Annotated in this window: 102 protein-coding genes and 1 pseudogene (2 of these 103 cut by a window edge); 50 read left to right on the top strand and 53 right to left on the bottom strand. The window is 61.4% G+C overall.

All coding sequences use genetic code 11. The features are described 5' to 3' along the window. Positions 1–240, top strand: partial view of an undecaprenyl-diphosphate phosphatase gene (locus tag F7P80_RS09615; RefSeq protein WP_151044343.1) — the end only. The gene continues 609 nt to the left of window position 1, outside the view; only the last 240 of its 849 coding nucleotides appear in the window; the start codon falls outside the window, past its left edge; the stop codon is at positions 238–240. A gap of 53 nt (positions 241–293) precedes the next feature. After that, positions 294–1,613: a hemolysin family protein gene (locus tag F7P80_RS09610; protein ID WP_151044341.1), complete on the top strand. Its 1,320-nt coding sequence runs from the start codon at positions 294–296 to the stop codon at positions 1,611–1,613. A 62-nt stretch (positions 1,614–1,675) separates the two neighbouring features. Here the strand turns inward: F7P80_RS09610 and F7P80_RS09605 are convergent, their stop codons facing one another. The 5 genes from F7P80_RS09605 to F7P80_RS09585 form a co-directional block, all read right to left on the bottom strand. Then, complete coding sequence (locus F7P80_RS09605; RefSeq protein WP_054067151.1) at positions 1,676–2,092, bottom strand: NUDIX hydrolase; 417 nt, start codon at positions 2,090–2,092, stop codon at positions 1,676–1,678. A gap of 15 nt (positions 2,093–2,107) precedes the next feature. Beyond that, entirely contained in the window at positions 2,108–2,509 is a 402-nt protein-coding gene (locus F7P80_RS09600) for a YkgJ family cysteine cluster protein (RefSeq protein WP_054067160.1), read from the bottom strand. A 259-nt stretch (positions 2,510–2,768) separates the two neighbouring features. Further along, a complete protein-coding gene (locus tag F7P80_RS09595) occupies positions 2,769–3,086 on the bottom strand; it encodes a hypothetical protein (RefSeq protein ID WP_054067150.1) in 318 nt (105 codons plus the stop codon). 9 nt (positions 3,087–3,095) lie between these two features. Continuing rightward, entirely contained in the window at positions 3,096–3,620 is a 525-nt protein-coding gene (locus F7P80_RS09590; protein ID WP_054067149.1) for a PepSY domain-containing protein, read from the bottom strand. Between the two features lie 119 nt (positions 3,621–3,739). Continuing rightward, on the bottom strand, positions 3,740–4,882 hold the full coding sequence (locus tag F7P80_RS09585) for an NAD(P)/FAD-dependent oxidoreductase (protein ID WP_054067148.1): 1,143 nt from the start codon (positions 4,880–4,882) through the stop codon (positions 3,740–3,742). Between the two features lie 205 nt (positions 4,883–5,087). On the opposite strand from F7P80_RS09585, the gene F7P80_RS09580 reads away from it, so the two are divergent. Beyond that, a complete protein-coding gene (locus F7P80_RS09580) occupies positions 5,088–7,058 on the top strand; it encodes a methyl-accepting chemotaxis protein (protein WP_151044339.1) in 1,971 nt (656 codons plus the stop codon). 176 nt (positions 7,059–7,234) lie between these two features. Here the strand turns inward: F7P80_RS09580 and F7P80_RS09575 are convergent, their stop codons facing one another. From F7P80_RS09575 to F7P80_RS09550, 7 genes are all read right to left on the bottom strand, one after another. Beyond that, positions 7,235–7,720, bottom strand: a complete 486-nt coding sequence (locus F7P80_RS09575) for an FKBP-type peptidyl-prolyl cis-trans isomerase (protein WP_054067159.1) — start codon at positions 7,718–7,720, stop codon at positions 7,235–7,237. 105 nt (positions 7,721–7,825) lie between these two features. After that, positions 7,826–8,863: a pirin family protein gene (locus tag F7P80_RS09570; RefSeq protein ID WP_151044337.1), complete on the bottom strand. Its 1,038-nt coding sequence runs from the start codon at positions 8,861–8,863 to the stop codon at positions 7,826–7,828. A 68-nt stretch (positions 8,864–8,931) separates the two neighbouring features. Continuing rightward, positions 8,932–9,726, bottom strand: coding sequence for a glutathione S-transferase N-terminal domain-containing protein (locus F7P80_RS09565; protein ID WP_151044335.1), 795 nt, complete (start codon positions 9,724–9,726; stop codon positions 8,932–8,934). 115 nt (positions 9,727–9,841) lie between these two features. Then, a complete protein-coding gene (locus F7P80_RS09560) occupies positions 9,842–10,414 on the bottom strand; it encodes a hypothetical protein (protein WP_054067144.1) in 573 nt (190 codons plus the stop codon). 174 nt (positions 10,415–10,588) lie between these two features. Continuing rightward, on the bottom strand, positions 10,589–10,738 hold the full coding sequence (locus F7P80_RS17360; protein ID WP_346265186.1) for a tyrosine-protein phosphatase: 150 nt from the start codon (positions 10,736–10,738) through the stop codon (positions 10,589–10,591). Then, a complete protein-coding gene (locus tag F7P80_RS09555) occupies positions 10,690–11,358 on the bottom strand; it encodes a tyrosine-protein phosphatase (RefSeq protein WP_346265184.1) in 669 nt (222 codons plus the stop codon). The genes F7P80_RS17360 and F7P80_RS09555 overlap by 49 nt, the downstream gene beginning before the upstream one ends. A gap of 128 nt (positions 11,359–11,486) precedes the next feature. After that, entirely contained in the window at positions 11,487–14,393 is a 2,907-nt protein-coding gene (locus F7P80_RS09550; RefSeq protein WP_151044332.1) for a DNA topoisomerase III, read from the bottom strand. A gap of 132 nt (positions 14,394–14,525) precedes the next feature. Between F7P80_RS09550 and F7P80_RS09545 the strand changes: the two genes are divergently transcribed. The 3 genes from F7P80_RS09545 to F7P80_RS09535 are packed head-to-tail and all read left to right on the top strand — an operon-like array spanning position 14,526 to position 16,649. Beyond that, positions 14,526–15,056 (top strand): SET domain-containing protein, encoded by a 531-nt coding sequence (locus F7P80_RS09545; protein WP_054067142.1) that lies wholly within the window; start codon positions 14,526–14,528, stop codon positions 15,054–15,056. Further along, entirely contained in the window at positions 15,053–15,904 is an 852-nt protein-coding gene (locus tag F7P80_RS09540) for a biotin--[acetyl-CoA-carboxylase] ligase (RefSeq protein WP_151044329.1), read from the top strand. The genes F7P80_RS09545 and F7P80_RS09540 overlap by 4 nt, the downstream gene beginning before the upstream one ends. 16 nt (positions 15,905–15,920) lie before the next feature. Beyond that, positions 15,921–16,649, top strand: a complete 729-nt coding sequence (locus F7P80_RS09535) for an SPOR domain-containing protein (RefSeq protein ID WP_054067140.1) — start codon at positions 15,921–15,923, stop codon at positions 16,647–16,649. A gap of 75 nt (positions 16,650–16,724) precedes the next feature. Here F7P80_RS09535 and F7P80_RS09530 read toward each other — a convergent pair whose 3' ends face one another. Continuing rightward, positions 16,725–17,693, bottom strand: coding sequence for a Bug family tripartite tricarboxylate transporter substrate binding protein (locus F7P80_RS09530; protein ID WP_151044546.1), 969 nt, complete (start codon positions 17,691–17,693; stop codon positions 16,725–16,727). A 126-nt stretch (positions 17,694–17,819) separates the two neighbouring features. Here F7P80_RS09530 and F7P80_RS09525 point away from each other — a divergent pair, with 126 nt between their 5' ends. After that, the gene (locus F7P80_RS09525) at positions 17,820–18,806 is read left to right on the top strand and encodes a LysR substrate-binding domain-containing protein (protein ID WP_249041427.1); all 987 of its coding nucleotides are present in this window, start codon (positions 17,820–17,822) and stop codon (positions 18,804–18,806) included. Positions 18,807–18,818: 12 nt separating this feature from the next. Here F7P80_RS09525 and F7P80_RS09520 read toward each other — a convergent pair whose 3' ends face one another. From F7P80_RS09520 to F7P80_RS09510, 3 genes are all read right to left on the bottom strand, one after another. After that, the gene (locus F7P80_RS09520; RefSeq protein WP_151044327.1) at positions 18,819–20,309 is read right to left on the bottom strand and encodes a sensor histidine kinase N-terminal domain-containing protein; all 1,491 of its coding nucleotides are present in this window, start codon (positions 20,307–20,309) and stop codon (positions 18,819–18,821) included. Between the two features lie 67 nt (positions 20,310–20,376). Then, positions 20,377–21,051 (bottom strand): response regulator, encoded by a 675-nt coding sequence (locus tag F7P80_RS09515; RefSeq protein ID WP_054067154.1) that lies wholly within the window; start codon positions 21,049–21,051, stop codon positions 20,377–20,379. 182 nt (positions 21,052–21,233) lie between these two features. After that, on the bottom strand, positions 21,234–21,737 hold the full coding sequence (locus F7P80_RS09510) for a MarR family winged helix-turn-helix transcriptional regulator (protein WP_054067139.1): 504 nt from the start codon (positions 21,735–21,737) through the stop codon (positions 21,234–21,236). 141 nt (positions 21,738–21,878) lie between these two features. On the opposite strand from F7P80_RS09510, the gene recA reads away from it, so the two are divergent. Then, entirely contained in the window at positions 21,879–22,994 is a 1,116-nt protein-coding gene (recA, locus tag F7P80_RS09505; protein ID WP_054067138.1) for a recombinase RecA, read from the top strand. A 65-nt stretch (positions 22,995–23,059) separates the two neighbouring features. Then, the gene (recX, locus tag F7P80_RS09500) at positions 23,060–23,515 is read left to right on the top strand and encodes a recombination regulator RecX (RefSeq protein ID WP_054067137.1); all 456 of its coding nucleotides are present in this window, start codon (positions 23,060–23,062) and stop codon (positions 23,513–23,515) included. A gap of 499 nt (positions 23,516–24,014) precedes the next feature. On the opposite strand, the gene yddG is transcribed toward recX, so the two are convergent. Together yddG and argC are read right to left on the bottom strand one after the other, a co-directional pair. After that, positions 24,015–24,938, bottom strand: coding sequence for an aromatic amino acid DMT transporter YddG (gene yddG / locus F7P80_RS09490; protein WP_151044325.1), 924 nt, complete (start codon positions 24,936–24,938; stop codon positions 24,015–24,017). 181 nt (positions 24,939–25,119) lie between these two features. Further along, positions 25,120–26,052, bottom strand: coding sequence for an N-acetyl-gamma-glutamyl-phosphate reductase (gene argC, locus F7P80_RS09485; RefSeq protein ID WP_151044322.1), 933 nt, complete (start codon positions 26,050–26,052; stop codon positions 25,120–25,122). Between the two features lie 330 nt (positions 26,053–26,382). Between argC and sucC the strand changes: the two genes are divergently transcribed. The 3 genes from sucC to F7P80_RS09470 all read left to right on the top strand — a co-directional run bounded on the left by sucC (position 26,383) and on the right by F7P80_RS09470 (position 29,353). Further along, complete coding sequence (sucC, locus tag F7P80_RS09480; protein WP_054066633.1) at positions 26,383–27,543, top strand: ADP-forming succinate--CoA ligase subunit beta; 1,161 nt, start codon at positions 26,383–26,385, stop codon at positions 27,541–27,543. A gap of 21 nt (positions 27,544–27,564) precedes the next feature. Then, positions 27,565–28,467 (top strand): succinate--CoA ligase subunit alpha, encoded by a 903-nt coding sequence (sucD, locus tag F7P80_RS09475; RefSeq protein WP_054066634.1) that lies wholly within the window; start codon positions 27,565–27,567, stop codon positions 28,465–28,467. 382 nt (positions 28,468–28,849) lie between these two features. Further along, the gene (locus F7P80_RS09470) at positions 28,850–29,353 is read left to right on the top strand and encodes a pilin (RefSeq protein WP_151044320.1); all 504 of its coding nucleotides are present in this window, start codon (positions 28,850–28,852) and stop codon (positions 29,351–29,353) included. 354 nt (positions 29,354–29,707) lie between these two features. On the opposite strand, the gene moaC is transcribed toward F7P80_RS09470, so the two are convergent. Next, positions 29,708–30,193: a cyclic pyranopterin monophosphate synthase MoaC gene (moaC, locus tag F7P80_RS09465; RefSeq protein WP_151044318.1), complete on the bottom strand. Its 486-nt coding sequence runs from the start codon at positions 30,191–30,193 to the stop codon at positions 29,708–29,710. A gap of 148 nt (positions 30,194–30,341) precedes the next feature. On the opposite strand from moaC, the gene F7P80_RS09460 reads away from it, so the two are divergent. Continuing rightward, positions 30,342–31,877, top strand: coding sequence for a M48 family metalloprotease (locus F7P80_RS09460; RefSeq protein WP_428840864.1), 1,536 nt, complete (start codon positions 30,342–30,344; stop codon positions 31,875–31,877). Here F7P80_RS09460 and F7P80_RS09455 read toward each other — a convergent pair. From F7P80_RS09455 to F7P80_RS09435, 5 genes are all read right to left on the bottom strand, one after another. Then, the gene (locus F7P80_RS09455) at positions 31,848–32,198 is read right to left on the bottom strand and encodes a phage holin family protein (protein ID WP_054066639.1); all 351 of its coding nucleotides are present in this window, start codon (positions 32,196–32,198) and stop codon (positions 31,848–31,850) included. The two genes, F7P80_RS09460 and F7P80_RS09455, sit on opposite strands and share 30 nt — an antisense overlap. 87 nt (positions 32,199–32,285) lie before the next feature. Next, a complete protein-coding gene (locus tag F7P80_RS09450; RefSeq protein ID WP_058880485.1) occupies positions 32,286–32,762 on the bottom strand; it encodes a hypothetical protein in 477 nt (158 codons plus the stop codon). Between the two features lie 112 nt (positions 32,763–32,874). Further along, positions 32,875–33,639, bottom strand: coding sequence for a TerC family protein (locus tag F7P80_RS09445; protein ID WP_151044316.1), 765 nt, complete (start codon positions 33,637–33,639; stop codon positions 32,875–32,877). Between the two features lie 484 nt (positions 33,640–34,123). Further along, positions 34,124–35,785: an MFS transporter gene (locus F7P80_RS09440; RefSeq protein WP_151044314.1), complete on the bottom strand. Its 1,662-nt coding sequence runs from the start codon at positions 35,783–35,785 to the stop codon at positions 34,124–34,126. Between the two features lie 76 nt (positions 35,786–35,861). Beyond that, on the bottom strand, positions 35,862–36,332 hold the full coding sequence (locus tag F7P80_RS09435; RefSeq protein WP_077345334.1) for an Lrp/AsnC family transcriptional regulator: 471 nt from the start codon (positions 36,330–36,332) through the stop codon (positions 35,862–35,864). 157 nt (positions 36,333–36,489) lie between these two features. Here F7P80_RS09435 and F7P80_RS09430 point away from each other — a divergent pair, with 157 nt between their 5' ends. The 4 genes from F7P80_RS09430 to secF all read left to right on the top strand — a co-directional run bounded on the left by F7P80_RS09430 (position 36,490) and on the right by secF (position 43,570). Next, complete coding sequence (locus tag F7P80_RS09430) at positions 36,490–40,059, top strand: indolepyruvate ferredoxin oxidoreductase family protein (protein ID WP_151044312.1); 3,570 nt, start codon at positions 36,490–36,492, stop codon at positions 40,057–40,059. Positions 40,060–40,318: 259 nt separating this feature from the next. Continuing rightward, complete coding sequence (yajC, locus tag F7P80_RS09425; RefSeq protein WP_054064966.1) at positions 40,319–40,648, top strand: preprotein translocase subunit YajC; 330 nt, start codon at positions 40,319–40,321, stop codon at positions 40,646–40,648. A 91-nt stretch (positions 40,649–40,739) separates the two neighbouring features. Continuing rightward, positions 40,740–42,608 (top strand): protein translocase subunit SecD, encoded by a 1,869-nt coding sequence (gene secD / locus F7P80_RS09420; RefSeq protein WP_151044310.1) that lies wholly within the window; start codon positions 40,740–40,742, stop codon positions 42,606–42,608. Between the two features lie 11 nt (positions 42,609–42,619). After that, a complete protein-coding gene (secF, locus tag F7P80_RS09415) occupies positions 42,620–43,570 on the top strand; it encodes a protein translocase subunit SecF (RefSeq protein ID WP_151044308.1) in 951 nt (316 codons plus the stop codon). Between the two features lie 46 nt (positions 43,571–43,616). Here the strand turns inward: secF and dprA are convergent, their stop codons facing one another. After that, positions 43,617–44,795 carry a DNA-processing protein DprA gene (dprA, locus tag F7P80_RS09410; protein ID WP_151044304.1) on the bottom strand — a complete coding sequence of 393 codons (1,179 nt, stop codon included), beginning with the start codon at positions 44,793–44,795 and terminating at the stop codon, positions 43,617–43,619. A gap of 2 nt (positions 44,796–44,797) precedes the next feature. Next, entirely contained in the window at positions 44,798–45,967 is a 1,170-nt protein-coding gene (locus F7P80_RS09405) for a LysM peptidoglycan-binding domain-containing protein (protein WP_151044301.1), read from the bottom strand. 158 nt (positions 45,968–46,125) lie between these two features. Here F7P80_RS09405 and def point away from each other — a divergent pair, with 158 nt between their 5' ends. The 5 genes from def to F7P80_RS09380 are packed head-to-tail and all read left to right on the top strand — an operon-like array spanning position 46,126 to position 49,336. Then, the gene (gene def, locus F7P80_RS09400) at positions 46,126–46,635 is read left to right on the top strand and encodes a peptide deformylase (protein WP_054064974.1); all 510 of its coding nucleotides are present in this window, start codon (positions 46,126–46,128) and stop codon (positions 46,633–46,635) included. After that, the gene (locus F7P80_RS09395) at positions 46,635–47,147 is read left to right on the top strand and encodes a hypothetical protein (protein ID WP_428840863.1); all 513 of its coding nucleotides are present in this window, start codon (positions 46,635–46,637) and stop codon (positions 47,145–47,147) included. Before def ends, F7P80_RS09395 begins: the two co-directional genes overlap by 1 nt. 48 nt (positions 47,148–47,195) lie before the next feature. Continuing rightward, a complete protein-coding gene (fmt, locus tag F7P80_RS09390; protein WP_054064971.1) occupies positions 47,196–48,164 on the top strand; it encodes a methionyl-tRNA formyltransferase in 969 nt (322 codons plus the stop codon). A 3-nt stretch (positions 48,165–48,167) separates the two neighbouring features. Further along, complete coding sequence (locus tag F7P80_RS09385) at positions 48,168–48,998, top strand: AzlC family ABC transporter permease (RefSeq protein WP_151044298.1); 831 nt, start codon at positions 48,168–48,170, stop codon at positions 48,996–48,998. Then, positions 48,995–49,336 carry an AzlD domain-containing protein gene (locus F7P80_RS09380; RefSeq protein ID WP_151044295.1) on the top strand — a complete coding sequence of 114 codons (342 nt, stop codon included), beginning with the start codon at positions 48,995–48,997 and terminating at the stop codon, positions 49,334–49,336. Before F7P80_RS09385 ends, F7P80_RS09380 begins: the two co-directional genes overlap by 4 nt. Before the next feature lie 89 nt (positions 49,337–49,425). Here F7P80_RS09380 and mltA read toward each other — a convergent pair whose 3' ends face one another. Beyond that, entirely contained in the window at positions 49,426–50,592 is a 1,167-nt protein-coding gene (gene mltA, locus F7P80_RS09375; protein WP_054065830.1) for a murein transglycosylase A, read from the bottom strand. A gap of 280 nt (positions 50,593–50,872) precedes the next feature. On the opposite strand from mltA, the gene F7P80_RS09370 reads away from it, so the two are divergent. Then, a complete protein-coding gene (locus tag F7P80_RS09370) occupies positions 50,873–51,532 on the top strand; it encodes a YiaD family glycine zipper/OmpA-like lipoprotein (RefSeq protein WP_054065829.1) in 660 nt (219 codons plus the stop codon). Between the two features lie 92 nt (positions 51,533–51,624). Here F7P80_RS09370 and F7P80_RS09365 read toward each other — a convergent pair whose 3' ends face one another. Further along, positions 51,625–52,218 carry an exopolysaccharide biosynthesis protein gene (locus F7P80_RS09365; protein ID WP_151044292.1) on the bottom strand — a complete coding sequence of 198 codons (594 nt, stop codon included), beginning with the start codon at positions 52,216–52,218 and terminating at the stop codon, positions 51,625–51,627. After that, complete coding sequence (locus F7P80_RS09360) at positions 52,212–53,120, bottom strand: DMT family transporter (protein ID WP_151044289.1); 909 nt, start codon at positions 53,118–53,120, stop codon at positions 52,212–52,214. Before F7P80_RS09360 ends, F7P80_RS09365 begins: the two co-directional genes overlap by 7 nt. A 38-nt stretch (positions 53,121–53,158) precedes the next feature. Between F7P80_RS09360 and pyrF the strand changes: the two genes are divergently transcribed. From pyrF to F7P80_RS09335, 5 genes and pseudogenes are all read left to right on the top strand, one after another. After that, entirely contained in the window at positions 53,159–53,992 is an 834-nt protein-coding gene (gene pyrF / locus F7P80_RS09355; RefSeq protein WP_054065826.1) for an orotidine-5'-phosphate decarboxylase, read from the top strand. Positions 53,993–54,285: 293 nt separating this feature from the next. After that, a pseudogene (locus F7P80_RS09350) lies at positions 54,286–55,961 on the top strand (long-chain-fatty-acid--CoA ligase). A 95-nt stretch (positions 55,962–56,056) separates the two neighbouring features. After that, positions 56,057–56,827: a 5'-methylthioadenosine/adenosylhomocysteine nucleosidase gene (locus F7P80_RS09345; RefSeq protein ID WP_151044287.1), complete on the top strand. Its 771-nt coding sequence runs from the start codon at positions 56,057–56,059 to the stop codon at positions 56,825–56,827. 122 nt (positions 56,828–56,949) lie between these two features. Next, entirely contained in the window at positions 56,950–58,950 is a 2,001-nt protein-coding gene (locus tag F7P80_RS09340) for a methyl-accepting chemotaxis protein (protein ID WP_077345339.1), read from the top strand. Positions 58,951–59,065: 115 nt separating this feature from the next. Next, positions 59,066–60,544: a M20 family metallopeptidase gene (locus F7P80_RS09335; protein WP_054065822.1), complete on the top strand. Its 1,479-nt coding sequence runs from the start codon at positions 59,066–59,068 to the stop codon at positions 60,542–60,544. 112 nt (positions 60,545–60,656) lie between these two features. Here F7P80_RS09335 and F7P80_RS09330 read toward each other — a convergent pair whose 3' ends face one another. The 3 genes from F7P80_RS09330 to F7P80_RS09320 form a co-directional block, all read right to left on the bottom strand. Next, a complete protein-coding gene (locus F7P80_RS09330) occupies positions 60,657–61,805 on the bottom strand; it encodes a GGDEF domain-containing protein (protein WP_249041426.1) in 1,149 nt (382 codons plus the stop codon). Between the two features lie 215 nt (positions 61,806–62,020). Then, on the bottom strand, positions 62,021–62,749 hold the full coding sequence (locus F7P80_RS09325; RefSeq protein WP_151044284.1) for a 16S rRNA (uracil(1498)-N(3))-methyltransferase: 729 nt from the start codon (positions 62,747–62,749) through the stop codon (positions 62,021–62,023). 99 nt (positions 62,750–62,848) lie between these two features. Further along, complete coding sequence (locus F7P80_RS09320; RefSeq protein WP_151044281.1) at positions 62,849–63,946, bottom strand: aminoglycoside phosphotransferase family protein; 1,098 nt, start codon at positions 63,944–63,946, stop codon at positions 62,849–62,851. A gap of 75 nt (positions 63,947–64,021) precedes the next feature. On the opposite strand from F7P80_RS09320, the gene F7P80_RS09315 reads away from it, so the two are divergent. From F7P80_RS09315 to rsmA, 3 genes are read left to right on the top strand one after another with little or no spacing between them, the layout of a single operon-like run. Beyond that, entirely contained in the window at positions 64,022–66,481 is a 2,460-nt protein-coding gene (locus F7P80_RS09315; protein ID WP_249041425.1) for an LPS-assembly protein LptD, read from the top strand. Between the two features lie 18 nt (positions 66,482–66,499). Then, positions 66,500–67,888, top strand: coding sequence for a peptidylprolyl isomerase (locus F7P80_RS09310; RefSeq protein ID WP_151044278.1), 1,389 nt, complete (start codon positions 66,500–66,502; stop codon positions 67,886–67,888). Positions 67,889–67,897: 9 nt separating this feature from the next. Further along, entirely contained in the window at positions 67,898–68,659 is a 762-nt protein-coding gene (gene rsmA / locus F7P80_RS09305) for a 16S rRNA (adenine(1518)-N(6)/adenine(1519)-N(6))-dimethyltransferase RsmA (protein ID WP_151044274.1), read from the top strand. A gap of 107 nt (positions 68,660–68,766) precedes the next feature. Here rsmA and F7P80_RS09300 read toward each other — a convergent pair whose 3' ends face one another. The 4 genes from F7P80_RS09300 to F7P80_RS17400 form a co-directional block, all read right to left on the bottom strand. Beyond that, positions 68,767–69,192, bottom strand: coding sequence for a barstar family protein (locus tag F7P80_RS09300; protein ID WP_054065817.1), 426 nt, complete (start codon positions 69,190–69,192; stop codon positions 68,767–68,769). 131 nt (positions 69,193–69,323) lie between these two features. Continuing rightward, positions 69,324–69,662 carry a guanyl-specific ribonuclease gene (locus F7P80_RS09295; RefSeq protein ID WP_240184035.1) on the bottom strand — a complete coding sequence of 113 codons (339 nt, stop codon included), beginning with the start codon at positions 69,660–69,662 and terminating at the stop codon, positions 69,324–69,326. 201 nt (positions 69,663–69,863) lie between these two features. Continuing rightward, the gene (locus F7P80_RS09290) at positions 69,864–72,173 is read right to left on the bottom strand and encodes an NADP-dependent malic enzyme (RefSeq protein ID WP_151044271.1); all 2,310 of its coding nucleotides are present in this window, start codon (positions 72,171–72,173) and stop codon (positions 69,864–69,866) included. 398 nt (positions 72,174–72,571) lie between these two features. After that, positions 72,572–73,066: a DUF2061 domain-containing protein gene (locus F7P80_RS17400; RefSeq protein ID WP_170265358.1), complete on the bottom strand. Its 495-nt coding sequence runs from the start codon at positions 73,064–73,066 to the stop codon at positions 72,572–72,574. Between the two features lie 249 nt (positions 73,067–73,315). Between F7P80_RS17400 and F7P80_RS09280 the strand changes: the two genes are divergently transcribed. The 7 genes from F7P80_RS09280 (at position 73,316) to F7P80_RS09250 (ending at position 77,913) form a co-directional block, all read left to right on the top strand. After that, positions 73,316–73,660: an MHYT domain-containing protein gene (locus tag F7P80_RS09280; protein ID WP_151044268.1), complete on the top strand. Its 345-nt coding sequence runs from the start codon at positions 73,316–73,318 to the stop codon at positions 73,658–73,660. Positions 73,661–73,721: 61 nt separating this feature from the next. Next, positions 73,722–73,997, top strand: a complete 276-nt coding sequence (locus F7P80_RS09275) for a hypothetical protein (protein ID WP_151044265.1) — start codon at positions 73,722–73,724, stop codon at positions 73,995–73,997. Continuing rightward, complete coding sequence (locus F7P80_RS09270) at positions 73,979–74,443, top strand: PAS domain S-box protein (RefSeq protein ID WP_151044262.1); 465 nt, start codon at positions 73,979–73,981, stop codon at positions 74,441–74,443. Before F7P80_RS09275 ends, F7P80_RS09270 begins: the two co-directional genes overlap by 19 nt. Next, positions 74,443–75,771, top strand: coding sequence for an ATP-binding protein (locus F7P80_RS09265; protein ID WP_151044259.1), 1,329 nt, complete (start codon positions 74,443–74,445; stop codon positions 75,769–75,771). The genes F7P80_RS09270 and F7P80_RS09265 overlap by 1 nt, the downstream gene beginning before the upstream one ends. Continuing rightward, positions 75,755–76,786, top strand: coding sequence for a response regulator (locus F7P80_RS09260; RefSeq protein ID WP_151044256.1), 1,032 nt, complete (start codon positions 75,755–75,757; stop codon positions 76,784–76,786). Before F7P80_RS09265 ends, F7P80_RS09260 begins: the two co-directional genes overlap by 17 nt. Before the next feature lie 11 nt (positions 76,787–76,797). Then, positions 76,798–77,328: a GNAT family N-acetyltransferase gene (locus F7P80_RS09255; RefSeq protein WP_054065835.1), complete on the top strand. Its 531-nt coding sequence runs from the start codon at positions 76,798–76,800 to the stop codon at positions 77,326–77,328. Between the two features lie 60 nt (positions 77,329–77,388). Beyond that, the gene (locus tag F7P80_RS09250; RefSeq protein ID WP_054065834.1) at positions 77,389–77,913 is read left to right on the top strand and encodes an NUDIX hydrolase; all 525 of its coding nucleotides are present in this window, start codon (positions 77,389–77,391) and stop codon (positions 77,911–77,913) included. Between the two features lie 88 nt (positions 77,914–78,001). Here the strand turns inward: F7P80_RS09250 and F7P80_RS09245 are convergent, their stop codons facing one another. The 5 genes from F7P80_RS09245 to F7P80_RS09225 form a co-directional block, all read right to left on the bottom strand. Further along, entirely contained in the window at positions 78,002–78,982 is a 981-nt protein-coding gene (locus F7P80_RS09245; protein WP_151044252.1) for a Bug family tripartite tricarboxylate transporter substrate binding protein, read from the bottom strand. Between the two features lie 181 nt (positions 78,983–79,163). Further along, positions 79,164–80,228 carry a class II fructose-bisphosphate aldolase gene (fba, locus tag F7P80_RS09240; protein ID WP_054065809.1) on the bottom strand — a complete coding sequence of 355 codons (1,065 nt, stop codon included), beginning with the start codon at positions 80,226–80,228 and terminating at the stop codon, positions 79,164–79,166. A gap of 159 nt (positions 80,229–80,387) precedes the next feature. After that, positions 80,388–81,824 carry a pyruvate kinase gene (gene pyk / locus F7P80_RS09235; protein WP_151044536.1) on the bottom strand — a complete coding sequence of 479 codons (1,437 nt, stop codon included), beginning with the start codon at positions 81,822–81,824 and terminating at the stop codon, positions 80,388–80,390. 41 nt (positions 81,825–81,865) lie between these two features. After that, a complete protein-coding gene (locus F7P80_RS09230; protein ID WP_151044249.1) occupies positions 81,866–83,245 on the bottom strand; it encodes an aminopeptidase P N-terminal domain-containing protein in 1,380 nt (459 codons plus the stop codon). A gap of 135 nt (positions 83,246–83,380) precedes the next feature. Beyond that, positions 83,381–84,160 (bottom strand): nucleotidyltransferase family protein, encoded by a 780-nt coding sequence (locus F7P80_RS09225; RefSeq protein ID WP_151044247.1) that lies wholly within the window; start codon positions 84,158–84,160, stop codon positions 83,381–83,383. A gap of 151 nt (positions 84,161–84,311) precedes the next feature. Here F7P80_RS09225 and tkt point away from each other — a divergent pair, with 151 nt between their 5' ends. Together tkt and gap are read left to right on the top strand one after the other, a co-directional pair. Next, on the top strand, positions 84,312–86,354 hold the full coding sequence (gene tkt, locus F7P80_RS09220) for a transketolase (RefSeq protein ID WP_151044244.1): 2,043 nt from the start codon (positions 84,312–84,314) through the stop codon (positions 86,352–86,354). Positions 86,355–86,451: 97 nt separating this feature from the next. Next, on the top strand, positions 86,452–87,453 hold the full coding sequence (gene gap / locus F7P80_RS09215; RefSeq protein WP_054065807.1) for a type I glyceraldehyde-3-phosphate dehydrogenase: 1,002 nt from the start codon (positions 86,452–86,454) through the stop codon (positions 87,451–87,453). Positions 87,454–87,561: 108 nt separating this feature from the next. Here the strand turns inward: gap and F7P80_RS09210 are convergent, their stop codons facing one another. Then, entirely contained in the window at positions 87,562–87,825 is a 264-nt protein-coding gene (locus F7P80_RS09210; protein ID WP_133936587.1) for a hypothetical protein, read from the bottom strand. A 427-nt stretch (positions 87,826–88,252) separates the two neighbouring features. Here F7P80_RS09210 and F7P80_RS09205 point away from each other — a divergent pair, with 427 nt between their 5' ends. Continuing rightward, on the top strand, positions 88,253–89,659 hold the full coding sequence (locus F7P80_RS09205; RefSeq protein WP_151044240.1) for an aspartate ammonia-lyase: 1,407 nt from the start codon (positions 88,253–88,255) through the stop codon (positions 89,657–89,659). 100 nt (positions 89,660–89,759) lie between these two features. Here F7P80_RS09205 and F7P80_RS09200 read toward each other — a convergent pair whose 3' ends face one another. After that, the gene (locus tag F7P80_RS09200; RefSeq protein ID WP_058880503.1) at positions 89,760–90,131 is read right to left on the bottom strand and encodes an HPF/RaiA family ribosome-associated protein; all 372 of its coding nucleotides are present in this window, start codon (positions 90,129–90,131) and stop codon (positions 89,760–89,762) included. Between the two features lie 359 nt (positions 90,132–90,490). Between F7P80_RS09200 and F7P80_RS09195 the strand changes: the two genes are divergently transcribed. Continuing rightward, complete coding sequence (locus F7P80_RS09195) at positions 90,491–91,363, top strand: gamma-glutamyl-gamma-aminobutyrate hydrolase family protein (RefSeq protein WP_054065374.1); 873 nt, start codon at positions 90,491–90,493, stop codon at positions 91,361–91,363. Between the two features lie 107 nt (positions 91,364–91,470). On the opposite strand, the gene uvrA is transcribed toward F7P80_RS09195, so the two are convergent. Next, on the bottom strand, positions 91,471–94,404 hold the full coding sequence (uvrA, locus tag F7P80_RS09190) for an excinuclease ABC subunit UvrA (protein ID WP_151044534.1): 2,934 nt from the start codon (positions 94,402–94,404) through the stop codon (positions 91,471–91,473). Between the two features lie 316 nt (positions 94,405–94,720). Between uvrA and F7P80_RS09185 the strand changes: the two genes are divergently transcribed. Continuing rightward, positions 94,721–95,905 (top strand): MFS transporter, encoded by a 1,185-nt coding sequence (locus F7P80_RS09185; protein ID WP_151044532.1) that lies wholly within the window; start codon positions 94,721–94,723, stop codon positions 95,903–95,905. Positions 95,906–96,170: 265 nt separating this feature from the next. Continuing rightward, positions 96,171–96,728: a single-stranded DNA-binding protein gene (gene ssb, locus F7P80_RS09180; protein ID WP_058880505.1), complete on the top strand. Its 558-nt coding sequence runs from the start codon at positions 96,171–96,173 to the stop codon at positions 96,726–96,728. 133 nt (positions 96,729–96,861) lie between these two features. On the opposite strand, the gene F7P80_RS09175 is transcribed toward ssb, so the two are convergent. The 5 genes from F7P80_RS09175 to dnaA form a co-directional block, all read right to left on the bottom strand. Continuing rightward, a complete protein-coding gene (locus F7P80_RS09175; protein ID WP_282959028.1) occupies positions 96,862–97,344 on the bottom strand; it encodes a FlgO family outer membrane protein in 483 nt (160 codons plus the stop codon). Between the two features lie 71 nt (positions 97,345–97,415). Further along, entirely contained in the window at positions 97,416–97,940 is a 525-nt protein-coding gene (locus F7P80_RS09170; protein WP_151044233.1) for a hypothetical protein, read from the bottom strand. Positions 97,941–98,341: 401 nt separating this feature from the next. Further along, a complete protein-coding gene (gyrB, locus tag F7P80_RS09165; RefSeq protein ID WP_151044230.1) occupies positions 98,342–100,921 on the bottom strand; it encodes a DNA topoisomerase (ATP-hydrolyzing) subunit B in 2,580 nt (859 codons plus the stop codon). A 152-nt stretch (positions 100,922–101,073) separates the two neighbouring features. Further along, complete coding sequence (gene dnaN, locus F7P80_RS09160; protein ID WP_054065382.1) at positions 101,074–102,195, bottom strand: DNA polymerase III subunit beta; 1,122 nt, start codon at positions 102,193–102,195, stop codon at positions 101,074–101,076. 130 nt (positions 102,196–102,325) lie between these two features. After that, a complete protein-coding gene (gene dnaA / locus F7P80_RS09155; RefSeq protein WP_054065383.1) occupies positions 102,326–103,732 on the bottom strand; it encodes a chromosomal replication initiator protein DnaA in 1,407 nt (468 codons plus the stop codon). A gap of 352 nt (positions 103,733–104,084) precedes the next feature. Between dnaA and rpmH the strand changes: the two genes are divergently transcribed. From rpmH to F7P80_RS09125, 6 genes are all read left to right on the top strand, one after another. After that, positions 104,085–104,219, top strand: a complete 135-nt coding sequence (gene rpmH, locus F7P80_RS09150) for a 50S ribosomal protein L34 (protein ID WP_042412105.1) — start codon at positions 104,085–104,087, stop codon at positions 104,217–104,219. 61 nt (positions 104,220–104,280) lie between these two features. Beyond that, positions 104,281–104,799 carry a ribonuclease P protein component gene (locus F7P80_RS09145; protein WP_151044227.1) on the top strand — a complete coding sequence of 173 codons (519 nt, stop codon included), beginning with the start codon at positions 104,281–104,283 and terminating at the stop codon, positions 104,797–104,799. Between the two features lie 4 nt (positions 104,800–104,803). Continuing rightward, on the top strand, positions 104,804–105,076 hold the full coding sequence (yidD, locus tag F7P80_RS09140) for a membrane protein insertion efficiency factor YidD (RefSeq protein WP_054065384.1): 273 nt from the start codon (positions 104,804–104,806) through the stop codon (positions 105,074–105,076). Continuing rightward, positions 105,073–106,779 (top strand): membrane protein insertase YidC, encoded by a 1,707-nt coding sequence (gene yidC, locus F7P80_RS09135; protein WP_054065385.1) that lies wholly within the window; start codon positions 105,073–105,075, stop codon positions 106,777–106,779. Before yidD ends, yidC begins: the two co-directional genes overlap by 4 nt. A gap of 195 nt (positions 106,780–106,974) precedes the next feature. After that, positions 106,975–108,426 (top strand): tRNA uridine-5-carboxymethylaminomethyl(34) synthesis GTPase MnmE, encoded by a 1,452-nt coding sequence (gene mnmE / locus F7P80_RS09130; protein ID WP_151044224.1) that lies wholly within the window; start codon positions 106,975–106,977, stop codon positions 108,424–108,426. A gap of 135 nt (positions 108,427–108,561) precedes the next feature. After that, positions 108,562–108,918 (top strand): hypothetical protein, encoded by a 357-nt coding sequence (locus F7P80_RS09125; protein ID WP_151044221.1) that lies wholly within the window; start codon positions 108,562–108,564, stop codon positions 108,916–108,918. A gap of 40 nt (positions 108,919–108,958) precedes the next feature. Here the strand turns inward: F7P80_RS09125 and F7P80_RS09120 are convergent, their stop codons facing one another. From F7P80_RS09120 to F7P80_RS09105, 4 genes are all read right to left on the bottom strand, one after another. Then, positions 108,959–109,951, bottom strand: coding sequence for a Bug family tripartite tricarboxylate transporter substrate binding protein (locus tag F7P80_RS09120; protein ID WP_054065388.1), 993 nt, complete (start codon positions 109,949–109,951; stop codon positions 108,959–108,961). 181 nt (positions 109,952–110,132) lie between these two features. Next, positions 110,133–112,064 carry an esterase/lipase family protein gene (locus F7P80_RS09115; protein ID WP_151044218.1) on the bottom strand — a complete coding sequence of 644 codons (1,932 nt, stop codon included), beginning with the start codon at positions 112,062–112,064 and terminating at the stop codon, positions 110,133–110,135. A gap of 122 nt (positions 112,065–112,186) precedes the next feature. Next, positions 112,187–113,194, bottom strand: coding sequence for an Lnb N-terminal periplasmic domain-containing protein (locus F7P80_RS09110; RefSeq protein ID WP_249041422.1), 1,008 nt, complete (start codon positions 113,192–113,194; stop codon positions 112,187–112,189). A 208-nt stretch (positions 113,195–113,402) separates the two neighbouring features. Beyond that, a protein-coding gene (locus F7P80_RS09105) for an adenine phosphoribosyltransferase (RefSeq protein ID WP_054065437.1) crosses the window boundary here: on the bottom strand, positions 113,403–113,418 show its final stretch. 542 nt of this gene lie beyond the right edge of the window; 16 of the gene's 558 nt are visible here — the last part of the coding sequence; its start codon lies beyond the right edge, outside the window; its stop codon occupies positions 113,403–113,405.

Genomic DNA, 113,418 nt, shown 5'->3' with positions numbered 1-113,418 from the left:
GCCATTCCTGCGGTGCTGCTGTCTGGTTTCTATATGCTGTTTTTCAAGCGTGAGCCCATGACAGGCGAGCAGTGGGGGATGACACTGGCTGCAACAGCTGTGGCTTTTGTCGTAGGCTATGCTGTCATCGTATGGTTCATGCGCCTCATCTCCAGCAAGGGCTTTGGCGTATTCGTGATTTACCGAGTGCTGTTAGGTTTTGCCATCCTGGCTGGCCTGTACTTCGGGCTTATCCATTAACCTGGAACTGTTTGTCATACATAGAGCGAGTTTGAAAGGACGCTCAACACACCATGGAAATTCCTATACTTATCGCCCTCATCATGTTGAACGGCGTTTTCGCCATGTCTGAAATCGCGCTGGTCACAGCACGCAAGGCAAGGCTACAGAAGCTGATTGATGAGGGCGATACCGCCGCAGCTGCAGCGCTCAAGCTCGGCGAAGACCCTACGCGCTTTCTCTCCACCATTCAGATTGGCATCACCTCCATTGGTGTGCTCAGCGGTATTTTTGGTGAGGCCGCTCTGGCTGGTCCCTTCTCCGACTGGCTGGAAACCTTTGGCCTGAGCATGGCTGCCGCAGATACGCTGTCCATGATCATCGTGGTGGTGGTGGTTACCTATCTGTCGATCGTGGTGGGTGAACTGGTACCCAAGCGTCTGGGCCAGGCCAATCCGGAAATGATTGCCCGCCTGGTGGCTCGCCCCATCAACTTCCTGGCCAAGGTCACCAAGCCCTTTGTGCTGCTGCTCACAGTCTCCACGCAAGGCCTGCTGAAGCTGCTGGGCGTGAAGGAGAGCAAGGAAGCCACCGTCACCGAAGATGAAATCCACGCCGTTCTGGCAGAAGGCACCAGCTCCGGCGCCATCGAGCAGAGCGAGCACACCATGGTGTGCAACGTGTTCCGTCTGGATGACCGTCAGATTTCGTCGCTGATGGTGCCGCGCTCCGATGTGGTGTGTCTGGACGTCAGCGCCAGCTACGAAGAGCAGCTGGCCACCATTGAGGAATATGACCACCAGCGCTTCCCCGTGGTGGACGGCAGCCTGGAAGACATGATTGGTGTGATCACGGCCCGCCAGTGGATGATGCTGGCGCTCAACGGTCAGCGTGATCTGCGCCATGCAGGCGATGCGCTGGAAAAGCCGCTGTACATTCCGGAAACCATTACCGGCATGGAGCTGCTGGAAAACTTCAAGAACACCGGCGCACGCATGGCCTTTGTGATTGATGAATACGGCGCGGTGCAGGGTCTGGTGACGCTGCATGACTTGATGGAAGCCATTACCGGTGAATTCGTGAGCGAAGACCCGAGCGATGCCTGGGCCATCCAGCGTGAAGACGGCAGCTGGCTGCTGGACGGTCATATTCCAATCGTCGAACTGAAGGACCGCCTGGGCCTGAAGCACGTCCCTGAGGAAGAAAAGGGCCGCTACCAGACACTCAGCGGCATGATGATGCTGCTGACCGGCAAGCTGCCCTCGGTGACTGACAAGGTGGTCTGGGACTCCTGGCAGTTTGAAGTGGTCGATATGGACGGCAAGATCATTGACAAGATCCAGGCCACCCGACTGCCAGACCCCACCGTGGTCAATGTGCAGACGGAAGACTGACGCAGTCTTTAGGCACAGCGTAAAAAGAAAGCAGCCGCAAGGCTGCTTTTTTTGTGCCTGCTTCAGGCCTGTGGCTGCAGTGCAGCCCTGAGTGCTGGCAGCACCATCTCGCGCAGCAGGGGCGCAAAGTACTCGTCCATGGGAGCATCGATGGGCCACCACTGCATGGCTTCAATTTCCGCAGCAATCTGCACATCAGGCGTGTGTGCCAGCGATGCGTAAAACACCTGGGCCTGTACCTGGGTGTTGGCTTCATTGGCGGCGCGGTGGCTGAACTGGCCCAGCGCCTGCCATGGGGTGCAGGAGGCATCCCACTGCAGTTCTTCGAGCAGCTCGCGCTGCAGTGCCTGTGGGGCTGTTTCTGCACCGTCGATCTTGCCGCCGGGCAGCATCCAGATTCGGCTGCCGCGCTTGCGCACGACCAGCAGCTGGTGCTGTGGATTGAGCAGACAGCCTGTAGCGAGGAACAAGGTGTTCATGGGAAGGCCGAAGGTTTAGCGCATACGCCTGTCACCATAGGCACACCAGCCGGGCTTGGGGCCTTTCTTGGGGTGCAGACGGCAGGTTTCCGGGCGCTTTTCGTAGACCGTGCAGCGGCGTGTCTGTGCATCCAGAAAATTGCAGTCGCCGCTGGCGCGGCGGGCCATGGTGAAGATATTGTGCTTGGGGTTGTAGTGGTCGATCAGCTTGGCCTTGAGCAGGCGCTTGGCGATCAGCTTGTGGTCCACATGGTCGACTTCAAACGGGTCCACCAGACCCAGGCGCACCAGATCGGACAGCTGCACTTCCAGCGGCATGGTGCAGCAGTTGGCCCCGCAGGTGTCACACATGCCGGGTTTGTATTTGCTCCAGGTTTCGAGACGGTCCACGTCTACGATGCGGATGGCGGGTTTCATCAGAAATGCAAAGCAGCCAGGGTGTGGGTGCTCATAAAAAAAGATAGCTTCTTGCGCTTGTTTGACAAGGGTTTTCAATATAAATGCCTTGAAATTCAAGGAATATCAAGCGCTGAAAGCTATGGTTTTGAAAGTGTGAGGTGGGTGTGGCAGGGCCACGCGGCAGCGCACTATAGCGAGCGATGCAGTCGCTGGTGCAGCGCATAAAAAAAGCCTGCGCATGCTGCGCAGGCTTGTGAGGAAAGTGAGGCGTATGGGGTCAGGGTGATTGGTGTACACCCACCAGAAACTGGCTGCAGATGGACTGCGCCGACGCATTGCGTGCGCCTTCCGGAGGGATGCTCAGCTTGTCAGCCACCGCGCTGTACTGGCGCTTGAGCGTGCTGCCCGTGAGCATGCCCAGTGTATGGACCTGTGTGGTGGTGAGCATCTGGTTGTCTACGGCCTGCTGCATGGCGACGCAGACGCTGCTGATGGCGTCATAGCGTGCCACGGTGTTGGCGTAGAAAAAATAGCCACCGCCAAAGCCAAGAATGGCTGTGAGGATGGCGATCACAAAAACCTGCCCTTTACGCATGATGAATTCCTAGTCTTTCTTGGCACGCAGCACCTGACCATTGGCTGCATCGACCTTGATTTCCATGACAGTGAAATCAGGCTGCAGCACATCGACCTGGTAGGTGACCGTGCCCCAGTGGTTGTCGAGCTCCGCCTTTACGGCCTTGCCCGGTGTGTGGGCTGTAGCGGCCTGAATGGCCTTGGACATGTCGATCTTAGCCTGCTCGGCACGCTGCGCATCCTTGCGCTTGGCAGGACCATCATTGGCATGCAGGCGGGCCTGGCCATCGGCGGCATTGACCCAGACTTCCACGCTGTCACCCGCAGGGGTCAGCACCTGCACTTCATAGCGCACGCCTGTTCCCTTGCCGTCGTCGAGTTCCACTTCCAGCGCCTTGCCGGGCACAGTCTTGGTGGCGTTCTGAATGGCCTGCTCCAGACTGATCTGGACATCGCGGGTCAGGGTCTGCCACTGAGCGGGGCTGTCGGCCTGCGCGGCCCAGCTGATGCTGGAAAGTGCGAGGGCGGCGATAAGGTGGCGGTGTATGCGCATGGAGGAATCCTTCGAAGAGTCATGGACTCCCACAGGCTACTCCAGCAGGCAGCGCCTGTGTGTCGGAATGTGGCTCGGAATGTTGCAAAAGGTTGTGGGCATGCACCGCCTGCAGGCGCTTACTTTTGCAGGCGTGCCGGGGCCAGCAGCTCGGTCTGCACCCCCTGGCGCAGCAGCTGTTCATCGACAGGCTCTGCCAGCAGCAGATTGCGCGCCAGCAGGCTGTAGCCAGCAGCGCTCTGTATGCCGTAGCCGCCCTGCGCTGCCACCCAGAAGAACTCTGGCACATGGCTGTCCCAGCCAATCACCATTTCGCCATCGGCCACAAAGGAGCGCAGCCCGGCCCAGGTGTGTGAGGGGCGGCGGATGCTCAGCGTGGTGGCCTGCTCAATGTTCCAGATGCCGGTGGCGATGTCTTCTTCCTCAGGCTGCACATCGTGCGGATAGGTGGCATCGGCATTGGCGGGAGAGCCCAGCAGCTGCCCTGCATCGGGTTTGAAGTAAAAGCGCTCGTCGGCGCTGATGACGGCAGGCCAGTGCGTGGCATCCAGCCCCTCAGGCACGGGGAAGGTGAATGCACTGCGGCGAGCAGGCACCAGGCCCATGGCGCGTGCCCCGGCCAGTTCACCGATGTGGTCCGCCCAGGCCCCGGCTGCGTTGACCAGGGTGCGGGCCTGTGCCGTGCGGCCATCGGCCAGCGTCACCGTCCAGGTGCGGCGGGCTCCGTCCAGCGCCAGTGCACTGACTTCGGCGTTGCACCACAGCTGACCACCGGCTTGGCGCATGCCGCGCAAAAAGCCCTGGTGCAGGGCGTGCACGTCAATATCGCGTGCGCCATCGTCCACAAAGCCATCCACGATGCTGTCATTGAGCACGGGCACCAGCGCACGCAGTGCATCGCCGTCCAGGCGCTGGGCATCGGGCGAGTGTTTGACGGCTTCGGCATAGGCGGCATCGATCAGCGCTTTCTGCGCAGCCGTGCCTACATACATCACACCGCGTGGATGCAGGATGGGGTAGTCCGTAAAGCCAGCGGGGGGCTGCTCGTAAAACGCCCGGCTGGCACGCGTGAGCGCCTGCACCTGCAAGGGGCCGTAATGCTCTTCAAACAGCGCTGCCGAGCGGCCTGTGGTGTGGTAGCCGGGCTGGCTTTCGCGCTCCAGCACCAGTACCTGTCTGCCGGCCTGTGCCAGCTGCCAGCCAACGGATGCACCAGCCATGCCTGCACCGACCACGATCACATCCCAGATTGCTTCGCTCATATTCGTTTCACTCCTCGTGACAGCCTCTGACCATACACCGCCCTGACAGGCGTGGTGTTTTTATCAGCCATCCGGGCACGGTTGATGCATATCAATACCTATGCGGGTAATCGCTTGCACTTGAACAGATAGTTACATGTTCTGTAGGGAAGTGCCGATACTTCTCAACAGATAACTTTTGGTCACAAATGGCTGCCTCTTTTTTATGTCTTCCTGGCTGCAACGCATTCGTCTCTCCCACAACTTTCTGATCCTTGGCTGTATTGCACTTCTGATGGTGCTGCTGCCGTTGAGCCTCTATGTGAACACCCTGGTGCAGGCCATGCAGCAGGCCGAACGTGAAGCACAGGGCATGCCGCCCATCATGGCTGTCAATGCGGCCGTGCAGCGCCTGCAGGCCCACCGTGGCACTACGGCTGGCATGCTCGGCGGGGATGCCACCATGGCCCAGCGCCGCCCTGCCCTGCGTGATGCCGTCAGCAGTCTGCTGGCCAAGGCCCAGCAAGAACTGCAGCAGGCCGATGCGCCTCAGGACATCACCCAGCAGCTGCAACAGCTGGTGCGTACCTGGCAGCAGCTGGAGTCCGCCGTGTCTGGCCGCACGATCACCGCGACCCAGAGCATGGCCCAGCACACCCAGCTGGTGAACCAGCTGCTGCAGCTCAATGAAACCCTGATGCACCACTACCGCCTGAATGTGACGCCCCGTGCAGACAGCCAGGCGCTGATGCAGGCCCTGCTGTCTCAGGCACCGCTGCTGAGTGAAAACCTGGGCCTGCTGCGTGGCCAGGGCGCAGGCTTTCTGGCCCAGCAAGAATTGCCCCCAGAAAGCCGGGGCACGCTGCGTGCGCTGCAGCGCCGTGTGGCGGAACTGCTGGACGCCTCTGGCCGCTCGCTGCAGCGCGGCATGCAGGCCAATGCAAGCTATCGCGATGCGCTGTCTGCGCCTGCCCAGAACGTGGTCAGCCTGACCGCCAGCGGCCTGAAGCTGGCCAATGAGGAACTCATCGAAGCCAGCAGCCTGACACTGCCCGCCCCCCAGTTTTTTGACAGCCTGACCCGTGCCATTGACGCCGTCAACGACATCACGGTGCAGGGCACGCAGCTGCTGAGCGATCAACTGCAAGCAGAGGCGCGCCAGTACCGCAACCAGCTGATCATGCTGCTGGTGGTGATGGGCCTGGCCCTTGCGGCCTCGATTGCCCTGGCAGCCCTGTTTGTGCGCTCCATGCTCGTGCCGTTGCAGCATGCGGTGCAGCTGGCGCAGGCAGTGGCTCAGGGCGATCTGAGCGGCGCTGACGTACCAGTGGGCACGAATGAAGTGAACCAGCTGCTCGATGCCCAGCAGCAAATGCGTGCCCGTCTGCGCCCCATGGTGGCGCAGGTGCGCAGCGGTGCAGACAGCGTGGCCGCGGCCAGCTCCGAGATTGCACAGGCCAATCTGAACCTGTCCAGCCGCACGGAAAACCAGGCCAGCGCGCTGGAGGAAACGGCGGCCTCCATGGAAGAGCTCAGCGCCACCGTGCGCAACAACGCCGACAACGCACGCGAAGCCAGCCAGCAGGCGTATTCCGCCCGCGAAGTGGCTGTGCAGGGCGGTGAGGTGGTCGAGCGCGTGGTACAGACCATGCACGGCATTCACGAAAGCAGCCGCAAGATTGCCGACATCATTGGCGTGATTGATGGCATTGCCTTCCAGACCAATATCCTGGCGCTGAACGCTGCGGTCGAGGCCGCACGTGCCGGTGAGCAGGGCCGTGGCTTTGCCGTGGTGGCCGGTGAGGTGCGTGCGCTGGCAGGCCGCAGCGCGGAGGCGGCCAAGGAGATCAAACAGCTGATTGCAACCAGCGTCGCTCGCGTAGGCGAAGGCAATACGCTGGCCCACCAGGCCGGCGAGACCATGGTGGAAGTGGTGCAGGCCATCGAGAAGGTCAACAGCATCGTCGCCGCCATCAGCGGTGCCAGTGAAGAGCAGGCCAACGGTGTGGCACAGGTGGGTGAAGCCGTACAGCAGATGGACCAGGCCACCCAGCAAAACGCTGCGCTGGTGGAGGAAATGTCTGCCGCTGCCCACAGCCTCAAGCAGCAGGGGCAGGAGCTGGTGCAGGCCGTGTCTTTCTTCCGCATGGAGCAAGATGGCCAGCGCATGGAGCATCAGCCACTGCTACAGGCTTGATGCTCTAAAAACAAAAGCTGCCAGCGCTGGATAGTTCAAGTTTTCAGCATGAAATAGATTGCAAAAGCTTATAAATTCAGCGCAAACAGCTATCTTTTAAAGAGAAAAACCGCCAAAAGGCGGTTTTTCTTTGTGTGCAGCAAGACTGCATCAGCCTTGCTGCGACAGGCCTGCCATCAATGGTGGTGGCCGTGGCCGCCATGCACGTGGCGGTGTTCAATTTCCACAGGCTCAGCGGCACGCACTTCCGTGACCTTGCAGCTAAAGCGCAGGGGCTTGCCAGCCAGCGGATGGTTGCCGTCCAGAATCACCACGGGGCCCTTGATCTTCACCACGTTGTAGATCTGGGGCAGGCCCTGGTCGTTGGTGCCGCGCAGCTGACCGCCCACCTTGACCCCGGGAGGAAATTCACCCTTGGGGATGTTGCGCATCAGGCTTTCGTCGCGCTCGCCAAAGCCTTCTTCCACGCTCAGGTCGATGGTCAGCGTATCGCCCACGGCCTTGCCTTCCAGCGCAGCTTCTACCTTTTCAAAGATGTTCTGGTAGCCACCGTGCAGATAGGCCACATCGCCCTTGTCCAGCAATGGGCCGGCAATGCCGCCCTTGAGGATTTCGTGGATCTTGTAGTTCAGCGTAACTGCTGTGTCTTTGGTGATGTTCATGTGCGTTGCCAGGAAAAATGGCGGCCAGGCCGCCATGGTTGGGATGCGCTGCATTGTCACCCATGCGCTGCCAACCTTGCAGCACATGGGTGCGTTGCCTCAGTCTCAGGCCTGTGGCACTTCGTCTTCGCTCGCACCGGGGTGGCGGGCAAAGCGGCGGGGCTGCGCACCGTGCACCGGGGTATGGCTGTCCCAGGGCCAGCCGCCAAACTGCGTGCGGCGGAAGTCCTGCATGGCCTGCATGATTTCCTGCTGCGTGTTCATCACAAAGGGGCCGTACTGCACCACAGGCTCACGGATGGGCTTGCCCTGCAGCAGCACCAGTTCCGCCGTCTCGCTGCCGGTGTTGACCAGCTCCAGCGCACGTCCCGCTTCCACCTGCAGCGCGGCGTGGGCATCCAGCGCCTGCCCGGCCAGCTGCAGGCGGTTGCCCACAAACCAGTAGAGCATGCGGCGGGTTTCTGCACCCTTGGCTGCAGGCAGGGTCCAGCGTGCGCCGGGTTCCAGGCTGATGGTCCAGATGGCCAGGTCTGCGCCCTCCTGCGAAGCCCAGGACTCGGGTGGTGCAGGCAGGGGCGCATCGGCGCCTTCCAGCGCACCGGCGATCACGGTCACCGTGGTGTGCTTGCCGCCTTCATCGGTGTGGTGCAGGCGCGGAATGCGCTCGTTCCACAGCATGGTGAAGTGGGGCTTGACCATCTTGTGGCTGGCAGGCAGGTTCAGCCAGATCTGGAACAGCTCCAGCGGATTGGGCTGGTCGGTGTTGAGCAGCGGAAACATCTCGCTGTGCATGATGCCGGCACCGGCCGTGACCCACTGCACATCACCACCGCCAAAGCGTGTGGCAGCGCCCAGGGAGTCTGCATGGTCGATCAGTCCCTTGCGCACCAGGGTCACGGTCTCAAAGCCACGGTGGGGGTGACCCGGGAAGCCGGGCACGTGCTCGCCGTGGTACATCGAGAAACCGTCCTTGTTGCTGAAGTCGCTGCCCATGGGGCGGTCCTCCAGCTCCACGGCCTGCACGCCCAGCTGGCCATCCCCTGCGGGGTAGGCGTCGTTGTGGTGGGCGCAGAACAGGAAGGGGTCAATACAGGGCCAGCGAGCGCCCAGTGGCAGCGATTGGATGATGGGGGATGCAGACATGGCGTCGCTCTCCAGTTGGTGCTGCCATGTTCACCCCCATGGCGAACAACTTGCAGCGTTGCAATGCTTCAAAGATAAGGCCGGATGGATGCCTTACCAAGCCCCTGAAGCTGCAACAGAGCGTTCCAGTGGCAAGACAGTGCAGTCTGTCGGCGTGGCTTTGGTGCTGGCGGCATGTCTAATCCGCGCTGCACCGCAGGGCGCTCCAGCCAGCTGGCCAGTACGCGCTGCACGTTGCGAAAGCTCGCCAGATCCAGCAGTGCGTCGGCCTCGTAGTTCACATGCAGGCAGCGCACCCAGGGCAGCACGGCAATGTCGGCAATGGTGTAGTCATCGCCCATGATCCATTGGCGGCCTGCCAGTCGCTGGTCCAGCACACCGAGCAGGCGCTTGGCTTCATTCACATAGCGCTGCAGCGGGCGCTTGTCTTCAAAGTCCTTGCCGCCATAGCGGTGGAAAAAGCCGACCTGGCCGAACATGGGGCCTGCACCTCCCATCTGCCACATCAGCCATTGCAGGGTTTCGTAGTGCTGCACGGCATCCATGGGCAGCAGCTGGCCGGATTTTTCTGCCAGATAGATGAGGATGGCACCCGATTCAAACAGCGCCAGCGGCTGACCGCCGGGGCCGTGTGGATCGAGGATGGCGGGGATTTTGTTGTTCGGGTTGAGCGCGAGGAACTCGGGCGAGAACTGCTCGTTGGCGTGGATGTCTACGCGATGTGCTTCGTAGGGAATGCCAGCTTCCTCCAGCATGACGGACACCTTGATGCCGTTCGGTGTGGGCAGGGAGTACAGCTGCAGCCAGTCCGGAAACTGGGCGGGCCATTTGCGGGTGATGGGATGTGCGTGCTCATGCTGCATACGTGCGCCTCAGACCTGAAGAAAACAAGCCTGCGCAGCCCTTGCCGGGCCATGCAGGAAGACGTTTTCATCTTACAGGGGAAGGCTGAGCCGCAGCTGTCACCCGCGCAGCGCCTCAGGGTGCGGGGGGCGTGCCGTCTTTGTTCACGATGGCCACGTTCAGTCCCTGCTCGGTCACCGTGATGGCACCGGGCTGCAGGCCCAGGCTGTCGGCCAGCTCCAGATCTTCTGCAGGGACGGTGTACAGCGCAAAGCCCTGCAGTGCCTGCTGCGCCACGCGCAGGTCATAGGTCTTGACCATGTCTGCCAGCGCAGGATCCGCCCCCGTCAGCGCCAGCTCCTGCACCTCGACCCGCTCGGCACGCACGCTGCGGTCACGCGGTTCGTAGTACAGGCCAAAGCGCACCTGCAGCTGCCCCTGCAGCGGCTGGCGCAGCACCGGGCCGGTGAGCTGTATGGTCAGCATGGTCTGGATCTGGTTGCTGGCGGGCAGCATCTGCAGCTGGGGCTGCGCGACCTGCAGCTGCAGCAGACCGGCTACTGGGTACTGTCTGGGGAAATGGTGGCTCAGGCCCTGATCTAGCTGTACCTGCGTCACGCTGATTTGGGTTGGCACAGCCTGCGAGCAGGCACTGATCCACAGGGTGCTGGCAGCGGCGGCGGCCAGCAGAAAACGACGGCGAAACATGACAGGGATAGGGTTTGCCTGCGGAGCGCTCACAGGCAGTGGAATTGATGGCGAAAACGCTTTTTGCGTAGATGCAGCAAGCGCTGCGTGCTCTTTATTTTTTCAGTTTAGCGCAAGGTCCAAACACGTGTTGTGAGCAGCTGTCACAGCCTTGGCGTCCACCCCGGAGCACGCTTATTCCGCTTGCAGATAGCGCTGCTGCAGCTCGTGCTGGGCGGCATCGTCCAGCTGCAGCACTTCGCGCAGATAGGTCTGCATGCCACCGTATTCCTGGTTCACCATGCTGTAGGCACTGTCCAGAAACGCGGGCTGTACACGCCACACCACGTCCAGCACTTCCTGCGGGATGGACTGCGCCGCACGTGCCCGCAGGGCCGCAGGGCCGCAGGGCGCTGGTAGAACTGGTTGGTCAGCAGATAGTCCTGCTGAATGTCGCTGCGGCTCACCCCCAGCACTTCCAGAAACAGAGCTGCGGCCCAGCCGGTGCGGTCCTTGCCTGCGGTGCAGTGGAACACCAGGGGCTGGTCAGACTGCAGCAGCAGATCGAAGAAGTTCGCAAAGTGTGTGGCGTTGTCGCGCACAAAGCTGCGGTAGGTCTGCTCCATGATGGCCACAGTGTCTTCCACGCTCAGCTGCCCGCCAGCATTGAGCATGCCCATGGCTTTTTGCACCACGGTGGGCTCTACGCTCAGCGCATGCACCTGCAGGTGGGGCCAGGCGTAGCTGTCGGCAGCGCGTTCCTGCACACCGCGAAAGTCGGCGGCGCGGTGTACACCCAGCTGCTGCAGCTGCTGCACGCCTTCTGGCGTCAGACCGGCCAGGTGGTCTGAGCGAAACACCGTGCGCCAGCGTACGCTGCGGCCCTGTGCGCCGGTGTAGCCACCCAGGTCGCGGAAGTTGCTGGTTCCAGGCAGGGCGATATGGCGTGGCAGGGGATTACGCATGGGCAGACTTTCGAAAAAACAGTTCATGACAGCGCAGCGCATCAAAAAACGCTGCAGTACAGCCTCGATTGAAGCGTAGTGCAGCGTTTTTGTCAGCCACCCATGCATCGCACAGGGGTGTGCGTCAATTACGCATTGCTCAGCAAATGCTTGCCCACCAGTCCGGTGATCTCAAACATGCCTACGCGCTCCTTGCCGAACACCGGCAGTAGCTTGGCATCGGCCACGATGACGCGCTTGTCCTTGGGGTCCTGCAGGTTGTTGGCCTTCACATAGTCCCAGACCTTCTTGACCACCTCGGTACGTGCGACGGGTGCATCGCCAATCACGGCCGCCAGTGCCGCATCGGGGCGGAAGTTGGCCGCCGCAGGCTTGCGCGTTGCCGTCTTCTTGGCAGCAGGTGCTTTTTTGGCGGCAGCGCTTGTCCTGCCTGTGCCAGCAGCTGCAGTTTTTGCAGGTGCTGCGCTCTTGCGGGAGGGGTACTTGCTGGCTTCGAACTCAAAGTTCACCTTGCCTGCGGCCGCATCCCAGACCAGGAAGGCCTTGAAGTTGCGGCGCGTGCGGTTGGAGACAAACTTCTCCAGCAGGTCGGTCTTGCCGGTCGTCAGCAGCTTGCTCATCTGCGCGCGTTCAATGGGCTGCTGCAGGATGATCTGGCCACTCTTGAAGTCGCAGCTGGGCGTGGGCTGTGCAGGCGTAGGCACGGAATGGCTGCAGACATAGTTGCTGCCATGCTCGAACACGGGCGCACCGCACTTGGGGCAGTTGCCCAGTGACTGCTGGCCGCTGAAATCTACGGGGCCGCTGGCTTCGGCTTCTTTTTCGTCTTCGCCAAAGTCGAATTCCAGCTTGAAGTTGCTGTGCTCTTCATCGCGCACGATGGTCACTTCTGCCACAAAAGGCCAGCCTGCCTTGGAGCGGAAGCCTTCCAGGGGGCCCAGGCGGCGGTCACGCAGCAGCTGCTCGGCCTCGTGCGTTTCAAAGGTGCGGCCCGCAGGCGACTTGGTGAACGAGAAGCCGCAGCCATCGCTGTGGCCATCGGCACCCGTGCAGCCATAGCGGCGGTAGTTTTCCTTCACAACGCCGCCACAGTTGGGGCAGGGCGTAGCCAGGGTGGCGTAGTCACCGGGGATGGTGTCGCGGTCGTACTCCTTGGCCTTGCGCACGATTTTTTCTGTCATCGCCGCAATTTCCTGCATGAAGGCGGCACGCGAGAGCGCGCCCTTCTCCATCTGGGCGAGCTTGTACTCCCACTCACCAGTCAGATCGGCGCGGCACAACTCATCCACCTGCAGACCGCGCAGCAGTGTCATCAGCTGGAAAGCCTTGGCAGTGGGGATCAGTTCGCGGCCTTCGCGCAGCATGTACTTTTCGGTCAGCAGACCTTCAATGATGGCCGCACGTGTGGCTGGTGTGCCCAGGCCCTTTTCCTGCATGGCTTCGCGCAGCTCGTCGTCTTCCACCTGCTTGCCTGCGCTTTCCATGGCGCCCAGCAGCGTCGCTTCCGAGTAGCGGGCTGGGGGCTTGGTCTTCAGGCCCTTGGGCTGGGCATCGCTGGTCTGGGGCTTTTCGCCGGGCTGCACGGCCACCAGAGGCTGGCCCTTGTCGCCTTCCTTGGCGTCTTCCACTTCGTTGGCAGCTTCCTTGCCGTAAATCGCCAGCCAGCCGGGTTTGACCAGCACCTTGCCTTCGGTCTTGAAGTGGTGCTGCTCCACCTGGCTGATGCGGGTGGTCACCTGGTACTCGGCGCTGGGGAAGAACACGGCCATGAAGCGGCGCACCACCAGGTCGTACAGCTTTTGTTCGGCCTCAGACAGGCCTGAAGGTGCCTGCGTGGTGGGGATGATGGCAAAGTGGTCCGACACCTTGCTGTTGTCAAAAACGCGCTTGGTGGGACGCACATAGCCAGCTTCTACGGCCTGCTGGGCATAAGGGGCCAGATGGCGCATGCCGCTGCCTGCCAGCATCTCAAAGGTCTGGCGTGCCACGGGCAGATAGTCCTCGGGCAGGGCGCGAGAATCGGTACGGGGGTAGGTCAGTGCCTTGTGGCGCTCGTACAGGCTTTGCGCCAGTGCCAGCGTGGTCTTGGCGGAGAAACCAAACTTGCCGTTGGCCTCGCGCTGCAGGCTGGTCAGGTCAAACAGCAGGGGCGAAGCCTGGGTGGTGGGCTTGCTCTCTTCGGTGACGGTGGCAGGCTTGCCCTTGACGGCGGCGGCAATGGCCTCGGCTTCCTGCTTGCTCCAGACGCGGTCGGCCTTGGCTTCGGCGTCCTCGCTCTTTTTCCACTGCGGGTTGAACCACTTGCCCAGGTACTGACCGGCCTGTGCATCGAAGGTGCCATGCACTTCCCAGTAGTCGCGGCTGACGAACTTGCGGATTTTTTCTTCGCGATCTACGACCAGCGACAGCGTAGGCGTCTGCACGCGACCCACCGTGGTCAAAAAGAACCCGCCGTCGCGCGAGTTGAAGGCCGTCATGGCGCGGGTGCCGTTGATGCCGACCAGCCAGTCGGCCTCGGAGCGGCTGCGTGCCGCATCGGCCAGGCCCTGCATCTGCTGTTCGCTGCGCAGCTTCTCAAAACCTTCGCGGATGGCCTGGGGCGTCATGGACTGCAGCCACAGACGCGCAATCGGCTTACCCAGCGTGCCCTTGGCACCACCGGCGTACTGCTCGATCAGGCGGAAGATCAGCTCACCTTCGCGGCCCGCGTCACAGGCGTTGATCAGCTGGGTCACGTCCTTGCGCTTGGCCTGCTTGACCACGGCGTTCAGGCGGCTCTTGGTCTTGTCGACAGGCTTGAGGTCAAAGCGCGGGGGAATCACCGGCAGATTCGCAAAGCTCCACTTGCCACGCTTGACGTCAAATTCTTCCGGCGCCTGAATTTCCACCAGGTGGCCTACGGCGCTGGTGACCACAAACTGCGCGTTTTCAAAATGGTCTTCGTGCTTGTCGAACTTGCCATAGACGGGCGTGAGGGCGCGCACAATGTCTTGCGCCACTGACGGTTTTTCCGCTATTACCAAGGTTTTTGTCATTCATTGCTCTCGTGATTTGCAACGACCGCCCACCGGCTGGTGAGCCACCGCTCCTACAATTTCGTCCTTCACGCACGCGTGTGTGCGCGCACGTGCATGTGTGCATACATATTTAAGTTATCAGAGATTTCAATGCCCAGCACATCACGCCCCTCATCTTCCAGACCCGGCAAGCGCATACAGACACGTCGCTCAGGTGTACATGGCAAAGGGGTGTTCGCCGTGCAGGACATCGCCGCACGCGAGACCATCATTGAATACATTGGCGAAGTCATCCATGCGGAAGAAGCCGAACGCCGTCACCCGCATGACCCCAGCCAGCCCAACCACACGTTCTACTTTCAGGTCAGCGACGAGGTGGTGATTGATGCCACCTACGGCGGCAATTCCTCACGCTGGATCAACCACAGCTGCGCCCCCAACTGCTACACGGTCGAGCGCGATGGCCGCATCTTCATTGTGGCGCTGCGCCCTATCCGTGCCGGTGAAGAGCTGACCTATGACTACGGTCTGATGGTGGCAGAGCGCTACACCAAGGCGCTGAAGGCCGAATACGCCTGCTACTGTGGTGCGCCCACCTGCCGTGGCACCATGCTGGCCCCCAAGCGTGGCTGGCGCCCGCCCATGCCCGAAGACTTTGACCAGGACGGGAATCTGCTGTGAACACCTCTCCCACCCATTGGCCCGCCGAAGACCTGTGGCTGGCCATTGCCCCCCGTCTGCCCGGTTTTACGGTGGAAGTGCTGCCGGAGATTGACTCCACCAACACCGAACTCATGCGCCGTGCACGCGCAGGCCGTGCCGAGCCCATCGTGCTCGTGGCCGAGTCACAGACCGCAGGGCGTGGCCGTCAGGGCCGCAGCTGGCTGAACCAGCCCGGTGACTGCCTGATGTACTCGCTGGGGCTGGTGCTCAATCCGCTGGACTGGTCAGGCCTGTCGCTGGTGGTGGGCCTGAGCATTGCGGAATCCCTGCAGGCGGCGGCCCTCCCCGGTCAGCCGCGCATTGGGGTGAAGTGGCCGAATGACCTGTGGCTGCAGGATGGCCGCAAGCTGGGTGGCACGCTGATTGAAACCGCCAACCTGCCCGCTGGTGTGGCTGCACCCTGTTTTGGCGCAGGGGCTGGTGTGCCGCGTTTTGTCATCATCGGCACGGGCATGAATGTGCGCCTGCCGCAGATGCAAGGGCTGCTCACACCTGCGGCTTGCCTGCAGGATGTAGATGCCCGCTGGACCGCACCAGCCGCGCTGCAGCAACTGCTGCCACAGCTGGTGGAGGACGTGCTGCTGTTTGCCGAGCAGGGCTTTGCGCCGTTTCAGCAGCGCTTTGCCGCGCGTGACGTGCTGCATGGTCAGCAGGTGCATTTGAGCGATGGCAGCAGCGGGCTGGCCGCAGGCGTGCTGGCCGATGGCACACTGCAGCTGCGCACGGCCGATGGTTTGCGCAGCGTCATCAGCGGTGATGTCAGCGTGCGCCCTGTGCATATGGACCTGCCGCCTGCTGCGGCCTGATTTCAAGGAGCTGTACATGTTGCGTTTTGCCTTGCTGGTGCTGCTGCTTGCCAATGCTGGCTATCTGGCCTGGAGCCAGGGCTGGATGGCGACATTGGGCTGGGCGCCTGAAGAACAGGCCGAGCCCTACCGCCTCAAGCAGCAGGTGCGCCCTGAAGTGCTGAGCATCGTGCAGCCCGGCACGGCAGCGACGACTGCAGCGCCCACTCCTGCCTCGGCTCCTGCTGCCAGCGTTGCCGCTGCGCCTGCACAGCCCATGCCACCGGAGCCTTTGGAGGAAATCATTCCCGAGGCCACGGTCTGCCTGCAAAGCGAAAACATGAATGAAGCCCAGTACCGCAAGCTGCAGGAGGCACTGCGCAGCAGCGACCTGCCCTCGAGCAGCTGGGAGTTTGTGCCCACGCAGGTGACGGGGCGCTGGATGGTCTATCTGGGCAAGTTCGCCAATGAAATGGCCATGGAAAAGCGCCGTGCCGAGCTGCGCGCCCGCAAGATTGCCTATGACCGTGCGGGCGGCAACCTGGAGCCCGGACTGTCGCTGGGGCGCTTTTCCAGCGAAGAAGCGGCCACGCGTGAACTGGGCCATATGCTCAATCAGGGCATACGTGGGGCACGCGTGGTGCAGGAGCGCGCACCGCAGACGCTGTATGCCCTGCGCATGAGTGAATCCACCGCAGCACAGCGCACCCTGCTGCAGGGGCTGGAGCCTGCGCTGGAAGGCAAGCGCATGCAGCCCTGCCCTTGAATGCAGGCATAAAAAACCCGCAGGGCATGGGCCTCTGCGGGGATGAGCGATATGCGAGCGCGGTAAGGGCGTGGATCAGTTCACGCTGATGTTGGCCGCCTTGGCCACCGCCTTCATCTTTTCCACTTCGCTGGCGATCTGCTGGGTAAAGGCTTCGCTGGAAGTGCCAGACACGTACATGCCCTGTGCGTCCATGCGCTTCTTGACGGCTGGGTCCTGCAGCGCTTCAGCCACGGCCTGCTGCACGCGTGCGATCTGCTCGGCAGGCGTGTTCTTGGGCGCGACCAGACCGAACCAGGAAGGATCGTTCAGCTCAGGGTGACCGGCTTCGGCATAGGTCGGTACTTCAGGCAGCACGGCCAGACGCTCGGGCCAGGACACGGCAATGGCGCGCAGCTTGCCGGACTGGATATGGGGCAGCGAGGAGGCCACCTGGTCAAAGTACACGGGCACCTGGCCGCCCAGCACGTCGTTGATGGCGGGGCCTGCACCACGGTAGGGGATGTGCAGCATGTCTACGCCTGTGGCCTTGATGAACTGCTCGCCCCACATGTGGCCGATGGTGCCGTTGCCGGGGGTGGCATAGCTCACCTTGCCGGGGTTGGCCTTCAGATAAGCCACCAGTTCCGCAAAATTCTGGGCAGGAATCAGTTGGGGGTTGATCACCATGACGCCGGGCGCCTTGACGATTTCGGTCACGCCCACGAAGTCCTTGATGGCGTCGTAAGGCAGCTTGGAGTAGACCGCAGGGTTCACGCCGTGGGTGGACAGTGTGGCAATACCGAAGGTCAGGCCATCGTTGGCGCGTGCCACTTCAGCCATGCCGATGGAGCCACCGGCACCGGCCTTGTTCTCGATCACGACGGGCTGGCCGAGCAGCCGGGTCAGGACGTCCTGCATGTTGCGAGGCACCATGTCGGTGGAACCACCGGCAGGAAAGGGCACGATGATGCGCAGAGGGCGCGAATCTTGGGCACTGGCCATGCCCGAGACGGATGCCAAGGTCGCAGCGGCAACAGCGGAGAGAAAGTGACGACGTTGCATCATGAGGACTCCCTATGTGAGAAAGTGTGGTTATCTATAAGACCTGTGCATAGAGGTTAGGGTAATTGACAGTTGACAACAAACAAATACTCTTCTTGTTATGATTCCTTCGAGGAATATTGAACAGTGTCTACTAACTTGCCTCCCCTGCGTCGGCTGACGCCTCCCGTGCATTTGCTGCGAGCTTTCTCTACGGTCGCGCGTTTTGGTGGCGTCTCACGTGCCGCAGAAGCGCTGCACCTGACGCAAAGTGCCGTGAGCAAGCAGATTCAGGAGCTGGAGAAGTGGGTTGGTGTCGACCTGTTCGAGCGCAGCCGCAAGCGCCTCACGCTCACCCCGGCAGGTGAGCGCTATGAAAAGGCTGTGCGCACGCTGCTGTCGCAGCTGGAGGCTGCGACGCTGGAGCTCATCACCAGCACCGATGGCGGTGGTGCGCTGCACCTGTCCAGCCTGCCGACCTTTGGCGCGAGCTGGCTGATTCCGCGCCTGCCACAGTTCCAGCAGCAGCACCCGCATGTGACACTGCATTTCGTACCCTATGCCCAGGGCTACGACTTTGAAAGCCCGCACCTGGACTGCTCCATCCTGTTTGGTGAAGGCCACTGGCCCGGCGCACGCGCCCACTATCTGGACGGGCAGGATGTGACGCTGATCGCCCCGCCCGCCAGCTTTGGTGGCCCCGCCATTCACAGCCCCAGTGATGTGGCCAAGTACACGCGGCTGCGCCACCTGACCATTCCCCATGCATGGATGACCTGGGCGCAGGCCTGGGATGTCAAGAACCTGGACCCGCTGGCAGGCCTGCAGTTTGACCAGTTCCAGACCATCATCCAGGCCGTCATGGCAGGCATGGGCGTGGCCCTGGTGCCGCGCTGCCTGGTGGAAGGGCAGATTGCCAAGGGGCTGGTGAGCGAGCCCCTGCCCCAGCACGGGCTGGTCAGCAGTCTGGGCTACTGGCTGTGCTATCCGGAGTCACGCTCCAACATCACGCCGCTGGTGGCTTTTCGCAACTGGCTGCAGCAGCAGGCCCGCCCCTACAGGGAGCCCACGGCCAGCAGCCTGGCGGTGCAAAGCAAAAACCGTAGCAAGCAGCGCGCGCTGACTAACGAATAGCGTGCTCAAAGATTAACAAACGTTTGTTTTATCGGCGCTGGCAGCTTCTGAATCAGGAGCATCTGCCAGCGCACGAAAGCGCACGCTAAAGCGTGCACCCGGGGGCGTGCGATGAGGGTGTGCATCGTCCAGCGCCACGGTTGCAGCATGCAGGCGCGCAATTTCCTGCACGATGGGCAGGCCCAGACCCGAGCCATCGGCCTCTGACCCCAGCACCCGGTAAAACGGCTGAAAGATCAGCTCACGCTCCTCGGGCGGCACGCCCGGCCCTGTATCTTCCACCTGCAGCAGCACCACGCGGGCCAGTTGGTCTGGCAGCACACGCAGTGTCACCATGGCGGGTACCTCCGGGCTGGAGGGGCTGTAGTTGATGGCATTGCTCAGCAGGTTGCGAATCAGCTCCTTGAGCAGCGTGGCATTGCCCTGCAGCCACACGCCTGCGCTGCCGGGCTCTGCCCCCTCATAGCCCATGTCTACATGGCGATCCATGGCCAGCGGCAGCAGGTCCTGCATGACCTCAATCGCCAGCGCGGCCAGATCGCAGGGCGTGCGCTGCAGGCCGGTGCTGGCACCTTCGGCACGAGCCAGTGACAGCAGCTGGTTGACCGTGTGTGTGGCGCGCATGCTGGAGCGCCCGATCTGCTGCAGCGAGCGCTTGAGATCCTCCGTGCTCACGCCTTCGCGCAGTGCCAGATCGGCCTGCATGCGCAGGCCAGCCAGCGGGGTCTTGAGCTGGTGGGCAGCATCAGCCAGAAAGCGCTTCTGGGTGGCCAGCGATTCGTTCAGGCGGCGCAGCAGGTCATTGACCGCATCGACCAGCGGCACCACTTCCAGCGGCACCGCGCGGTGGTCAATGGGCGAAAGATCATCGGGCTTGCGTGCGCGGATGCGCGTCTCCAGCAGGTGCAGCGGCCGTATGCCGCGCGCCAGTGCCAGCCACACCAGCAGTACCGACAGTGGCAGGATGACGAACTGCGGCAGCATCACGCCCTTGATGATTTCCGTGGCCAGCACGCTGCGCTTTTCACGCGTTTCAGCCACCTGCACCAGCGCCCAGGCATCGTCCGTCAGCACGGGCAGCCGCACGCGCAGTGCAGCCACGCGCATGTCCATGCCGCGGATTGCATCGTCACGCAGTTCCACCTGCCCCAGTTCCATAGACTGTGGTGCGGAGGTGAGGGGGATGTCGCTGTCACCCGCCAGAAAACTGCCGTCGGAGGTGGTGACCTGAAACAGCACCATGTCGGACTCGTCGGCGCGCAGCATTTCCGAAGCAGGCTGCGGCAGGTTGAAGTGCAGCTGCCCGCCTGCGTCCACCAGAATCAGCTGGGCCAGTGCGTGCACGTTGTATTCCAGTGCACGGTCAAACGGCTTGTTGGCCAGCGACTGGGCCACCAGCCAGGTCAGCGCCAGGCTCACGGGCCACAGCAGCAGCAGGGGCGTGAGCATCCAGTCCAGAATTTCTCCGAACAGGGATCGCTGCTCACGCTGGAAAATTTTCACGCTGGCCTTGCTATCAGTGTTTTTGGCCTTCAGCGCTTGCTGCACAAGCGCTGGCAGCTATGAAAAATCAAGCCTGAATCTTTTCCAGGCAGTAGCCCAGGCCGCGTACGGTGGCAATGCGTATCGGGTCGCGCTCGATCTTCTTGCGCAGGCGGTGGATGTAGACCTCAATCGCGTTGTTGCTCACCTCTTCGCCCCACTCGCACAGGCGCTCGACCAGCTGGTCCTTGCTGACCAGACGGCCCGCGCGCTGCAGCAGCACTTCCAGCAGGCCCAGTTCGCGGGCGGACAGCTCCACCATCTTGCCGTCGATGGTGGCTACACGCCCGGCCTGGTCGTAGACCAGCGGGCCGTGCTTGATGACGCTGCTGGTGCCGCCCATGCCCCGGCGCGTCAGGGCACGCACGCGTGCTTCCAGCTCCTGCAGGCTGAAGGGCTTGGCCATGTAGTCGTCTGCGCCCAGATCCAGCCCCTGCACGCGTTCTTCCACGCTGTCCGCCGCGGTGAGAATGAGCACGGACAGGCCATCGCCGCGGCTGCGCAGGCGCTTGAGCACCTCCAGCCCGTGCATGCGCGGCAGGCCCAGATCCAGAATCAAAAGATCAAACTGGTTGCTGGTGACAAGGGCGGTGTCTGCTTCGGTGCCGCTGGCCACATGGTCGACCACGGCCCCTGCCCCGCGCAGGCTGCGCAGCAGGCCGTCGGCCAGCACCTGATCATCTTCGGCTATGAGAATGCGCATGGTGTATGTCTCCTGGCATGCCGGGGTCTGCTGCCCCGGCTTTGCATTGGTGCAGGCGCTGCACATGCCGCCTGCCAGAACCATTCTAGGAACCCCGCTGCATCAGACAAGCGGTGTTTACGCGGGTGCGGCAGTGCAGCAAACCCGAGGCAGACCAAGCCTTTCGCCCTGCGCTTTTCACATCAGGCCTGATCGCCCACATCGCTGCCGTAGACCTCCAGACCAATGCGCACCACCACGGCCACGTCATGCCCTACGGCCTCTTCAAACTCACGCTCGGCCTGCTGTACCGCACGCTGAAATGCCAGGTGCCAGGCGCGGCCGGTGTCGGTATAGACCACGCGCTTGGCACGGCGGTCGTAAGCGTCAGCCTCGCGCAGCACCAGCCCCCAGGCTTCGCACTGGTCCACCAGATCGGTCATGGCCTGCTTGCTCATGCCGGCACGCTCGGCCAGATCGGTGATGCGGTCGCCCTGCAGGGACAGGTGCCGCGTGATGTGAATGTGCGCGGCGCTGACCTTGTCGCGCAGCGCCAGGTTGGACAGCGCCAGCGGCGTCTCATCGTCCTGCGCCATGAGCTGGCGCACGCGTTCGTCAAACTTGCGCATGGCATGGCCCAGCAGCCGCCCCAGATGGGTGTGGCGCCATGCGTCTTCCAGGTGTTCGGCAGCCGGTAATTTAGACATAGTCAGTTTGATGGATAGTCAGGCAAGTTGAATATAAACTCTTTTGCATTGCCCATACACTACTGTTCAAGCATCCAGCCTGTTCACATCAACAGGGGATGCAGCACCAGTTGTCATCCCCTTCTTTCAAAGGACATCGCCATGAACGCCATCGCACGCAACAACGACGCCAACAGCGAAAAAGCCAAAGCCCTGGCTGCCGCCCTCGCCCAGATTGAAAAGCAGTTTGGCAAGGGCACCATCATGAAGCTGGGCGAAGGTGAAGTGGTGGAAGACATCCAGGTGGTGTCCACCGGCTCGCTGGGTCTGGACATTGCCCTGGGTGTAGGCGGCCTGCCCCGTGGCCGCGTGATTGAAATCTACGGCCCTGAGTCGTCCGGCAAGACCACGCTGACGCTGCAGGTCGTCGCTCAGATGCAAAAGCTCGGCGGCACCTGCGCCTTCATCGACGCAGAACATGCACTGGACACGTCCTATGCCCAGAAGCTGGGTGTGAACCTCAATGAAGTGCTGATCAGCCAGCCTGACACCGGCGAGCAGGCGCTGGAAATCGTGGACTCTCTGGTGCGCTCCGGCGCCGTGGACCTGATCGTGGTGGACTCGGTGGCCGCACTGGTGCCCAAGGCCGAAATCGAAGGCGAAATGGGTGACAACCTGCCCGGCCTGCAGGCCCGCCTGATGAGCCAGGCGCTGCGCAAGCTGACTGCCACCATCAAGAAGACCAACTGCACGGTGATCTTCATCAACCAGATCCGCATGAAGATTGGCGTGATGTTCGGCTCGCCCGAAACCACCACCGGCGGTAATGCGCTGAAGTTCTACGCCTCGGTGCGTCTGGATATCCGCCGCACCGGCACCATCAAGAAGGGCGACGAAGCCATTGGTAACGAAACCAAGGTCAAGGTCGTGAAGAACAAGGTCTCGCCTCCCTTCAAGACTGCCGAGTTCGACATTCTGTTTGGCGAGGGCATTTCGCGCGAAGGCGAAATTCTGGACATGGGCGTGGACGCCAAGCTCATTGAAAAGTCCGGTGCCTGGTACGCCTACAACGGTGAAAAGATCGGCCAGGGCCGCGACAACGCCCGTGAATTCCTGCGCGAGAACCCCGCGTTGGCCGTGGAAATTGAAAACAAGGTGCGCGAAAGCCTGGGCATCAGCCTGATTCCTGTGGCCGAAGGCGAAGCCGCTCCCGCCAAGCCCGGCAAAGGCAAGAAGGCCGATAAAAACACGCCCGACGCTGATGGCGTCATCGGCTAATCCATAGCAAGCCAACCCGCTGCCAGCGTTTTTGCACGAACGCTGGCAGCGGGTTTTTTTACACCATGGGTTTTCAGACAATCTCGCTCACCGGGCGCGCACTCAAATACCTCTCGCAGCGCGAGCACTCGCGCCTGGAGCTGGAGCGCAAGCTGGCCCCGCATGTGGAAGAAGGCGAAGATCTGGCCGCCGTGCTTGATGCGCTGGAGGCCAAAGGCTTCATCAGCCCCGAGCGCGTGGCCCAGTCCGTGATCTACCGCCGCAGCAGCAAGCTGGGCACCGCGCGCGTGCTGCACGAGCTGCGCAGCAAGGGGCTGGATGATGACGTGGTGCGCGCCGCTGCGGAGCAGCTCAGAGACACGGAACACGCCCGCGCCTGGGACGTGTGGCAGCGCAAGTTTGGCGCAGTCGCCACCACCCCGCAGGAGCGCATGAAGCAGATGCGCTTTCTGGCCAGCCGTGGCTTTGGCGGTGATGTAGTGGGCAAGGTGCTGCGCGGGCAGGCACCGGAATCCGATTAAGCGCAGCGCTGGCGCCCTCTCCCGCTTGCGGGAGAGGGCGGGGGTGAGGGTCTAACTTTCGCTGGCTCCCTCTCCCGCTTGCGGGAGAGGGTTGGGGTGAGGGGAGCGTCTTTCTTTTCTGGCGGCCCCCACCCTCACCCTCCCCCAGCGGGGGAGGGAATAGAGGCGGGAGAGGTGAACCTCTTCCCCTCTGGCTTTCTCTCCTTCCCCCTCTGGGGGAAGGCAGGGATGGGGGCCTGCCAGGCTTGAGGCATGCCGCCGTGGCGCTGCATGATAGCCACCAGTTTCCATCATGAAATATGCCTCTAACGCCCATGCAGCAAGCGCTAGTAGCTATGAATTTGGTATGAACTCCCTCTCCCGCTTGCGGGAGAGGGTTGGGGTGAGGGGAGCGTCTTTCTTTTCTGGCGGCCCCCACCCTCACCCTCCCCCAGCGGGGGAGGGAATAGAGGCGGGAGAGGGTTGGAGTGAGGGTGCATGGGCAGCCTGTCTTCGCGATTTACTCGCGTGTGGCCCACCAGCACACCAGCGAACCCACCGTAATCAGCACCACGCCCTGCCAGAACGGCAGGCCCGGCTGCACGGCCAGCCACACGCTGGCCATCAGTGCCGAGAGCACAGGGGTGAAGTACGAGCCCGCAGCCATCACGGCCAGATTGCCGCGCTGAATGCCGTGCTCCCAGCAGCCATAGCCCAGTGCGGTGAGCGCGCCAATCGCCAGCACCTGCAGCACCACACTCCAGCTCCATTGCATGGTAACCGTGTCTGCGGCCAGCCATTGCAGCCACAGCAGGAAGGCCGTGAGGGTCAGAAACAGCCCCACGCCATTGAAGCCTCCGCCGTGGATGCGTGCAAGCACCGAGTAGGCAGGCCACATGGTGGCTGCGCCAAAGGCCAGCGCATAGGCCACGGGGTTGGCCGCCATGTGCGCGCCCAGGTTCTGCCACCAGGGTGTATCGACGCTGCTGGCGCCTTCTCCCATGACCAGCACCAGCCCCCACAGGCACAAGGCCACGCCCAGCCACAGCCACCAGCGGGCGCGCTGCTGGTGGCAGAGCACGGCCAGCACAATCGTCAGACAGGGCCAGAGGTAGTTGATCATGCCCAGCTCCATGGACTGGGGCCGGTCATGCGCCAGCCCAATCGCCACCGACAGGCAGATCTCATAGAAAGCAAACAGCAGACCGCAGACGATGAGGTAGATGCGCGAGATACCCCGCAGCTGCGCGCGCGAGGGCACACCCTTGACCAGCAGCACAAACGCGGCGCTGACGCTGTAGAACACCGCCGCGCCGCCCAGCGCACCCAGCGCCTCGGCCACGGAGCGCATCAGGCCCACGGTGCTGCTCCAGCAAAGCACGGCCACCAGACCGATCAGGGTGGCACGGCGAATTTCCGGCGAAGAGGCAGTGGCGGCAGTCATGCAAAACCTATAAAAACAAGAGCTGCCAGCGCTTGATAAACAAGGGTTTCAGATACAAAACTATTTGAAACCTCATGCAATCAAGCGCAGGAAGCTATTTATAAAGAAGCGCCCTGCCTGCAAAAAAGCGGCCCGCAGGCCGCTTGATCATGCAAGGCAGATGCCAGTGTAAAACCGCGCTTTACACACCCAGCATCAATTGCAGATTCTGCACGGCAGCGCCGCTGGCACCCTTGCCCAGATTGTCCAGCCGCGCAATCAGCACAGCCTGGCGGTGCTGTTCATTGGCAAACACACGCAGCTCCAGGTGGTTGGTATTGGCCAGCGTATCGGCGGCCAGCTTGTTGTCTTCGGTGGGAGGCAGCACCTTGACCCACTGCGCCGGCGTATTCGTCTTGGCGTAGTGGCTGGCCAGCGCATCGTGCAAGTCCTGCGCATTGGGCGCGCCGGGCAGCAGGTCCAGGTGCAGGGGCAGCTGCACCAGCATGCCCTGTGCATAGTTACCCACGGCGGGAATGAACACGGGGCGGCGTGTCATGCCGGTGTATTGCAGAATTTCAGGAATGTGCTTGTGCGCCAGCCCCAGACCATAGGCCTCATAAGGCGCGGCACTGCCAGCCTCGTACGCCTCAATCATGCTGCGGCCGCCGCCGGTGTAGCCAGACACCGATGGCAGGGCCACGGGGTAGTCCGCAGGCATCAGCCCTGCATCCACCAGCGGGCGCAGCAGCGCAATCGCGCCTGTGGCGTAGCAGCCGGGGTTGGACACGCGGGTGGCGGTCTTCACCGCTTCAAGCTGGCCGGCGCACAGCTCAGGGAAACCATAGACCCAGTCCGGCGCCACGCGGTGGGCGGTAGATGCATCAATGATCTTGATGGCGCGGCCGGTTTCTGCAGTGATGCTGTCGACCAGCGCCACCGTCTCGCGTGCGGCATCGTCGTGCAGACACAGGATGACCAGATCCACCTCGGCAATCAGCGCCCGCTTGGCCGCGGGGTCCTTGCGCAACTCGGGCGCAATGCTGACCAGTTCCACACCAGCCATACCCTGCAAGCGGTCACGAATCTGCAGACCCGTGGTGCCAGCTTCGCCATCAATAAAGACTTTGGACATTGTTCAATGCTCCCGCGCTTCTTGGCGCATCGTAGGTTCATGCCGCAATTGCGACGCCATCAAATAAACGGATTGTCGCTGCTGCGGGCGGGGTGCAGCGCAAAAACTGCGGCTCCTGCCGTTTTTCAGGGGGCGTTTGTGGCCTTCCGGGCCAGCCTTGGTGCGGCTTGATCTACGTATGCCAATACGTATATCCCGTGAAACAAAGCACTTTTTGCCGACTTGTCAGCATGGTACATTCGCCGATTGCCATGTCATACGAGCCCGGCTCCGCATGCCCAGGCAGCAGGAAAACGGGCATTTTTCCTCCGTTTCAGAGAGACAAGACTCATGAAGATTCATGAATACCAAGGCAAGGAAATCTTGCGTCAATTCGGCGTGCCAGTTCCCCGTGGCATTCCGGCTTTCACCGTCCAGGAAGCTGTAGAGGCAGCGCAGAAGCTGGGCGGCCCCGTGTGGGTGGTGAAGGCGCAGATCCATGCCGGCGGCCGCGGCAAGGGCGGCGGCGTCAAGGTGGCAAAGACCATTGAGGACGTGAAGGCCCTGTCCGAGCAAATCCTCGGCATGCAGCTGGTGACCCACCAGACTGGCCCTGAAGGCCAGAAGGTGCGCCGTCTGTACATCGAAGAAGGTGCAGACATCAAGAACGAACTGTATGTGTCGCTGGTGACCGACCGCGCCACACAGAAGGTGGCACTGATCGCTTCCAGCGAAGGCGGCATGGACATCGAGGAAGTGGCCCACTCCACGCCCGAGAAGATCATCACCGAGATGATCGACCCCCTGACCGGCATCACCGAAGCCCAGTCGCGCAAGGTGGCTGCGGCCATCGGTCTGGAAGGCAAGTCCATCGACCAGGCCGTAGAGTTGTTCGCCAACATCTACAAGTGCTACATGGACACCGACGCTTCGCTGGTGGAAATCAACCCCCTGAACTGCGACTCCAACGGCAACCTGATGGCCCTGGACGCCAAGTTCAACTTCGACTCCAACGCCCTGTTCCGCCACCCCGAAATCGTGGCCCTGCGCGACCTGGACGAAGAAGACCCCGCAGAAATCGAAGCCTCCAAGTTCGACCTGGCCTACATCTCTCTGGACGGCAACATCGGCTGCCTGGTGAACGGCGCGGGCCTGGCCATGGCCACCATGGACACCATCAAGCTGTTCGGCGGCGAGCCCGCCAACTTCCTGGACGTGGGCGGCGGCGCAACGGCCGAGAAGGTGACCGAAGCCTTCAAGATCATGCTCAAGAACCCCAAGGTCAAGGGCATTCTGGTCAACATCTTCGGCGGCATCATGAAGTGCGACACCATCGCCACCGGCGTGGTCACCGCCTGCAAGGCCGTGAACCTGAGCGTGCCACTGGTCGTGCGCATGAAGGGCACCAACGAAGAGCTGGGCAAGCAAATCCTGGCCGAATCCGGTCTGCCCATCATCGCAGCCGACACCATGGCTGAAGCTGCTACCAAGATTGTTGCTGCCGTCAAGTAAAACGCCCCCGGAGATAAAAACATGTCGATCTTTATCAACAAAGACACCAAAGTCATCACCCAGGGCATTACCGGCAAGACCGGTCAATTCCACACCGAAAAGTGCCAGGAATACGCCAACGGCAAGAACTGCTTCGTCGCCGGTGTGAACCCCAAGAAGGCGGGCGAGCGCATTTTTGACATCCCCATCTACGGCTCCGTCAAGGACGCAGCCAAGGAAACCGGCGCCACCGTCTCCGTGATCTACGTGCCCCCCGCAGGCGCCGCTGCCGCCATCTGGGAAGCCGTGGAAGCCGATCTGGACCTGGCCATCTGCATCACCGAAGGCATCCCCGTGCGCGACATGCTGGAAGTGCGCAACAAGATGAAGGCCAAGGAAGCCGCGGGCGGCAAGAAGACCCTGCTGCTGGGCCCCAACTGCCCCGGCCTGATCACGCCAGACGAAATCAAGATCGGCATCATGCCCGGCCACATCCACAAGAAGGGCCGCGTGGGCGTGGTGTCCCGCTCCGGCACGCTGACCTACGAAGCCGTGGCGCAGCTGACCGAACTGGGCATTGGCCAGTCCACCGCCGTCGGTATTGGTGGTGACCCCATCAACGGTCTGAAGCACATCGACGTGATGAAGGCCTTCAACGACGACCCCGACACCGATGCCGTGATCATGATCGGCGAAATCGGCGGCCCCGACGAAGCCGAAGCCGCCCGCTGGTGCAAGGAACACATGACAAAGCCCGTGGTGGGCTTTATCGCCGGTGTGACCGCCCCTCCCGGCAAGCGCATGGGCCACGCTGGCGCGCTGATCTCCGGCGGCGCTGACACGGCCGACGCCAAGCTGGCCATCATGGAAGAGTGCGGTTTCACCATCACCCGCAACCCCTCCGAAATGGGCCGCCTGCTGCAAGGCCTGCTGAAGAAGGCCTAAGCCCTCTCAGCCAGCCCGTAGTTAGCTGCTGCGGGCATCAAGCCAAAAGCCAGCCTCAAGAGGCTGGCTTTTTGGTTGCTGCTTTCAAAGCTATAGCTGCTTGCGCCGGTTATTTCTTGGTTTCCAAATTATTTATATTGCAAAGCACCGTATATCAAGCGCAATTAGCTCCTGAAAATAGAGCTTATGCATATGAGGTGGCGGAAATCCAGTGAATGACAAAAGTGTTATGCCGCTTGATACAAGTCATGTAGAAAATTACATTCCACGCCCGTTTGCAACCAAAGTTTGCAATTCCCCGGGGTTGGTACGTAGGAATTCGCTGGCACGTGATTTGCTCTATGGATGACGTCAATTTCATCCACAGAGAGAGGAGCTTTCTATGAAGCGCACAATGCAACAGGGCTTTACCTTGATTGAACTGATGATCGTGGTGGCGATTATTGGTATTTTGGCGGCAGTGGCTTTGCCTGCTTATCAGGATTACACAGCGCGAGCCAAGGTTTCAGAAGTTGTTTTGGCCGCCTCTACTTGCAGATCCGCTGTGACTGAAGCCTCTCAAACAGGATTTTCTGCTGATGCAGCAGTAGATGGGTTTGGTTGCGGCGAAACCAAGCAAGGTGATCCTGCACCTTCACAGTACGTCAAAGCAATTAACACAACAGCAAATGGGGAAATCGTGGTCGAAGCCCAAAACATTTCCCAGCTGGGCACCACAAAAACCAAGCTTAAATTCACTCCTTATAGTGATGCGGATCTGAAGACAGTCTCTGTAGCAGCTGATTTTAATCGCGCTACGCTCAAACCTGTTCGTGGATGGAAGTGCCAAACTTACGACGCGACAAATGGAATTGAATCCAAATATCTTCCAGCTAGCTGTCGCTAAGGAACTTCAGCATAAATCAATTTCAAGCGTGATAGTGCTTGAACGAGCATGAGGTTATTACGTGCCTTGGCCGCTCAAGATGCCCGCATTTCGCGGGCATCTTGCTTTTAAGTGCTCGAAAGGCTTGGATTGGCTGTTTTATTGCAAACAGCCACAATTCGTCGGAATTGGATGTATGAAACCCCATTACAAGTGTACAAAAAATTGAGAAAAATTGCGTGATTTATTATAAATAATGAGTGTGAAAATCTAGTTTTTCGAAGCTTATGGAGAGGTTTTTTAAAAATATAAAATTTAATTAAATTTGATAAAAATCATTTTAAATTATTTTCTCAAATAATATCTGTACATCATTCAGTCACCGGATTTTCCTCCACGCTTTTCCAGTACCTGCACGCCTTGCATGACCATGGTCTTATCCACCGCCTTGCACATGTCATAAATCGTCAACAAGGCAATTTGCACGGCGGTCAGCGCTTCCATTTCCACGCCGGTTTTGCCATAGGTTTCCACGGTGGCTTCACAGCGCACGGCATGCGCTTCAGGCAGCAATTCAAAATCCACGGCCACGCGGGTCAGTGCCAGGGGGTGGCACAGCGGAATCAGGTTGCTGGTCTGCTTGGCGGCCATGATGCCGGCAATGCGTGCAATGCCCAGCACATCGCCCTTCTTGGCCGTGCCTTTCTGGATGATGTCCAGGGTTGCGGGCTGCATGACGATGCGGCCTTCGGCCACGGCCACGCGGTGGGTGGGCTGCTTGGCGCCTACGTCCACCATATGCGCCTGGCCGTGGGCGTCAAAGTGGGTCAGTCCGTCGTTGGGGAGGTGGTGTTCGCTCATCTTTGATTCTGTGTCGTTCGCTACAGGGGGGCGCAGATGTCAGACAGCTTTGCGTATGGCATGTAAAGCTGGGAACATGGGCGCAATGCAGGCATCATAAGAGTCTGTTCTTGTCACAGAGGGCCTTGTGCCTTTGCCCGCTATTGCCATGAAGCCATTTTCCTTCGCCCTTTCGCCGCTGCGCAGTGCCTTGCTGGCTGCGGTGCTGTGTCTGCCCGGTGTGGGCTATATGGCTGGTGCACAGGCCCAGCTGGCCCTGCCCAGCATGGGCGATGGCGCAGACCTGACGGCCAGCGAAGAGCGCAGGCTGGGCGACAGCATCATTGCCTCGCTCTACCGCGACCCGGACTATATCGACGACCCGCAGCTGCATGCCTATGTGCTCAGCGTCTGGGAGCCGCTGGTGAAAGCGGCGCGTGAGCGCGGCAATCTGTCGGAGGAAATCAGCGAGCGCTTTGCCTGGGAGATTTTGCTGGGCCGTGACAAGAGCATTAACGCCTTTGCCCTGCCCGGTGGCTATCTGGGGGTGCATCTGGGGCTGATTGGTGCGGTGAGCAGCAGCGATGAGCTGGCCACGGTGATGGCCCACGAGCTCACGCACGTGACGCAGCGCCACATTGCGCGCATGTTCGGGCAGGAGAAGAAGAACATGCCCATCATGATTGCCAGCATGGTGCTGGGCGCGCTGGCGGCCAGCAAGAGCCCGGATGCGGCCAATGCCCTGATTGTGGGCGGGCAGGCGGCCACGATTCAGAACCAGCTGGGCTTTTCGCGTGACATGGAGCGCGAGGCCGACCGCATTGGCTACACCTTGCTGGAGCCCGCAGGTTTTGCACCGCAGGGCGCCGTGAGCATGTTTGAAAAGCTGCAGCACGCCAGCCGCCTGAATGACAACGGCAGCTGGCCCTATCTGCGCACCCACCCGCTGACCACCGAGCGTATTGCCGACATGCACAGCCGCGTGCCCCAGGGCAAGAACCAGCCGCCCCAGCCCACGCTGGAGCATGCGCTGATGGCGGGGCGTGCACGCGTGCTCAGCCGCCCCGGCGTTGATACCCTGCGCCAGTGGGTCAAGCTGCCGGACATGCCGGAATTTGCCCAGCGCAATGCGCGGGAGCAGGCGGCCGCGCTGTATGTGGCCGTGCTCAGCCAGATGCAGCTCAAGGACTGGCGCGCTGCACGTGCGCTCTGGAGCAGGCTGGATGCGCTGGTGCAGCCCTCTGGCGACAAGGCCGGCATCCAGCAGGTGCAATGGCTGGGGGCGGAGCTGGAGCTGGAGGACAAGCAGCCGCAGGCTGCGCTGCAATTGCTGGGCCATGCAGACTTGCGCGGTGACTTGCCACGCCCGGCCATGCTGCTGGGCAGCCGCGCCCTGCTGGCGCTGGGCCAGCCTGCCGTCGTCAGTGACCGGCTGCAGACCTGGGTGGCCGTGCATCCGCACGATGCGGCGGCGTGGCGTCTGCTGGCACAGGCCTGGTATGCACAGCGCGAGGATTTGCGCGCCATCCGCGCCGAGGCCGAGGCACGCGTGGCGCATTACGACTACGCGGGGGCCGTAGACCGCTTCAAGGCCGCGCAAGACCTGGCACAGCGCGGCCAGGGCGACTATATCGAGGCCTCCATCATCGACACGCGGCTGCGTGCCGTGCAGGAATTACTGCGGGAACAGACGCGCCAGAAGTGATTCAATGGCCAGGCCCAGCAGCGAATACAGCATGGAGCCCCAGACGGCGGCCCAGAAGCCTGTGACGTGAAAACCGGAGAGCATGCTGGACGCCGCCCAGAGCATGAGGCCGTTGATCACAAACAGGAACAGGCCCACGGTGATGAGCGTGACCGGCAAGGTCAGAATCACCAGCACGGGCCGCACCAGGGCATTGAGCAGGCCGATGACCAGCGCCGCCAGCAGGGCCGAGCCATAGCTTTGTACCTGTACACCGCTGAATACTGCGGCAACCAAGAGCAGCGCACCAGCGCTGAGCAACCATTTCAGCATGAGTTTCATGGCTGCCAGCATAACGCGCAGACAAAGAAAAAGGGCCGAGAAGGCCCTTGATCTGGTAGGGAGTCTGAAAGACCTGGCACAGGCCCATCAGGCTGCAAGCACGTCGCTGACCAGCACCGTCCAGCATGCGCCGAGGCTGGTCAGCGTGCCAGCCAGCTTGCGCAGAACAGGGGTGGAGGTCTGGGCCGACACCGCATCCTTGGGGCGGCGCATGTCGATGACTTGCGCGCTGCTGCCGTGCTCAGCCAGCAGGCTTTCGAGCAGCTCTGGCAAGGGGGCCTTGGCCAGCATGGGCGTGACCTGCACGCCCTGTGCCTGAAAGACGGGCAGGCAGGACTGGAACAGGCGGTCTGCCCATTTATTGCGCCAGTTTTCGCGAGAGCGATTGCTCACAAACTTGCTAACGCGATGCGTAATACGTGGGGCACAGGCGACCAGCACCCAGTGTGCGTCCTGTCCATGTGCGCAAAGCAGCATGCTGCGCAGCAGCTGCTGCGCGTACTCCGCGTCGTCTACGTAGGCGATGTAAGTTTGCACGGTTCCTTTTCCAGCAATCAGTCTCATCAGCGCCGCTCGTTACTCGGGGGTGTGGGCGGCTGAGTGTGAATAAAAAAGCCCCGGGGGCACAGCGCTCAGCATATCGCAGCCGGGCTGTGGTCCGGGGCCTGTTCAGGGCTTAGTGGGCAGCGCCAGCCTTGGCTTTTTTGGCAGCAACCATCTTGCCCAGCACCAGCACCAGCAGTGCGCCACCGATGTGGGCAGCCCAGTAGATAGGCATGGAGGCGTTGAAGATGGCGTGGCCATTTTCATCCGCAGCCAGCAGCTTGGGCGCCCAGGTCCACTTGTCGGGGTTCACGAACAGCGGATCGGAGACCAGCATGCCGCCCGCAATCCAGCCCAGCAGCATGCCGCCGCCCACGATGATGATGGGGAAGCGTTCCATCAGCGTGATGACCAGCTGCGAGCCCCAGACGATGATGGGGATAGAGATCAGCAGGCCCAGTGTTACCAGCAGCAGCTGGTGGTCGCCCGAGCTTTGCGCGGCGCCAGCAATGGCGATCACGTTGTCCACGGACATGACCAGGTCAGCCACGATGATGGTCTTGATGGCGGCAAACAGCTTGTCGCTGCCCTGGATGTTGTCGTGGCCTTCTTCATCAGGGGCAATCAGCTTGATACCAATCCACACCAGCAGCAGTGCACCCACCAGCTTGAGCGCAGGCAGCGCCAGTAGTGTCATGGCAAAGGCAATCAGGATGACGCGCAGGATGATGGCACCGGCGGTGCCGTAGATGATGCCCTTGCGACGCTGCTCAGGAGGCAGTTTGCGGCAGGCCAGCGCAATCACCACAGCGTTGTCGCCGCCCAGCAAGATGTCGATGATGATGATTTGCCCCAGAGCAATCCAGAATGGGGCATGGGTGAGAAAGTCGAAATCCATGTGAAACCTCGGTTAAAAACTGCGGATGCGCTCAGGCGCCTGCAGCAGATACTTTACGCGTGTTCACCTGGGAGAAGTCTTGGGCGATGAAGGACAAAGCCTGGATGCCGTGGGAGCTTCCTGAGGGAGCACGTGTAAACAGTCTCCCAAAGGTCTTGCCCGCACGATCGCTGATCATGCCTGGCAAGCCGGAAACCACGGTTTCGTACTGACGACTTGCCAATCCGCCGGAATGTGGCTGCATTTGCACACCCGGCGGGGAGCTACTCCCCTTTGAAGTGGGCGATTTGAACACAAGTCAAAGCTTTGTGCATGAACTTGTGCATGTGGAAGTTACGGATAGCACGGGTATGTCAGCGTTGCTGCGAAGCAGGCTGTTTGCCTGTTACTCCCATAAAAATAGCTGCTTGCGCTTGAAAGATAAGGATTTCAGATATAAAAGATTCTGAAACCCAGTATTTACAAGCGCTGGCAGCTATGTTTTTTAGTCTGTTTCAAAGAAGCGCGTTACGCGCGGCGGTGTATCGGCCACATGGAAGGCCAGCTTGCGCTCGCGCAGGGCCACGTCGGATGCGGTGATGCGGTCAAAGCGGCGCAGGTGCTCGACCCAGGATTCATCGACGATTTCCTCGATGTAGCGCTCAGGCCGCTCCATGCTGTGCAGCAGTCGCCACGACAGTGCCCCCTGGCGCATGCGGCTGCGGCGGCTTTCCTGCATCAGGGTGCGAAAGCGCCGGGCCTTGGCGGGGTTGATGAGGTATTCGATGTGCACCACCACGCGGCCTTCTTCCGGCTGGCTGTGGCGCGGTGGCTGAAAGGCCTTGGAGGGGCTGAGATCTTCCAGCGCCTGGCGGTCGGTAAACACGCGCTGCACGATCAGCATGCACACCACGCCGGTGACGGCAGCGGCGATCAGGCTCACGGGCACGGAGCTGAGTGCGGCCACCTTGCCCCACAGCGCCGCGCCAATGGCTGTGCCGCCCATGATGGACATCTGATAGGCCGACATGCCGCGTGCACGCACCCAGTTGGGCAGGGCCATCTGTGCCTTTACGCCCAGGGTGTTGGCGGTAGAGATGAGCGACAGGCCCGCCGTCATCATGCAGACCACGGCCAGCGGCAGATTGGGCGCCAGCGCCACCCCCACGGTGGAGGCTGCCTGCAGCAGCGTGCCGGTGAGCACCAGGGGCTCACCCGTGAACATCTGCCGGATGCGCGGCAAAAACATGGCACCGATGATGGCGCCTGCACCCATGGAGGCCAGCAGCAGCGTGAACACGCCCGCGCCGCTGATAAAGCCAATGCCATCAAAGCGCTTGGCCGTCAGTGGCAGCAGGGCCATGATGGCGGTGGACATGAAAAAGAAGGCCACGGTGCGCGCAATCACGGCGCGCATGCGGGGCGACTCCTTGATGAACTGCAGCCCCACGCGCATGGCGCTGGGCAGGCGCTCACGCCCCAGTGGGTGGGTGACATGGGTGCGCTGCCAGGTCAGCAGCAGCAGGCCTGCCGCAATGGACAGCACGGCATTGAGCACAAACACCCACAGCGTGCCAGCGCTGGCTATCAGCGCGCCAGCCACCAGCGGGCCGACGATGCGCGAGGCATTCATGGCCACGGCATTGAGTGCCATGGCCGAGGGCAGCATGGGTTTGCTGATGACTTCCGGAATCAGTGCCGAGAACACGGGCCAGCGCATGGCCATGCCAATGCCGTTGGCAAAAGTGAGGGCCAGCAGCAGCGGCGCATTCATGACATCCAAGGCCAGCGCCGCGCACAGCAGCACGGCGACCACAGCCACCCAGAACTGCGTGAAGATGAAGTAGCGGCGGCGATCCAGAATGTCTGCCAGCGCCCCGCTGGGCAGACCCAGCAGAAACACGGGCAGGGTGGATGCGGTCTGCACCAGAGCCACCAGCACGGGCGAGGTGGTCAGCGAAGTCATCATCCACGCCGCGGCCACATCGTTCATCCACATGCAGATATTGGCGACCAGGGTCACGCTCCACAGCAGACGGAAGGTGGGGGTGCGCAGGGGGGACCAGGTGGAGGGCGGCGGTGGCGCAGGCGCAGTGGAGCGCACGTCGGGCTCTTCCAGAATGCGGCCGGTGGCGGGCGAGGATGGGGTGGCGTGTGGGGCTGTCATTACGGCAAATTGTCGGGCCTTATGCGTTCGCTTGCAGGCGCACATTGGTCAGCAAGGGCCGCATCGTGAACCTGTCTTACAGCGGACGGGGTATGGGTGGCAGGCTGGACTTGACCTCGCCCAGCGAAAAGCTGGTGTGCATGTCTTTCACATTCGGCAAATTCAGCAGCACCGTGCGCGTGAAGTGCGAGAAGCTTTCCAGGTCCCTGGCGACGACCTGCAGCTCAAACATGCCCTTGCCGCTGATGTAGTGGCAGGACACGACTTCGGGAATGGCGCGGATGGCTTCTTCCATTTCTCGGGTGCGTGTGCCGGAGCTGATTTCTGCATCAATACGCACAAAGGCCAGCACGCCCAGGCCGATCTTGTGGCGGTCAATGTGCGCGTGGTAGCCCTTGATAAAGCCTGCCTGCTCCAGCGCGCGCACCCGCCGCCAGCAGGGCGCGGCAGACAGGCCCACGCGCTGCGCGAGTTCGGCATTGGTCAGGCGGCCATCGGCCTGCAGATGGGCCAGGATGGCGAGGTCAAACTTGTCCAAAGTATTCACGTTAACCCCTAAAAGAGAAAGGATCTTGCTAAATACTGCGTTCTGCGAGCAAAAAAAGCAATCCTCTATCTGAAGGGCGCTCCTACACTTGATTCGGGTCATCGCCCAATAACCACAGAGACCAGCCATGCGCATGGTCCGCACAAAGGAGACAACGATGAACGCCCCCATGAATGACGCCGTGCGCAAGGCACTGGAGTCGGTATCTCTCGATGACAAATACACCCTGGAGCGCGGCCGCGCCTTTATGAGCGGTGTGCAGGCGCTGGTACGACTGCCCATGCTGCAGCGCCTGCGCGATGCGCAGCAAGGCCTGAACACTGCAGGCTTTATCAGCGGCTACCGTGGTTCACCGCTGGGTGGCTACGACCAGGCACTCTGGGCCGCGAAGCAGCACCTGGACAGCCAGCACATTGTCTTTCAGCCCGGCGTGAACGAAGAGCTGGCCGCCACGGCGATCTGGGGTACGCAGCAGCTCGATCTGTATCCACAGTCCAAGCAATTCGATGGTGTGTTTGGCATCTGGTACGGCAAAGGCCCGGGGGTGGACCGCTGCTCTGACGTGTTCAAGCACGCCAATATGGCGGGCACGGCCCAGCATGGCGGGGTGATTGCGCTGGCGGGGGATGACCACATCAGCAAGTCTTCCACCGCAGCGCACCAGAGTGACCACATCTTCAAGGCCTGCGGCACACCGGTGTTCTTTCCGTCCAGCGTGCAGGAGATACTGGACATGGGCCTGCATGCCTTTGCCATGAGCCGCTTCAGCGGCCTGTGGTCGGGCATGAAGACGATTCAGGAGGTGGTGGAGTCGTCCAGCAGCGTCTATGTAGACCCTGACCGCGTGAAGATGGTGTTGCCCGAAGACTTGGTGATGCCCGAGGGCGGTCTGCACATTCGCTGGCCCGATGCGCCGCTGGAGCAGGAAGCCCGCCTCATGCACTACAAGTGGTATGCGGCGCTGGCCTATGTGCGTGCCAACAAGCTCAACCACAACGTGATCGAAGGCCCGCAGGACCGCTTTGGCATCATGGCCAGTGGCAAGGCCTATAACGACATGCGGCAAGCCCTGGCCGATCTGGGGCTGGACGATGCCACCTGCCGCCGCATTGGCATTCGCGTGCACAAGGTGAACGTGGTCTGGCCGCTGGAGGCCAGCATCACGCGTGCATTTGCACGTGGCCTGCAGGAAATTCTGGTGGTTGAAGAAAAGCGCCAGATCATCGAATACCAGGTCAAGGAAGAGCTGTACAACTGGCGCAATGACGTGCGCCCCACCGTGGTGGGCAAGTTTGAAGACAGCGAAAGCGATGAATGGGGCAAGCCCTTCCACAGCGGCAGCGACTGGCTGCTGCGCGCCAATGCCGACCTGACGCCGGCGCTGATCGCCCGCGCCATTGCCAGGCGTCTGCAAAAGCTGGGTGTGCCCGACGATGTGCAGGCGCGCATGGACCAGCATCTGGCTCTGCTGGATGCCTGTGAACGCCAGAGCAGCGCGCAGACCGTGCAGACGGGTGACCGCACGCCGTGGTTTTGCAGCGGCTGCCCGCACAACACCAGCACCCGTGTGCCTGAAGGCAGCCGCGCGGTGGCGGGCATTGGCTGCCATTACATGACGGTGTGGATGGACCGCTCCACCAGCACCTTTACGCAGATGGGCGGCGAGGGCGTGAGCTGGGTGGGGCAGTCGCCGTTTACCAAAGACAAGCATGTGTTTGCCAACCTGGGCGATGGCACCTACTTTCACAGCGGCCTGCTGGCGATTCGCCAGAGCATTGCGGCCGGGGTGAACATCACCTACAAAATCCTCTACAACGATGCCGTGGCCATGACGGGCGGCCAGCGCGTGGGTGAGCGCCCGGAAGGCCACAGCGTGCTGCAGATCATGCAGAGCCTGCTGGCAGAAGGCGTGCGCAAGCTGGTCATCGTGACGGACGAGCCCGAGAAATACCAGGGCGTGGCCCTGTCGCCCGGCGTGACGGTGCACCACCGCGACGAGCTGGACCAGATCCAGCGAGAGTTTCGCGAGATGGCAGGCTGCACGGCCATCATTTACGACCAGACCTGCGCCACCGAAAAACGCCGCCGCCGCAAGCGCGGCACCATGGCAACGCCCGCCAAGACCGTGGTCATCAACGAGCTGGTGTGTGAGGGCTGTGGCGATTGCTCGGTGCAGTCCAACTGCCTGTCGGTGGAGCCTGTGGAAACCGAGTTTGGCCGCAAGCGCCGTATCAACCAGAGCACCTGCAACAAGGATTTTTCCTGCGTCAAAGGCTTTTGCCCGAGCTTTGTCACCGTGGAAGGCGGCCAGCTCAAAAAGCCCAGGCGCGAGCAAAAAGGCGATCTGTCGCAGCTGCCTCCCATCCCGGAGCCCACGCTGCCGGAGGCACGGCAGGCGTGGGGCATTGTGGTGGCGGGTGTGGGCGGCACGGGCGTAATCACCATTGGTTCGCTACTGGGCATGGCGGCCCACCTGGAAGGCAAGGGCGTGGTTACGCAGGATGCGGCAGGCCTGGCGCAAAAGGGCGGCTCGACCTGGAGCCACATCCAGATTGCCAGCACGCCGGAGGCGATCTACACCACCAAGGTGGATATTGGCAAAGCCGATCTGGTGATTGCCTGCGACCCCATTGTTGGCGCGAACAAGGTCACCCTGGCAGCCATGCAGGCCGGGCGTACCTATGTGGCGCTGAACGCCAGCAGCACACCCACCGCTGCCTTTGTGCACAACCCCGACTGGCAGTCGCCCGCCGGGCAGTGCCAGCAGCTGCTGCAGGCACTGGTGGGGCAGGATGCCGTCGGCTGTTTTGATGCCGAGCAGGTGGCCACCCAGCTGCTGGGTGACAGCATCTACACCAACCCCATGATGCTGGGCTACGCCTGGCAAAAGGGGCGCATTCCGCTCAGCCGCGCGGCCCTGCTGCGCGCCATGGAGCTCAATGGCGTGCAGGTGGCGAACAACCACGCGGCCTTTGAATGGGGCCGCCGCTGTGCCCACAACCTGCAGGAGGTGCAGGCGCTGTACCGCACGGCGCAGGTCATTCAGCTGGTGAAAAAGCCCAGCCTGCAGGAGTTGGTCGAGCGCCGTGTGGCCTTTCTGACGGACTACCAGAATGCCGCTTACGCCGCACGCTATCGCAGCTTTGTGGAGCAGGTGCAGGCGGCAGAAGCCCGCGTGGTGCCCAGCAGCACGCAGCTGAGTGAGGCGGTGGCGCGTTATCTGTTCAAGCTGATGGCGTACAAGGACGAATACGAAGTGGCTCGCCTGCATCTGGACGCAGGCTTTCAGGCCAAGATCGCACAGATGTTCGAAGGTGACTACAAGCTGGTGCATCACCTGGCACCACCTTCCACCGCGGCGCGCGATGCGCACGGCCATCTGGTCAAGAAAGCCTATGGTGCCAGCGTACGTACGCTGTTTCAGTGGCTGGCGCGCGGCAAGGTGTTGCGAGGCACGGCATTCGACCCCTTCGGTCGCACCGAGGAGCGCAAGACCGAACGTGCCCTGATTGCCGAATACCGCGACTGCATCGAGGGGCTGCTGCCCCGGCTGATGGCAAGCAATCTGGCGCTGGCCGTGCAGATTGCACGCATTCCCGAGGACATTCGCGGCTATGGCCACGTCAAGGAGCGCCATCTGCAGGCGGCACGCAGCAAGTGGCAGCAGTTGCTGGCACAGTGGCATGCGCCTCCGGCTGAGGAAGCACCACAGGTGCGGCAGGCTTGATCGCGCCCCGGGTGTATGAGAGCGCCAGCAGTGCTGTAAAAAATAGAGCTTCTGGCGCTTGTTGCATCTGCGTTAGAGGCTAATTTCCCTTATAAAACTGTGGCAGACCAAACACTGAGAAGTCTCAGGTTTTGTGCACTGCAATCTCGCAAGGGCACGCATACAATGTTCCATTGACTTGCGCTCGGCTATGCTGTAGCGCCGTGCAGGCTTTGAGCCTGCTGCTTTTTTTGACCCATTCCACTACTGGAGTTCGTCCGTGTTTATTTCTTCTGCTTTTGCCCAAACTGCCCCCGCCGCTGCTGAAGGTGGCCTGATGGGTTCGCTCACAGGCATGCTGCCTCTGGTGCTGATGTTCGTGGTGCTGTACTTCGTGATGATTCGTCCTCAGATGAAGCGTCAGAAGGAACACCGTGCCATGGTGGAAGCCCTGGCCAAGGGGGATGAAGTGGCTACTGCTGGTGGTTTCCTGGGTCGCGTGGTGGATCTGGACGAGCAATTCCTGTTCGTGGAAATCGCTTCCGGCGTGAAGGTGCAAATCCAGCGTTCTGCTGTGGTGCAAGTGCTGCCCAAGGGCACGGTCAAGTAAAAGTCCACCTGCTTGTCTGATGAAGTGGGCCGGTGGCTTTTCAAGAAGGCATGCCGCGCCCTGTTTTCAGCGTGAGAGATAGAGCGCGATCATGAACCGATACCCGGTCTGGAAGTACGCGATCCTTGTGGTCGCGCTACTCATTGGGGTGATCTACACCCTGCCCAATTTCTTTGGCGAAGCACCTGCGGTGCAAGTGTCTTCGGCCAAATCCTCCGTCAAGATCGACGAAAACGTGCTGACGCGCGTGGAAGCCGCATTGAAGGCGGCTTCGCTGTCACCTGACACCCTGAGTCTGGAAAACGGCTCTGTTCGTGCACGTTTCAATACGCCCGATGAACAGCTCAAAGCCAAGGATGTGATTGAACGCAGCCTGGTGACGGACCCCAGCGACCCCGCCTATATCGTGGCGCTGAATCTGGTGTCCCGCTCGCCCGCATGGCTGACGGCACTGGGTGCGCACCCCATGTATCTGGGCCTGGACCTGCGCGGTGGCGTGCACTTCATGCTGCAGGTCGACATGCAGGCTGCGCTGACCAAGCGCGCCGATGCGCTGGCCGGTGACCTGCGCACCATGATGCGCGACAAGGGCATTCGCTACGGCGGCGTGACCCGTGACGGCCAGACCATTGAGATCCGTCTGCGTGACGAAGCCTCCATCGAGGCCGCGCGCAATCTGATTGCTGACAATATTCCGGAACTGCAGGTAGCGGAAATCGCTTCCGGTCTGCGTGCCACCATCAAGCCTGAGGCCGTTCGCAAGATTCAGGAACAGGCGCTCAAGCAGAACATCACCACGCTGCACAACCGTATCAACGAACTGGGCGTGGCTGAGCCTGTGATTCAGCAGCAGGGCCTGGACCGCATTGTGGTGCAGCTGCCAGGCGTGCAGGACACCGCCAAGGCCAAGGACATTCTGGGCCGTACCGCGACGCTGGAGCTGCGCATGGTGGATGAGTCCACCGAAGGCCGCGCTGCAGAAATGGGCGTGGGCAATGTGCCCTTTGGCTCTGAGCGCTATCTGGACCGCAACGGCAACCCTGTGATCGTCAAGAAGCAGGTCATTCTGACTGGCGAGAACCTGACCGATGCCCAGCCCGGCTTTGACAGCCAGACCCAGGAACCGACCGTGAACCTGGTGCTGGATGCCAAGGGGGCGCGCATCTTCAAGGACATCACCCGCGAGAACATCAACAAGCGCATGGCCATCATCCTGTTCGAAAAGGGCAAGGGTGAGGTGGTGACTGCGCCTGTGATCCGCTCCGAAATCGGTGGCGGTCGCGTGCAGATTTCCGGTCGCATGACCACCATGGAAGCCAATGACACCTCGCTGCTGCTGCGTGCAGGCTCGCTGGCTGCGCCCATGGAAATCATTGAGGAATACACCATTGGCCCCAGCCTGGGTGCCGACAACATTGAGCGTGGTATTGACTCGGTGGTGTGGGGCTTTGTCGTCATCGCCATCTTCATGTGCATCTACTACCACCTGTTCGGTGTGTTCTCCACGATTGCACTGGGCGTGAACGTGCTGTTGCTCATGGCGATTCTGTCCATGCTGCAGGCCACGCTGACCCTGCCCGGCATTGCGGCCATGGCTCTGGCCATTGGTGTGGCGATTGACTCCAACGTGCTGATCAACGAGCGTATCCGTGAGGAACTGCGCGCTGGCATGTCGCCCCAGCAGGCCATCTACGCGGGCTACGACCGTGCCTGGGCCACCATCCTGGACTCCAACCTGACCACGCTGATCGTGGGCCTGGCGCTGCTGGCATTTGGCTCCGGCCCTGTGCGCGGCTTTGCTGTGGTGCACTGCATTGGTATTGCGACCAGCATGTTCTCGGCCGTGTTCTTCTCGCGCGGTCTGGTGAACCTCTGGTATGGCCGCCAGAAGAAGCTCAAGAGCGTGTCGATTGGCACGATCTGGCGTCCCGACGGCTCGGCCGTTGAAAACGCAAAGTAAAGGAGGAAGACATGGAACTCTTCCGCATCCGCAAAGACATTCCTTTTATGAAGCACGCGCTGGTGCTGAACGTGATCTCTATCGTCACGTTCGTGCTGGCCGTGTTCTTCCTGGTCACCAAGGGGCTGCATCTGTCGGTGGAATTCACCGGCGGTACGGTGATTGAGGTGTCCTACAGCCAGCCTGCAGACCTGGAGAAGGTGCGCAGCACCATTCAGGCTAAGGGCTACAGCGATGTGACTGTGCAGAACTTTGGCACGGCCCGTGACGTGATGATCCGCATGCCCGTGCAGCAGGGCGTGACCTCGGCCCAGCAAAGCGAGCAGGTCATGGCCGCGCTGCGTGAGGTAGATCCTTCCGTGGAACTGCGCCGTACGGAGTTTGTGGGCCCTTCTGTGGGTGAAGAACTGGTCACTGGAGGCCTGATGGCGCTGGCCGTGGTGATGGCTGGCATCATCATCTATCTGGCCTTCCGCTTTGAGTGGAAGTTCGGTGTGGCGGCGGCTTTTGCCAACTTCCACGACGTGGTGATCATTCTGGGATTTTTCGCCTTCTTCCAGTGGGAGTTCTCGCTGCCCGTGCTGGCCGGTGTGCTGGCGGTGCTGGGCTATTCGGTGAATGAATCCGTGGTGGTGTTTGACCGTATCCGCGAAACCTTCCGCCGACAGCGCAAGATGGATACCAAGCAGGTGATCAACCACGCCATCACCACGACCATGAGCCGCACGGTGATTACCCACGCTTCCACCGAAGCCATGGTGCTGTCCATGTTCTTCTTTGGTGGCCCCAGCCTGCACTACTTCTCGCTGGCGCTGACCATTGGTATCTTGTTTGGTATTTACTCGTCCATCTTTGTGGGCGCAGCCATTGTCATGTGGCTGGGCGTCAAGCGCGAAGACCTGGTCAAGCCCAGCAAGACCGAGCATGACCCCAACGATCCGAATGCAGGCGCTGTCGTTTAAGGCGGTGTTCTGAATAGGTACCAAGGGCTCCTTTCGGAGCCCTTTTTTATGCCTGCCCCATGCGCTGGTACAGCCCGCCGGGCAGGCGGCAGACCTCGCCGCTGAGTTCCAGCTCCAGCAGCTGGGCCTGCAGCTCAGCTGCGCTGTGGCCTGTGCGGGCGCACAGCTGGTCCAGATGCACGGGGTCATAGCCCATGGCCTGCAGCAGCGGGTGTACAGGCTCGTCGGACTGGGGGGCAGGGGCGGTGTCTCGCACAGCATCCTGCGTGGTGGAAGGCGCCAGATGCATCAGCTCTTCCAGAATGTCCTGGGCCTGCTCGACCAGTTTGGCGCCTTGCCGTATCAGTGCATGGCAGCCCTTGTACTGAGGGGCATGGATGGAGCCGGGTATGGCAAAGACTTCCCGCCCTTGCTCGGATGCCATGCGTGCCGTAATCAGTGAGCCAGAAGCCAGTGCGGCCTCCACCACCAGCGTGCCGCAGCTCAGCCCGGAGATGATGCGGTTGCGCTTGGGAAAGTTGCTGGCAATGGGGGGTGTGCCCAGCGGAAATTCGCTGAGGATGAGGCCCTGGCGGGCAATCTGGTGCGCCAGCTGCTGGTGCTGGCGTGGGTAGATGCGGTCAATGCCCGTACCCATCACCGCCACAGTGGGCAGCGGCGCGTCCGTGGCGGTCAGCGCCCCCTGGTGTGCGGCGGCATCAATGCCCAGCGCCATGCCGGAGACGACGCTCCAGCCCTGCTGGGCCAGGTACTTGGCAAACTGAAATGCGTTGTCACTGCCTTGTGGGGTGGGATTGCGCGATCCCACCATGGCCAGGCTGCGCTGCCAGTCCAGCAGTGGAGCTGCGCGCAGCAGGTGCTGCGCACTGCCCAGGGCATAGAGCATGAGGGGTGGGTCGGCCGTGTGCAGCAGGCTGTCCGGGTAGCGCGGATCACCCAGTGTGATCAGGGCATGGGCGATATCGTCGCCCTCATGCTGCAGCCATTGCCAGGTCTGCGCCAGCGTTGCGGCAAAGCCTTCGGGCAGTGTCTGCAGCTGCGATGCCTGTGCGGCACTGACGCAGTCGTGCAGTTCGCTGGCAGAGGCTTCAAAAATGGCTGGCGCGCTGCCAAACCGGGCCAGCAGACGCCGGGCAGTGCCATTGCCAATGCCGGGCGTCAGGGCCAGGCGCAGCCAGGCCTGCAGTTCGTTGTGCTCCCATGCAGGCAGGGGCTGCTGTGCCATGGTTAGCGGGGATTGGTGAGCGTGTCGCCCACCTGCACGCCGCGCTGGATGTCCATGATCAGGGCATACGAGACGCGGTCAAAGCTGCGGAACACCATGGCCAGGCCGTTTTCTTCATCGGGCAGCTGGATCTTTGGGCGCTTGGGGTCGGTCTTGTCCACCACCTTGGCCCCCTTGCTCATCAGTGCCAGCACCATGCCGGGCTGCACGCCATCCTGCAGGCCCTTGTTGATGGCCACCACCTGGTACTGCGTGCCATAGCGCACCGAGGTATCACCGTACAGCGAGACCACGTGGGCGGTGATGTCAGAGGCTGGTGCATGGGGCACAAAGTTCAGGTACTGGCGCGGCGGCTCGGGCAGCAGACGGTCGCCTGCACGGATTTCTTCCTTGGCCTTGACCACGTTCAGCGTAGCGGGGCGGTAGTCAGCCTGGAGCTGTGCTTCGGTTTCACCATGGACCAGCGCGGCCTGGCCGATGTACTGGCTTTCATAGCCCAGGACCTCGCGGGTGATGGGGTCGCGCAGGGCCACGGCGTCACGGAAGATGCGGAAGCTGCGTGGCTGGTCTGTGCCCTGCAGCAGGCGCTGGGTGTCTGAGCCACGGGCGTAGATGCGGTCACCCTGGGCGACCAGGGCGCGTTCATTGCTGTCAGCCAGGATGTGCGGCGCCTTGGCGACGGTGTCGCTGTCTACGACCAGTGGTTCGGCCAGAAAGGCTTCGATGATGTGCATCTGCAGCGTGGGCAGAGCCATGTCGGAGAGATTTTCACCACGCACCTGCGGGCTGAGCTTGACCGTGGGGGTTGCGCCACCGCGGGCGGTGGTCAGGCGTGCATAGCCACCATTTTTTTCCAGATACAGCACCTGACCGGGGTAGATCAGGTGCGGGTTGGCAATCGCCTGCAGATTCATGCCCCACAACTCAGGCCAGCGCCAGGGCTGGCGCAGGAACAGGCCGGAGATGCGCCACAGCGTGTCGCCACGGCGGACGGTGTAGCTGTCCGGGGCGTTGGGGCTGAGGGCAGACAGGGGAACGCCTTGCTGAGCGACCTGCTGTGCCGTGGCGCGCTGCGCTTCCGTCACCGGAAAGGATGGCCCCTGTGCAAGCGTGGCCGGGCTGTGGAACATGGCGCCCAGGGCCAGGACACAGGTGGTGGCAGTTCCTTTCATGCTTTCTCCCTCTCTGTATGCAGGTGTGCCCTGCTTTGTGAACTTCAATGACGCAAGATTCTCAATCCAAGCCCTTGATTGGGCAATGCGTATGCTCAAACAGGGCAGCAGCAATGCCCAAAAGTAGCGAAAATAGCTACAACTACACTGAACTTGCCATGGCATTACTTCCCATTCTTTGCTATCCCGATCCTCGCCTGCACAAGGTGGCCAAACCTGTAGAAAAGGTGGATGAGCGCATCCGCAAGCAGATCGAAGACATGTTTGAGACCATGTACGAGGCCAATGGCATTGGTCTGGCGGCAACGCAAGTGGACTTTCATGAGCGTCTGATCGTCATTGATGTATCGCAAGACCGTGACCAGAAGCTGGTGCTGATCAACCCTGAAATCCTCTGGGCCAGCGAAGAAAAGCAGGTTGGCGAAGAAGGCTGCCTGTCCGTGCCCGGTATCTACGATGGCGTAGAGCGCTCCACTTCCGTGAAGGTGCGTGCCCTGGACGAAAACGGTAACTCGCGTGAGATTGAGGCCGAAGGCCTGCTGGCCATCTGCATCCAGCACGAGATGGACCACCTCATGGGCAAGGTGTTTGTGGAATACCTCTCGCCCCTGAAGCGCAATCGCATCAAGACCAAGCTGGTCAAGATGCAGAAACAGGCAGCACGCTGATGATGAAAGGCCCGGTTCACTGCAAGACGTGGCGCTGGGCCGCCGTGCTTGCCTGCGCAGCCACCTTGATGGCGGCCTGTGCTGTGCCTGAATGGCAAAAGCCCGGCACCCCTGCCCCGCAGATTGCCAGGGACATGGGCCAGCCCCAGGTGCGTGTGGGCCTGCCAGAAGGCGGAGAACGCTGGATCTACAGCTACCAGCCCGCAGGCCAGCAGGTCTACCACATGGTGTTTGACGCACAGCAGCAGCTGCTGCGCGTGGAGCAGGTGCTGCAGGAAGCGTACTTCCAGCGCCTGCGCATCGGCCAGGACCGCCGTGAGGACGTGTACCACTACTTTGGCAAGCCCGCGCTGGTCGAGCATGTCGCCAACTTCAAAGGCGACATCTGGACCTACCGGATTCGCGAAAATAGCATCGACCGTCAGGCGCATGTCTTTATCGATCCGCAGGGCATTGTGCAGCGCGTGATGTTTCTGGACGAACCACGCAACGACCCTGAGGACCGTCACTGACGGCATAGGCTGCCGCGAGGGCAGCTTTTTTATCTCCGGATAGATCGCATGAGAGTTATTTTTGCTGGCACGCCTGAATTTGCGCGTGTGGCCCTGCAGCAGTTGCTGCAGGCAGGCTTTGAAGTTCCGCTGGTGCTGACCCAGCCTGACCGCCCCGCCGGGCGCGGTATGAAGCTGCAGGCATCACCCGTCAAGCAGTGCGCGCTGGAGCATGGCATTCGCGTGGAGCAGCCACGCAGCCTGCGCCTGGATGGCAAATATCCTGAAGACGCCGCAGCGGCACGCCAGGCCCTGCTCGATGCCAAGGCCGATGTCATGGTGGTGGCCGCCTATGGCCTGATCCTGCCTCAGTGGGTGCTGGACCTGCCTGCCAAGGGCTGTCTGAACATCCACGCCTCCATCCTGCCGCGCTGGCGCGGTGCTGCGCCCATCCACCGTGCGATTGAAGCCGGAGATGCGGAAACCGGCGTCACCATCATGCAGATGGACATCGGTCTGGATACCGGCGATATGTGCCTGATGGAGCGCCTGCCGATTGCTGATACCGACACCACGGCCTCGCTGCACGACAAGCTGGCAGACCTGGGCGGTCGCCTGATTGTGGAAGCGCTGGAGATGAGCGCCTGCGGTGGCCTGCCGCGCACGCCCCAGCCTGAAGCGGGTGTGACCTACGCGCACAAGATTGAAAAGGCCGAGAGCTGGATGGACTGGCAGCTTTCCGCCGTGGAGCTGGACCGCCGTCTGCGTGCCTTCAACCCCTTTCCGGGTGGTGCGACGCAGCTGGGAGAAGAAGTTATCAAGCTCTGGACTGCAACACCTGAGGCCTATGCAGGTACGGCCCAGCCCGGCACGGTGCTGGCAGCCGATGCAGATGGTGTGCTGGTGGCCTGTGGCGAAGGCGCGCTGCGCCTGACACTGCTGCAGCGCGCAGGGGGCAAGCGCCTGCCTGCCGCAGACTTTCTGCGTGGCTTTGCCCTGCCTGTGGGCAGTGTGCTGAGCACGGCCGAGAACGCCTGAGCCATGAACGCCCACGCTTTGCAGCAGCGTGCCGCCGGCATTGCGCGTGACCCGGCCTTTGCGGCCGGTTTTCGCTCCATGCTGGCCACCATGCTGGGCATTGGTGCCTGGGGGCTGGTGACGGGTGTTGCCATGGTCAAGGCGGGCATGTCCGTGCCGCTGGCCATCTTCATGTCTCTCATCGTCTATGCCGGCAGTGCACAGCTGGCCGTGCTGCCGCTGCTCATGGTGGGCGCGCCGCTGTGGGTGGTCTGGTTTACGGCCACCTGCGTGAACCTGCGCTTTGTGATTCTGAGCAGCATGTGGCGGCACTACTTTGGCCATCTGCGCCTGCTGCACCGGCTGACGCTGGGCTACTTCAGCGGCGACGTGATTTTTGTCACCTTCACGCACCGCTACCCCACGCCGGAGAAAAAGCCGGAGCAGCTGCCCTTTTTCTGGGGCGCTGCCGTGGCCAACTGGGTGTTCTGGCAGGTGTTTTCCATCGCCGGCATTCTGCTGGCGAATGTGATTCCGCTGAGTTGGGGCCTGGGCTTTGCGGGTGTGCTGGCACTGATGGGGGTGCTGTATTCCATGCTCAAGGACAAGGCCGCCTGGCTGGCCTGTGTGGTGGCCTGTGGCGCTGCCGTGGCCACGTTTGCCTTGCCGCTCAAGCTCAATATTCTGGTGGCGATTGCTGCAGCGGTTACTGCTGGCCTGCTGATGGAAACCGCTGAGCGCCGTGCCGCGCGCCATCTGCCCCAGCCTGCGATTCGCCCGCCAGATCCGGCCAAGGGCGAGAAATTCCCGGTGCTGCCCCTGCCAGAAGACGCGCCGCGCAAGGAGCAGCCATGAGCAGTGATTTCTCTGGCATCTGGCCCTGGATTGCCACCATTGGTCTGGCCGTGGTGACGGTGGTCACGCGCGCCTTTTTCATGATTCCCGAGCGTGAAGTGCCCATGCCCGAGTGGTTCAAGCGCGGCCTCAAATATGCGCCGCTGGCCGCGCTGGCGGCGGTGATTGCGCCGGAGCTGCTGATGAGCCAGGGTGCGCTGATCGGCACTCTGGCCGATGCCCGCCTGCCTGCGGCCCTGTGCGCCACCCTGTACTTCTTCTGGAAGCGCGGCATTCTGGGCACGATTGTGGTGGGCATGGCGGTCTATCTGCCCCTGCACATTGGGCTTGGCTGGTAAAAAATAAATAGCTGCTTGCGCTTGATTTATCAGCAATTCAGATAGTTTTCTATCTGAAAGTGTCTGAAATCAAGCGCGGGCAGCTATCTTTATTTGGGCACTGCCATGCCTTTGGGCCACAGTGCCCACAGGCGCAGCGGCTGCTTGATGCGGCCTGCCAGATCGCCTGCTTGCTTGCCCCAGCCCATGAAATAGTCGGCACGCACGGCACCCACAATGGCACTGCCCGTGTCCTGCGCCAGTACCAGACGCTGGTATTCGACTTCAGGCCCCTTGGAGTACATCCACACGGGCGTGCCATAGGGGATGCTGCCGCGGTCCACGGCAATCGATCGGCCGGGCGTCAGCGGCACGCCCTGCGCGCCCTTGGGGCCGAACTGGGCGTCCAGCCCGTCCAGCGGCTCTTCGCGGAAGAACACATAGCGCGGATTGCTCCACAGCATCTCCTGCGTGCGGTCGGGGTTCACGGCGATCCAGGCGCTGATGCCAGGCCAGCTGGCATCGGTGATCAGCTGGCGATCCAGCAGCCAGCGGCCCACGCTTTTGTAGGGCTGGTCGTTGGTGCCTGCATAGGCCAGGCGGATCAGGCGCACACTGCCATCTGGCTCGGTCACACGCATGCGGCCTGAGCCCTGAATGTGCAGCACCAGCGCTTCGATGGGGTCATTGAGCCAGGCAATGGCACGGCCTGCCAGTGCGGCCTGGGCTTCGGGCAGGGTGTCAATCTGCTGGCGTGTGTACCAGGGCTTGCGCTGGCCCAGGGTGGCAGGTGGTGCGTAGAGCGGAATATTGAATTCTTCGGTGCGCACGCGCGAGCCGGTCATCTCTGGCTCGTAGTAGGACGTGAGCATGCCCTGTGACTTCCCATCGAGCGACTCGATGCGGTAGGGCTGCAGGTGCGACTGCAGCCAGTGCAGCTGCTCTTCCTGGCTGGCAATGCTCAGACGGCGCACATCGTCACACAGGGCCGCAAAGGCAGCATGGGGGCGCTCACAGCTGCGCAGCCAGGCATTCCAGGCCTCGTGCAGGCTGTCCTTTTCCAGGCCCGGCAGCTCAGCCCAGCGCACGGGCAGCCAGCGGCTCTTGGGGCGATAGCTGGCAGGCCCCAGCGGTGCGGTGTCATGGACCTCCCCGACGGGGAACCCGGTTTCGGGGCCATCGTTGGATGCCGGTGGCGCCTTGGGACCAGAAGAGCAAGCCACGAGGGTTGCGACAAGCAGCGCCATCGAAGCACGGAGCAGGAGAGATGCAGTCATAGCCGCTGATTGTGCGCGAAGCCTTGGCTGCTTTCTGTATCCGGGGAACGATTGTTGACACGTCAGACATGGAGGCTGGAACTCCGGCACGTGGTTCGGGTCTGTGGAACATGCGACAAAAACGCACACCAGTTGCAACAGACCCTATGGACTCTGATGGCTTGATTGGCTGACAAGCAACATGCCCACTTTCCGATACGGAGCACGGCAAAGACTGGAACAATCGGAGCTGTCTATTTTTCGTGGATTTGTCCACACTCACTCACGCAAAGGAAGCACTATGCGTAAACAACTCTGGATTTCTGCCGCTGCGGCGGCCACGCTGCTGATTTCTGGCTGCGCCACCACGGGCGGTGGCATGTCCGACAGCACCAGACAAACTGCCATCGGTGCCGGTGCCGGCGCGCTGGCCGGTGCAGCACTGGGTGCCATGACCGGCGGCAAGGCTGGTGTGGGTGCCGTAGCCGGTGCTGCCGTAGGCGGTATTGGTACCTATATCTGGTCGCAGAACCAGGAAAAGCGCAAGCGTGAAATGGAAGCGGCCACCCAGGGCACAGGCGTGAACGTGGTGCAGACTGCAGACAACCAGCTCAAGCTGGAAATCCCCAGCGACATCTCGTTTGATACAGGTCGCTACGACATCAAGAGCAACTTTGCGCCCATTCTGGACCGCTTTGCCGAAGGCCTGCGCAGCAGCCCCAATGCCGAGGTGCGCATCGTCGGTCATACCGACAGCACGGGCTCGGATGCCGTCAACAACCCCCTGTCGCTCAACCGTGCCAACAGCACGCGTGACTACCTGATGATGCGTGGCGTCAGCGGCAGCCGCATCTACACCGAAGGCCGTGGCTCCTACCAGCCTATCGCCACCAATGGCACTGCAGAAGGCCGTGCGCGTAACCGCCGCGTAGAAATTTTTGTGGGCGAGCGCGCACAATAAAAATCAGCCTCTGGCGCTTGATTGACAAGCGCTGGCAGCTATCAAAAACAAAGCCCAGCAATGCTGGGCTTTGTTTTTTCTGGGGCAGCGTCTCAGCTGAGGATGTAGTTGCCCCCAGTCCAGAGCAGATAGCCGATTACGCTGAAGTACAGCACGCTCAGTACCAGACCCAGATAGCCCAGCAGCACGAACAGGCCGTCGCGCTGCAGCAGGCCAATGGTCAGCAGCAGAATGCCTACGGCCGGGGCGGTGTTGGAAAACGGGATCGGCCCCAGCGGTGCCATGAGCAGCAGGCCACCAAACACCACGGCCGCGCTGTTGAGGCGCACCATGGTGGCAGAGGTCAGGTGCAGCCAGCGCTCCTTGACCCAGCGGTCGATCTTGCTGACCAGGCCTGCGCCCTTGCGCAGCACGGGCACGAGTTTGTGGGCGTCCAGCGGCTTGTTCAGAATACGCTGCGGCAGCCAGGGCAGCCGGTTCAGAAACAGGGCAGAGGCCAGCAGCACAATGGCTGCGCCAAAGACGGTGGACACACCGGGAATCGACACCGGAATGAGAAACGGCAGTGTGGACAGGGCGCAGATCAGCAGCATGCCCTGGCGGCCGCTGCGCTCCAGCAGCTCGCGCAGCGTGATGGTGTCGCCGTGAATCTCATCAATCAAACCGGTGAGCATATGACTCAGCATGAACAGTCCTTGTGGTGCGGTGAACGGGGTTTGCTCGGCCAGAGCACGGAAGCAATGGCCAGCATCATCAGGCCTACGGCGGTCCAGTCCTGCCAGTGCAGTACCTCGCCCAGCCACCATGCACCGCAGAACACCCCCAGCACGGGGATGAACATCACGCTCAGCGTAGAGGCAATCGGGGGCAGGCTGCGGGCTAGCTCGAACCAGACGATCTGCGCAAAGCCAATGACCAGCAGGCCGTTGAAAAGGATGGTGTTCCAGGCGACAGCGTCGGGCATGCGCCATTGCGCACGCTCAAACAGCCAGCCGCCGGTGGTCAGCACGATGGCGGTGATCAGCATCATCCAGAAGGCCAGGCTCAGCAGCGGCACGGGCAAGGGCGTGCGGCGCATCATCTGTGTGCCAATGGCCCAGCTCAGTGCGGCCACCAGCATCAGCACTGCCCCTTCGGGCCGGCTGCCAAAGGCCCCGAATTCGTGCCACAGCAGCAGCGAGACACCGAGCAGCGCAGCAATCACGCCGCCCCAGCCTCTGGCGGTCAGCCGGTCATGCCAGAACACGCGGCCTACCACCGCCGAAAAAATCGGCATGGTGTAGCCCAGAATGGCGGCGCGGCCGCTGGAGACCATGGGAATGGCCACAATGATCAGGCAGTGCCAGAGCACCATGTTGAACAGCGTCAGCCTGGCCAGTGCAGGCCAGAAGCTGCGCGGAACGGACAGTGGCAGCCCCTGGTAGCGCACGGCGGCAAAGACCACGGCCAGGGCCATCCACATGGAGACGGCACGAAAGCTCAGCGGCGGGAAGTGCTGCACGCCCAGTTTCATCACGGGCCAGTTCACGCCCCAGATCAGGGTCAGGGCCACCAGCAGTCCAAGTTGTCGTCGAGTAAAGACAGGCATAAGGCGCTGATTGTGCCCGCCACCTACAATCGCTGCTCATGACTTTTCTAGACATGCTGCGCGACGCGTCCACGCGCAACAACTCCATGCTGTGCGTGGGGCTGGACCCCGAACCCACCAAGTTCCCTGCGGCCCTGCGCGGGGATGCCACCAAGATCTACGACTTCTGTGCGGCCATCGTCGATGCCACCGCCGATCTGGTGAACAGCTTCAAGCCTCAGATTGCCTACTTTGCAGCCCATGGTGCGGAAGACCAGCTGGAAAAGCTCATGGCCCATATGCGCAAGGTCGCGCCCCATGTGCCCGTGATTCTGGACGCCAAGCGTGGGGACATTGGCTCTACTGCCGAGCAGTACGCCAAGGAAGCATTTGAGCGCTATGGCGCCGATGCTGTGACCCTGTCGCCGTTCATGGGCTTTGACTCCATCACGCCTTACCTGAAGTACGAAGGCAAGGGCGCCTTCCTGCTGTGCCGCACCTCCAACCCCGGTGGTGACGATCTGCAGGCGCAGACCCTGGCAGACATCCCCGGCCAGCCCAGGATGTTTGAACATGTGGCCAAGCTGGCGCAAGGCCCCTGGAATACCAATGGACAGCTGGGCCTGGTGGTGGGCGCAACCCGCCCCCATGAAATCGAGCGTGTACGCGCTGTAGCGCCCACCTTGCCGCTGCTGATTCCCGGCGTGGGTGCGCAGGGCGGTGATGCTGTGGCCACGGTCAAGGCAGCGCGCATTGGCGGCGGCCCCATCATCATCAATTCTTCGCGTGCCGTGCTCTATGCCTCGCAGGGTGAAGACTTTGCTGCCGCAGCCCGCCAGGCCGCCATGGAGACGCGCGATACGCTGAACCGCGCCGCTGCGCTGTGTGACTGACACGGCTCCGCGTTCCAGCCAAACCCACACGGCCCAGGCCCTGTGGGTTTTTTGTTGCGTGAATCCATCGCATCCACCGTGCGCCAAAGGCTAAAAAAGAACGATTGTGCGTTATTTTTGCCAAAAAAGCGTAGTTTGTGTTGCTTTACCTAGGGTTTGCACAGAGGCAAGCTCCTGACCCTCTCCCCACAATGCTGACAAAGGGCATAGACCCACGGCATGGGGACAGAGCCAATCTGCGGCCATGTCGGTCATTTTTTTGACACTACAACGACAATCAGCGGAGACAACACATGAGCGAACGCCCATGGCTGGCAGCCTATCCTGCTGGCGTACCTACGGACATTGACCCCGGCAGCTATTCATCCTTGGTCGACCTGATGGAACAGGCCTTTCAGGCCTATGCCACCCGTTCTGCCTATTCCTATATGGGCAAGGACATCAGCTTTGGTGAGGTAGACCGTCAGAGCCAGGCGTTTGCTGCGTACTTCCAGTCGCTGGGCATGCAGCCCGGGGAGCGTGTGGCCATCATGATGCCCAACGTGCCCCAGTACCCGATTGCCGTGGCAGCCATCCTGCGTGCCGGTTTTGTGGTGGTGAATGTCAATCCGCTCTACACACCGCGCGTGAGCTGGAGCACCAGCTCAAGGACGCAGGTGCCAAGGCCATCGTCATCATCGAGAACTTTGCCCACACGCTGGAGCAGTGCCTGCAGAACACCCCCGTCGAACACGTGGTGCTGTGCTCCATGGGCGACATGCTGGGCACGCTCAAGGGCGGCCTGGTGAACTATGTGGTGCGCAAGGTCAAGAAGCTGGTGCCAGCCTTTCATTTGCCCAAGGCCGTGCGCTACAAGGCAGCGATTCAGCGTGGCAGCCAGGCGACGTTCCGAAAGGCTACGGTTGGCCCCAATGACATTGCCGTGCTGCAGTACACCGGTGGCACTACCGGCGTGAGCAAGGGGGCAGTGCTGCTGCATCGCAACATCATCGCCAACACCTTGCAGTGTGAGGCATGGTTCAACCCCGTGCTGCAAGCCATCCGCCAAAGCGGTGAGCAGGTGACCAGCGTGTGCGCGCTGCCGCTGTACCACATCTTCGCCTTTACGGTGAACATGATGCTGTCCATGCACACCGGCGGCAAAAACATTCTCATCCCCAACCCGCGCGATCTGGCGGGCACGCTCAAGGAACTGGCCAAGCACAAGTTCCACAACTTCCCGGCCGTCAACACCTTGTTCAACGGGCTGGCACATCACCCGGACTTTGGCTCGGTGGACTGGAGCCACCTGAAGGTGTCGGTGGGCGGCGGCATGGCCGTGCAGGGCGCAGTAGCCAAACTGTGGCTGGAGAAAACTGGCTGCCCCATCGTCGAAGGCTATGGCCTGTCAGAGACCAGCCCCGTGGTCAGCTGCAACCCGGTCACGGCCAAGGAGTTCACGGGCTCCATCGGTGTGCCGCTGCCCAGCACCTATGTCAAGCTGGTGGGGGATGACGGGCAGGCCGTCACCGAGCCCGGCAAGACGGGGGAAATTGCGGTCAAGGGCCCGCAGGTCATGGAGGGCTACTGGCAGCGTCCCGATGAAACCGCCAAGTCCACCACGGCCGATGGCTACTTCCTGACAGGCGATATTGGCACCATCGATGAGCGCAGCTTCATCAAGATCGTGGACCGCAAGAAGGACATGATTTTGGTCAGCGGCTTTAACGTCTACCCCAATGAGGTGGAGGACGTGGTGGCCATGTGCCCCGGTGTGCTCGAGTGCGCAGTCGTTGGCGTGCCTGACGAAAAGAGCGGCGAAGCCGTAAAACTGGTGGTGGTCAAGAAGGACGATAGCCTGACCGAAGAAGTGCTGCGCAAGTACTGCCGCGAGAACATGACAGGCTACAAGCAGCCGCGTGTGATCGAGTTCCGCACGGAGCTACCTAAAACGCCTGTGGGCAAAATTTTGCGCCGCGAACTGCGCTGAGCCAGTGCACTTACACTTGGTCACTGGTTATTGAACAGCCGATCAACGGCCCCTTTGGGGGCCGTTTTTCATTGCCTTATTTTTTCCTCCCAGACATGACGATTGCCATTCTCAGTGCCCTGCCAGAAGAGCAGCAAGGGCTTGCCCATGCCTTGAGCGATGTAGACACCGTGCAGCATGCGGGCAGACAGTTTGTGTGCGGCCGGTATGCCGGGCAGAAGGTGGTGCTGGCACTGAGCGGCATCGGCAAGGTGGCAGCAGCCACCACAACTGCCGCGCTGATCGAGCGCTTTGGTGTGCAGCAGCTGGTGTTCACAGACGTAGCCGGTGGTGTGGGCGCAGGCGTGCAGGTGGGCGATGTGGTGGTGGCGCGCCACTTCGTGCAGCACGACATGGATGTGCGCCCACTGTTTCCGCGCTGGCAGGTGCCAGGCTATGGCTCTGCACTGTTTGATTGCGATGCCGCATTGCATGACGGTCTGCTGCAGGCCGCGCAGGACTGTGTACGCCAGGCTGGTGCATGGCAGCTCCCATTGCTGCAGGGGCACGCTCCCGGTGCGCACAGCGGCCTGATTGCCAGTGGTGACCAGTTCATTGTGTCTGCAGCCGTTGCACAGGGCATCACTCAGGACTTGGCTGCTGCCGGACATGCCGTGCTGGCGGTGGAAATGGAAGGCGCTGCGATTACCCAGGCCTGCGCCGACTATGACATTCCTTTTGCTGCAGTGCGTACGATTTCTGACCGAGCGGATGGCAATGCGCACGTGGATTTCCCGGCCTTTGTGAGCGCGGTGGCCAGCCGCTATGCGCAGCACATCGTCTTGCACTGGTTGAACAAAAACGCAGGAAAACCTGACAATCGCTGACTTTTGACTTCACAAGCGCCGAGCACCTGTCAAGGGCATTGGCGCTGACCTCTGCTGCGAGCATGCCCTGATGAGACCAAACAGCCAGAGGGCGGCACGCTGACACTCTTCCTACAAGCATCATGAGTTCTATATCCCCAACAACGGCCACCAGCAGCGTGCCTGGCCACCCTTCACGAAGTCGTTCTGTCGCCCGTCGTGTGACGGCCATTGGCATTGCCATGATGGCAGCGGTACTGCTGGTGCTGAGCCTGGCTGTGTCCTATATCAGCACCCAGGCAGCCCGCGAGCAGCTGCTGGCCAGTGTGATCCACGCCACTGAAGGGCTGGCCGCTTCCATCGATACCGTGGAAAACGCCAACCGTCGCATGGTGGAGCGCGCCTCCAAGGCTTTTGGCCGTTATTTCGATGGCGCGATGAGCCTGGATACCTCTCTGGGCATGCTGTATCTGGATGGCATTGCCATCAATGACGACTTTGCCGTGGTCGACAAATTCAGCGAAGACACGGGCGGTGTTGCCACGGTGTTTGCCCGCAAGGGTGATGACTTTGTGCGCATTACCACCTCGCTGCGGGATCTGAAGGGTGAGCGCGTGATGCACACCGTGCTGGACCGCCAGCACCCTGCCTACCAGCTGATGCTGCAGGGCAAGCCTTATGTAGGCCGCGCAGACCTCTTTGGCAAACCCTATATGACGGCCTATGAGCCTGTGCGTGATGCTTCGGGCCAGGTGGTGGGCATTCTGTTTGTGGGTACAGACCTGTCAGCCTTTCAGGACGCCATGCAGCAGCAGGTGGTGGCGACACGCCTGTTCGAGCACGGCGGAGCCATGGTGATTGCGCCGGGCAGCAGCTGGGAGCAGGCCACCTTCGTCGCGCACAGCACACACACGGGCAAGAAAGTGCTGGACGCTTTTCCGCAGGCACGCGTTTCGCTGGAAGCACTGGCGCAGAATGCAGACGGCTTTGCCCGGGACGTGACGGCGCTGCTGCCTGGGCAGGGTGGAAACCCATGGTCGGTGCTGCGCAAGGCCGACAATGGCTGGTGGGTGATTACCGAGGTGTCGGATGACGAGGCCATGGCCTCGCAGCGCCGCGCACTGTGGATGCTCTGGGGCGCGATGGCGCTGGCGCTAGCGCTGCTGGCTGCAGGCCTGCTGTTTACGCTGCGCCGTGGCGTGAGTGCGCCGCTGCAGGAGCTGACACAGGCCATCACGCTGGTGGCGCAGGGTGATCTGACCCAGCCATTTCGCAGCGCACGCCGTGATGAAGTGGGTGATTTGGTGCGCGAGGTGGAAGGCATGCGCCAGCGCTTTGTGGGCATGCTGCGTCAGGTCCACGTGGCCGCACACAGCATTGCCAGCGCCAGCAGCCAGATTGCCCAGGGCAATGGCGATCTGGCAGAGCGCACGGAAAACACGGCCAACAGCCTGGCTCGTTCTGCGCAGAGCATTGAAGAGATCACGCACGTGGTGCGCCAGTCTGCCGATGCCGCGCAGCAGGCGCACCAGCTCTCGGCTTCGGCGGTGGAAGTGGCATCGCGCGGCGGTCAGGTGGTGGGCGATGTGGTCGCCACCATGGATGACATCAACACCAGCAGCCGCAAGATTGGCGACATCATTGGTGTGATTGACGGCATTGCCTTCCAGACCAACATCCTCGCACTGAACGCCGCCGTGGAAGCTGCGCGGGCGGGCGAGCAGGGCCGCGGCTTTGCCGTGGTGGCCGGAGAAGTGCGCTCGCTGGCGCAGCGCAGCGCAGAAGCGGCCAAGGAAATCAAGGCGCTGATCAGTACCTCGGTGGGCAAAGTGGAGTCTGGCGCCCAGCTGGTGCAGAACGCCGGGCACACCATGCAGGAGATCGTCAGCTCCGTGCAGCGCATGGGCGACATCATTGGCGAGATTTCGGCGGCGGCCAGCGAACAGGCCGAGCGCATCAGCCAGGTCAACCAGGACGTCACGCAGCTGGACCAGATGACGCAGCAAAACGCTTCGCTGGTGGAGGAGTCCGCCGCTGCTTCGCAAAGCATGCGCGACCAGGCCGTGCGCCTGGAAGACTCGGTCAGCGTGTTCAAGCTGCCGGAAGCTGAGGGCAGCAGCACGCAGGCTGCACTGCCTTACTGAGTGCGTCCCTGCTCTACCCATGCCCACTGCAGCTTAGGCTGCCGTGGGCTTTTTTGATGGCGCACAATGTGCCTTATCTGCGGCCTATGCGCCGCCATGCCTTTGGAGGTTCGCCATGAACGCACGCATTCCTTCCAACGCTTTGAATACCGCTCAGGCGCTGGAGCAAGTCAGTCAGAAGTGGGACGACGACATCGTTGGCCAGCTCAAGGACTACATCGCCATTCCCGCCAAGTCTCCCATGTTTGCACCCGACTGGGAGCAGCAGGGGCTCATCGACACCGTGCTGCGCAATGCGGCCAGCTGGGTCGAGGCACAGAAGGTGGAAGGGCTCAAGCTCGAAATCATTCGCCAGGAAGGCCGCACGCCCATTCTGTTTTTTGAAGTGGCGGGCACACAGCCCAATTCCAACAACGCAGACAGCCCCACGGTGCTGATGTACGGCCACCTGGACAAGCAGCCTGAATTTGAAGGCTGGCGCAGTGACCTGGGCCCCTGGACGCCCAAGTACGAAGACGGCAAGCTCTACGGCCGCGGGGGCGCGGATGACGGCTACGCGGTCTATGCCAGCGTGGCCGCGATTCAGGCGCTCAAGAGCCAGCACGTGATGCACCCTCGCATCGTCGGCATCATCGAAACCTGTGAAGAAAGCGGCTCGGCCGACCTGCTGCCCTATATCGACCTGTTGCGCCCCCGTCTGGGTGCGGTGGAGCTGGTGATCTGCCTGGACAGCGGCGCTGGCAACTACGACCAGCTGTGGCTCACCACCAGCCTGCGCGGCATGGCCAGCGGCACCTTGAAGGTTGAAATTCTGAGCGAAGGCGTGCACTCGGGCGATGCTTCGGGCGTGGTGCCTTCGTCCTTCCGCATCTTGCGCCAAGTGCTGGACCGTCTGGAAGACAGCAAGACCGGCCGCCTGCTACCACAGAGCTTTCACTGCGAAGTGCCGGAGGACCGTCTGGCACAGATCCAGACCACGGCAGGCATTCTGGGCGATGCGGCCTACAGCCGCTTTCCCTGGGCGCACCATGACTGCGGTGGCTCCACACTGGTGGCGCTGCCCACCACGACCGACCCCGTGCAGGCACTGATCAAGCGCACCTGGGAGCCCACGCTGTCTGTGACCGGCGTGGAAGGCATGCCCAATCTGCAGAATGCGGGCAATGTGCTGCGCCCCTACACGGCCTTCAAGCTCAGCTTGCGCCTGCCTCCGCTGGTGGATGCAGCCGCCTGCGTGCAGGAAATGAAGCAGCTGCTGGAAGACAACGCCCCCTACCAGGCCAAGGTGACATGGGAAGGTGACGGCAGCGCCAATGGCTGGAATGCGCCCAGCATGACGAACTGGTTTGAAGATGCGCTGAACCAGGCCAGCCGTGCGCACTTTGGTGCGGACTGCGGCTACATCGGCCAGGGCGGCACGATTCCGCTGATGAATCTGCTCAGCCAGGGCTTCCCCAAGGCGCAGATGATGGTCTGCGGCGTGCTTGGCCCCAAGAGCAATGCCCACGGCCCCAACGAGTTCCTGCATGTGCCCTATGCCAAGAAGCTGACGGCAGCGGTGGCACAGGTGATTGCGGCCATGCCTGCGGCATAAGCCTCGAATGCTCCCAAAAAGAAAGCACCTTGCGCAGGTGCTTTCTTTGTTTTGAGGTGATTTCTATTTGAAATCCAGCAAGGAAAAGCGCTAGCCGCTCTTTTTTTGAGAGTTACATGCCCATGGAGGCAGGCCCTGCTGGCAGTGGGTGGTCGCCCAGCACGACGCAATTGCGGCCTGCATGCTTGGCGCGGTACAGGGCGCGGTCTGCGCGCTCCAGCGTCATTTCAATGCTCTCTCCGGGCAGATGCTCGGCCAGCCCGACAGAGACCGTCATGCGCAGTGTCACGCAGTCGGCATGCACTTCTGCCTGCTCCACCGTCATACGGATGCGGTTGAGTGTGCGCAGCGCGTTGTCGATGCTGGTGTCGCTGAGCAGCAGCACGAACTCTTCCCCGCCCCAGCGCGATAAAGCATCCGAATTGCGGATGCAGCTGCGCACCAGGTCCGCAAAGGTCTTGAGTGCCAGATCGCCCACGCTGTGGCCGTGGTTGTCGTTGATGGTCTTGAAGTTATCCAGGTCCATCTGCGCCAGCAGCATGCGGTGGCCTGCACGCAGGCGGCGGTCCTGCTCCAGGCGCAGGACTTCGAGCATGTAGCGGCGGTTGAGCAGCCCGGTGAGCGCATCGCGCGAGGCCAGCTCGCGGTTTTCTTCCAGCGCCAGTGCCAGGGCTTGGCGCTGCTTGCGCAGCCGCCCACGCAGCTGGTACAGGCGCAGGCTCAGCAGCATGCAGCCCAGGAGCATGATGGCCAGCACGGCGGCATAGGCCCAGTCCAGCGGGCGGCCCCAGCCCTTGCCTTGCTCATGGATGGTGATCAGGGTGGCCAGCGTGAAGGCACACAAGGCGTAGAAGGTCACGCTGACGATGTGTCGCGCCTTGAGGTTCAGTGCGGCGAAAAACAGGGAAATGGCCAGCAGCCCGGGCACAACGCCACGCGCCTGCTCCTGCAGCAGCACGTAGGCCACGGCGCTGCAGGTGACGGCCCACAGCACCTGGGGAAAAGTCAGTGCAGGGTCGTGCCAGTTGGCGGTGATGTCGCTGCGCACCAGCGCCGCCATGATGGCCTGCCCGCCCACCGCAGCTGCACACCACCAGCGGATGTGTGACAGGCTGCCATAGCCAGCATGACCCAGCCACAGCATGACGCCAGCGCTGCTTGCCATGAGCAGCACAGCCAGCATGGCCATGCTGGAGCGCACGCGCAAGGTGGGATGGGTAGAAAACAGCCAGTCGCTCAGGCGTTTGCAAAGCCCAGACAAGGGGGAATCCATTCTCAATGAACGTGTACACCGGTTGCAGAACGTGGATGCAGGCTGCCACCCTCGGGTTCGGTTCTGTGAATTGCAATAAATGGTTACAAAGTATTTTGGGAAAAAGGATATCCCATCCTCACCGGGTTACTACCGAGAGAAATTTGAACAATGGTTGCCTGCAGCCTGCCAGCAGGCTAAGCAGTAAAAATGTAGACCTTGTCCTACAAAGTGGACAGCACCAGCGCAGCCAGCGGCGCCGTTTCTGCGCGCAGGACGCGGGGGCCCAGGGTGACGGGCATAAAGCCGCTGTTGCGGGCCAGCAGCTCTTCCTGCTCGGTCAGGCCGCCTTCGGGGCCGGACAGAAAAAATACGGGCTGGGCAGCATCGGCGCCGAGCACCTGCTGCAGCGGCTGAGTGCCATCTGCCAGCGACAGCACGGCGCGCAGCCCTTGGGCGGGCGCCTGTTGCAGCCACTGCGCCAGCGTCACTGCTTCATGGATGACGGGCGCACGGTTGCGGCCGCACTGCTCGCAGGCGGCCACGGCCACGGCCTGCCAGTGCGCGCGTTTCTTGTCGCCACGTTCACCCTTGAGCTTGAGCACGCTGCGCTCAGCCAGCAAGGGGGTGATGCTGGTCACACCCAGTTCCGTGGCTTTTTCGACCAGCCAGTCCATGCGCTCATTGGCGGTGATGCCGGCCAGCAGGTGCACGGGGCGGGTGTTTTCGCGGTCTGCCGCCACGTGCTGGTCAATGCGCACGGCCACGTCGCTGCGGCCCATGCGGGTGATGGTGGCCTGCCACTCACCGCCCGGGCCGTCCTGCGCGCCATCGAACAAGGTGATGGTGTCCCCGGGCTGCATGCGCAGCACCTGCACATGGCGTGCAGCACCCGCGGGCAGCTCCAGTTCAGCGCCGGCCGTCAGTGGGAGAGGGCAGTAAAAACGTGGCATGTTGATATAAAAAAAGAAGCTGCCAGCGCTTGAAAAATCTTGCTTTTCAAATGATTTTTCTTTGAAATCAAGATTTATCAAGCCGTAGCAGCTATGGTTTTAGATGCGCCCGTAGGCGTAGCCCACCTGGGGCTGGATGTTTTCGATCTGGTCGATCAGGTGCAGCAGCGGCTTGAGTTCGCGGTAGCGGCTGCAGGTCGAGCGCAGGTAGTGGATAAAGCGCGGCGTGTCGGCCAGGTACTTGGGCTTGCCGTCACGCAGCGTCAGGCGCGCAAAAATGCCTGCCACTTTCAGGTGGCGCTGCAGGCCCATCCATTCGACGGCGCGGTAGAACTCGCCAAAGTCATCACCCCAGCCGCTGGCGCTGGTGGCACCCACCAGACCGGCCTTGCGCGCCTTTTCCCAGTAGCGCACGGTGATGTCGATGACAAAGTCTTCCTCCCAGCTCAGGAAGGCATCGCGCATCAGGCTGGCAATGTCGTAGGTGACGGGGCCATAGACGGCGTCCTGGAAGTCCAGAATCGACAGGCCAGCGCCATCCCTGGCAGGCAGCATCAGATTGCGCGGCATGAAGTCGCGGTGCACATAGACGCTGGGCGCGCGCAGGTTCTCGGCCACGATGGTGTCGAAGGTTTTGGACAGCATGGCCTGCTGCTTGTCGTCCAGCGTGAACTGGCGGTGTTGGGCCACATACCAGTCCGGGAACAGCTGCAGCTCGCGGCGCAGCATGGCTTCGTCATAGGCTGGCAGCACACCGGGCTTGGAGGCCAGCTGCCAGCGCAGCAGCAGCTCCATCGCCTCGCGATACCAGGGCTCAGCGTTGCGTGGCTGCTCGGGGTGGAGGATTTCAATCAGCGTGCGGCTGCCCATGTCGGTCAGCAGCATGAAGCCATTGGCTGCATCCCAGGCCAGGATCTCAGGCACAGGCAGGGCGGCCTCTGCCATCAGCTGCTGCACATGCACAAAAGGCTGGCAGTTTTCCTTGTCAGGCGGCGCATCCATGATGATGAGGCTGTCGCCAGAGCGGGTATCAATGCGCAGATAGCGGCGAAAGCTTGCATCAGCGGATGCCGGGCGTAGACTGTCGGGACACAGCGCATGCTGTGGTGTCAGGCCGGACAGCCATTGTGTAAACAATGTTTGACGGCCAGGGTCGGCCCAAACAACGGTAGATGTGGGGAGGATAGGATCGCTCATGGATAATCCGATTCTACAAACGGCCTGGATTCCCTCCGTGCTTGCCCTCCATCTCCGCTTTGACTGAATGCGCCTGTGAGCCCACACGCTTTTTCTTTGCCTTCGCCATCGACCCTGTTTCGCCTGCGCCCACTGGCTGCTTCTGTTGCCATGGTGTGGGCTGCCGCCGCGCATGCACAGGCTCAGACACCGGCGCTCAGTTCCTGGGACACGGCGCTGCCTGCTCCGCAATTGAAGTCCAGCAGCCAGCTGGCCGAGCAGTTGCCCGCAGAGTTGCGCGATCAGCTGCCGTCACACATCCGTGCGGAGCAGATTTCCGGGCAGGCCGACATCAATGTGGTGCTGGAAGGGGGCGCCGAACTGCGCCGGGGCGACACCATCATCCGTGCGGACCGTGTGGAATACAGCCTGCCGGATGACACCGTGCAGGCACAGGGCAATGTACACATCAACAGCGGCGGCAATATCTATCAGGGCACATCGCTGAAACTGCAGGTCGATGCCTTTCAGGGGGACTTCAACGAAGCCACCTACCAGTTTCTGGCCACCCAGGGTCATGGTGATGCCGAGCGCATCGAGTTTCTGGATCGTGAAAACAGCGTGGTCCATCAGGCCACCTACACCACCTGTCTGCGCGACGACAGCGCCAGCTGGGCGCCTGACTGGATGATCCGCGCCAAGCGCATCACCCTGGATCGCAACGAAGATGTAGGTGTGGCCTACAGCGGCGCACTGGAATTCAAGGGCGTGCCGATTCTGCCGATTCCGGCCATCAGCTTTCCGCTGTCTGACAAGCGCAAATCGGGCCTGCTGCCGCCCACCATTGGTGTGGACAGCGTCAGCGGCGTTGAATACAGCCAGCCGTATTACTGGAATATTGCGCCCAATCGCGATGCCACCATCACCCCCACCATCATGAGCAAGCGCGGGGTGAGCCTGAATACCGAGTTCCGCTATCTGGAGCCAAATTACGACGGCAACCTCGATCTGCAGTACATGCCCAATGACAAGCTGCGTGACCGGGATCGTTGGGGTTATCACTGGCGCCACGATACAGCGCTGAACAGCCCGTTTGGTGCGCTGGGCTTGAAGTGGAATCTGCTGCGCGTCAGCGACAACGACTACTGGCGTGACTTCCGCCGTCTGCCAGGCGACAGCAGTGATTCCCGCTATAGCGACCAGCGTCTGCTCAGCAGTGACGGACGTCTGTCCTGGGCGGGTGGCAATCACCGGGTGTCTCTGTATGCCCAGCAGTGGCAGGTGCTGCAGGACCCGGAAGCACCGATTGCGCCACCTTTTAACCGCATGCCGCAGCTGCAGTGGAGTTATGACACCACCCAGTGGGCTACCCAGGGCTGGGATGTGGCCCTGCGCGCAGATACGACGCGTTTTGAGGCAGACACTTGGTACGGGGCGAAGAACCTTGCCAATGGCCAGCGCAGCTTTGCCCATTTCGCGGCCAGTCGCCCCTTCCTGCTGCCGGGCGGCTTTGTAACGCCCTCGGTGAAGCTGCAGGCAAACCATTACCAACTGTCGGCCAGCCAGACGCAGCTGGACGCAGTGAACAGTGGCTATGCGCGTAGCAGGTCGTTCGCTATCCCTACGCTCAGTCTGGACAGCGGCCTGGTGTTTGAGCGTGATACCTCTGCGTTTGGCCGTTCCTATGTGCAGACACTGGAGCCTCGCGCCTTCTATACCTATACACCCTACCGCGACCAGAGCATGGTGCCGCTGTATGACACAGCGCTCACGGACTTCAACTTTGGCTCTATCTACAGCTCCAACAGCTATACGGGCTACGACCGCATCGCTGACAACAATATGGTCACAGTGGGGCTGACCACACGCTATCTGGACCCTGACGATGGCGCTGAAGTGGCCCGCCTGGGTTTTGCGCAGCGTTACCGCCTGGAAAATCAGCGCGTCAGCCTGGGTTATGACAAACCCGGTACCAAGGGCTGGTCAGACATTCTGATTGGCGGTGGCGTGAACTGGTCCAACCGCTGGAGCACGGACGCCATGGTGCAGTACAACCAGGACACCCGTAACACGACACGCTCTTCCGTCAGTGGTCGCTATAGCCCGGGGCCTTATAAAGTCCTCAGTGCGGCATATCGTTACCAGCGCGAAAACAGTATGCCTATGGTCAATGAAGGCAGTGAACAAATTGATCTGGGCTGGCAGTGGCCGCTGAACCAGGGGCGCAAGGACCAGTTCGGCCAGGCCACGGGCGGTGGCCGCTGGTACAGCGTAGGCCGCCTGAACTACAGCATGTATGACAAGAAGCTGGTCGACGCCATTGTGGGTTTTGAGTACGACAGCTGCTGCTGGATTGGCCGGGTGGTGGTGGAGCGCGTGCAAAATAGCCGCACGGATTCCAACACGCGACTGCTGTTTCAGATCGAGTTCGTCGGATTTTCTCGCCTGAGCCTGGGGGCAGACCCCATGCGCAGTCTGAAAGAGTTTGTTCCAGGCTACCGCCCACTGCGCAGCAGCGATGGCACGGTGCCTAGCCGTTTCAGCAATTACGACTAATAGGACGCATCGTCTTCCATGCACCACCTGATTTCCATGCCACGTCACTTCGCCCTGGGGCTTGTCTGTGCTGCCGTTATGAGCGCCGGGTCGGCGTATGCCCAAAACCCGAGTCCTGAAGTGGCGCGCGCGCTGTCGGATTCGGCACAGACCACACAGCTGGGCAAGTCCGCAGCGCAGCTGCGCTCGGCCGACTACATCGTGGCCATTGTCAATTCGGAGCCTGTGACCAACAACGAGGTCCGCGCCCGGATTCAGCGTGTCAAGGAAAACCTGCAAAGCCAGGGTATCCAGCAGCTGCCCCCTGAGGATGAACTGGCGCAGGAAGTGCTGGAGCGCCTGATTGTGGAAAAAATCCAGGTGCAGACGGCCAAGGAAACCGGCATCAAGGTCGATGACTACGCCGTCGATCAGGCCATCGAAAACATTGCGCGCCAAAGCGGTCTGACCCAGCAGGCGCTGGCCCAGGAAGTGGCGCGACGTGGTCAGTCGCAGGCCTCATTCCGTGAGGAAATCCGCAACCAGATGCTGCTGCAGCGTTTGCAAAACCGCGAGGTCGATGGCCGCGTGCAAGTGTCGGAACACGATATTGACCAGTTCATGGCGCAGCAGCGCCAGAAAGGCGGCCAGGACAATGTGATGCGTTCCCAGTTGAATCTGGGACACATTCTGATTGCCGTGCCTGAAAACGCCAGCGAGGCGGAAGTCGCCCGACTGCAGGCGCGTGCACAGGAAGCTCTGCAGGCGGCTCGTACCGAAGCCGATTTCGCTGCGGTGGCGCAGCGTTACTCCGACGGTGGCGCAGCCATTCTGGGCATGCGCCCTGCCAATCGCTACCCCAGCCTGTTTATCGAATCCGTAGCCAGCACCCCCGTGGGCGGCATTGTGGGCCCTGTGCGTTCACCGGCAGGTTTTCACATTCTCAAGGTGGTGGACAAGAGCGCAGGCGGTGTAGATGCGGTGGTGACGCAAAACCTTGCACGACACATCCTGCTGCGAACTTCGCCACAATTGAGCGAACGAGAAGCCGCACAGGTGCTGTCCGAGCTGCGCCAGCGTGTGGAAGGCGGGGCCAGCTTTGCCGATCTGGCGCGCCAGTATTCGGAAGATGGCAGCGCCGCCATGGGTGGTGATCTGGGCTGGGCAGGCCCAGGCCAGTTCGTGCCAGAGTTTGAACAGGCGCTGAACGCGCTGGAGCCTGGCCAGGTCAGCCAGCCTGTGGTTTCTCGCTTTGGCGTACACCTGATTCAACTGGTGGATCGTCGCCAAGCCACATTGACACCCCGTGAGCAGCGTGAAATGCTGCGCAACGTAGTTCGTGAAGAAAAGCTCGAGAAGGCGCATGCCAACTGGCTGCAGGAATTGCGCGGACAGGCCTATGTGGAATATCGCGAGCCACCCCAATAATTTTTCCGCGTGAAACATATTCCTCGTAAACGTTTCGGTCAGAACTTTCTGATCGACCACGGCATCATCGACGGCATCGTCAAGGCCATCGATCCCCGCCCCGGCCAGCCTCTGGTGGAAATCGGCCCCGGCCTGATGGCGCTGACCCAGCCTCTGGTGGAGCGCACCGGCCAGATCACCGTGATTGAGCTGGACCGCGACCTGGCCGCGCGCCTGCGCACCAAGCCCCAGCTCAAGGTGATTGAGTCTGACGTGCTCAAGGTGGACTTCACCGCCCTGGCGCAGGAACTGGGTGTGCCCAAGCTGCGCGTGGCGGGCAACCTGCCCTACAACATCTCTTCGCCCATCCTGTTTCACCTGCTCGAGCATGTGGACGTGATTGAAGACCAGCACTTCATGCTGCAAAAAGAGGTGATTGACCGCATGGTGGCCGATGCGGGTACCTCCGACTACGGGCGTCTGTCCGTCATGCTGCAGTGGCGCTATGCCATGGAAAACGTACTGTTTGTGCCGCCTGAGAGCTTTGACCCACCCCCCAAGGTCAATAGCGCGGTGGTGCGCATGGTGCCGCGTGCGCATCCCGCGGCGCTGGACCCCAAGCTGCTCGAAGAGATGGTGCAGGTGGCCTTCAGCCAGCGCCGCAAGATTTTGCGCAATACGCTGGGCAAGTGGCTGGAAGCCAAAGGCTTTGCTGGCGAGTTCGACCTGCAGCGTCGTGCCGAAGAAGTGCCTGTGGCGGAATACGAGGCACTGGCGGCCCAGCTTTCTTAAAAATAAGAGCTGCCAGCGCTGAATCTGTAAAGCATTCAGACGCTTTTCATTCGCAAAACAAAGCGCCCACTACGGTGGGCGCTTTGTTTTTTTGGAGCAATCAAGGCTCAGAGGAAGGAATAGAAGCAGCGGAAGGCAATCTTGCGCTCGGCCCAGTAGTCGGCCGCGTCGCGGAAGCAGTCCAGAAACTGCTCACGCATTTCCTTGTCGAACTTGTGGGCGATGGGCAACTGGTCCAGCACCACCACAAAGCCAGGCTGTGGGCCTGCCCGGTGGAGCGGATCGGTCAGGCAGTCGTACAGGGCATCAAAGTTCTTGCCAAAGTGGGCAGGAAAGTGAAACTGCAGGGCAATCAGGTCCAGCGCATCCTGCTTGGTCTGGGCATGGGCCAGATTGGCGTAGAGGAAGTGGTGCCCCATGGCCTGTGCCGCCTGCTGCAAGTCCGGAATGTGGAAGGCACGAATGGACTGCACGATGTTGCTGCGCACCCCAAGCAACAGGTTTTTGGGGGCAGGACAAGACGGTTTCACCATCTCTGGGATTCTTTCTATAGCTCGTAGTTGCCCACTGAAAGCAGGGGGTGTGGGATACATGGACAGCCCGCCAGGCCACAAGTTCCCGGCAGGAGCATGGTGGTGGTGCAGCCCATCCAGATCAGGAGCGCTCATGGCGTAATCTTCCGAAAACTGTTGTAGTGATCGCTGGTGTAGTAACAGGCTTCGGGCTGTGTGGGCGGTTCACCGCCACACACGATACGTCTGGCACCGCGGTCTCTGGCCCATGGTGTCTTGACGGTGTATTCGCGGTAGTAGCCACGCTTTTGCGCGGGCAACAGACGCTCACGGTTCCCAAACACACTGCCATCTTTTTCGTAGGGGAAAGGTCCCCCCTGATGTATGCGTCGGTAGGTGGTGCGTGCCTGAGAGGGTAGCTCAGCCAGTGATACCGTTTCGATGTACTGGGCCTGTTGCTGTGTCCGTGCCTGCAACGGGCCAGCGGGCATCGCCATAGCGGTGCCGACCAAGATGGCGCCAAGGGCTCGAAACCAGACCGCATTCCGCATCACACAACACCTTTCCAAACCTCGGGACATCCCCAGAAATTTGACCCGCAAGTGTGACGCAGCCCCCTGTAAATTGCAAGAAAAAAGGGCTGTCCCCCATCAGAGGACCAGCCCTTTTTTTGGCGAGTGCCTGCGTCGTGATCAGCGCGCTGCGTTGGCGTCTGCCACGGTCAGTGCTGTCATGTTCACGATGCGGCGCACCGTGGTGCTGGGGGTCAGCACATGCACGGGAGCGCTGGCGCCCAGCAGCACGGGGCCCACGGCAATGCCACCGCCCGCCGCCTGTTTGAGCAGGTTGTAGGAGATGTTGGCCGCATCAATGTTGGGCAGCACCAACAGATTGGCTTCACCCGTCAGTGTGCTGTGGGGCATGAGCTTGCCACGGGCTTCGGCGTCCAGTGCCACGTCGCCATGCATTTCGCCATCGACTTCCAGCCAGGGGGCCTGCACGCGCAGCAGCTCCAGGGTCTGGCGCATCTTGACGGCGCTGGGCTGGTTGCTGGAGCCAAAGTTGGAGTGGCTCAGCAGGGCCACCTTGGGCTTGATGCCAAAGCGCATCATTTCTTCGGCCGCCATGACGGTGATCTCGGCCAGCTGCTCGGCGCTGGGGTCGTAGTTCACGTGGGTGTCGACCAGGAAGACCTGGCGGTCAGGCAGCAGCAGGCCATTCATGCAGGCGTAGGTGGTCGCGTCGGGTTTCTTGCCGATCACCTGATCGATGTAGTTCAGGTGCAGATGGGTGTTGTGCCAGGTACCGCAGATCAGACCGTCGACCTCGCCCTTGTGCAGCAGCATGGAGCCGATCAGGGTCAGGCGGCGGCGCATTTCGATCTTGGCGATGGGGGCGGTGATGCCCTTGCGCTCGGTCATGCGGTGGTAGGTCTGCCAGAAGTCGCGGTAGCGGGGGTCGTCTTCCACGTTCACCACGTCATAGTCGCGACCCTGCTCCAGGCGCAGGCCAAACTTCTGGATGCGCTGGGCGATGATGGCGGGGCGACCGATCAGCGTGGGGCGGGCAATGCGCTCATCCACCACGATCTGCGCAGCGCGCAGCACGCGTTCTTCCTCACCTTCGGAGTAGGCCACGCGCTTCTTGGCAGCTTTTTTGGCGGCCGCGAAGATGGGCTTCATGATGGTGCCGGACGAGTACACAAAGGTCTTGAGGTGCTCGCGGTAGGCATCCATGTCCTGAATGGGGCGTTGGGCCACGCCGCAGTCTGCGGCGGCCTGTGCCACGGCCGGTGCCACGATGAGCATCAGGCGTGGGTCGAAGGGCTTGGGAATCAGGTACTCAGGGCCAAAGCTCAGGCTCTGGCCCACATAGGCTGCCGCCACTTCTTCGGACTGCTCGGCCTCGGCCAGTGCGGCAATGGCGTTGACAGCAGCCACCTCCATCTCGGTGGTGATGGTGGTGGCGCCGCAGTCCAGTGCGCCACGGAAGATGTAGGGGAAGCACAGAACGTTGTTGACCTGGTTGGGGTAGTCCGTGCGGCCGGTGGCGATGATGGCGTCATCACGCACGGCCTTGACGTCTTCTGGCAGGATTTCGGGGGAGGGATTGGCCAGCGCGAAGATGATGGGCTTGTCGGCCATCTTGGCGACCATGTCTTTTTTGAGCACATTGCCCGCCGACAGGCCCAGGAAGGCGTCGGCGCCTGCGATGACTTCGCCCAGCGTGCGCAGCTCGGTCTTCTGCGCGAACTTGGCCTTGTCCTCGTCCATCAGCTCGGTACGGCCTTCGTAGACCACGCCGACGATGTCGGTTACGAACACGTTCTCGCGCTTCAGACCAATTTCCAGCAGCAGGTTCAGACAGGCCAGGGCTGCGGCGCCCGCGCCCGATGCCACCAGCTTGATCTCTTCGATCTTCTTGCCTGCCACCTTCAGTGCATTGACCATGGCGGCTGCCACGGTGATGGCCGTGCCGTGCTGGTCATCGTGGAAGACGGGGATATTCATGCGCTTGCGCAGCTCGCGTTCCACGAAGAAGCACTCAGGAGCCTTGATGTCTTCGAGGTTGATGGCGCCGAAGGTAGGCTCCAGCGCTGCGATCACATCGACCAGCTTTTGTGGGTCTTTTTCGTTGATTTCGATGTCAAACACATCGACGCCGGCGAACTTCTTGAACAGTACGCCCTTGCCTTCCATCACGGGCTTGGAGGCCAGTGCGCCAATATCGCCCAGGCCCAGCACGGCGGTGCCGTTGGAGATCACGGCCACCAGATTGCCGCGGCTGGTGTACTTGAAGGCGGCGGCAGGGTCCTTGACGATTTCCTCGCAGGGCGCAGCTACGCCGGGCGAGTAGGCCAGCGCCAGGTCGTGCTGGTTGGCCATGGGCTTGGTGGCAGCGATGGCGACCTTGCCGGGCTTGGGAAACTGGTGGTATTCGAGCGCCGACTGGCGCAGCAAAGCACGTTTGTCTTGCAGGGTGGGTGAGGTGTTCTCAGGCATATCGTCTCCCAGGACGCAAGGCCGCGCAGGCAGCCTGTCGCAGAGGTTGTACACAGTTAGATTCTTGCAGCCCATTGTAGGTGTTTGCTATCAAAAGTGGGGCGCTGGCACAGGCCGGTGCGGGTCAAACACCTTTCACTGTCATCCACACAATGGGGCGGGGGATGCAGGGGCAGGCTGTCAGGGCAAGCAGAGCGCATGCCAGGTGCTTGCAAATTGATAGCTTCTAGCGCTTGAAGCATAAGGATTTCAGAATGATCTGATTCTGAAATTGGCTGCTGTAAAGCGCTGGCAGCTTCTTTTTTAAGAGTGGCAGGCCATGTGGGCCAGGCATTGCAGCAACCAGGCGGAAAAACTGTTTCTTGGCTTGTTCATGACGCGACCTTGGGAAAGTGGGTTCAGAGCGTACGCAGTGTGCAGTGCTGGCTGCAGGTCTGGGCGCGCTGGCAGGGGCCTGCGGCCACGCACAGGGGCTGGATGCTGTGCACCTTGTGCTTGGCCTGGGCCTTTTTCTCCCACAGCTTTTCGTACAAAAAGAAGAAGACCATCTGCACGGTAGGCTCCAGCAAGCTCAGGGTGAAGGCTGCAACCAGGTCACCGGTCACCGCGTAGGCCACGCAGGAGGCGACGAAGATGTGAATCACGTAGTAGGTGCCAGTCTTGATCAGGGCGCGGTGGCGCATGCGCGGGGCCAGCATCCAGACCTTCTCGTGCATGAAATAGGCCACGGCCTGCACAGTGGGCTCCAGCAAACTCAGCGTGAGTGCAGCCATCAGGTCACCCGTGACGGCATAGGCCACGCCCGCCGCTACCAGGACGTGGATCACGTAGTAGCAGGACGTTTTGATCAGCGTCGTCTCGTTGCGACGAATCAGCGATTGCAGATGGGACATAGCATTCATCCAGAGAAGATGCATGAATGATAGTTAATCGCAATTAGATGGTAAATTTGATAGTTTCTATCTTGCCTATGGCCTGTCGCTATAGCGTCAACGCTGGCGGGCTTCTGCTGTGGCGGGTTTGTCAAATTTGGCAAAAATGTAGGTTCATTCCTACAGGTTGATGTAACTCGGGCAAGATTGCCCGGATCCCCCTCTCTCTCCTTATTCCCGCAAGCGCAGACCCTATGTGGATACGTTTTTTTGTCTGATGACCTGACCTATGTCCACATGCAGTGGGAGTGGATGGATCCCCAGCTGGTTGTCATCTCCATTCTGGTTGCGCTGGTCACCGCCATGCTGGCCGTGCATGTCTGCACCCGTGCGCAACGGACTGCTCCCGGCCCGCGGCGCACAGGCATGGCTGCGGCTGGCGTGCTCTTGCTGGGAGGCGGGATCTGGAGCATGCACTTTATTGGCATGCAGGCCTTCACTCCCTGCGCGGCGGGGACGTTCTCCATCCTCCACAGCGCGCTGTTGGCGCTGCCGAGCCTGCTGGCGGCGGGTGTCGTGGTCCACACCCTGCTGCTGCAGCAAGCCCAGTGGTAGCGTGTCCTGCTCAGTGGTGTGGCGCTGGGCCTGGGCGTGGCATCCATGCACTTCTGGGGGCATGTTTGCCTCGGATGCTGCGTATTTGATGCATTACGCCCCCAAGGGCCTGCTGCTGGCGCTGGGCCTGGGGCTGGCCATGGCGCTTTTTTCCGTGGTGCTGTACCGCCGCATGCAGAGTGTGGGTGCGCGGCCCATGCTGATTACGCTGGTCAGCGGCGGCGTCATGGGTGCCACCACGGCCAGCATGCACTACATCGCCATGGATGCCATCTACATCCTGGTTGGGCAGGGCGACAGTGAAGCAGGTGCGCGCAGGTGCACTGGACCGCCTTGACCAGCGCTGCAGCCTGGGCCTTGCTGGTGGGCACGGTGCTGCTGGTGCTGCACATGCTGATGCGTTCGCGCCAGCTGTTTCTGGAAATTCGCCGTAATGAGGCCCGCCTGCGCGCACTGGTCGATACTGCCGTGGACGGCATCATCATGATCGAAAGCGATGGCCGCATCAGTGCTTTCAACCCCGCAGCGGAACGCCTGCTGGGCTGGACGGAGCAGGAAGTGCTGGGCCGCAACGTCAGCATGCTCATGCCCATGCCGCACCAGCAGGCGCATGACGGCTATCTGCAGCGCCACATCAGCACAGGGCATACCAACATCATTGGCGCAGGCCGTGAGGTGCAGGCACTGCACAAAAACGGAGCGCTGATTGATGTGCGCCTGGCCGTGGGGCGTGCTATCTGCGCGGGGATGCGCTGCGTATTCAGCAAATTCTCATCAATTTGATGGGCAATGCCGTCAAGTTCACCGAGCGCGGCCATGTGCAGCTGCGCGTGAACGATGAGCAGTGCCGCCTGCACCTGACCATCCAGGACACGGGCATTGGCATTGCGCAGGACAAGCTCGAACGTATTTTTGACCCGTTTGCACAGGCTGATGCGTCCACCACGCGCCGCTTTGGTGGTACGGGCCTGGGCACCACCATCTCGCGCCAGCTGGTGCAGCTGATGGGCGGCGCAATCAGCGTCAGCAGCCGTGAAGGTGAGGGCACGCAGTTTCATGTGCAGCTGCCCTTGCCGATTGGTCAGGCGCCCATTGATGAAACGGTTGCCAGCGCGGTGCAGCTGCCGCCGATGCCGCCGCTGCGCATTCTGGCTGCCGACGATGTGCCACAAAACCTGGAACTGCTGCAGGTAGTGATGCAGCGCCATGGCCACCAGGTGGTATCTGCCAGCGATGGTCTGCAGGCCCTGCAGCTGCGGCAGACACAGGCGTTCGACATCATCCTGATGGACTTGCAGATGCCGCACATGGATGGTCTGCAGGCCTCCATGGCCATTCGCGCCTGGGAGGCCGAGCATCAGCAGCCCCGTATTCCCGTCATTGCGCTCTCGGCCAGCGTGCTGGAGCAGGACCGCCGCGCATCCGATGCGGCTGGCATGGATGGCTTTGCGGCCAAGCCACTGGAGCAGCACAAGCTGCTGCAGGAAATGGCGCGTGTGCTGCAGGGCCGTACTGCCAGCGAGAGCGGCAAGCACCAGCCTGCTGCAGGTGCTTCGGCCGTGCCCGCCGTGCTGGCGCACGCTGCGGCGGAAAGTGAGGTGGTGGACTGGCATACCGGCTTGCAGCTGTGGGGCAGCGAGGCAGCGCTGCGCACGGCGTGGTCGCGTTTTCTGAACGAGCAGCACAGCCGAGTGCCCGAGCTGCAGAGCTTGTCCCAGCATGGCGACTGGGATACAGCCCTGGCTGAGGTGCACCGTATGCGTGGCGCCGCAGGCAATCTGGCTTTGCTGCGCAGCGCCGAGGTCACCAGTGCAGCGCCGGCACTGGCGCCGGCTGCCATGGCTGCAGAGGCAGGGCTGAGCGCCGCTGCACGGACCCAGGTGCAGGAAGCACTGCAGGCTTTGACCGAGGCGCTGCAGGGCGGTGAGATTGACAGCGAGGCCTTGCAGCAATTGCAGCAACTGCTGCCTGAAGCCATGGTGGCTGCGCTGCAGGCGGCCATCGACATGTTTGGCTTTGACCAGGCGCTGCAATGTGCACAGGCACTGGCGAGCAGCGTCAGCACCAGTTCTGATTCAGAAAGGAAACCACCCCATGCTGCCCAAGCATGAAGATCGCAGGCCACGCCTGCTGCTGGTGGACGACGAGCCCACCAACCTGCATGTGCTGCGCCAGATACTGGGCGAGGACTACCGCCTGCAATTTGCGACCGATGGCCGCAAGGCCCTGCAGCTGGCACAGCAGCAAAAGCCGGATCTGATCTTGCTGGACATCATGATGCCCGAGCTCAACGGCTATGACGTGTGCCGACAGCTCAAGGCTGACCCCAGGACAGAAAGTATTCCGGTGATTTTTGTGTCTGCGCTGGCGGAGGTGGGCGATGAGGCCGATGGCTTTGCAGCCGGAGCGGTGGACTACATCATCAAGCCCGTGCGTGCACCTGTGGTGCGTGCCCGTGTGCGCACGCACCTGTCGCTGGTAGATATTGAGGCATTGCGCCAGTCTCGTCTGCAGATCGTGCAGCGCCTGGGGCGAGCCGCTGAGTACAAGGACAACGAAACCGGCATGCATGTGCTGCGCATGAGCCATTACAGCCATGCGCTGGCACTGGCGATGGGTTGCGCCCCTGAGTGGGCAGATGATTTGCTGCACGCGGCTCCCATGCATGACGTGGGCAAGATCGGCATACCTGATGCCGTGCTGCTCAAGCCCGGTCCGCTGGATGATGAGGAGTGGCAGATCATGCGCCAGCATCCTGTGATTGGCGCGGAAATTCTGGGGGAGCATGAAGGAGGCATGCTGCAGATGGCGCGTTCCATCGCTCTGGCCCACCACGAGCAATGGGACGGATCGGGCTACCCTGCGGGCCTGCGCGGCACAGACATTCCGCTGGCAGCGCGCATCGTGGCGATTGCCGATGTGTTTGATGCCCTGACCTCTGTGCGACCCTACAAGCGTGCGTGGAGCATGGATGAGGCGCTGGCCCATATTGCGGCACAGGCAGGCAGCCATTTTGATCCCGAGCTGGTGTCGGCATTCATCTCGCTGCGCTCGCAGCTTGAAGCCATTCGCCAGCGCTGGAAGGATGAATCGCCTGCCTGCGCGGAGCTTGCTGCTGCGCTTTGATAATGCAGGCCATGACTGCTTCTGTATTGCCATCTCCCTGGGTGGTGCGCCCCTTGCATGCGCACGATGTTGATAGCCTGCTGCATGTGCAGACCATTTGCTATGGCGACGGCTTTCAGGAAAGCCGCGAAGTGTTTGCGCAGCGCCTGTGCTGTGCACACCAGTGCTCCATTGGCGTGGTGCGTGAAGGCGAGCAGGCGCTCAAGGCCTATCTGGCAGCCTACTGGTCCAATCCCGGCAAGATCACGCCACTCAACGGTGTTTTTACGCCGCCTGCGCCGGGCGAACAGGTGCTTTATCTGCATGACATGTCGGTGCTGCCGGAGCTGGCCGGCCAGGGCGTGGCCCGCCATCTGGTGCAGACCTTGAAGCAGCAGGCGCGTGCGCGTGGCATGCGGCAGGCGGCACTGGTGTCGGTGCAGGGCTCACAAACTTATTGGGAACGTCAAGGTTTTTCGATTTGCCCCGTCAGTGATTCACAACAGCAGGCACACCTTCAAACCTATGGTGAAGGCGCGCTGTATATGGTTGCAGCGCTCTGATTGTTGATAGACAAGACATTGGCTGACAAATCTATGTGGCGCGATCGCGATAATGCGCGCATGCCTACCCGATGGAAACCCAATGTCACGGTCTCTGCCGTGATCGAACGCGATCAACGCTTTTTGCTGGTGGAAGAAAACACGGCTGACGGGCTACGCCTGAATTTGCCAGCCGGTCACCTGGATCCTGCCGAGACTCCATTGCAAGCCTGTGCACGCGAAGTGCTGGAGGAAACTGCCTATAGCTTTGAGCCCACGCACCTGGTGGGCATCTATATGAACCGCTTCATTCGCACGCGTACCGGGTCTGACATCACCTATATGCGCTTTGCCTTTACGGGCAAGCTGGGCCAGCACCATGCCCACCGCGTACTGGACGAAGGCATTGTGCGCACCGTGTGGCTCAGTCTGGAAGAGTTGCAGGCCAGCGCCCATCTGCACCGCAGCCCAGTGGTGCTGCAATCTGTTCGAGACTATCTGGCAGGGCGGCGTTTTGATGTCAGCCTGATTCAGGCGGACCCCAGCATCTACAGCGTGCCCGAGCCCACGCCGCACACGCAGGATCTGCTGGCCAGCATGAAATAGCACATCCTCTCAGTAAAGTAAAAAGCCCTGCAGGCCGCAGCCTGCAGGGCTTTTCTTTTTACATGGCATGTGCTCAGTCGCCGCTGGATTACAGCTCGATCTTCGCCACGTCGATGATCTTCTTGTACTTGGCGATTTCGCCGTTGATGTACTGGCTGGCATCGATCTGGCTGTCCATCACCTGGGCGCCAGCGTCTTCCATCTTCTTGCGGAACTCAGGCGCGGCCATGGTCTTGTTCAGGGCTTCCTTGATCTTGGCCACCACAGGCGCTGGCATGTTGGCGGGGCCCATCATGGCGAACCAGGAGTTGATGTCCACGTTCTTGAATGCTGGGTACTCTGCCAGGGCAGGAATGTCGGGGGTCGCTGCGTAGCGCTTGGCTTCGGTGGTAGCAATGGCCTGTACCTTGCCCGCCTTGATCAGCGGCAGTCCGGAGGACAGCACGAACACGCCGTATTCGATGTTGTTGCCCAGCACATCATTGGTCAGCGCAGGCACGCCACGGTAAGGCACGTGCTGCATGTCGATCTGGGCCTGGTCCTTCATCATTTCACCGGCCAGGTGCAGCGCAGTGCCCACGCCCGACGAGCCGTAGCTGAACTTGGCAGGGTTGGCCTTCACTGCCTGATAGAACGCTTCGGTGTTCTTTACGCCCGCCTTCTGGGATGCCACCAGCACCATGGGCTGAGAGGCCACCACACCAATCGGTGTGAAGTCGCTGATCTTGTACTTGATCGACTTGTTGATCATGTTGGCAATCGCGATTTCATTGTTCGCGCCCACCAGCAGGGTGTAGCCATCGGGCTTGGCATTGGCCACCTTTTGCGCGCCAATGGCACCACCGGCACCGCCGAGGTTTTCCACGATCACAGTCTGACCGAGGTGCTTCTCGATCTCGTTGGCCACCAGGCGACCCACCAGGTCGGTGGAGCCACCAGCGGGGTAGCCGACCACGATGGTCACGGGCTTGTTCGGGTATGAGGCGGCGTCGTCCGCCATGGCGGGACCTGCGGCCAGCAGTGCGGCGCCGCAAGCAATCAGAGTGCGTCGGAGGATGGGTGTGCTCATAAAAATTCCTTGTTGCTGCAATTGTGATCAACTTTGCACGCGTAATGCATGAATTTATGCAATATAAACATGCGCAGTTGGAGCAAACAGCGTGCCAACGCAGACCATAAAAAAACCCGCAGGGCCTAGCCATGCGGGTTTTTGCGAAGCGGCGTGCAATGACGCCGGTTTTTGCGATGGATCAGTTCACGATTTGCGCCAGCTCACCAGCGGCGTAGCGCTTGGCCATCTGCTCCAGGGTGTAGCCCTTGATCTTGGCGCCCTGGCCTTCACAGCCGAACTCCAGGTAACGTGCCTTGCACACTTGCTTGGCGGCTTCGCGGGCAGGCTTGAGCCATTCGCGGGCGTCGAACTTCTCGGGGTTCTCAGCCAGGAACTTGCGCACAGCACCAGTCATGGCCAGGCGGATGTCGGTGTCGATGTTCACCTTGCGCACGCCGTACTTGATGGCTTCCTGGATTTCCTCGACGGGCACGCCGTAGGTTTCCTTCATCTGGCCGCCGTACTGGTTGATGATGGCCAGCAATTCCTGAGGTACGGAAGAAGAGCCGTGCATCACCAGGTGGGTGTTGGGCAGGCGGGCGTGGATTTCCTTGACACGCTGGATGGACAGAATGTCGCCTGTGGGCTTGCGGCTGAACTTGTAGGCGCCGTGGCTGGTACCGATGGCAATGGCCAGTGCGTCCAGCTGGGTTTCCTTCACGAACACGGCGGCTTCTTCAGGATCGGTCAGCATCTGGCTGTGTTCCAGCTTGCCTGCGGCGCCAATACCGTCTTCTTCACCAGCGTCGCCGGTTTCCAGGTTGCCCAGGCAGCCCAGTTCACCTTCCACGGTGGCACCAATGGCGTGGGCCATGGCGACGACCTGCTTGGTCACGTCCACGTTGTATTCAAAGGACGAAGGGGTCTTGCCGTCGCTCATCAGCGAACCGTCCATCATCACCGAGCCAAAGCCCAGATTCAGTGCACCACGGCACACTTCGGGGGTGGTGCCGTGGTCCTGGTGCATCACCAGAGGGATGTGGGGGTACATCTCGGCTGCTGCCTGGATCAGGTGCTTGATGAAGGGCTCACCAGCGTACTTACGTGCACCGGCCGATGCCTGCAGGATCACGGGAGCGCCCACTTCGTCCGCCGCCGACATCACGGCCTGCACTTGTTCCAGGTTGTTGACGTTAAAGGCGGGGATGCCATAGCCGTTTTCAGCGGCATGGTCGAGCATTTCGCGCATCGAGATCAGAGGCATGGTCGTGGTCCAGTAAGGTTGAACGAAGAATAATGCTGCGCGGCTGTAACCGCGTGGTAACTTTTGATTTTAACCGCCCCCCGAGGCCGTGGCATTGGCAGTGGTGATTCGCCTGTTGCCACGCTGGGGGCAAGACGGCCAAAGCAGCCGTCCTGGGGCTTACTGCACCTGGCAGATCTGCAGCATATTGGTGCCGCCGGGCTGGCCCATGGGCTCGCCGCAGGTGATGGCGTAGACATCGCCAGGTTTGACGATGCCGCGCATGCGCAGATGGCTCTCGGCCTGCACCAGCGCCTTGTCGCGCTCGGTGCTGGTGGCCATGAGCAGGGGGCGCACATTGCGGTACAGCGCCATCTTGCGCTGGGTGCCAACCTTGGGCGTGAGGGCATAGATAGGGGTGTGCACGCGGTGGCGGCTCATCCACAGCGCGGTGGAGCCGCTTTCCGTCATGGCCACAATCGCCTTGGCACCGAGCTTGTGGGCCGTGAACAGTGCACCCTGGGCAATGGCCTGGTCAATCCGCGTGAATTCGCGCTCGTTAAAGTGGCCGTCCTGGCCGCGGTCTTCGGCGGCTTCAGCAGCTGCACAGATCTTGGCCATTTCGCGCACGGTCTCCAGCGGGTATTTGCCGACGGCGGTTTCGGCGCTGAGCATCACGGCATCCGTGCCGTCGAGCACGGCATTGGCCACATCGCTGACCTCGGCGCGTGTGGGCACGGGGTTGGTGATCATGCTCTCCATCATCTGGGTGGCGGTGATGACCACCTTGTCCATGTCTCGCGCCAGACGAATCATCTTCTTTTGCAGGGCAGGCACGGCAGCATGGCCCACTTCCACCGCCAGGTCGCCGCGTGCGACCATGATGCCGTCCGAGGCCTTGAGGATTTCTTCCAGCTTCGGCACGGCTTCGGCACGCTCGATCTTGGCGATCAGCCCGGGGCGGTGGCCGGTATCGGCACAGGCCACATTGCACAGCTGGCGCGCCATTTCCATGTCGGTGGCGTTCTTGGGAAAGCTCACGGCCACGTAGTCGGCGCCCAGTTGCATGGCGGTCTTGATGTCCTCCATGTCCTTGGCTGTCAGTGCGGGGGCGGTCAGGCCGCCGCCTTGCTTGTTGATGCCCTTGTTGTTGGACAGCTCGCCGCCAATGGTGACGGTGGTGTGCACGGCATCACCGAGGACGCGGTCCACGGTCAGCACGATCAGGCCGTCATTGAGCAGCAGCACATCGCCGCTTTTCACGTCGCGGGGCAGCTCCTTGTAGTCCAGGCCCACGCCCTGCAGATCACCGGGTTTGGTGCGCGAGGCGTCGAGCACAAAGGGCGCGCCAGCTTCGAGCCAGACCTTGCCTTCGGCAAACTTGCCGACGCGGATCTTGGGGCCCTGCAGGTCGGCCATGATGGCCACCTCGCGGCCAGCCATGGCCGCAGCTTCGCGCACGGCATTGGCGCGGTCGATGTGGTCCTGTGCCTTGCCGTGGCTGAAGTTCAGGCGCACGACGTTGACGCCCGTGGCAATCATCTGGGCCAGCAGGTGTACGTCGCTGGAGGCAGGGCCGAGCGTCGCCACAATCTTGGTGGCGCGGCGGATATACATGCGTTGCAAATCCATGGTGTGCATCTTTTCTTCTTGGCGGGTCAGTCGCGCATCAGCGCTTCAATGGCGTCGGCTTCCACGGGCACGTCGCGGGTGATCAGCTCGCAGCCGGTCTCTGTCACTACGGCATCGTCTTCAATGCGAATGCCAATGTGGTGGAACTGCTCGGGCACGCCGGGTGCTGGGCGCACGTAGATGCCGGGCTCGATGGTGGTCACCATGCCGGGGCGCAGGATGCGGCTGGGGCGGGTGATGACTTCGCCCGACAGTGCATCGGTGCGTGTGCTGGCGGCATCGACTTCTGACATCTCCACATAGCTGCCGCAGTCATGCACATCCATGCCCAGCCAGTGGCCGGTGCGGTGCATGTAGAACTGGAAGTAGGCGCGCTGGGCAATCACGTCCTGTGCATTGCCGTACGTGGATTTGTCCAGCAGCCCCAGGTCCAGCATGCCCTGCGCCAGCACAGCGACGGTGGCATCGTGCGGGTCGTTAAAGCGATTGCCTGCCCTGGTGGCGGCAATGGCGGCTTTCTGGCTGTCCAGCACCAGTTCGTAAAGAGCGCGCTGCGGGCCGGTGAATGTGCCGTTGGCCGGGAAGGTACGGGTGATATCGCTGGCATAGCCTTCCAGCTCACAGCCTGCATCAATCAGCACCAGGTCGCCGCTGCGCACCGGGGCCTTGTCGGCGCGGTAGTGCAGCACGCAGGCGTTCGGCCCTGCGGCGACGATGGAGTCATAGGCCACGCCTTCGGCACCGCCCTGGCGGAATTCGTGCAGCAGTTCGGCGTCCAGGTGGTATTCGCGGCAGTCTTCTCCCGCACGCAGCATGCGTGCTGCGCGCTGCATGGCGCGGATGTGGGCGCGGGCGCTGATCTGGCCTGCGCGGCGCATGATGGCGAGTTCGTGCGCATCCTTGATCAGGCGCATTTCATCGAGCAGGGTGCACACATCGCCCTGTGCAGCCGGGCACAGCGCCCCGGCGCGGGTGCGGGCACGGACTTTCTGCAGCCAGCCTTCGACACGGGCGGCCAGGCCTTCGTGCGTGGCAAACGGCCACCAGACTTTGTCCTGGTTCTCCAGCAGGCGTGGCAGGCGGGTGTCGATGTCATCGACCGAGAAGGCTGCGTCCATGCCCAGCGTGGACACGGCTGCCTCGGGGCCAAGGCGGTAGCCGTCCCAGATTTCGCGTTCCAGATCCTTGGGCTGGCAAAACAGCGTGCTGCTGCCATCAGCCTTGAGTACCAGGCAGGCATTGGGCTCGCTGAAGCCCGTCAGGTAGTAGAAGTAGCTGTCGTGGCGGTACAGATAGCTGTTGTCGCGGTTGCGGCCACGCTCAGGGGCGGTCGGGATGATGGCAATGCCGCCTTCGCCCAGCTGGGCGGCCAGGCGTGCGCGGCGTTGTGCGTAAACAGAGGTCATACAGGCATCGTATTGAGCAGTGCCATGCACTGCGTGGTTCTACAAAAGATGAGCAGCTAGCGCTTGATTTTCAAAGGATTGCAAGTGTTTTTACTTGAAAGTCCTTGAAATACGAGCGCTAGATGCTCTTGTTTTTTAAGAGTTCTGTGTCGCGCTTTGGTTCAATGCAGCCAGGCGCTCGGGCGTGCCCACATCGGTCCAGCGGCCGGTGTAGAGGCGGGCTGCGCAGCGCCCGGTATCCATGGCCCGGCGCAGCAGCGGGGCCAGCGGCTCGGCCACGCCGTCTGGGTTGCCTGCGGCCATGCCGCAAAACGGTGGGCGGAACAAGTCTGCCTTCAGCAGGGCGATCGTGCTGTAGGTCAAGCGCGGACGTGCGTCGCGTGCCACATCGCCCGGTGGCAGGTGGATGGCGCGGCCTGTGTGGCTGTCTGGCGCATCGGGGGCAAAGCCAAAGTCCCCCTTGAGGTTGTGCACCGGGTTGGGCACGAGCCAGATGTGGGCCAGGTCGTCCGACTGCGCAAAGCGCTGCGCCAGCTGTGCATCAAACACAAAGTCAGGTGCAAACACATCGCCCGCTGCCAGCCAGAATGCCTCGCCCAGCAGCGGCAGTGCGCGGGCAATGCCGCCAGCGGTTTCCAGCGCATGGCCAAAGTCATGCTGCTCATGCGAATACTGCAGCTGCATGCCCTGTGCGGGCCAGATGTCATCTAGGTGTGCGGGAATCTGCGCGCCCAGCCAGGCGGTATTCACCACCACATCACGCACGCCATCACGCAGCAGGGCGGCCATGTGCCAGTCCAGCAGCGCACGGCCCTGCACCTGCAGCAGGGGTTTGGGGGTGGTGTCGGTCAGCGGGCGCATGCGTTCGCCGCGCCCGGCAGCCAGCAACATGGCGGGAAGGTTCAAAGAGGTCATGGCAGAAAATTTCTTAACGCGTTCACGCACGCGCTGCAAGCCACACTTTAGGCCATGCGGGGGCTATGTAATCACATGGAAACCTGCGCCATGCCACACCGGTAAAATCTCTTGCATCATTTGACACATTCCATTCGGAACCATCCCCCCCATGGCAAACACCCCAATGATGGCCAACGCAATCCGTGCCTTGGCCATGGACGCAGTGCAACAAGCAAACTCCGGCCACCCTGGCGCCCCCATGGGCATGGCCGACATGGCAGTGGCTCTGTGGAACCGCCACCTGCAGCACAACCCTGCCAACCCCCACTGGGCCAACCGCGACCGTTTCATTCTGTCCAACGGCCACGGCTCCATGCTGATCTATGCGCTGCTGCATCTGACCGGCTACGACCTGCCCATGGATGAGATCAAGAACTTCCGTCAGCTGCACAGCAAGACCGCTGGCCACCCCGAAGTGGGTGTTACCCCCGGCGTGGAAACCACAACGGGCCCTCTGGGTCAGGGCATCACCAATGCCGTGGGCTTTGCACTGGCTGAAAAGCTGCTGGCGGCTGAATTCAACCAGCCCAAGCACGCCATCGTGGACCACTACACCTATGTGTTCATGGGTGACGGCTGCCTGATGGAAGGCATCTCGCACGAAGCCGCTTCGCTGGCAGGTGCCTGGAAGCTCAACAAGCTGATCGCCCTGTGGGACGACAACGAGATCTCCATCGACGGCAAGGTCACACCCTGGTTTGCTGACAACACGCCCGCACGCTTTGAGGCCTATGGCTGGAACGTGATCCGTGGTGTAGATGGTCACAATGTGGACGCGGTGGATGCGGCAATTGCCCAGGCCAAGAAGAGCAAGGACAAGCCCACACTGATCTGCTGCAAGACACACATTGGCAAGGGCTCGCCCAACCGCGCCAACACTTCCAAGGCCCACGGCGAGCCTCTGGGTGCGGAAGAAATCGCACTGACCCGCGCGGCACTGGGCTGGGAACACGCTCCCTTTGAAATCCCTGCGGAAGTCTATGCAGGCTGGGATGCCAAGGCTGCTGGCAAGAAGGCAGAAGCTGCCTGGAACAAGAAGTTCGCTGCCTACGAAAAGGCTTTCCCCGAGCTGGCCGCTGAATTCAAGCGCCGCATGGCTGGTGACCTGCCTGCCAACTTCCTGGAAGTGGCTGCCAAGATCGCATCTGACGCACACGACACCGCCGCCACCGTGGCCAGCCGCAAGGCCAGCCAGCTGGCGCTGGAAGGCCTGACCGCTGCCCTGCCTGAACTGCTGGGCGGCTCGGCGGACCTGACAGGCTCCAACCTGACCAATACCAAGTCCACCCCCGCTTTCCGCGTGGATGACAAGGGCAATGTGGTCAAGACCGAAGACGGCAAGATCGGCCGCCACATCAACTACGGTGTGCGCGAATTCGGCATGGCCGCCATCATGAACGGCGTGGCGCTGCATGGCGGCTACATCCCCTACGGCGGCACCTTCATGACCTTCTCGGACTACAGCCGCAATGCCATCCGCATGGCTGCGCTGATGAAGCAGCGCGTGATCCATGTGTTCACGCACGACTCCATCGGTCTGGGTGAAGACGGTCCTACCCACCAGTCCATCGAGCATGCCGCTTCCCTGCGTCTGATCCCTGGTCTGGACGTCTGGCGTCCCGCTGACACCACGGAAACTGCCGTGGCATGGACGGTGGCCCTGAGCCACAAGAACAAGCCTACCGCCCTGCTGCTGAGCCGCCAGAACCTGGCCTACTCGCCCAAGTCGGAAGAGGCACTGGACCACATCGCCAACGGTGCCTACGTGCTGTCTGAGCCTGCGGATGTGGGCATCAAGGGCAAGCCACAGGCGGTGATCATTGCCACCGGCTCTGAAGTGCAGCTGGCTCTGGCCGCGCAGAAGATGCTGGCCGCGCAGAAGATTGGCGTGCGCGTGGTCTCCATGCCCAGCACCACCACCTTTGACAAGCAGGACGTGGCATACAAGACCAGCGTGCTGCCCGCCGGCATCCCCCGCATCGCGGTGGAAATGGGCGTGACCGACTTCTGGTGGAAGTACGGCTGCGCTGCCGTGGTCGGTATCGACACCTACGGCGAATCGGCTCCCGCTGCTGTGCTGTTCAAGCACTTTGGCTTCACGGCAGAGAACGTGACAGCCACCGTGATTGAAGCCATCCAGCGCAACCAATAACGATGCTTGCAACACCCGCCCTGGCCTTGGCCCCGGCGGGTGTTTTCCGTACAGTCACAGCGTTTTTCTGTTTTCACTATCCATAGACGAGGCAACTATGACTATCAAGGTTGGTATCAACGGCTTTGGCCGTATTGGCCGCAACGTGCTGCGCTCCGCCGTGCAGAACTTTTCGGACATCGAAATCGTGGGCATCAACGACCTGCTTGAGCCTGACTATCTGGCCTACATGCTGAAGTACGACAGCGTGCACGGCCGTTTTGACGGTGAAGTTTCGGTCGAGGGCAACACCCTGATCGTGAACGGCAAGAAGATCCGTCTGACCCAGGAGCGCGACCCTGCCAACCTGAAGTGGAACGAAGTGGGCGCGGAAGTGGTGATCGAATCCACCGGCCTGTTCCTGACCGACGAAACCGCCCGCAAGCACATCGCTGCTGGCGCCAAGAAGGTCATCATGTCTGCGCCCTCCAAGGACGCTACCCCCATGTTTGTGTTCGGCGTGAACCACCAGACCTATGCGGGTCAGGACGTGGTCTCCAACGCTTCGTGCACCACCAACTGCCTGGCTCCCGTGGCCAAGGTGCTGAACGACAAGTGGGGCATCAAGCGCGGTCTGATGACGACTGTGCACGCTGCTACGGCGACACAGAAGACCGTGGACGGCCCATCGAACAAAGACTGGCGCGGCGGCCGCGGCATTCTGGAAAACATCATTCCTTCCAGCACTGGCGCTGCCAAGGCTGTGGGCGTGGTGATTCCTGAGCTGAACAAGAAGCTGACCGGCATGTCCTTCCGCGTGCCTACGTCTGACGTGTCCGTGGTCGACCTGACTGTGGAGCTGAACACCGAAGCTTCTTATGAAGACATCTGCGCTGAAATGAAGGCACAGTCCCAAGGCGCTCTGAAGGGCGTGCTGGGTTACACCGAAGACAAGGTGGTGGCTACCGACTTCCGTGGCGAAACCTGCACTTCCGTGTTTGACGCCGAAGCAGGTATCGCACTGGACAAGACCTTTGTGAAGGTCGTGGCCTGGTACGACAACGAGTGGGGCTACTCCAACAAGTGCCTGGAAATGGTGCGCGTGGTCGCTGGCAAGTAATTCCAAATTACTAGCCAAATATGCCGCTAGCGCTTATTCTGTAAGCGCTGGCAGCTATCAAAAAAAGCCAAGTCCTCAGGACTTGGCTTTTTGTGTTTCTGGGGGGCTTCAGCCCAGCACTTCAATGCGGCCTTCGTCCACGTAGAACAGAAATTCCTCACGCGCCAGTGTGACAGTGACCGGCTGGCCATCGCTGTGCCAGGACACGACCATGCTGGCCAGGGCCGTGTCTACATGCACTTTCTGACCCTGCGGGATGTCATGCAGCATGCCATCGCCTACGCGGTGCTGCACTTTGCCGCTGATGCGGGCATGAAATTGCAGGGGCAAGGCAGCGGTGGTGGCGGGGGCAGCAGTCAGGCAGCTTGTCATGTGCTTGTCTCCAAAACGTATGGCCAAACGATAAGTGGCGCCACGGATGGCACCGGCAGGAAAACTGCACTGCACCAAAATGAATCGATGCCGCACAGCGTATTCGCACTAAATCGGTGCGAATATAGAGAAAAAACAACCAGGTTATGAGTTTTATTTATACGTATGCTCATAAAGTAGGCAGAAACCATGGTTTTCTGCCCAATAAAAGTGCAGATGGCATAGGTATGCACAAAATGAGTGCGACCCATGCAGGAAAGATTTCATAATCCATGCATAAGGTCCTGCACCACTGCGCATAGTTTGGCATGGTCGCTCGTGGATGTGGGATGTCATTACATATGCATGGAGCAGTTTGACGCCGCCTGCGGGCGGCGTTTGCACGTGCATGGAGCCCGATTTTTTATTGCATTGGAGAGTGGTCGTCATGCGTCAAGAAAGCGACTTTCTGGGTCCCAAGGACATTCCCGACAACGCCTACTGGGGCGTGCATTCGGCACGTGCTGTGGAAAATTTCCCCATCACTGGCCAGACCGTGGCGCAAATGCCTGCGCTGATTCGCGGCTTTGCCTATGTGAAGAAGGCGGCTGCTGCCGCCAACCTGGCCATGGGCGCCATCAATGAGCAGCAGGCCCAGGCCATTGCCAAGGCCTGCGATCTGCTGATCGCTGGCAAGCACCATGACCAGTTTGTGGTGGACGTGATTCAGGGCGGCGCTGGCACCTCGACCAATATGAACGCCAACGAGGTCATTGCCAACCTGGCGCTGGAAACGCTGGGTCTGGAAAAGGGCCGCTACGACGTGATTCACCCCAATGACCACGTCAATGCCTCGCAGTCGACCAACGACTCCTACCCCACTTCGGTGAAGCTGGCGACCTACTTTGAAGTGCAGAACCTGCTGGCCGCACTGGCTTCGCTGCGCGGTGCCTTCCAGGCCAAGGCTGAAGAGTTCAAGGAGATCCTGAAGATTGGCCGTACCCAGCTGCAGGACGCCGTGCCTATGACACTGGGCCAGGAGTTCAACTCCTTTGTGTCCATGATTGCCGCTGACGAGCAGCGCCTGCGTGAGTCGGCTGCCTTGCTGTGCGAAATCAACATGGGCGGCACCGCCATCGGTACCGGCATCAACGCTCCTGTGGGCTATGCCGACGTGGTGACCACCAAGCTGGCTGAGTTCTCTGGCGTGCCTGTGTTCAAGTCCAAGGACATGATTGCTGGCACGGCCGACACAGGCGTGTTTGCAGACATCTCCGGCATCCTCAAGCGCATCGCCGTGAAGCTGTCCAAGATCAGCAACGACCTGCGTCTGCTGTCTTCCGGCCCTCAGGCTGGCGTGGGCGACATCAAGCTGCCCGCCCGCCAGGCAGGCTCTTCCATCATGCCCGGCAAGGTCAACCCCGTGATCCCCGAGGTGATGAACCAGGTGTGCTTTGAAGTGATCGGCAACGACGCAGCCATCACCATGGCTGTGGAAGCCGGTCAGCTGCAGCTGAACGCGTTTGAGCCCCTGATGGGCTGGGCGCTGCACCAGAGCCTGACCCACCTGGCAGCCGCCTGCAAGACCCTGCAGGTGAACTGCGTGGAAGGCATTGTGGCCAACACCGAATTGCTGGATGCCCGCATCCATGAGTCCGTGACCCTGGTGACCGCACTGAACCCCCTGATCGGCTACGAAAAAGCGGCCAAGATTGCCAAGACGGCGATTGCGACCGGCAAGCCTATCGCTGTGGTGGCTGAAGAGCTGGGCATCATGAGCCAGGCTCAGATGAAGGCTCTGCTGGTGGCTGACAAGCTGACCACGCCCGGTGCACTGACTGCTGAAGCCGTCTAAGCGATAACGCTTCGTAGCGCCTAAAACAAAAGCCATGACCGCAAGGTCATGGCTTTTTTGTTGTGAACTGGTCGGCAAGACCAGAGGAGCAGTGCGAGGCTTAGCCTTCTGTGCCGGTGGCCGCGTCATCGACCCCGCGCACGCTTTCGCGAATGTTCTTGTCACGCACCTTGTCGAGGTCAGACTCTACGGCGCGGCGCAACTTTTCGATGGCGGCATGGAAGGCGTCGTGCAGCTTTTCGGCTTCTGCATTGACGGCTACAGGCGGGCGACCGTTGGCACGGGTTTCCAGCACGCATTTCTTGCCGGGGGCGCCATTGGCCTTCATGGCATCCACGCCCGTGAAAAAGACCTCTACCCGCACCACGTATTCCTTGAGGCGGGCCAGCTTGCTGTTGACCTCTTCGCGAGTCCATTGTTCCAGCGATTCGCCGCCCTGGATGGTTGCGTCGGTATGGACTTGTACTTGCATGCATATCTCCTTATCGCCAAAGCCGCACCTGTGGTGCAGCGGTTGCGCTGGATGACCAGCGAAATCGTTCACGCGATGGCTGCAAGCGCAGTCTCGGTGTGTGGTTTTCTACAGTGTGGGACTTCTTTGGGCCATTTCAAGTTCGAGCTTGAAAGTTACTTGATATTGGTCAAACCTCCAATCAGCCAAAACGCTTCCTGCGTGTGGGCTGCAGACAGACATGCAGCGCAAGTACCAGCACATGGAGGGCTTTGTTGGCAGATGCGCACCACTAAAACCGTATGGCTGCAGTTCCTACATGACAGGGCGGCAGGCTGAGGTTACAACTAGGGTCACGCTGACCACCACCTCGCCTGCCCATGTCCCTGCCCGCCGCACGTCGCCTCAAGATCGGTCTGTCCGCCTGTTTTTCGCATGCAGACCCCAGCCGCCCGCTGTTTACGGGCAAGACCCTGCAATACGTGGAGCAGTCCATCGCGCACTGGATCATGTCCAGTGGCGCCATGGTGGTCATGATTCCCTGCCCCATGGGCGAAACTGCCAAGGGCGACGTCACGCTGGCCCACTATGCAGACTGGCTGGACGGTGTGGTCATGCACGGTGGTGCAGACGTGTGGCCCGGCAGCTATGGCGAGGAGCCGCTGCGCCCTGAATGGCTGGGCGACCGCGTGCGCGATCTGTACGACCTGGCCGTGGTCGAGGCCTTCAGCCAGGCGGGAAAGCCCATCTTTGGCGTGTGCCGCGGGCTGCAACTCATCAACGTGGCCTTTGGCGGCACGCTCTACCAGGACATCCTGACCCAGGTGCCCGGTGCGCAGGTGCACCGCAATGCCGATGCCTATGACCGCCACCAGCATGACATCCACATCGTGCCCGGCTCGCGCCTGGCGCAGCTCTACCCCAACACCTACGTGGCGCGGGTGAACAGCATTCACCACCAGGGCATCAAGCAGGTAGCACCAGGCTTTGTGGTAGAGGCTTGGAGCATTCCCGACCATATTCCCGAAGCCATCTGCCGCCATGAACCAGGCAAGAGCTATATCGCGGCCACGCAGTGGCACCCGGAATTCCACAACCCGGACAGCCCCATCATCGACAGCAGTGTGCTGCTGGGCGACTTTCTCACGGCCTGCACCCATGCCAAGTACCGCCCTGCAGACAGCCACAGCCCCTTCCAGATTCGCGACCGCGCGGCACGCATGCTGCGCCGGGCTTTGCTGCGTAGAAGATAAAAACAGAAGCGGTCAGCGCAGAAAAACAAAGGGTTTCAGATAGGAAACTATCTGAAACCCTTTTTATTCAAGCGCAAAAAGCTACTAAAAAGAAGTGGCAGGGCGTTTTACCGTGGCTGCAGATACGCCTTCAGATAGCGTCCCGTATGGCTTTCAGGGTGGGCAGCCACCTGCTCGGGTGTGCCCACGGCAACCACCTGGCCGCCGCCTGCACCGCCTTCGGGGCCCATGTCGATGACCCAGTCGGCAGTCTTGATCACGTCCAGGTTGTGCTCAATCACCACGATGGTGTTGCCCGCATCGCGCAGCTGGTGCAGCACTTTGAGCAGCAGCTGCACATCGGCAAAGTGCAGGCCGGTGGTGGGCTCATCGAGGATGTAGAGCGTGCGGCCCGTGTCGCGCTTGGACAGCTCCTGTGCGAGCTTGACGCGCTGCGCCTCGCCGCCTGAGAGCGTGGTCGCGCTCTGGCCCAGGCGGATATAGCCCAGGCCCACGTCCATCAGCGTCTGCAGCTTGCGGTGGATGCTGGGCACGTCCTTGAAGAAGGCGTGGGCGTCTTCCACCGTCATCTCCAGCACATCGGCAATATTCCTGCCCTTCCACTGCACCTGCAGCGTCTCGCGGTTGTAGCGCTTGCCGTGACAGATGTCGCAGGGCACATACACGTCAGGCAGAAAGTGCATTTCCACCTTGATCAGGCCGTCGCCCTGACAGGCCTCGCAGCGCCCACCGGAGACGTTGAAGCTGAAGCGCCCGGGGCCGTAGCCGCGCTCCCGCGCCGTATTGGTCTCGGCAAACAGATCGCGAATCGGCGTAAACAGGCCGGTGTAGGTGGCCGGGTTGCTGCGCGGTGTGCGGCCAATGGGCGACTGGTCCACATTGATGACCTTGTCGAAATACTCCAGCCCTTCCAGTGCCTGGTGGGGGGCAGGCTCCATGCCTGCACGGTGCAGCTGGCGCGCGACCTCGGCATACAGGGTGTCATTGACCAGGGTGGATTTGCCCGAGCCAGACACCCCCGTCACGCAGGTGAACAGTCCCACGGGAAAGTCCACGGTCACATCACGCAGGTTGTGGCCGCTGGCCCCCACTACGCGCAGGGCCTGCAGGGCGTGGTGCTGGCTGGCGGCCTCGCTGCCGCGAATGCTGGGAAAGCCGTTGGCAGGCTGTGCGGCGGCATCGTCCTGCTTGACTGGTATCCACGGCGTGCGCTGGCGCGGCACGGCAATGGCCTTGGTGCCGCTCAGATACTGGCCGGTGGGCGAGTGCGGGTTGGCCTTGACCTGCTCGAACGTGCCCTGGGCCATGACCTGGCCGCCATGCACGCCAGCGCCCGGCCCCATATCGATGATGTGGTCGGCCGCACGCATCATGTCTTCGTCGTGCTCGACCACGATGACGCTGTTGCCAATGTCCCGCAGGTGCTCCAGCGTGGCAATCAGGCGGTCGTTGTCGCGCTGGTGCAGGCCAATGCTGGGTTCGTCCAGTACATACATCACGCCCGTCAGGCCGCTGCCAATCTGGCTGGCCAGGCGAATGCGCTGGGCCTCGCCGCCTGAGAGCGTGTCAGCACTGCGGTCCAGGCTCAGATAGCTCAGGCCCACGTCTAGCAAGAAGCGCAGGCGTGCAGCAATCTCGCGCACCACTTTCTCGGCAATGTCGGCCTTGCTGCCCTGCAGCTGCAGGCTGCTGAACCACTGGTGGGCTTCGGTCAGCGTGGCGCGGTTGACCTCATAGATGGCGCGGGCCTGGTCGCCATCACCCACACGCACAAAGCGCGCTTCGCGGCGCAGGCGCGTGCCCTGGCAGTCGGGGCAGGTGCGTATGCTGCGCAGGCGTGACAGGTCGTCGCGCACGATCTGCGAATCGGTCTCGCGCAGGCGGCGCATCATGTTGGGGATGACGCCTTCAAACACATGCTCGACCACGGTGGTCTTGCCATCGCTGTCGTAGGCAAACGGAATTTTTTCCTCGCCGGAGCCCCAAAGCACTACTTTCTGCACATCGGCGGGCCAGGCTTCAAAAGCAGCGTTCACATCCTGCCCGTAATGGTGGGCAATGCTTTGCAGCAGGCTGAAGTAGGTGGGGTTGCGGCTGTCCCAGCCGTGGATGGCGCCATTGGCCACGCTCACAGACGGGAAGGGCACGACCTTGTCCGGGTCAAAGTCTTCGCTCAGGCCCAGACCATCACAGGTGGGGCAGGCCCCCATGGGCGAGTTGAAGGAGAACAGGCGTGGCTCCAGCTCTTCCAGCGAGTAGGTGCACAGTGGGCAGGCAAAGCGGCTGCTGAAGATGTGCTCCTGGCCAGAATCCATGTCCACTGCCAGCACGCGGCCGCTGGAGGCATCACCACCAATGCGCAGTGCGGCCTCAATGCTCTCGGCCAGGCGCTGCTGCAGATCGGCACGCACCTTGATGCGGTCAATCACCACGTCCACATCGTGCTTGCTGTTTTTGTCCAGCGGCTGCAGATCGGCCGCCTCCACCACCTTGCCATCAATGCGAAAGCGGATATAGCCCTGGGCCTGCATCTGCACAAACAGCTCGGCAAAGTCGCCCTTGCGGCTGCGCGCCATGGGGGCCAGCAGCATGAGCTTGGTGCCCTCGGGCAAGGCAAGCATGGCATCCACCATCTGGCTGATGGTCTGGGCCTGCAGGGGCAGACCGTGCTCCGGGCAGTAGGGCGTGCCTGCGCGCGCAAACAGCAGGCGCAGGTAATCGTTGATTTCTGTGACCGTACCCACCGTGGAGCGCGGGTTGTGGCTGGCGGCCTTTTGCTCAATCGCAATGGCGGGCGACAGGCCTTCGATCAAATCCACATCGGGTTTGTCGAGCTGCCCCAGAAACTGCCGCGCATAGGCCGAGAGGCTTTCCACATAGCGGCGCTGACCCTCGGCGTACAGGGTGTCAAACGCCAGGCTGGACTTGCCCGAGCCGGACAGCCCCGTCACCACCACCAGCTGGTTGCGCGGGATGTCCAGATCAATGTTCTTGAGGTTGTGCGTACGCGCACCGCGGATGCTGATGTGGGTGTGGCCCATGGCATGGCCCAGATAGCGGCCGGCGTCCTCAGGCAATTTTGGTGTCAAAGCGTCAGTCACAGCGGTGCAGTCGTGGCAAAGGTAAACCAGCCATCATAGAGATTTGCACCTGCGCGCGTGTAGCAGGCTTGGTACGAATCGCAGACAATAAGGATTTGCGCAGCGCGTATTTTTCGCACTGCCTGAGTCTTGCTAGCCAAGGCCTGCGCCGCTGAGCACAGCGGTTTTTTATGCCGCCCAACCCTGGTTTTGTCGCGTGTCCCAGTCTCAGTTTGCTTCTTCCTCCCCTGATGCCCCAGCCGCCGTTGCGGGCAAGATGACCGCGCAGGAGCGCCGCTCCAGCGCCAGCCTGGCCCTGATTTTTGCGCTGCGCATGCTGGGCCTGTTTCTGGTGCTGCCCGTGTTTGCGCTGGAAGCCGCCAAATACCCCGGTGGTGACAACCCCGCCATGGTGGGCTTTGCCATGGGCCTGTATGGGCTGACGCAGGCCGTGTTCCAGCTGCCGCTGGGCCTGGCCTCTGACCGCTGGGGGCGCAAACGCATCATCGTGGCCGGGCTGGCCGTGTTTGCACTGGGCAGTCTGGTGGCTGCACTGGCGGACTCGCTCACCGGACTGATGCTGGGCCGCGCCCTGCAGGGTGCAGGTGCCGTGTCGGCGGCGGTGACGGCGCTGATGGCCGATATGACCCGCGACAGCGTACGCACCAAGGCCATGGCCATGGTGGGCGGCTCCATCGGCCTGATGTTTGCGCTGGCCCTGGTGCTCAGCCCCGTGCTGGCGGCCTGGGGTGGTTTGTCTGGCATTTTTGGCCTGACCTTTGCGCTGGCACTGGCTGGCATTGCCGTGGTGCTGTGGGTCGTGCCTGCGGAGCCTGAACACCACGCAGAGGCCCCGCGTGGCAGCGCTCGCGAGCTGCTGGGCCATGGCGATCTGCTGCGCCTGAACGCCGGTGTCTTCATCCTCCACACCGTGCAGATGTCCATGTGGGTGGCCGTGCCCGCCATGCTGGTGGCGGCTGGTCTGGCCAAGGATGTGCACTGGAAGCTCTATCTGCCTGCCGTGGTGCTGTCCTTCGTCGCCATGGGGGCCTTGTTTGCCATGGAGCGCCGTGGCCGCCTGCGTGCCGCGCTGCTGGGCTCCATCGCCCTGGTGCTGGTCGTGCAGGCCCTGCTGGGCGTGATGGCCGAGGCAGCCGCAGCCCCCTCGCTGGCTGTCATGGGTGTGCTGATGTTTGTGTTCTTTGTTGGCTTTAACGCGCTGGAGGCCACGCAGCCCAGTCTGGTCTCGCGCATGGCGCCCGCCCATCTGCGCGGTGCAGCACTGGGGGCCTACAACACGCTGCAGTCGCTGGGCCTGTTTGCCGGTGGTTTTCTGGGCGGTGTGCTGGCCAAGCTGGGCGGTGCGCCTGTGCTGTTTGCCGCTACCACGGCGCTGATGCTGCTGTGGCTCATCATCACCTGGCCGCTCCAACCCATAGGGCGCTATGACGCTAAAAAATAAATAGCTTGCGACGCAATATTGACAAGGGGTTCAGGCTTGAATGGCTCTGAACCCCTTGTTTTACGAGCGCAAGAAGCTATGTTTTTTGAATATCCGTAGCCGTTGGGCAACTTCTTTTCCCCAAGGGAAGCTACGGGCGTGCAGGCACTCACAACATGCGCTAAGCTGCGCTCCTGCAGTCATTCCGGGGGGTGCTGCAATCACTATCTGGCACGGGAACTCCCCCATCAACGCCCGTGCTACCACTGAACCAAAGGTATTCACCATGGCATCTGTCAACAAAGTCATTCTCGTCGGCAACCTGGGGCGCGACCCCGAAATGCGCACCTTCCCCAGCGGAGATCAGGTTGCCAACGTCACCATTGCCACGACCGACCGCTGGCGCGACAAGAACACCGGCGAAAACAAGGAAGCCACCGAGTGGCACCGCGTGGTGTTCAACGGCCGTCTGGCTGAAATCGTGGGCCAGTACCTGCGCAAGGGCAGCCAGGTCTACGTAGAAGGCAGCCTGCGTACCCGCAAGTGGACGGACCAGCAAGGCATCGAGCGCTACAGCACCGAAATCCGCGCCGACAGCATGCAGATGCTCGGCGGCCGCCAGGGTGGCGGCATGGGCGGCCAAAACCAGGGCTATGGCGATGACGCAGGCTATGGCGACAACGGCGGTTATGCAGCACCTGCACCCCGCCGCCCCGCAGCGCCTGCTCCCCGCCCTGCAGCACCCCAGCAGCAGGCCCCTGCCGCCGCACCAGCGCCCATGGCACCTCCTCCCCAGCGTGCAGCATCTGGCTTTGACGACATGGATGACGACATCCCCTTCTAAGGCCTGATTCCGTACGGATTCATACATACAAAAGCCTCTCAGGTGTTGCGCCTGAGAGGCTTTGTTTTTGGTGGTGCTATGGCCTCTGCATCTGCCGTCCTGTATGGACTGAGCGGGCAGCGCTCAAGCCCGTTCAGTTGCCCACCAGCAGCTTTTGAATATCTGCCTCATACGGAAGCGCATAGTCGTAGCTGCGGACAATGCGGCTGTCTCCTGTGCGGACCAGCTTGATGCTGATGTAGACGTTTTGTCGGGCCTGTGCATATGTACCAACCAGGACGGCACTGGCCTTGTGCGTGTCGGCAATGTTGCGTATTTCGCGCGACAGCAGCAACTCGCCGGTACCTTCCTGAATGAACACGTCACCACGCAGTTTCAATTCTTTCACGTTAAAGCCAAGCCTGGACAGCTGTGAGGCGTACAACTCACTCAGCGTTCTGCCCAGAGGGGCAGAGCGGGAAAGCTGATTGACGTTCACCACCGTCGCCACCAGTACGGGAGCATCACCCAGCTCATGCCTGGCCATGCCATCTGCGAGCGCGTGAATTGCGTTTTGACTGCTGACAATGAGAGGGTTGTGCTGCGGGTCGCCATACCCTGCAGTACCGCCCAGCATCGGCGGAACCCAGGCACATGCTTGCATGGACAAAGCCACGCCAACTGCGCTGCAAAGCTTCAACCAGCGCTTCATTGGTTCACCACCTTCATGGTTCGGGCTTCAAAGTTGTTGCTGCTCCCAGGTCCAAACAAGGCAAGGTCTGCATCCTGGATGTAATACGTGTCGGTGTAGCGTGCGATGTATGCACCGTGCTGCAATGCGGAGGTCGTAACGACCACTTCGCTGTGTGTGGGGCCGTTGGCAATACGGCTTTCTTGCCAGTCACGGCCAAAGCCCAAAAGTGTGGGGATTGCCATGATCACATCCAGATGCTGATCACGCAGGCCATACAGCGCCCAAATACCAGCTCCCAGCATCGTATGGCGGCCGGGTTCTGCTGTAGGCAGTGCACCCATGTGCACCACTTTTTGTACCTGGTAGTCCAGCACCACATCAGACGGATTGGGCTGTGCTTGAACGTTGAAGCCTTGGCGTACCAAATGGGTCAGCAAAAACTCGTGGAAGTTGACTTCAAACGTAGATGGGTTGTCTGTGGTTTGCACATAGACGGGGGCGTCTGCGGGGAGCTCTTTGCTCTGCAGCGTTTGTGTCACCGCATCCTGTGCCACCGTATTCCAGTGGCTGGCTGACCGAAGCTTGTATTGCTCAGACGTCGCAAAATTGCTGGCCAACTGGCATGGGAGCAGTTTTGCAGCCCGCCAAGATTGCGCAACCACTCAAGAGCGCTGCATTCAAAGCGCCTTTCCAAGTAAACATAAAAGCGTCGTCCTAAGCATCCGCCACATCTAGCCGTGCAGGAAGATGGCGTCGAAAGTCTGTTATTGTTGCAAATATTAACAATTATATCTGGTTGTTACATACAGCCTTGTTTCAGTCACAGACTGACTGAAATTCATGGTGTCGCGGGGGCGGGTTAAAAAACAAAAAAGGCTTGAAGCCTTTTAGGGCTTCAAGCCTTATGCAGCTTGCGCTGATAGCTCTAATTTTTTAAAAATTAGACGTCAATATTGCCAGCACGCAGCGCGTTGTCTTCAATGAAGTTGCGGCGTGGCTCCACTTCGTCGCCCATCAGCATGGTGAACACGCGGTCGGCTTCGATGGCGTCGTTGATCTTGACCTGCAGCAGGCTGCGCACATTGGGGTCCATGGTGGTTTCCCACAGCTGCTCGGGGTTCATTTCACCCAGACCCTTGTAGCGCTGGCGTGCGGTGGTGCGCTCGGCTTCGGCGATCAGCCAGCGCATGGCCTGGCGGAAGTCGCTGACCTTTTCGGTCTTGGCCTTTTCGCCTTCACCGCGTGTGACCTTGGCGCCTTCGGCCAGCAGACCGGCAAAGCTGTCCGCCTCGGCAGACAGGGCGGCGTAGTCCTGGCTGCGCACAAAGTCCTGCGTGAGGATGGAGCTCTTGATGTTGCCGTGGTGGTGGCGGCTGATGCGCAGGATGGGGTTTTCGGTGTGTGGGTCGATCTCTGCAGTCACTGCCGCAGGCACGCCGGTGGTGGTCAGCTCGCGCAGCTTGGCTTCCAGCACGGGGGCGCAGGCCTGGGCGTCTTCCAGCGTGTCGAGCTTGATCTTCACGCCATCGGCAATGGCGCGCAGGGCTTCGGTGTCCAGGAAGTGCGACAGGCGCTCAATGACCATTTCTGCGGCCAGGTGCATGTCGGCCAGCTTGGCCAGCTCTTCGCCTTCGATGGTGCGAGGCGCAGCGCCGCCGGTGGTGACGGATGCGTTATTCAGCGCGATCTTGAGCAGGTACTTGTTCAGCGCGGGGCCGTCTTTCAGGTACAGCTCTTCCTTGCCGTTCTTGACTTTGTACAGCGGTGGCTGGGCGATGTAGATGTGGCCACGCTCGACCAGCTCAGGCATCTGGCGGTAGAAGAAGGTCAGCAGCAGGGTACGGATGTGGGCACCGTCCACGTCCGCGTCGGTCATGATGATGATGCGGTGGTAGCGCAGCTTGTCGGGGTTGTAGTCGTCCGAGTTGCTCTTGCCAGACTCTGCCGTGGCCTTGCCAATGCCGGTGCCCAGAGCGGTAATCAGGGTGATGATTTCCTGGCTGGACAGCAGCTTTTCGTAGCGGGCTTTTTCCACGTTCAGGATCTTGCCGCGCAGGGGCAGGATGGCCTGGAACTTGCGGTCACGGCCCTGCTTGGCGGAGCCACCGGCGGAGTCACCCTCCACGATGTAGATTTCGCACAGCGCGGGGTCTTTTTCCTGGCAGTCGGCCAGCTTGCCGGGCAGGCCCATGCCGTCCAGCACGCCCTTGCGGCGGGTCATTTCACGGGCCTTGCGCGCAGCTTCACGGGCGCGGGCAGCTTCAATGATCTTGCCGCACAGAATCTTGGCGTCGTTGGGGTTTTCTTCCAGGTACTCGGTCAGTGTCTTGGCGACGATGTCTTCCACCGGCGCGCGCACTTCCGAGCTGACCAGCTTGTCCTTGGTCTGGCTGGAGAACTTGGGTTCAGGCACCTTCACGCTCAGCACCGCGCACAGGCCTTCACGCATGTCGTCGCCAGAGACTTCGACCTTGGCCTTCTTGGCCAGTTCATTGTCGGCAATGTACTTGCCGATCACGCGGGTCATGGCCGCGCGCAGGCCGGTCAGGTGGGTACCACCGTCACGCTGCGGGATGTTGTTGGTAAAGCACAGGACTTGCTCGTTGTAGCCATCGTTCCACTGCATGGCCACTTCCACACCGATTTCGGTGCCGGGAATGCCGCCGTAGGTGTCGGCTGGGCGCGAACCTGTGGCGTAGAAGGCTGTGGGGTGCAACACCTTCTTGTTGGTGTTGATGAAGTCCACAAAGCCCTTGACGCCACCGGCGCCGGAGAAGTCGTCTTCCTTGCCGTCGCGCTCGTCCTTGAGGCGAATGCGCACGCCGTTGTTCAGGAAGGACAGTTCACGCAGACGCTTGGCCAGCACTTCGTAGCGGAACTCAAAGTTCTCCTTGAAGATTTCCTGGTCAGGCAGGAAGTGCACCTTGGTGCCGCGCTTGTCGGTCTCGCCCACGATGCGCATGGGCGAGGTTTCAAAACCGTCCACCACTTCGATCAGGCGGTTTTGTACAAAGCCGCGCGAGAAGTCGATCTCATGCACCTTGCCGTCGCGGCGCACGGTCAGCTTGAGCCACACGGACAGCGCGTTCACGCAGGACACGCCCACGCCGTGCAGACCGCCGGAGACCTTGTAGCTGTTCTGGTTGAACTTGCCGCCCGCGTGCAGTTCGGTCAGGGCGATTTCTGCGGCCGAGCGCTTGGGCTCGTGCTTGTCGTCCATCTTCACGCCGGTGGGAATGCCGCGGCCGTTGTCGATGACGGACAGCGAACCATCGGCATGGATGGTCACCAGGATGTCATCGCAGTGGCCTGCCAGTGCTTCGTCGATGGAGTTGTCCACCACTTCGAACACCAGGTGGTGCAGGCCCGTGCCATCGGAGGTGTCGCCGATGTACATGCCGGGGCGCTTGCGCACGGCCTCCAGGCCTTCCAGGATCTGGATGGCACCTTCGCCGTAGCCGGTGTCAGCGGGCGCTGCGGGTGCTGTGGTCTGGTTTTCTGGCTTGTTCTCGTCGGTCATGAAGTTGCCTTGCTGCTACAAACTCAAGAGCTGCTTGCGCTTGGTTTGCCTGGGAAATACCAATAAATCGTTTCAAAAAGAAGCGGTGGCAAGCGCCAGCCGCTACTTTTTTTGAGAAGTGATCAGACTATCACGCCTGATCCGGTGACGCATCAAATGCGCATGGGCATGACAACGTACTTGAAGTTGTCGTTGCCGGGGATGGTGATTAGCGCGGAGCTGTTGCTGTCCTGCAGGTCGATCTTGACCATGTCCTGCGACATATTGGACAGCACGTCCAGCAGGTAGGTGACGTTGAAGCCGATGTCGATGGCGTCGCTGCCGTAGTCGATATCGAGTTCGTCCACCGCCTCTTCCTGGTCGGCGTTGTTGGATGCCACACGCAGCGTGCCAGGCTCAATCGTCAGGCGCACGCCCTTGAACTTGTCGCTGGTCATGATGGCCGTGCGCTGCAGCGAAGCCAGCAGCGGTGCGCGGCCCAGGGTGACGCTGTTCTGGTGGTTGCGTGGAATCACGCGGTTGTAGTCAGGGAACTTGCCCTCGACCAGCTTGGTCACGAACTCCATGCCGCCAAAGGTGAACTTGGCCTGGTTGTTCGCAAACTGCATTTCGATGCGGGGCGAGTTCTCGCCACCCACGTCACTCAGCAGGCGCTGCAGCTCTAGCACGGTCTTGCGGGGCAGGATGACTTCCTGCTTCTCGCCCACGTCCACGTCCAGCTCGGCGCTGGCCCAGGCCAGGCGGTGACCATCGGTGGCCACCAGGCTCAGCGTATTGCCTTCGGCCACGAACAGAATGCCGTTGAGGTAGTAGCGAATGTCCTGCACCGCCATGGCAAACGAGACCTGGCCCATCAGGTCCTTGAGTACCTTCTGGGGCACGCTGAAGGCCGGGCCAAAGTTGGCCGCTTCCTGCACCAGCGGGAAGTCTTCCGCGGGCAGGGTCTGCAGCGTAAAGCGGCTCTTGCCGCCCTTCAAAATCATCTTGGACTGCTGCGACTCCAGGGCCACGGTCTGGTCGCCGGGCATGGTCTTGAGAATGTCGATGAGCTTGCGCGCGCCGATGGTGGTCGCGAAGTCACCCGTGTCGCCACCGAGTTCTGCGGTGGTGCGAATCTGGATTTCCAGATCGCTGGTGGTAAATTGCATGGCGTTGCCGGTCTTTTTGATCAGCACGTTCGCCAGGATGGGCAGGGTGTGGCGGCGTTCAACAATGCCGGACACCGATTGCAGGACCGCGAGAACTTTGTCTTGTGTGGCTTTCAGGACGATCATGTCAACCTCTGAGTTTTCAGGATGCGGGTGTCTTGGGATTGAGCAGCGGCGTCACTTTAGCGCCCCCTCTTGCCACTCAAAACCCCCTCATTTTGCCCGGTAGGCCCGGGCTGGACGAGGGGTAATTCCATCAGCCTTTGAGCGTTTGCTCCAGCACATGCAATTGCTGGTTCAGCTCGGTCTGTTGCTGTCGCTCGGCGGCAATCTTGCGCACCGCGTGCAGCACTGTGGTGTGGTCGCGACCACCGAACAGCTCGCCAATTTCGGGCAGGCTCTTCTGGGTCAGTTCCTTGGCCAGGTACATGGCGATCTGGCGCGGACGGGCAATCGACGCGGGGCGCTTCTTGCTGTACATATCCGCCACCTTGATCTTGTAGTAGTCGGCCACGGTTTTCTGGATGTTCTCCACGCTGATCTGGCGGTTCTGAATGCTCAGCAGATCGCGCAGCGCTTCACGCGCCAGCTGGATGGAGATCTCTTTCTGGTTGAAACGCGAGTAAGCAAGAATCTTGCGCAGTGCGCCTTCCAGCTCACGCACGTTGGAGCGTACGTTCTTGGCCACGAAGAAGGCGACCTCTTCCGGCATCTCAGCGTTTTCGGCGCGGGCCTTGTTGATCAGAATCGCCACGCGCATTTCCAGCTCGGGTGGCTCAATGGCCACGGTCAGTCCCGAGTCAAAACGCGAAACCAGGCGTTCGTGGATATTGGTCAGACCCTTGGGGTAGGTGTCTGATGTCATCACGATGTGGCTCTTCTTGGCCAGCAGAGCTTCGAACGCGTTAAAGAACTCTTCCTGCGTACGGTCTTTGTTGGCGAAAAACTGTACGTCGTCGATCAACAAAAGATCGAGCGAGTGATAGCGCTCCTTGAACTCATCAAAGGTGCGGCGCTGGTAAGCCTTGACCACATCCGAGACAAATTGTTCAGCGTGGATGTAGAGAACCTTGGCATCCGGACGGTCTTCCAGCAGCTTGTTGCCCACAGCATGTACCAGGTGGGTTTTACCCAGACCCACACCCCCGTAGATAAACAGTGGGTTGTACAGGTGTCCGGGCGAAGCCGCCACGTGCATGGCCGCCGAGCGTGCCATGCGGTTGGCAGTACCTTCCACCAGCGTTTCAAAGGTCAGGGCAGAGTTCAGGCGGGTGCGGAAAGCCGGTGCCGCAGACTCTTCCGGTGCGGCATTGGCAGGCAGCAGCGTAGGCACTTCTGCAGGCGTGCTGCGCTCGGCCTGATAGGGGCGCACATAAGTGCGTGTCACGCCTTCACGCTGAGCGAGTGCTAACTCCAGTGTCACCGGTTGGCCGTACAGATCTTCCAGCAAACCAGCAATGCGGGCTGCGTACTGGGCACGAATCCAGTCCAGCTTGAAGCGGTTGGCCACGTACACCGTCACCTTGGAGAAGTCTTCAGCCACAACGGCGGTCAAAGGCTTGATCCAGGTGTTGAATTGTTGTTCAGGCAGGTCTTGACTGAGCTGCTCAACGCAGGCGAGCCAAAGGCCTAAGCCTGCGTCATTGGTGAGTTCCTCTGTCATTGCAATGGGTGGTACTTTTTTGTGGATAGGAGGAACGGATGCGGGGTGAGGATTGTAGCTTTTCAAAAAGTTATCCACAAACCAGTGGCACTTTTTTATTCTGACTGCGGAAATTACGTATTTTGGGCCATCTTCAGAGGGACATTGCAAGAGAGTGCTAACACTGAGATAATTTTGGGTTTCCCTGAATGTGTTCAGGGTGATATGGCCCCGTGCAAGGCTTTTTGCAGCAGTTGCCTTTTGTTGAGCCGCAGCGCCTGCAGACGTGCCGAGTCGGGGAAAATTGGGCCGCGTGCATTCATGCGGAATGCACAGGCCGGTCAAAACAACTGAACCTTCTCAAGGAACGAACATGAAGCGTACATACCAACCCTCCAAGACCAAGCGCGCTCGCACCCACGGTTTCCTGGTGCGCATGAAGACCAAGGGCGGCCGTGCCGTGATCAACGCACGCCGCGCCAAGGGTCGCAAGCGTCTGGCTGTCTAAGGACTGCCAGCTTGGCCGACTGCCTGACACCATTACCTGCTTGCTGGCAGGGCGTGCTGTGATGCAACGGCTGAAGACGCGCTCCCAATTTCAGGCGACCATGTCCGGGGGAGTTGTTTCCCGGACGCCGCACTTTGCTTTGCACCGTCTGGTGCTCAGTGAAGCCGATGTCGTCAAGGACGCTGAGCCAACAGGGCCCGGTGCAAAGCTCGCAGAGCAGGCGCCGCAGGCCCTGTTTGTCGTGCCCGGGTGCAAGATGCCGCAGGTGTGGATAGGCTGCATGGCACCCAAGCGCTGGGCCAAGCACTCGGTGACTCGGCACCTGATCAAGCGTCAGGTGTATGCCGTCGTCAGCGACAGCGCCTCGCAGCTGCAAGCCTTGCCTGCAGCGGCCTATGTGGTGCGCCTGCGCGCGGGCTTTGACCGTAAGCAATTCATCAGTGCCAGCTCCGAGCCGCTCAAGCGGGCCGTGCGCGCCGAGCTGCAGCAGCTGCTGGCACATGCCACGCGGCGCAAGCAAAGTGCTGCGCCCAAGCAGACACCGCCCGTCGCCGCAGCGACGGAACCAAGTCCGGGGTAGGCGCATGATGAAGGCCCTGCTCATGGCGATAGTGCGTGGCTACCGTCTGCTGCTGAGCCCCTGGCTGGGCTCTGCCTGCCGCTTTGAGCCGACCTGCTCTGTCTACTCCCTGCAGGCGCTGGAACGACATGGCGCAGCAGCCGGTTCGTATCTGACGCTGCGTCGGCTGGTACGCTGTCACCCGTGGTGTGATGGAGGGCATGATCCCGTGCCTGAAAAAGCGCCCAAGCTGTTTACTGCTTTGACCTCCTCTTCCTCACCAAAGAAGTCTTCATGAACGACATTCGCCGCACCATCCTGTGGGTGATATTTGGTTTCTCCATAGTGCTGCTATGGGACCAATGGCAAATCCACAATGGCAGACCTGCCACGTTTTTCCCAACTCCTGCGCCAGCGACGGCTACGGCGCCTGCACAGGACAAGCCTGCGGATGTGCCTGAGGCCAGTGCACAGTCTGCTTCTGGTGCGGCTGCGCTGCCTGACATGCCTGAGACCGCGCCCGTTGTGCGCGAAAAAGTCACGGTGTCTACCGATGTGCTGCGTCTGACCTTTGACGGCCAGGGCGGTGCGGTGGTGAATGCCGAGCTGCTGGACTACGCCCAGAACGAAAGCCTGAAGCAGCCTTTCGTGCTGTTTGAAGACAGTGCAAAGCGCGTCTATGTGGCCCAGACGGGTCTGGTGGGGGGCGACTTCCCCACCCACAAGACCGTGATGAACCTGCTGCCTGGCGACCGTGAACTCAAGGACGGTCAGGACGAGCTGCAGGTGCGCTTTGAATCGCCCGAGCAGGGTGGCGTGAAGCTGATCAAGACGTTTACGCTCAAGCGTGGCTCCTACGCCATTGGTGTCAAGCATGAAGTGGTCAACACCGGCAGCGCTGCCGTGACGCCCCAGCTGTACCTGCAGCTGATGCGTGATGGCACGCACGAAGGTGCAGACAGTGCTTTCTACTCCACCTACACCGGCCCTGCGTTCTACTCGGAAGAGCAGAAGTTCCAGAAGGTGTCGTTTGAGGACATCACCAAGGGCAAGGCCAGCTTCCAGGAAACTGCGAACAGCGGCTATGTGGCCATGGTGCAGCACTACTTTGCCAGCGCCTGGCTGCTGGGTGAAGGCATCTACCGCGACAACTTTGCCCGCAAGGTGGGCAACGACCTGTTTGCTGCCGGCCTGATCACGCCGCTGGGCACCATCCAGCCCGGTGAGACCAAGACGCTGGACGCACGCCTGTTCGCCGGTCCTCAGCTGGAGAAGGTGCTGGAAGCGCTGGCTCCTGGCCTGGAACTGGTCAAGGACTACGGCTGGCTGACCATTCTGGCCAAGCCGCTGTACTGGCTGCTGGACAAGATCCACAGCGTGCTGGGCAACTGGGGCTGGTCCATCGTGGGTCTGGTGCTGTTCCTGAAGATTCTGTTCTACTGGCTCAACGCCAAGGCCTATGCCTCGATGGCCAAGATGAAGGCCATCAACCCCCGCATCATGGAGATGCGTGAGCGCCTGAAGAACAATCCCCAGCAGATGCAGCAGGAGATGATGCGCATCTACCGTGAGGAAAAGGTCAACCCCATGGGTGGCTGCTTCCCCATCATGATCCAGATTCCAGTGTTTATTGCGCTGTACTGGGTGCTGCTGTCGTCGGTGGAAATCCGTCACGCCAGCTGGCTGTGGATTTCTGACCTGTCGGCCAAGGATCCGCTGTTCATCCTGCCTGTGCTGATGCTGCTGTCCACCATGCTGCAGACGGCCCTGAACCCTGTGCCGCCAGATCCTATGCAGGCCAAGATGATGTGGATCATGCCGCTGATCTTCAGCGTGATGTTCTTCATGTTCCCCGCAGGTCTGGTGCTGTACTGGCTGACCAACAACATCCTGTCGATTGCCCAGCAGTGGGTCATCAACACACGCATGGGTGTGCCACCGCAGTTCAACCTGCCCAGCTTCTTGAAGAAAACGCCTGACAGCAACAACAAGAAGAAATAATTCAGCCCTTGCGCTGAGAGAAAGCATCAGGGGCCGCGCAAGCGGCCCTTGTTCTTTAAAAACAAGAGCGTTTAGCGCTTGTGTGCTCTAGGTTTCAGATAGAAATCATGCTGAAAACCAATAAAGACGAGCGCAAAGTGCTCCTGTTTTGAAGGAAGGCTGCCGCAGTGGCAGCCCAACATAGGATGACCAGCCATGCTTGCGCGCCATAACGACCCCATCGTCGCCATTGCCACAGCCCCCGGACGCGGGGCCGTGGGCATTGTGCGTGTCTCCGGAAAGCAGCTGGCAGGCTTTGTGCGCCACCTGCTGGGCAAGGATCTCAAGCCCCGCGAGGCCACCTATCTGCCCTTTCGAGACAGCAAGGGCGCGCCCATTGACCACGGTCTGGCGATTTACTTTCCCGGCCCCAACAGCTACACCGGCGAAGACGTGCTGGAACTGCAGGCCCACGGCGGCCCCGTGGTGCTGCAGCTGCTGCTGGCCCGCTGCCTGGAAGCGGCGCAGGCACGCACGCAAGCGGATGCTCCCGTGCTGCCCGGTCTGCGTCTGGCTGAGCCCGGAGAGTTCACCCAGCGCGCCTTCATGAACGACAAGATCGATCTGGCCCAGGCCGAGGCGATTGCCGACCTGATCGACGCCAGCACCGAAGCCGCTGCGCGCAGTGCCAGCCGATCGCTGTCGGGCGAGTTCTCGCGCGAGATTGGCGAACTGCGTGACGCACTGGTGCACCTGCGCATGCTGGTGGAGGCCACGCTGGACTTCCCCGAAGAAGAAATCGACTTTCTGCAAAAGGCCGATGCCTACGGCCAGCTCGACAGCCTGCGCGACCAGCTCGGCCTGGTGCTGGCACGCACCCAGCAGGGCGCGCTGTTGCGCGAAGGCATCAAGGTGGTGATTGCGGGCCAGCCCAATGCGGGCAAAAGCTCGCTGCTCAATGCGCTGGCAGGCGCAGAGCTGGCCATCGTCACGCCGATTGCAGGCACTACGCGCGACAAGGTGCAGCAGACCATCCAGATCGCCGGTGTGCCCCTGCATGTGATTGACACTGCAGGCCTGCGCGACAGCGACGATGAGGTGGAGCGCATCGGCATTGCGCGTGCCTGGGAGGAGATTGCCGCGGCAGACGCCGTGCTCTTCCTTCACGACCTCTCGCGCATGCACGATGCAGACTATGTGGCGGCGGATCTGGACATTGCCCAGACCCTGGCCGATCGGATTGCGCCGAGCATCCCCGTGATTGATCTGTGGAACAAGGCCGACCTGGCAGCTCCGGGCGTGATCGCGGCGCAGATGCAGCCACTGGCTCCGCTGGCAGGCCGCAAGGGCACGGAAGCGCCCCTTAGCCTGTCCGCCCGCACGGGCGAAGGGCTGGATGCCGTGCGCCAGCGCCTGCTGCAGGTGGCGGGCTGGCAGTCGGCCGCTGAAGGTCTGTACATTGCTCGCGCACGCCATGTCGAAGCGCTGCAGGCGGTGGGTGTGCATCTGGAAGAAGCCCATGCCCAGCTGAACGTGCCCGGCCCGGCGCTGGACATCCTGGCCGAAGAGCTGCGCCTGGCGCAGACCGCGCTCAACAGCATTACGGGCGAATTCACCTCGGACGATTTGCTGGGCGTGATCTTCTCCAGCTTCTGCATCGGCAAGTAAGGCACGCCCTCCTTTTCCCAGCGCCGCCCGCTTCGCCGCTACCATGTGCCCATGGCAATAACACCCGGAACAGGGCTATATATGTGGTGGAGACGAATAAGGCCTATCGGGCGCTGCGGCGCCGTGGTGCTGGCAATGGTGGGATTCGGTGCGGCTGCGCAGGTGCCTGCACAGCAGCTGGAGACAGTGCCTGCAGAGGTACAGACCGCAGGTGCACAGCGCCTGCAGGTGCTGGAGCGCAGCGAACTGCCCCGGGCGCGTGAGGCGCTGCAAAGCCATTTGAAGCATTGCGACACGCTGATGGCGGTGCTGCATACCCGCCGCGCCATGGCCATGATGGAAGGGCCGGAGTCGGCCTCCAGCTGGCAGGACATGGAAGTGCTGGTGGCGCAATGCCAGGTGACGGCCAACCAGTTGCGCAGCGCACTACAGGCACTGGAAGCCGAAAAGGCCAGCCTGCAGCAGGCGCAGGGTGCAGCCGCTGCGCCCTAGGCGCTGCATGGCTGCACCTGGCCTGCCAGCGGCGGCCGGCTTATTCCAGTGTGATCTTGGCGTTGTGCACCACGTCGCGCCACTTGACGATTTCGCTGGCCAGGAAGTCCTGCGAAGCCTTCACGGACAGCCCCGCAGGCAGCACGCCCACGCTGTCGAGCTTGCTGGTCACATCAGGCTCTGGCAGCACGGCAGCAATTTCCTTTTGCAGGCGATCGATGATGGGCTGGGGTGTGCCTGCAGGCACGGCCGCCATGAACCAGGCGTCAGCCACAAAATTCTTCAGACCCGCTTCGTGCATGGTGGGCACATTGGGCATGGCAGGCAGGCGTTCGCTGTGGGCCACAGCCAGCGCACGGACATTGCCTGCGTTGAGCTGGGAGTTGATGGTCACCGCCGTCAGAAAGCCAAAATCCGTTTCACCCGAGACCAGCGATACCACGGAAGGCGCACTGCCCTTGTAGGGGATGTGGGTCACATCCACTCCCGCCTGCAGGGCGTAGAGCGCACCGCCCATGTGGTTGGGGCCGCCCGTGCCGGAGGAGGGATAGTTCAGCTTGCCGGGGTTGGCCTTGGCTGCGGCGGTCAGGTCTGCCAGCGAGTTCAGTGGACTCTTGCTGCCCACGGTCAGCACCAGGGGGCTGCGGCCCACCAGGCTCACAGGCGCCAGATCCTTGAGCGGGTTGTAGGGCAGCTTGGGGTAGAGGCTGGGCGAGATGGCCAGGCCGCCTACGTCACCGAGCACGATGGTGTAGCCATCGGGCTCCGACTTGGCAACGCGATCCACGCCAATGGTGCCGTTGGCACCGGGCTTGTTTTCCACGACCACCGAGACGTTCATGCGCTCACCCAGCTTCTGGGCCAGCAGGCGGCCCAGAATGTCGGTCGAGCCACCCGCAGAGTAGGGAATCACCAGGGTGATGGGCTTGCTGGGGTAGGCGTCTGCTTCGGCGGCATGGGCCGTGGTGGCAAAGGCTGCGACACAGGCGGTGGCGGACAGCACGGCGCGCCAGAGGGTGCGGGTGGAAAACATGGATTAGCCTCTCTTAATATGCATAAGCAATTTTGAATCCACGGAGCTTAACGGAAGTTGCTGCTGCAGCAAAACAAGGCAGGCTTGCCGTTTTGCAAATACCTGTAGCGTCTAGCGTGCATGCAAAAAGGGTTTCAGATAGAAAACTGTCTGAAACCCTTAATTTGACAGCGCAAGGCGCTCACTTATTTTTGGCTGTGCTGCCCAGCAGCTGGTTGTGCAGAATGCGGCGGATTTCCACGATGGCCCGCGGGTGCTCCTGCACGCTGTGGCCAAAGGGTACGACCAGCTCGGAGGCCGCACCTTCCAGGTGGGCGCTGTGGTAGGGCACGATGCCGTCACTGCTCTCTGTCAGCGGGCTGCTGGGCGTGTGGTTGCCGATGATGGAGTGGTAGCGCACCTTCGGCGAGATGGGCATGTCGGCCGTCAGACGCACATAGGGGTCGGTGTCGCGCAGGTTGTCGATGCTGTTCGGGATGCGCAGCAGCGAGGATTTGCCAATGCTGGGGCCGCTCTGGGCCAGGCGCCGCGCCACATCGCCAAACTGCTCCAGCATGGAAAACGGCAGCGTGATGAGGTTGGACACCCAGCGGGCCACCCGGTTGTTGGCAAAGTCCGTGCCGCGGTGGGGCGCAGCAATAAAGATGGCACTGCTGACCTGGGGTACCGGGGTCAGCTCCAGAAAGTCCCGCAGCTGGACCTGCTCCTGCGGCGCATCCGGCAGGCCGCTGTGCGCGGCAAACGCATCCAGCACCTTGCCGTCCGATTCACTGACCATCAGGCGTGCCAGCACGCCGCCCATGCTGTGGCCAATCAGCGTGATGTCCTTCGAGGCGCGTGCCGTACCCATGGGGTCGAAGTGGCGCAGCGTCTGCTGCAGTGCCTGGCGTATGGCGTAGTTGTTCAGTGCCAGCGGTGCGTTCGTGGGGTAGTAGACCTGCCAGACCTGGTAGTTGCTGCGCAGGGTTTCATCGCCCAGCACTTCATTGGCCACATTGATCCAGGCTTCCGGGCTGCTGGCCAGACCATGCAGCATGACGATGATGCGGCGGTTGGGGTCATAGGGCTGCATCAGGTAGACTGTGGGCTGGACGATGCCGTTGTTCAGCCCCACCAGCGTGCGCAGCGCCTGGGTGGAAAAGCCCGAGCGCGCCAGCCACAGGCCGTAGCCCGAGGAAAAGTTTCCCGCCAGCGGCACGGTGGTGTTGCCCAGCGGAATTTCGCGAAAGCGGTAGGGGTCGTAGGCGCGCAGCTCCACCTCGCGGGTGGACAGCACTTCCTGCAGCGTGTTGCCGCCAAAGCTCAGGACCGTGGTCAGTGCCGGAAAGAGCGACTCCTGAAACGGTGGCCGGGGCGGGCCTTCTACGTTGCGTTGCTGCACATGGGCGGCCTGTGCTTCTTCCTCGGTCTGAAAGACGGCGACCAGCTCGGCACCCAGTCCGTTGCGCTGGTACTGGTTGCGCAGGCCCGAAAAGCGCAGCGAGGTGGCGGGAATCAACTCCTGCGGCATGCGCTTGTTGGCGGGCAGCCAGACGTGGGAGAAGTCGGTGCTTAGCTTCCAGCGACCAATTTCCTGCGGGATGTGGTTTTCCTGCTGGCGGCTGAGCGCAAAGATGCCGGTCACAGCCTGCTGCACGGCGTGGTTGTAATAGTCACGCACCTGGCTCTGGCGGTCTTCAAAGGCGCGCTCGCTGGGCTCCCGGTGTGTGAAAAACAGATAGGCCCAGGCGTGGCGTGCGGCTTCCAGCCAGGCCTGCACTTCGGCGCTGGTGCGGGTGCCGGGCAGCGAGGGGGCCTGCTGTGCCTGACGGGCCTGGTAAATCCACAGCTCGGCCAGCGCGGCCATGCGCTGCTCGTCATACAGGCCGGTGGCATTGGCCAGGGTGTAGTGACACATGGGCACATCGGCCAGACAGCGCTTGAGGTCCAGATCCAGCACGCGCAGTGATTCCTGGGTGGCAGGGCTGAGGGTGCCGGCCGTCAGCACATCGCTGCGGCGCTCGGCCAGATAGTTTGCAGGGTCGGCAGAGCGTACGGTCACGCCCGCGCAGCCGGCCAGCACGGCAGCAAGCAGACCCACCACAAGGGTGCGCGACAGAAAGGAAGACAACATAGGTTGCGAGTGTAAAAAGGGCGGCGCATGGTTGCGCGCCGCCGCCCAAGAAGGCGCTGGCCCAGGCAGGCTTAGCCTGCGTGCATGTGCTGCCTGGCGTGATGTGTGCACAGCACAGCGCTTTACATGCCTTGGCGAATGTAGCGGGAGAAGTCGATGCTGGCCTGTGTGTCGCTGGCATCTGCCGGGGGCTGCCACTGCTGGGCGCGGGTGGTGATGTCACCACTCTTGCGCTGCAGCTCCAGCGGCTGCATGGAGTCGAGTGCACCTACGTCACGCAGGTACTCGGGCAGGTAGCCGGACACCAGCAGCCGCCAGTCCAGCGGCAGCTCCTGGCCAATGTGCCGTGCCAGCTGCCAGACAATGGTGGTGCAGTTGGCCGTGAGTGTGTTGTAAAAGCGCGGCGCATATTCCAGCAGGCTGGCCTGGCGTGCATAGGCCATGAAGAGTTCGCGCATGGCGGCCTGCGGCATGTGAATGCGGAACATCTGGATTTCTTCGCCGCGCACATTGGTACGCACGCCCAGAATGTCGCGCTCATCGGCGGCAACCAGGGCCATTTCATATTGCTTGAAAAAGCCTGCCAGCGCATCAAAGGATTCGTGCGATTCCTTGCGAATCTCGATGGAAAACACCACGTGCTGCCCGTCCTTGAAGCCAAAGGACACCAGCGTATGGGCAATGGCCGGGCCCATCCAGTACGACAGGGCTACGTCCACACTGTCAAGCTGGTTCAGGTCATAGCTGCGCGTTTCCCAGCGCGGGGTGAAGTCGGTCTCGCTGCGCCAGTCAAAGTTGCGCACATTGCGCAGCTGCACCACAGCAGGCTGTGCAGCATCGGTTTCCACCACGACCAGATGCTCCACATCGGGCGCCCAGTCCAGGTCTGAGCGCGGCAGTATGGTGCTCCACCACACCAGCATGGCCAGCATGAGTACCGTGCCGCCCATCAGCACGGGCAGCATGCGGCGCTGCAGCAGCCCTGCGCCCCACGCCAGCAGCCAGGCAAAGCCCCACACCAGAGCCAGCGCCTGCGCGATATTGTGCTGAGCAGGTGCCTGTGCCAGCAGTGCCATGACGCCCCAGGCGCAGCACAGCATGCACACGGCAGTCAGCAGGAACCACAACACAATGCGAAGACCTCGCCGCCAGGGAGACGGTGTCAGCAGTAGATGGTGAGAGGGCATAAAGGGTGGGTGCGAACGTACAGAAGCGTGAAGAAACACCGAGTTGCAGCCATGGCTGCGCGCATATTCTGACGCCAGAATGCAAAAAAGCCGACAAATGTCGGCTTGTGGAAACACATATGCACAGATGGCTGTGGCTGGTGCTTGTCGCTCAGTGGCCTGCAAAG

Origin of the sequence: Comamonas kerstersii (assembly GCF_008801935.1) — a bacterium.
In the GTDB taxonomy this organism is placed as follows: domain Bacteria; phylum Pseudomonadota; class Gammaproteobacteria; order Burkholderiales; family Burkholderiaceae_C; genus Comamonas; species Comamonas kerstersii.
Note: the sequence above shows the minus strand (reverse complement) of the source record. Positions and strands in the feature narration are given on the sequence as shown.

Excerpts from the sequence above, each read along its gene's own strand:
- F7P80_RS09610 (WP_151044341.1), top strand. The coding sequence starts at position 294 with ATGGAAATTCCTATACTTATCGCCCTCATCATGTTGAACGGCGTTTTC.
- F7P80_RS09605 (WP_054067151.1), bottom strand. The coding sequence starts at position 2,092 with ATGAACACCTTGTTCCTCGCTACAGGCTGTCTGCTCAATCCACAGCAC.
- F7P80_RS09600 (WP_054067160.1), bottom strand. The coding sequence starts at position 2,509 with ATGAAACCCGCCATCCGCATCGTAGACGTGGACCGTCTCGAAACCTGG.
- F7P80_RS09595 (WP_054067150.1), bottom strand. The coding sequence starts at position 3,086 with ATGCGTAAAGGGCAGGTTTTTGTGATCGCCATCCTCACAGCCATTCTT.
- F7P80_RS09590 (WP_054067149.1), bottom strand. The coding sequence starts at position 3,620 with ATGCGCATACACCGCCACCTTATCGCCGCCCTCGCACTTTCCAGCATC.
- F7P80_RS09585 (WP_054067148.1), bottom strand. The coding sequence starts at position 4,882 with ATGAGCGAAGCAATCTGGGATGTGATCGTGGTCGGTGCAGGCATGGCT.
- F7P80_RS09580 (WP_151044339.1), top strand. The coding sequence starts at position 5,088 with ATGTCTTCCTGGCTGCAACGCATTCGTCTCTCCCACAACTTTCTGATC.
- F7P80_RS09575 (WP_054067159.1), bottom strand. The coding sequence starts at position 7,720 with ATGAACATCACCAAAGACACAGCAGTTACGCTGAACTACAAGATCCAC.
- F7P80_RS09570 (WP_151044337.1), bottom strand. The coding sequence starts at position 8,863 with ATGTCTGCATCCCCCATCATCCAATCGCTGCCACTGGGCGCTCGCTGG.
- F7P80_RS09565 (WP_151044335.1), bottom strand. The coding sequence starts at position 9,726 with ATGCAGCATGAGCACGCACATCCCATCACCCGCAAATGGCCCGCCCAG.
- F7P80_RS09560 (WP_054067144.1), bottom strand. The coding sequence starts at position 10,414 with ATGTTTCGCCGTCGTTTTCTGCTGGCCGCCGCCGCTGCCAGCACCCTG.
- F7P80_RS09555 (WP_346265184.1), bottom strand. The coding sequence starts at position 11,358 with ATGCGTAATCCCCTGCCACGCCATATCGCCCTGCCTGGAACCAGCAAC.
- F7P80_RS09550 (WP_151044332.1), bottom strand. The coding sequence starts at position 14,393 with ATGACAAAAACCTTGGTAATAGCGGAAAAACCGTCAGTGGCGCAAGAC.
- F7P80_RS09545 (WP_054067142.1), top strand. The coding sequence starts at position 14,526 with ATGCCCAGCACATCACGCCCCTCATCTTCCAGACCCGGCAAGCGCATA.
- F7P80_RS09535 (WP_054067140.1), top strand. The coding sequence starts at position 15,921 with ATGTTGCGTTTTGCCTTGCTGGTGCTGCTGCTTGCCAATGCTGGCTAT.
- F7P80_RS09530 (WP_151044546.1), bottom strand. The coding sequence starts at position 17,693 with ATGCAACGTCGTCACTTTCTCTCCGCTGTTGCCGCTGCGACCTTGGCA.
- F7P80_RS09515 (WP_054067154.1), bottom strand. The coding sequence starts at position 21,051 with ATGCGCATTCTCATAGCCGAAGATGATCAGGTGCTGGCCGACGGCCTG.
- F7P80_RS09510 (WP_054067139.1), bottom strand. The coding sequence starts at position 21,737 with ATGTCTAAATTACCGGCTGCCGAACACCTGGAAGACGCATGGCGCCAC.
- recA (WP_054067138.1), top strand. The coding sequence starts at position 21,879 with ATGAACGCCATCGCACGCAACAACGACGCCAACAGCGAAAAAGCCAAA.
- recX (WP_054067137.1), top strand. The coding sequence starts at position 23,060 with ATGGGTTTTCAGACAATCTCGCTCACCGGGCGCGCACTCAAATACCTC.
- yddG (WP_151044325.1), bottom strand. The coding sequence starts at position 24,938 with ATGACTGCCGCCACTGCCTCTTCGCCGGAAATTCGCCGTGCCACCCTG.
- argC (WP_151044322.1), bottom strand. The coding sequence starts at position 26,052 with ATGTCCAAAGTCTTTATTGATGGCGAAGCTGGCACCACGGGTCTGCAG.
- sucC (WP_054066633.1), top strand. The coding sequence starts at position 26,383 with ATGAAGATTCATGAATACCAAGGCAAGGAAATCTTGCGTCAATTCGGC.
- sucD (WP_054066634.1), top strand. The coding sequence starts at position 27,565 with ATGTCGATCTTTATCAACAAAGACACCAAAGTCATCACCCAGGGCATT.
- F7P80_RS09470 (WP_151044320.1), top strand. The coding sequence starts at position 28,850 with ATGAAGCGCACAATGCAACAGGGCTTTACCTTGATTGAACTGATGATC.
- moaC (WP_151044318.1), bottom strand. The coding sequence starts at position 30,193 with ATGAGCGAACACCACCTCCCCAACGACGGACTGACCCACTTTGACGCC.
- F7P80_RS09460 (WP_428840864.1), top strand. The coding sequence starts at position 30,342 with ATGAAGCCATTTTCCTTCGCCCTTTCGCCGCTGCGCAGTGCCTTGCTG.
- F7P80_RS09455 (WP_054066639.1), bottom strand. The coding sequence starts at position 32,198 with ATGAAACTCATGCTGAAATGGTTGCTCAGCGCTGGTGCGCTGCTCTTG.
- F7P80_RS09450 (WP_058880485.1), bottom strand. The coding sequence starts at position 32,762 with ATGAGACTGATTGCTGGAAAAGGAACCGTGCAAACTTACATCGCCTAC.
- F7P80_RS09445 (WP_151044316.1), bottom strand. The coding sequence starts at position 33,639 with ATGGATTTCGACTTTCTCACCCATGCCCCATTCTGGATTGCTCTGGGG.
- F7P80_RS09440 (WP_151044314.1), bottom strand. The coding sequence starts at position 35,785 with ATGACAGCCCCACACGCCACCCCATCCTCGCCCGCCACCGGCCGCATT.
- F7P80_RS09430 (WP_151044312.1), top strand. The coding sequence starts at position 36,490 with ATGAACGCCCCCATGAATGACGCCGTGCGCAAGGCACTGGAGTCGGTA.
- secD (WP_151044310.1), top strand. The coding sequence starts at position 40,740 with ATGAACCGATACCCGGTCTGGAAGTACGCGATCCTTGTGGTCGCGCTA.
- secF (WP_151044308.1), top strand. The coding sequence starts at position 42,620 with ATGGAACTCTTCCGCATCCGCAAAGACATTCCTTTTATGAAGCACGCG.
- dprA (WP_151044304.1), bottom strand. The coding sequence starts at position 44,795 with ATGGCACAGCAGCCCCTGCCTGCATGGGAGCACAACGAACTGCAGGCC.
- F7P80_RS09405 (WP_151044301.1), bottom strand. The coding sequence starts at position 45,967 with ATGAAAGGAACTGCCACCACCTGTGTCCTGGCCCTGGGCGCCATGTTC.
- def (WP_054064974.1), top strand. The coding sequence starts at position 46,126 with ATGGCATTACTTCCCATTCTTTGCTATCCCGATCCTCGCCTGCACAAG.
- F7P80_RS09395 (WP_428840863.1), top strand. The coding sequence starts at position 46,635 with ATGATGAAAGGCCCGGTTCACTGCAAGACGTGGCGCTGGGCCGCCGTG.
- fmt (WP_054064971.1), top strand. The coding sequence starts at position 47,196 with ATGAGAGTTATTTTTGCTGGCACGCCTGAATTTGCGCGTGTGGCCCTG.
- F7P80_RS09385 (WP_151044298.1), top strand. The coding sequence starts at position 48,168 with ATGAACGCCCACGCTTTGCAGCAGCGTGCCGCCGGCATTGCGCGTGAC.
- F7P80_RS09380 (WP_151044295.1), top strand. The coding sequence starts at position 48,995 with ATGAGCAGTGATTTCTCTGGCATCTGGCCCTGGATTGCCACCATTGGT.
- mltA (WP_054065830.1), bottom strand. The coding sequence starts at position 50,592 with ATGACTGCATCTCTCCTGCTCCGTGCTTCGATGGCGCTGCTTGTCGCA.
- F7P80_RS09370 (WP_054065829.1), top strand. The coding sequence starts at position 50,873 with ATGCGTAAACAACTCTGGATTTCTGCCGCTGCGGCGGCCACGCTGCTG.
- F7P80_RS09365 (WP_151044292.1), bottom strand. The coding sequence starts at position 52,218 with ATGCTGAGTCATATGCTCACCGGTTTGATTGATGAGATTCACGGCGAC.
- F7P80_RS09360 (WP_151044289.1), bottom strand. The coding sequence starts at position 53,120 with ATGCCTGTCTTTACTCGACGACAACTTGGACTGCTGGTGGCCCTGACC.
- pyrF (WP_054065826.1), top strand. The coding sequence starts at position 53,159 with ATGACTTTTCTAGACATGCTGCGCGACGCGTCCACGCGCAACAACTCC.
- F7P80_RS09345 (WP_151044287.1), top strand. The coding sequence starts at position 56,057 with ATGACGATTGCCATTCTCAGTGCCCTGCCAGAAGAGCAGCAAGGGCTT.
- F7P80_RS09340 (WP_077345339.1), top strand. The coding sequence starts at position 56,950 with ATGAGTTCTATATCCCCAACAACGGCCACCAGCAGCGTGCCTGGCCAC.
- F7P80_RS09335 (WP_054065822.1), top strand. The coding sequence starts at position 59,066 with ATGAACGCACGCATTCCTTCCAACGCTTTGAATACCGCTCAGGCGCTG.
- F7P80_RS09325 (WP_151044284.1), bottom strand. The coding sequence starts at position 62,749 with ATGCCACGTTTTTACTGCCCTCTCCCACTGACGGCCGGCGCTGAACTG.
- F7P80_RS09320 (WP_151044281.1), bottom strand. The coding sequence starts at position 63,946 with ATGAGCGATCCTATCCTCCCCACATCTACCGTTGTTTGGGCCGACCCT.
- F7P80_RS09310 (WP_151044278.1), top strand. The coding sequence starts at position 66,500 with ATGCACCACCTGATTTCCATGCCACGTCACTTCGCCCTGGGGCTTGTC.
- F7P80_RS09300 (WP_054065817.1), bottom strand. The coding sequence starts at position 69,192 with ATGGTGAAACCGTCTTGTCCTGCCCCCAAAAACCTGTTGCTTGGGGTG.
- F7P80_RS09295 (WP_240184035.1), bottom strand. The coding sequence starts at position 69,662 with ATGCCCGCTGGCCCGTTGCAGGCACGGACACAGCAACAGGCCCAGTAC.
- F7P80_RS09290 (WP_151044271.1), bottom strand. The coding sequence starts at position 72,173 with ATGCCTGAGAACACCTCACCCACCCTGCAAGACAAACGTGCTTTGCTG.
- F7P80_RS17400 (WP_170265358.1), bottom strand. The coding sequence starts at position 73,066 with ATGTCCCATCTGCAATCGCTGATTCGTCGCAACGAGACGACGCTGATC.
- F7P80_RS09275 (WP_151044265.1), top strand. The coding sequence starts at position 73,722 with ATGTTTGCCTCGGATGCTGCGTATTTGATGCATTACGCCCCCAAGGGC.
- F7P80_RS09265 (WP_151044259.1), top strand. The coding sequence starts at position 74,443 with ATGGGCAATGCCGTCAAGTTCACCGAGCGCGGCCATGTGCAGCTGCGC.
- F7P80_RS09260 (WP_151044256.1), top strand. The coding sequence starts at position 75,755 with ATGCTGCCCAAGCATGAAGATCGCAGGCCACGCCTGCTGCTGGTGGAC.
- F7P80_RS09255 (WP_054065835.1), top strand. The coding sequence starts at position 76,798 with ATGACTGCTTCTGTATTGCCATCTCCCTGGGTGGTGCGCCCCTTGCAT.
- F7P80_RS09250 (WP_054065834.1), top strand. The coding sequence starts at position 77,389 with ATGCCTACCCGATGGAAACCCAATGTCACGGTCTCTGCCGTGATCGAA.
- F7P80_RS09245 (WP_151044252.1), bottom strand. The coding sequence starts at position 78,982 with ATGAGCACACCCATCCTCCGACGCACTCTGATTGCTTGCGGCGCCGCA.
- fba (WP_054065809.1), bottom strand. The coding sequence starts at position 80,228 with ATGCCTCTGATCTCGATGCGCGAAATGCTCGACCATGCCGCTGAAAAC.
- pyk (WP_151044536.1), bottom strand. The coding sequence starts at position 81,824 with ATGTATATCCGCCGCGCCACCAAGATTGTGGCGACGCTCGGCCCTGCC.
- F7P80_RS09230 (WP_151044249.1), bottom strand. The coding sequence starts at position 83,245 with ATGACCTCTGTTTACGCACAACGCCGCGCACGCCTGGCCGCCCAGCTG.
- F7P80_RS09225 (WP_151044247.1), bottom strand. The coding sequence starts at position 84,160 with ATGACCTCTTTGAACCTTCCCGCCATGTTGCTGGCTGCCGGGCGCGGC.
- tkt (WP_151044244.1), top strand. The coding sequence starts at position 84,312 with ATGGCAAACACCCCAATGATGGCCAACGCAATCCGTGCCTTGGCCATG.
- gap (WP_054065807.1), top strand. The coding sequence starts at position 86,452 with ATGACTATCAAGGTTGGTATCAACGGCTTTGGCCGTATTGGCCGCAAC.
- F7P80_RS09210 (WP_133936587.1), bottom strand. The coding sequence starts at position 87,825 with ATGACAAGCTGCCTGACTGCTGCCCCCGCCACCACCGCTGCCTTGCCC.
- F7P80_RS09205 (WP_151044240.1), top strand. The coding sequence starts at position 88,253 with ATGCGTCAAGAAAGCGACTTTCTGGGTCCCAAGGACATTCCCGACAAC.
- F7P80_RS09200 (WP_058880503.1), bottom strand. The coding sequence starts at position 90,131 with ATGCAAGTACAAGTCCATACCGACGCAACCATCCAGGGCGGCGAATCG.
- F7P80_RS09195 (WP_054065374.1), top strand. The coding sequence starts at position 90,491 with ATGTCCCTGCCCGCCGCACGTCGCCTCAAGATCGGTCTGTCCGCCTGT.
- uvrA (WP_151044534.1), bottom strand. The coding sequence starts at position 94,404 with ATGGGCCACACCCACATCAGCATCCGCGGTGCGCGTACGCACAACCTC.
- F7P80_RS09185 (WP_151044532.1), top strand. The coding sequence starts at position 94,721 with ATGACCGCGCAGGAGCGCCGCTCCAGCGCCAGCCTGGCCCTGATTTTT.
- ssb (WP_058880505.1), top strand. The coding sequence starts at position 96,171 with ATGGCATCTGTCAACAAAGTCATTCTCGTCGGCAACCTGGGGCGCGAC.
- F7P80_RS09175 (WP_282959028.1), bottom strand. The coding sequence starts at position 97,344 with ATGCTGGGCGGTACTGCAGGGTATGGCGACCCGCAGCACAACCCTCTC.
- gyrB (WP_151044230.1), bottom strand. The coding sequence starts at position 100,921 with ATGACCGACGAGAACAAGCCAGAAAACCAGACCACAGCACCCGCAGCG.
- dnaN (WP_054065382.1), bottom strand. The coding sequence starts at position 102,195 with ATGATCGTCCTGAAAGCCACACAAGACAAAGTTCTCGCGGTCCTGCAA.
- dnaA (WP_054065383.1), bottom strand. The coding sequence starts at position 103,732 with ATGACAGAGGAACTCACCAATGACGCAGGCTTAGGCCTTTGGCTCGCC.
- rpmH (WP_042412105.1), top strand. The coding sequence starts at position 104,085 with ATGAAGCGTACATACCAACCCTCCAAGACCAAGCGCGCTCGCACCCAC.
- F7P80_RS09145 (WP_151044227.1), top strand. The coding sequence starts at position 104,281 with ATGCAACGGCTGAAGACGCGCTCCCAATTTCAGGCGACCATGTCCGGG.
- yidD (WP_054065384.1), top strand. The coding sequence starts at position 104,804 with ATGATGAAGGCCCTGCTCATGGCGATAGTGCGTGGCTACCGTCTGCTG.
- yidC (WP_054065385.1), top strand. The coding sequence starts at position 105,073 with ATGAACGACATTCGCCGCACCATCCTGTGGGTGATATTTGGTTTCTCC.
- mnmE (WP_151044224.1), top strand. The coding sequence starts at position 106,975 with ATGCTTGCGCGCCATAACGACCCCATCGTCGCCATTGCCACAGCCCCC.
- F7P80_RS09125 (WP_151044221.1), top strand. The coding sequence starts at position 108,562 with ATGGTGGGATTCGGTGCGGCTGCGCAGGTGCCTGCACAGCAGCTGGAG.
- F7P80_RS09120 (WP_054065388.1), bottom strand. The coding sequence starts at position 109,951 with ATGTTTTCCACCCGCACCCTCTGGCGCGCCGTGCTGTCCGCCACCGCC.
- F7P80_RS09115 (WP_151044218.1), bottom strand. The coding sequence starts at position 112,064 with ATGTTGTCTTCCTTTCTGTCGCGCACCCTTGTGGTGGGTCTGCTTGCT.